General features: G+C 60.4%; 93 protein-coding genes and 1 pseudogene (2 of these 94 cut by a window edge). 45 read left to right on the top strand and 49 right to left on the bottom strand.

Annotated elements, in window-relative coordinates; genetic code table 11:
- On the top strand, window positions 1-143 hold the 3' end of the coding sequence (locus tag PQQ95_RS13150) for a LysR family transcriptional regulator (protein WP_408437810.1). Its footprint begins 775 nt before the window's first position; only the last 143 of its 918 coding nucleotides appear in the window; the start codon falls outside the window, past its left edge; its stop codon occupies window positions 141-143.
- Window positions 144-198: 55 nt separating this feature from the next.
- Here PQQ95_RS13150 and PQQ95_RS13155 read toward each other — a convergent pair whose 3' ends face one another.
- A complete protein-coding gene (locus PQQ95_RS13155) occupies window positions 199-2,388 on the bottom strand; it encodes a TonB-dependent siderophore receptor (protein WP_408437811.1) in 2,190 nt (729 codons plus the stop codon).
- Between the two features lie 412 nt (window positions 2,389-2,800).
- Between PQQ95_RS13155 and PQQ95_RS13160 the strand changes: the two genes are divergently transcribed.
- Window positions 2,801-5,029: an NADP-dependent isocitrate dehydrogenase gene (locus PQQ95_RS13160; RefSeq protein ID WP_408437812.1), complete on the top strand. Its 2,229-nt coding sequence runs from the start codon at window positions 2,801-2,803 to the stop codon at window positions 5,027-5,029.
- Between the two features lie 161 nt (window positions 5,030-5,190).
- On the opposite strand, the gene PQQ95_RS13165 is transcribed toward PQQ95_RS13160, so the two are convergent.
- The 6 genes from PQQ95_RS13165 to PQQ95_RS13190 all read right to left on the bottom strand — a co-directional run bounded on the left by PQQ95_RS13165 (window position 5,191) and on the right by PQQ95_RS13190 (window position 12,682).
- Window positions 5,191-5,418, bottom strand: a complete 228-nt coding sequence (locus tag PQQ95_RS13165) for a hypothetical protein (protein ID WP_408437813.1) — start codon at window positions 5,416-5,418, stop codon at window positions 5,191-5,193.
- Between the two features lie 397 nt (window positions 5,419-5,815).
- Complete coding sequence (locus PQQ95_RS13170; protein WP_408437814.1) at window positions 5,816-6,676, bottom strand: DUF5672 family protein; 861 nt, start codon at window positions 6,674-6,676, stop codon at window positions 5,816-5,818.
- An 83-nt stretch (window positions 6,677-6,759) separates the two neighbouring features.
- Window positions 6,760-7,575, bottom strand: coding sequence for an alpha/beta fold hydrolase (locus PQQ95_RS13175; RefSeq protein ID WP_408437815.1), 816 nt, complete (start codon window positions 7,573-7,575; stop codon window positions 6,760-6,762).
- 78 nt (window positions 7,576-7,653) lie between these two features.
- Window positions 7,654-9,051 carry an MFS transporter gene (locus tag PQQ95_RS13180; protein WP_408437816.1) on the bottom strand — a complete coding sequence of 466 codons (1,398 nt, stop codon included), beginning with the start codon at window positions 9,049-9,051 and terminating at the stop codon, window positions 7,654-7,656.
- A gap of 164 nt (window positions 9,052-9,215) precedes the next feature.
- Window positions 9,216-11,465 (bottom strand): acetate--CoA ligase family protein, encoded by a 2,250-nt coding sequence (locus tag PQQ95_RS13185; protein WP_408437817.1) that lies wholly within the window; start codon window positions 11,463-11,465, stop codon window positions 9,216-9,218.
- An 8-nt stretch (window positions 11,466-11,473) separates the two neighbouring features.
- Window positions 11,474-12,682: an acyl-CoA dehydrogenase family protein gene (locus PQQ95_RS13190; RefSeq protein ID WP_408437818.1), complete on the bottom strand. Its 1,209-nt coding sequence runs from the start codon at window positions 12,680-12,682 to the stop codon at window positions 11,474-11,476.
- Between the two features lie 143 nt (window positions 12,683-12,825).
- Between PQQ95_RS13190 and PQQ95_RS13195 the strand changes: the two genes are divergently transcribed.
- Window positions 12,826-13,677, top strand: a complete 852-nt coding sequence (locus PQQ95_RS13195) for an IclR family transcriptional regulator (protein ID WP_408437819.1) — start codon at window positions 12,826-12,828, stop codon at window positions 13,675-13,677.
- A gap of 33 nt (window positions 13,678-13,710) precedes the next feature.
- Here the strand turns inward: PQQ95_RS13195 and PQQ95_RS13200 are convergent, their stop codons facing one another.
- The 6 genes from PQQ95_RS13200 to PQQ95_RS13225 form a co-directional block, all read right to left on the bottom strand.
- Window positions 13,711-16,665 carry a tetratricopeptide repeat protein gene (locus tag PQQ95_RS13200; protein WP_408437820.1) on the bottom strand — a complete coding sequence of 985 codons (2,955 nt, stop codon included), beginning with the start codon at window positions 16,663-16,665 and terminating at the stop codon, window positions 13,711-13,713.
- Window positions 16,635-18,227, bottom strand: a complete 1,593-nt coding sequence (locus PQQ95_RS13205; protein ID WP_408437821.1) for a tetratricopeptide repeat protein — start codon at window positions 18,225-18,227, stop codon at window positions 16,635-16,637. The genes PQQ95_RS13200 and PQQ95_RS13205 overlap by 31 nt, the downstream gene beginning before the upstream one ends.
- 187 nt (window positions 18,228-18,414) lie before the next feature.
- Window positions 18,415-19,725, bottom strand: coding sequence for a DUF3443 family protein (locus PQQ95_RS13210; RefSeq protein ID WP_408437822.1), 1,311 nt, complete (start codon window positions 19,723-19,725; stop codon window positions 18,415-18,417).
- A 32-nt stretch (window positions 19,726-19,757) separates the two neighbouring features.
- The gene (locus PQQ95_RS13215) at window positions 19,758-20,264 is read right to left on the bottom strand and encodes a DUF2844 domain-containing protein (protein ID WP_408437823.1); all 507 of its coding nucleotides are present in this window, start codon (window positions 20,262-20,264) and stop codon (window positions 19,758-19,760) included.
- 288 nt (window positions 20,265-20,552) lie between these two features.
- Window positions 20,553-21,998: a sensor domain-containing diguanylate cyclase gene (locus tag PQQ95_RS13220; protein WP_408437824.1), complete on the bottom strand. Its 1,446-nt coding sequence runs from the start codon at window positions 21,996-21,998 to the stop codon at window positions 20,553-20,555.
- Between the two features lie 231 nt (window positions 21,999-22,229).
- Window positions 22,230-22,940: a FadR/GntR family transcriptional regulator gene (locus tag PQQ95_RS13225; RefSeq protein ID WP_408437825.1), complete on the bottom strand. Its 711-nt coding sequence runs from the start codon at window positions 22,938-22,940 to the stop codon at window positions 22,230-22,232.
- Between the two features lie 364 nt (window positions 22,941-23,304).
- On the opposite strand from PQQ95_RS13225, the gene gudD reads away from it, so the two are divergent.
- The gene (gene gudD, locus PQQ95_RS13230; protein WP_408437826.1) at window positions 23,305-24,654 is read left to right on the top strand and encodes a glucarate dehydratase; all 1,350 of its coding nucleotides are present in this window, start codon (window positions 23,305-23,307) and stop codon (window positions 24,652-24,654) included.
- A gap of 34 nt (window positions 24,655-24,688) precedes the next feature.
- Here gudD and PQQ95_RS13235 read toward each other — a convergent pair whose 3' ends face one another.
- Window positions 24,689-26,197 (bottom strand): MFS transporter, encoded by a 1,509-nt coding sequence (locus tag PQQ95_RS13235; protein WP_408437996.1) that lies wholly within the window; start codon window positions 26,195-26,197, stop codon window positions 24,689-24,691.
- Between the two features lie 535 nt (window positions 26,198-26,732).
- Here PQQ95_RS13235 and PQQ95_RS13240 point away from each other — a divergent pair.
- Together PQQ95_RS13240 and PQQ95_RS13245 are read left to right on the top strand one after the other, a co-directional pair.
- Complete coding sequence (locus PQQ95_RS13240; RefSeq protein WP_408437827.1) at window positions 26,733-27,527, top strand: substrate-binding periplasmic protein; 795 nt, start codon at window positions 26,733-26,735, stop codon at window positions 27,525-27,527.
- A complete protein-coding gene (locus PQQ95_RS13245) occupies window positions 27,524-30,319 on the top strand; it encodes a bifunctional diguanylate cyclase/phosphodiesterase (protein ID WP_408437828.1) in 2,796 nt (931 codons plus the stop codon). Before PQQ95_RS13240 ends, PQQ95_RS13245 begins: the two co-directional genes overlap by 4 nt.
- A 62-nt stretch (window positions 30,320-30,381) precedes the next feature.
- Here the strand turns inward: PQQ95_RS13245 and PQQ95_RS13250 are convergent, their stop codons facing one another.
- On the bottom strand, window positions 30,382-30,696 hold the full coding sequence (locus PQQ95_RS13250; RefSeq protein ID WP_408437829.1) for a helicase: 315 nt from the start codon (window positions 30,694-30,696) through the stop codon (window positions 30,382-30,384).
- Window positions 30,697-30,929: 233 nt separating this feature from the next.
- Here PQQ95_RS13250 and PQQ95_RS13255 point away from each other — a divergent pair, with 233 nt between their 5' ends.
- From PQQ95_RS13255 to PQQ95_RS13270, 4 genes are all read left to right on the top strand, one after another.
- Window positions 30,930-32,072: a sigma-54-dependent Fis family transcriptional regulator gene (locus PQQ95_RS13255; protein ID WP_408437830.1), complete on the top strand. Its 1,143-nt coding sequence runs from the start codon at window positions 30,930-30,932 to the stop codon at window positions 32,070-32,072.
- An 82-nt stretch (window positions 32,073-32,154) separates the two neighbouring features.
- On the top strand, window positions 32,155-33,957 hold the full coding sequence (locus PQQ95_RS13260; protein ID WP_408437831.1) for an NAD(P)/FAD-dependent oxidoreductase: 1,803 nt from the start codon (window positions 32,155-32,157) through the stop codon (window positions 33,955-33,957).
- A gap of 278 nt (window positions 33,958-34,235) precedes the next feature.
- Complete coding sequence (locus PQQ95_RS13265; RefSeq protein WP_408437832.1) at window positions 34,236-35,252, top strand: porin; 1,017 nt, start codon at window positions 34,236-34,238, stop codon at window positions 35,250-35,252.
- Window positions 35,253-35,387: 135 nt separating this feature from the next.
- Window positions 35,388-35,834, top strand: coding sequence for a hypothetical protein (locus PQQ95_RS13270; protein WP_408437833.1), 447 nt, complete (start codon window positions 35,388-35,390; stop codon window positions 35,832-35,834).
- A 21-nt stretch (window positions 35,835-35,855) separates the two neighbouring features.
- Here PQQ95_RS13270 and PQQ95_RS13275 read toward each other — a convergent pair whose 3' ends face one another.
- The gene (locus tag PQQ95_RS13275; RefSeq protein ID WP_408437834.1) at window positions 35,856-36,746 is read right to left on the bottom strand and encodes a LysR family transcriptional regulator; all 891 of its coding nucleotides are present in this window, start codon (window positions 36,744-36,746) and stop codon (window positions 35,856-35,858) included.
- A 98-nt stretch (window positions 36,747-36,844) separates the two neighbouring features.
- Between PQQ95_RS13275 and PQQ95_RS13280 the strand changes: the two genes are divergently transcribed.
- The 7 genes from PQQ95_RS13280 to PQQ95_RS13310 all read left to right on the top strand — a co-directional run bounded on the left by PQQ95_RS13280 (window position 36,845) and on the right by PQQ95_RS13310 (window position 45,158).
- A complete protein-coding gene (locus PQQ95_RS13280) occupies window positions 36,845-38,398 on the top strand; it encodes an AMP-binding protein (RefSeq protein WP_408437835.1) in 1,554 nt (517 codons plus the stop codon).
- A gap of 11 nt (window positions 38,399-38,409) precedes the next feature.
- Window positions 38,410-39,591 carry an acyl-CoA dehydrogenase family protein gene (locus tag PQQ95_RS13285; protein WP_408437836.1) on the top strand — a complete coding sequence of 394 codons (1,182 nt, stop codon included), beginning with the start codon at window positions 38,410-38,412 and terminating at the stop codon, window positions 39,589-39,591.
- Between the two features lie 56 nt (window positions 39,592-39,647).
- Complete coding sequence (locus PQQ95_RS13290; RefSeq protein ID WP_408437837.1) at window positions 39,648-40,745, top strand: CaiB/BaiF CoA transferase family protein; 1,098 nt, start codon at window positions 39,648-39,650, stop codon at window positions 40,743-40,745.
- A gap of 55 nt (window positions 40,746-40,800) precedes the next feature.
- Window positions 40,801-42,105, top strand: coding sequence for an MFS transporter (locus PQQ95_RS13295; RefSeq protein ID WP_408437838.1), 1,305 nt, complete (start codon window positions 40,801-40,803; stop codon window positions 42,103-42,105).
- 101 nt (window positions 42,106-42,206) lie between these two features.
- Entirely contained in the window at window positions 42,207-43,265 is a 1,059-nt protein-coding gene (locus PQQ95_RS13300; RefSeq protein WP_408437839.1) for a porin, read from the top strand.
- A 64-nt stretch (window positions 43,266-43,329) separates the two neighbouring features.
- Window positions 43,330-43,701 (top strand): BON domain-containing protein, encoded by a 372-nt coding sequence (locus tag PQQ95_RS13305; protein WP_408437840.1) that lies wholly within the window; start codon window positions 43,330-43,332, stop codon window positions 43,699-43,701.
- Between the two features lie 161 nt (window positions 43,702-43,862).
- Window positions 43,863-45,158, top strand: coding sequence for a serine hydrolase domain-containing protein (locus PQQ95_RS13310; RefSeq protein WP_408437841.1), 1,296 nt, complete (start codon window positions 43,863-43,865; stop codon window positions 45,156-45,158).
- A gap of 236 nt (window positions 45,159-45,394) precedes the next feature.
- On the opposite strand, the gene PQQ95_RS13315 is transcribed toward PQQ95_RS13310, so the two are convergent.
- Window positions 45,395-46,273 carry an NmrA/HSCARG family protein gene (locus tag PQQ95_RS13315; RefSeq protein WP_408437842.1) on the bottom strand — a complete coding sequence of 293 codons (879 nt, stop codon included), beginning with the start codon at window positions 46,271-46,273 and terminating at the stop codon, window positions 45,395-45,397.
- 114 nt (window positions 46,274-46,387) lie between these two features.
- Here PQQ95_RS13315 and PQQ95_RS13320 point away from each other — a divergent pair, with 114 nt between their 5' ends.
- Complete coding sequence (locus PQQ95_RS13320; RefSeq protein ID WP_408437843.1) at window positions 46,388-47,269, top strand: LysR family transcriptional regulator; 882 nt, start codon at window positions 46,388-46,390, stop codon at window positions 47,267-47,269.
- Here the strand turns inward: PQQ95_RS13320 and PQQ95_RS13325 are convergent.
- Entirely contained in the window at window positions 47,259-47,396 is a 138-nt protein-coding gene (locus tag PQQ95_RS13325; RefSeq protein ID WP_408437844.1) for a hypothetical protein, read from the bottom strand. The genes PQQ95_RS13320 and PQQ95_RS13325 overlap by 11 nt on opposite strands.
- Window positions 47,397-47,564: 168 nt before the next feature.
- On the opposite strand from PQQ95_RS13325, the gene PQQ95_RS13330 reads away from it, so the two are divergent.
- From PQQ95_RS13330 to PQQ95_RS13345, 4 genes are all read left to right on the top strand, one after another.
- On the top strand, window positions 47,565-49,481 hold the full coding sequence (locus PQQ95_RS13330; RefSeq protein ID WP_408437845.1) for an NHL repeat-containing protein: 1,917 nt from the start codon (window positions 47,565-47,567) through the stop codon (window positions 49,479-49,481).
- Between the two features lie 171 nt (window positions 49,482-49,652).
- Window positions 49,653-51,149 (top strand): amidase, encoded by a 1,497-nt coding sequence (locus PQQ95_RS13335; protein WP_408437846.1) that lies wholly within the window; start codon window positions 49,653-49,655, stop codon window positions 51,147-51,149.
- 178 nt (window positions 51,150-51,327) lie between these two features.
- The gene (locus PQQ95_RS13340; protein ID WP_408437847.1) at window positions 51,328-52,887 is read left to right on the top strand and encodes a diguanylate cyclase; all 1,560 of its coding nucleotides are present in this window, start codon (window positions 51,328-51,330) and stop codon (window positions 52,885-52,887) included.
- 731 nt (window positions 52,888-53,618) lie between these two features.
- Window positions 53,619-54,326 (top strand): dienelactone hydrolase family protein, encoded by a 708-nt coding sequence (locus tag PQQ95_RS13345; RefSeq protein WP_408437848.1) that lies wholly within the window; start codon window positions 53,619-53,621, stop codon window positions 54,324-54,326.
- Window positions 54,327-54,514: 188 nt separating this feature from the next.
- Here PQQ95_RS13345 and PQQ95_RS13350 read toward each other — a convergent pair whose 3' ends face one another.
- Entirely contained in the window at window positions 54,515-55,411 is an 897-nt protein-coding gene (locus PQQ95_RS13350; RefSeq protein WP_408437849.1) for an alpha/beta fold hydrolase, read from the bottom strand.
- A 181-nt stretch (window positions 55,412-55,592) separates the two neighbouring features.
- Here PQQ95_RS13350 and PQQ95_RS13355 point away from each other — a divergent pair, with 181 nt between their 5' ends.
- Both PQQ95_RS13355 and PQQ95_RS13360 read left to right on the top strand, forming a co-directional pair.
- On the top strand, window positions 55,593-56,483 hold the full coding sequence (locus PQQ95_RS13355) for a LysR substrate-binding domain-containing protein (RefSeq protein WP_408437850.1): 891 nt from the start codon (window positions 55,593-55,595) through the stop codon (window positions 56,481-56,483).
- A 263-nt stretch (window positions 56,484-56,746) separates the two neighbouring features.
- The gene (locus PQQ95_RS13360; RefSeq protein ID WP_408437997.1) at window positions 56,747-57,607 is read left to right on the top strand and encodes a GNAT family N-acetyltransferase; all 861 of its coding nucleotides are present in this window, start codon (window positions 56,747-56,749) and stop codon (window positions 57,605-57,607) included.
- A gap of 95 nt (window positions 57,608-57,702) precedes the next feature.
- On the opposite strand, the gene PQQ95_RS13365 is transcribed toward PQQ95_RS13360, so the two are convergent.
- From PQQ95_RS13365 to PQQ95_RS13380, 4 genes are all read right to left on the bottom strand, one after another.
- Window positions 57,703-58,008 carry a panthothenate synthetase gene (locus tag PQQ95_RS13365; protein ID WP_408437851.1) on the bottom strand — a complete coding sequence of 102 codons (306 nt, stop codon included), beginning with the start codon at window positions 58,006-58,008 and terminating at the stop codon, window positions 57,703-57,705.
- Between the two features lie 235 nt (window positions 58,009-58,243).
- Complete coding sequence (arsC, locus tag PQQ95_RS13370) at window positions 58,244-58,666, bottom strand: arsenate reductase (glutaredoxin) (protein WP_408437852.1); 423 nt, start codon at window positions 58,664-58,666, stop codon at window positions 58,244-58,246.
- On the bottom strand, window positions 58,663-59,748 hold the full coding sequence (arsB, locus tag PQQ95_RS13375) for an ACR3 family arsenite efflux transporter (RefSeq protein WP_408437853.1): 1,086 nt from the start codon (window positions 59,746-59,748) through the stop codon (window positions 58,663-58,665). The genes arsC and arsB overlap by 4 nt, the downstream gene beginning before the upstream one ends.
- Window positions 59,745-60,071 (bottom strand): ArsR/SmtB family transcription factor, encoded by a 327-nt coding sequence (locus PQQ95_RS13380; protein WP_408437854.1) that lies wholly within the window; start codon window positions 60,069-60,071, stop codon window positions 59,745-59,747. Before PQQ95_RS13380 ends, arsB begins: the two co-directional genes overlap by 4 nt.
- A 149-nt stretch (window positions 60,072-60,220) precedes the next feature.
- Between PQQ95_RS13380 and PQQ95_RS13385 the strand changes: the two genes are divergently transcribed.
- Entirely contained in the window at window positions 60,221-60,727 is a 507-nt protein-coding gene (locus tag PQQ95_RS13385; RefSeq protein WP_408437998.1) for a GNAT family N-acetyltransferase, read from the top strand.
- A 26-nt stretch (window positions 60,728-60,753) separates the two neighbouring features.
- On the opposite strand, the gene PQQ95_RS13390 is transcribed toward PQQ95_RS13385, so the two are convergent.
- Window positions 60,754-61,392, bottom strand: a complete 639-nt coding sequence (locus PQQ95_RS13390) for a methylated-DNA--[protein]-cysteine S-methyltransferase (protein ID WP_408437855.1) — start codon at window positions 61,390-61,392, stop codon at window positions 60,754-60,756.
- 226 nt (window positions 61,393-61,618) lie between these two features.
- On the opposite strand from PQQ95_RS13390, the gene PQQ95_RS13395 reads away from it, so the two are divergent.
- The 3 genes from PQQ95_RS13395 to PQQ95_RS13405 all read left to right on the top strand — a co-directional run bounded on the left by PQQ95_RS13395 (window position 61,619) and on the right by PQQ95_RS13405 (window position 64,531).
- Window positions 61,619-62,989, top strand: coding sequence for a leucine-rich repeat-containing protein kinase family protein (locus PQQ95_RS13395; RefSeq protein WP_408437856.1), 1,371 nt, complete (start codon window positions 61,619-61,621; stop codon window positions 62,987-62,989).
- Window positions 62,990-63,050: 61 nt separating this feature from the next.
- The gene (locus PQQ95_RS13400) at window positions 63,051-64,013 is read left to right on the top strand and encodes a substrate-binding domain-containing protein (RefSeq protein ID WP_408437857.1); all 963 of its coding nucleotides are present in this window, start codon (window positions 63,051-63,053) and stop codon (window positions 64,011-64,013) included.
- Between the two features lie 104 nt (window positions 64,014-64,117).
- Window positions 64,118-64,531, top strand: a complete 414-nt coding sequence (locus tag PQQ95_RS13405; protein ID WP_408437858.1) for a hypothetical protein — start codon at window positions 64,118-64,120, stop codon at window positions 64,529-64,531.
- 269 nt (window positions 64,532-64,800) lie between these two features.
- On the opposite strand, the gene PQQ95_RS13410 is transcribed toward PQQ95_RS13405, so the two are convergent.
- From PQQ95_RS13410 to PQQ95_RS13460, 11 genes are all read right to left on the bottom strand, one after another.
- The gene (locus PQQ95_RS13410) at window positions 64,801-66,390 is read right to left on the bottom strand and encodes a tripartite tricarboxylate transporter permease (protein WP_408437859.1); all 1,590 of its coding nucleotides are present in this window, start codon (window positions 66,388-66,390) and stop codon (window positions 64,801-64,803) included.
- 3 nt (window positions 66,391-66,393) lie between these two features.
- Complete coding sequence (locus tag PQQ95_RS13415; RefSeq protein ID WP_408437860.1) at window positions 66,394-66,843, bottom strand: tripartite tricarboxylate transporter TctB family protein; 450 nt, start codon at window positions 66,841-66,843, stop codon at window positions 66,394-66,396.
- A gap of 98 nt (window positions 66,844-66,941) precedes the next feature.
- On the bottom strand, window positions 66,942-68,315 hold the full coding sequence (locus PQQ95_RS13420; protein ID WP_408437861.1) for a hydroxymethylglutaryl-CoA lyase-like TIM-barrel protein: 1,374 nt from the start codon (window positions 68,313-68,315) through the stop codon (window positions 66,942-66,944).
- 86 nt (window positions 68,316-68,401) lie between these two features.
- Window positions 68,402-69,421 carry a tripartite tricarboxylate transporter substrate binding protein gene (locus tag PQQ95_RS13425; protein ID WP_408437862.1) on the bottom strand — a complete coding sequence of 340 codons (1,020 nt, stop codon included), beginning with the start codon at window positions 69,419-69,421 and terminating at the stop codon, window positions 68,402-68,404.
- Window positions 69,418-70,413: a D-2-hydroxyacid dehydrogenase family protein gene (locus PQQ95_RS13430; protein ID WP_408437863.1), complete on the bottom strand. Its 996-nt coding sequence runs from the start codon at window positions 70,411-70,413 to the stop codon at window positions 69,418-69,420. The genes PQQ95_RS13425 and PQQ95_RS13430 overlap by 4 nt, the downstream gene beginning before the upstream one ends.
- Window positions 70,391-71,905 carry an MmgE/PrpD family protein gene (locus PQQ95_RS13435; RefSeq protein WP_408437864.1) on the bottom strand — a complete coding sequence of 505 codons (1,515 nt, stop codon included), beginning with the start codon at window positions 71,903-71,905 and terminating at the stop codon, window positions 70,391-70,393. The genes PQQ95_RS13430 and PQQ95_RS13435 overlap by 23 nt, the downstream gene beginning before the upstream one ends.
- Window positions 71,906-72,005: 100 nt before the next feature.
- Window positions 72,006-73,355 carry an MmgE/PrpD family protein gene (locus PQQ95_RS13440; protein WP_408437865.1) on the bottom strand — a complete coding sequence of 450 codons (1,350 nt, stop codon included), beginning with the start codon at window positions 73,353-73,355 and terminating at the stop codon, window positions 72,006-72,008.
- A 29-nt stretch (window positions 73,356-73,384) separates the two neighbouring features.
- Window positions 73,385-74,788 carry an MmgE/PrpD family protein gene (locus PQQ95_RS13445; protein WP_408437866.1) on the bottom strand — a complete coding sequence of 468 codons (1,404 nt, stop codon included), beginning with the start codon at window positions 74,786-74,788 and terminating at the stop codon, window positions 73,385-73,387.
- Window positions 74,789-74,878: 90 nt separating this feature from the next.
- Window positions 74,879-75,709 carry an N-acyl homoserine lactonase family protein gene (locus tag PQQ95_RS13450; RefSeq protein ID WP_408437867.1) on the bottom strand — a complete coding sequence of 277 codons (831 nt, stop codon included), beginning with the start codon at window positions 75,707-75,709 and terminating at the stop codon, window positions 74,879-74,881.
- A gap of 166 nt (window positions 75,710-75,875) precedes the next feature.
- Window positions 75,876-76,913, bottom strand: coding sequence for an amidohydrolase family protein (locus tag PQQ95_RS13455; RefSeq protein ID WP_408437868.1), 1,038 nt, complete (start codon window positions 76,911-76,913; stop codon window positions 75,876-75,878).
- A 39-nt stretch (window positions 76,914-76,952) separates the two neighbouring features.
- Window positions 76,953-77,957, bottom strand: coding sequence for a LysR family transcriptional regulator (locus tag PQQ95_RS13460; protein ID WP_408437869.1), 1,005 nt, complete (start codon window positions 77,955-77,957; stop codon window positions 76,953-76,955).
- Window positions 77,958-78,096: 139 nt separating this feature from the next.
- On the opposite strand from PQQ95_RS13460, the gene PQQ95_RS13465 reads away from it, so the two are divergent.
- On the top strand, window positions 78,097-79,269 hold the full coding sequence (locus PQQ95_RS13465; protein ID WP_408437870.1) for a porin: 1,173 nt from the start codon (window positions 78,097-78,099) through the stop codon (window positions 79,267-79,269).
- 2,432 nt (window positions 79,270-81,701) lie between these two features.
- Complete coding sequence (locus PQQ95_RS13470; RefSeq protein WP_408437871.1) at window positions 81,702-82,622, top strand: alpha/beta fold hydrolase; 921 nt, start codon at window positions 81,702-81,704, stop codon at window positions 82,620-82,622.
- Window positions 82,623-82,705: 83 nt separating this feature from the next.
- Here the strand turns inward: PQQ95_RS13470 and PQQ95_RS13475 are convergent, their stop codons facing one another.
- Complete coding sequence (locus PQQ95_RS13475; RefSeq protein ID WP_408437872.1) at window positions 82,706-84,124, bottom strand: aldehyde dehydrogenase family protein; 1,419 nt, start codon at window positions 84,122-84,124, stop codon at window positions 82,706-82,708.
- 114 nt (window positions 84,125-84,238) lie between these two features.
- Between PQQ95_RS13475 and PQQ95_RS13480 the strand changes: the two genes are divergently transcribed.
- From PQQ95_RS13480 to PQQ95_RS13505, 6 genes and pseudogenes are all read left to right on the top strand, one after another.
- Window positions 84,239-85,156 carry a LysR family transcriptional regulator gene (locus PQQ95_RS13480; protein WP_408437873.1) on the top strand — a complete coding sequence of 306 codons (918 nt, stop codon included), beginning with the start codon at window positions 84,239-84,241 and terminating at the stop codon, window positions 85,154-85,156.
- Window positions 85,157-85,250: 94 nt separating this feature from the next.
- Window positions 85,251-85,577 (top strand): annotated as a pseudogene (locus PQQ95_RS13485) (catalase); the annotation flags it as partial.
- A 447-nt stretch (window positions 85,578-86,024) separates the two neighbouring features.
- Window positions 86,025-86,996 (top strand): quinone oxidoreductase family protein, encoded by a 972-nt coding sequence (locus PQQ95_RS13490; protein WP_408437874.1) that lies wholly within the window; start codon window positions 86,025-86,027, stop codon window positions 86,994-86,996.
- Window positions 86,997-87,420: 424 nt separating this feature from the next.
- A complete protein-coding gene (locus tag PQQ95_RS13495) occupies window positions 87,421-87,804 on the top strand; it encodes a BON domain-containing protein (protein WP_408437875.1) in 384 nt (127 codons plus the stop codon).
- 101 nt (window positions 87,805-87,905) lie between these two features.
- Entirely contained in the window at window positions 87,906-88,349 is a 444-nt protein-coding gene (locus tag PQQ95_RS13500; RefSeq protein ID WP_408437999.1) for a DUF3331 domain-containing protein, read from the top strand.
- 87 nt (window positions 88,350-88,436) lie between these two features.
- A complete protein-coding gene (locus PQQ95_RS13505) occupies window positions 88,437-89,615 on the top strand; it encodes an MFS transporter (RefSeq protein WP_408437876.1) in 1,179 nt (392 codons plus the stop codon).
- Between the two features lie 24 nt (window positions 89,616-89,639).
- Here the strand turns inward: PQQ95_RS13505 and PQQ95_RS13510 are convergent, their stop codons facing one another.
- The gene (locus tag PQQ95_RS13510) at window positions 89,640-91,028 is read right to left on the bottom strand and encodes an aminotransferase-like domain-containing protein (protein ID WP_408437877.1); all 1,389 of its coding nucleotides are present in this window, start codon (window positions 91,026-91,028) and stop codon (window positions 89,640-89,642) included.
- 159 nt (window positions 91,029-91,187) lie between these two features.
- Here PQQ95_RS13510 and PQQ95_RS13515 point away from each other — a divergent pair, with 159 nt between their 5' ends.
- From PQQ95_RS13515 to PQQ95_RS13525, 3 genes are all read left to right on the top strand, one after another.
- Window positions 91,188-92,474, top strand: a complete 1,287-nt coding sequence (locus tag PQQ95_RS13515; protein ID WP_408437878.1) for a hydroxymethylglutaryl-CoA reductase, degradative — start codon at window positions 91,188-91,190, stop codon at window positions 92,472-92,474.
- Between the two features lie 378 nt (window positions 92,475-92,852).
- Window positions 92,853-93,335, top strand: a complete 483-nt coding sequence (locus PQQ95_RS13520) for a hypothetical protein (protein ID WP_408438000.1) — start codon at window positions 92,853-92,855, stop codon at window positions 93,333-93,335.
- Window positions 93,335-94,714: a tripartite tricarboxylate transporter permease gene (locus PQQ95_RS13525; protein WP_408437879.1), complete on the top strand. Its 1,380-nt coding sequence runs from the start codon at window positions 93,335-93,337 to the stop codon at window positions 94,712-94,714. The genes PQQ95_RS13520 and PQQ95_RS13525 overlap by 1 nt, the downstream gene beginning before the upstream one ends.
- Window positions 94,715-94,759: 45 nt before the next feature.
- Here PQQ95_RS13525 and PQQ95_RS13530 read toward each other — a convergent pair whose 3' ends face one another.
- The gene (locus PQQ95_RS13530; RefSeq protein ID WP_408437880.1) at window positions 94,760-95,323 is read right to left on the bottom strand and encodes a thioredoxin family protein; all 564 of its coding nucleotides are present in this window, start codon (window positions 95,321-95,323) and stop codon (window positions 94,760-94,762) included.
- Between the two features lie 335 nt (window positions 95,324-95,658).
- Here PQQ95_RS13530 and PQQ95_RS13535 point away from each other — a divergent pair, with 335 nt between their 5' ends.
- Window positions 95,659-97,431 carry a cytochrome c biogenesis protein DipZ gene (locus PQQ95_RS13535; RefSeq protein ID WP_408437881.1) on the top strand — a complete coding sequence of 591 codons (1,773 nt, stop codon included), beginning with the start codon at window positions 95,659-95,661 and terminating at the stop codon, window positions 97,429-97,431.
- 10 nt (window positions 97,432-97,441) lie between these two features.
- On the opposite strand, the gene PQQ95_RS13540 is transcribed toward PQQ95_RS13535, so the two are convergent.
- Window positions 97,442-99,133 (bottom strand): FAD-dependent oxidoreductase, encoded by a 1,692-nt coding sequence (locus tag PQQ95_RS13540; protein WP_408437882.1) that lies wholly within the window; start codon window positions 99,131-99,133, stop codon window positions 97,442-97,444.
- Window positions 99,134-99,505: 372 nt separating this feature from the next.
- Here PQQ95_RS13540 and PQQ95_RS13545 point away from each other — a divergent pair, with 372 nt between their 5' ends.
- From PQQ95_RS13545 to PQQ95_RS13555, 3 genes are all read left to right on the top strand, one after another.
- Window positions 99,506-100,906: an amidase family protein gene (locus tag PQQ95_RS13545; protein ID WP_408438001.1), complete on the top strand. Its 1,401-nt coding sequence runs from the start codon at window positions 99,506-99,508 to the stop codon at window positions 100,904-100,906.
- A gap of 336 nt (window positions 100,907-101,242) precedes the next feature.
- Window positions 101,243-102,415 (top strand): FAD-dependent monooxygenase, encoded by a 1,173-nt coding sequence (locus PQQ95_RS13550; protein WP_408437883.1) that lies wholly within the window; start codon window positions 101,243-101,245, stop codon window positions 102,413-102,415.
- 222 nt (window positions 102,416-102,637) lie between these two features.
- Window positions 102,638-103,807: an ABC transporter substrate-binding protein gene (locus PQQ95_RS13555; protein WP_408437884.1), complete on the top strand. Its 1,170-nt coding sequence runs from the start codon at window positions 102,638-102,640 to the stop codon at window positions 103,805-103,807.
- Window positions 103,808-103,901: 94 nt separating this feature from the next.
- On the opposite strand, the gene PQQ95_RS13560 is transcribed toward PQQ95_RS13555, so the two are convergent.
- Together PQQ95_RS13560 and PQQ95_RS13565 are read right to left on the bottom strand one after the other, a co-directional pair.
- Window positions 103,902-104,351 carry a universal stress protein gene (locus tag PQQ95_RS13560; RefSeq protein ID WP_408437885.1) on the bottom strand — a complete coding sequence of 150 codons (450 nt, stop codon included), beginning with the start codon at window positions 104,349-104,351 and terminating at the stop codon, window positions 103,902-103,904.
- A 137-nt stretch (window positions 104,352-104,488) separates the two neighbouring features.
- A complete protein-coding gene (locus tag PQQ95_RS13565) occupies window positions 104,489-105,025 on the bottom strand; it encodes an RNA polymerase sigma factor (protein WP_408437886.1) in 537 nt (178 codons plus the stop codon).
- A gap of 733 nt (window positions 105,026-105,758) precedes the next feature.
- Here PQQ95_RS13565 and PQQ95_RS13570 point away from each other — a divergent pair.
- Window positions 105,759-107,228, top strand: coding sequence for an aldehyde dehydrogenase family protein (locus PQQ95_RS13570; RefSeq protein ID WP_408437887.1), 1,470 nt, complete (start codon window positions 105,759-105,761; stop codon window positions 107,226-107,228).
- 90 nt (window positions 107,229-107,318) lie between these two features.
- On the top strand, window positions 107,319-108,275 hold the full coding sequence (locus tag PQQ95_RS13575) for a helix-turn-helix domain-containing protein (RefSeq protein ID WP_408437888.1): 957 nt from the start codon (window positions 107,319-107,321) through the stop codon (window positions 108,273-108,275).
- Between the two features lie 51 nt (window positions 108,276-108,326).
- Here PQQ95_RS13575 and PQQ95_RS13580 read toward each other — a convergent pair whose 3' ends face one another.
- The 8 genes from PQQ95_RS13580 to PQQ95_RS13615 form a co-directional block, all read right to left on the bottom strand.
- A complete protein-coding gene (locus PQQ95_RS13580) occupies window positions 108,327-109,265 on the bottom strand; it encodes an anti-sigma factor (RefSeq protein WP_408437889.1) in 939 nt (312 codons plus the stop codon).
- The gene (locus PQQ95_RS13585) at window positions 109,262-109,810 is read right to left on the bottom strand and encodes an RNA polymerase sigma factor (protein WP_408437890.1); all 549 of its coding nucleotides are present in this window, start codon (window positions 109,808-109,810) and stop codon (window positions 109,262-109,264) included. The genes PQQ95_RS13580 and PQQ95_RS13585 overlap by 4 nt, the downstream gene beginning before the upstream one ends.
- Before the next feature lie 666 nt (window positions 109,811-110,476).
- Window positions 110,477-111,271, bottom strand: a complete 795-nt coding sequence (locus tag PQQ95_RS13590) for a GNAT family N-acetyltransferase (protein WP_408437891.1) — start codon at window positions 111,269-111,271, stop codon at window positions 110,477-110,479.
- Between the two features lie 197 nt (window positions 111,272-111,468).
- Window positions 111,469-112,698 carry an MFS transporter gene (locus PQQ95_RS13595; protein ID WP_408437892.1) on the bottom strand — a complete coding sequence of 410 codons (1,230 nt, stop codon included), beginning with the start codon at window positions 112,696-112,698 and terminating at the stop codon, window positions 111,469-111,471.
- 266 nt (window positions 112,699-112,964) lie between these two features.
- Window positions 112,965-113,381, bottom strand: a complete 417-nt coding sequence (locus tag PQQ95_RS13600; protein WP_408437893.1) for an organic hydroperoxide resistance protein — start codon at window positions 113,379-113,381, stop codon at window positions 112,965-112,967.
- Between the two features lie 50 nt (window positions 113,382-113,431).
- On the bottom strand, window positions 113,432-113,719 hold the full coding sequence (locus PQQ95_RS13605; RefSeq protein ID WP_408437894.1) for a hypothetical protein: 288 nt from the start codon (window positions 113,717-113,719) through the stop codon (window positions 113,432-113,434).
- A gap of 62 nt (window positions 113,720-113,781) precedes the next feature.
- On the bottom strand, window positions 113,782-114,039 hold the full coding sequence (locus tag PQQ95_RS13610; RefSeq protein WP_408437895.1) for a DUF4148 domain-containing protein: 258 nt from the start codon (window positions 114,037-114,039) through the stop codon (window positions 113,782-113,784).
- Between the two features lie 301 nt (window positions 114,040-114,340).
- Window positions 114,341-115,343, bottom strand: the 3' portion of a protein-coding gene (locus PQQ95_RS13615; RefSeq protein ID WP_408437896.1) for a cytochrome P450. Its footprint extends 197 nt past the window's final position; the window shows 1,003 of its 1,200 coding nt (coding positions 198-1,200); its start codon lies beyond the right edge, outside the window — the gene reads right to left on this strand; it ends in the stop codon at window positions 114,341-114,343.

Below are 115,343 nucleotides of genomic sequence, written 5' to 3' on the forward strand. Positions count from 1 at the left end.
TGATGGAGAATTGTTTCCGGCCTTCTCAGGAGATCCACGTTGTGTGGCCAAAGAGCCGGTATCTTGCGTTGAAGACGCGCTGCGCGATTGATGCGCTTGTCGCCGAGATTCCCGCGATGCTTGGGGCGCCCCCGGCGAACTGACGAGGAGGCGCGACCGCGCTGTTGCTGCGGGCGTGCCTCCTCCTCTACGTGTTGCCTAGAATTGCAACGTAGCGCTAGCCACGGCAGTCCGTGTCGGCGAAGGCGCCACGTAGTAGCCCCACGCCGTGGTCCAGTAACGGCGGTTGAACAGATTGTTGATCCCCGCACGGAACGTCACGTCCTTGCCGGCGATTTTGGTCTCGTAGCGGCCGCTCAAATCGTACGTGACATAAGCCGGGACGAACTGCGTGTTGGCCGCGTCGACCGCCTGGTTGCCGACGTACTTGCCGCCGAACGCCAGCGTCAGCGGACGCAGATACGACGGGTTGTATTCGATCCGGCCGGTTACGGTGAATCGCGGCGCGCCGTAGATACGCTTGCCTTCGACGCTCGGGTCGTCCACGTCGACAGCCTTTGTGTCGAGCCACATCACGCCGCCCATTACGCGCCATTCGCTCGTCAGGGCGAGCCAGCCGCTTGCATCGACGCCGGTATAGCGCTTGGTGCCGTCCTGCACGAAGATATTGGCCGAGTTCGTATAGTTGTAGCCCTGATCGACGCGGAACAGCGCGAGATTGGCGCCCCACTTGCTGTGGTCCGTCTTGAAGCCGATTTCATACTGCTTGCTCTTCAGCGGGCCGAACGTATCCGGGTAATTGAGGTTGGTGTTCGACGCTGCGCCGCCCTGTTCCAACGATTCGACATAGCTTGCGTACACCGTCGAGTACGGGTCGGTCTTGAACATCAGCGCGAAGGTCGGCGTGACCGGGTCCGCGCTGTACTGTGACGATACGGCGCTGCTCGGGTCGTACACATGCTCGCGATATTGCGTGTAACGCACACCGACCAGGGCGGACAGACGCGACGTGAATTGCACCGTATCGCTCGCGTACACGGCCGCCTGCGTGGTGCGCTGCTGACGATAGAGTTCCGAGCCGATGCTGACTTCATCGTTGGTCAGCAGCGTGCTGTTGTACAGATTGCCGTTGCCGAGGAAGTAGCCTTCGTTCCAGCCCGTGCTGTTGCTGTACTCGCTGGTTTGCGTCTCGAAACCCGCGCCGATCACGACGTCGTGCTTGATGCTGCCGGTGTTGAATTTGCCCTGCACCATCGCGTCGACGTTCTGATAGAAGTAGCGCGTCATCGCCGCATAAAGCGTGTTCGAGTAGTTGCCCGCGTTATCGGAGACATACAGGAAGCTGTCCGAATTGGTGCGGTTTTCCTTGGCAAAACGGTACTTCACGCTCGCATGCCAGTTCTCGGAGAGTCGGTAATCCAGCCCCGTGCCGAACGAAGCCATCTCGGTCTGGTAGTAATTCTGCGGTTGCGTCAGCGCATGGGTGACGGTGCTTGCGTCGGGAATGCCGAGGCCGCCGCCGAACATCAGGCCGAATAGCGTGCCGTTGGTTTTGCGCTTCTGATAGAAGGCATCGGCGGTAAAGGTCAGGTCCGGCGTAATGCGGAAGTCGAACGCAAGCGAGGCCACCTGGCGGCGAATGTGGCCGTGGTCTTCAGCGGTGTTGCCGTCTTCGTTGACGAGGTTCAGGCGATAGCCGAAGCGATTGTCATTGCCGAAGCGGCCGCCCAGATCGACCGCTTCGCTGAACACGCCAGCCGACTTGTAGCCAATCGAGATGCTGCGGTAGGGATCGTCGGTCGGGCGTTTCAGCACGTAGTTGACGATACCGCCCGGCGAACCGAAGCCGTACATGAAGCCGGACAGGCCTTTGAGCAATTCGACCTGCTCGAACGGTTCGAGCGAGAGATCGGCGTCCCACGACGGGAAAGTCTGGCCGTCCACCTTGACGCTGTTGAGCGTGTCGATCGGCATGCCGCGCACGGTGAACATGGAGTTTTCGCTGATCCCGTTTTCGCTGATGGTCGCGACCGCCGGGTCGTACTTGAACAGATCGTTGGCGGTTGTCGCCATCAGATCCTGCGCCTCGTCGCTCGTCACCACATGGGTCGAAAACGGCGTGTCCACTGCCTTGCGCGAACCCAGCGCGCCGGCGCTGACGGTGTCGGCTTGCGCCACCGTGGTGTCTTTCGTTGCCGAGACGCTCACGGCGGGCAGGGTGGTGGCGTCGCTTGCCGGTGCTGCCTGCGCCCATCCCGCGGATGACAGCGTGGATAGCGATAGACCGACACTGACGAGGAGTCCTGCACTGAGTAGCGACGGCGTACGACGGTGGCCGCGAATAAACGTTGGGCGCGCGGGGCGTCCCGCGACAAATGAATTCTGCATGTTGTTTGAATTAGGCAGCGTGACGCCCCCGCGCACCAGAAGTGTGCGAAATGGCGTCGATCGAGCGAATGGTAGTTAAACGGACAGTTCAAACTGCGAAGATTACAGATGTTAATGCATCTGATTCGCATTAACAATAACTAATTTTTTGCGTGGTAAGTCATCTATAAGACATCTGTCTTAAGGCATAGGGTAATCGGCTGTAAGCCTTGTCTGGCGGGGCTCGACCTCGTTCGAGGGGCGACGGCGGCATGTTTGTTTCGCAGCGGGTACTGGAAAACACGCATATACTCACGTTCGTGCCGTAAAAAGTAGTGCCGTGGGTCGCGCTGCGTTCTTGCTGCTTTGTCGCCCGTCGCGGCTCAGCGCCACCAACGCTCTGTCTAACACTTCACCAAGCAAAGCATCAAACATGTCCACATCGCCGAAGATCATCTACACCCTGACCGACGAAGCGCCTGCACTGGCGACTTATTCGCTGCTGCCGATCGTCAAGGCGTTCACGCGCTCGTCCGACGTGATCGTTGAAACGCGCGATATCTCGCTTGCTGGCCGGATCATCGCTGCATTTCCCGACTACCTGACCGCGGAACAGAAGGGTTCCGACGATCTGGCGGAACTGGGTGGACTCACCACGCGTCCGGAAGCGAACATCGTCAAGCTGCCGAACATCAGCGCGTCGGTACCGCAACTCAAGGCCGCGATTACCGAACTGCGCGATCAGGGTTTCAAGCTGCCGCCGTATCCGGACGTGGCGAATACCGACGCTGAAAAAGACGTCAAGGCGCGTTACGACAAGATCAAGGGCAGCGCGGTGAACCCGGTGCTGCGCGAAGGCAATTCGGATCGCCGCGCGCCGTTGTCGGTGAAGAACTACGCACGCAAGCATCCGCACAAGATGGGCGCGTGGAGCGCGGATTCGAAGTCGCACGTGGCGCACATGAGCGGCGGCGATTTCTACGGCAGCGAAAAATCGGCGCTGATCGCAGCAGCCGGCGCCGTGAAGATCGAACTGTTCGCAGCCGACGGCTCGACGAAGGTCCTGAAAGAAAAGACGGCCGTGCAAGCGGGCGAGATCATCGACGCTTCGGTTCTGAGCAAGAACGCGCTGCGCAGCTTCATCGAAGCGGAAATCGCCGATGCGAAGAGCAAGGGCGTGCTGTTCTCGGTGCACCTTAAAGCCACCATGATGAAGGTGTCGGATCCGATCATCTTCGGTCACGTGGTGTCGGTGTTCTACAAAGACGTGCTGGCCAAGCACGCTGATGTGCTGGCGCAAGCCGGCTTCAACCCGAACAACGGTATCGGCGACCTGTACGCGCGTCTGAAGGATCTGCCGGAACAAACGCGTGAAGCGATCGAAGCCGACATCAAGGCGCAGTACGCACAACGCCCGCAACTGGCCATGGTCAACTCGGACAAAGGCATTACCAGTCTGCACGTGCCGAGCGACGTGATCGTCGACGCTTCCATGCCGGCCATGATTCGCGAGTCGGGCAAGATGTGGGGCGCGGACGGCGCACTGCACGACGCCAAGGCTGTGATTCCGGACCGTTGCTACGCCGGTGTCTACCAGGCTGTGATCGAAGACTGCAAGAAGAACGGCGCGTTCGATCCGGTCACCATGGGTACGGTGCCGAACGTCGGCCTGATGGCGCAAGCCGCCGAAGAATACGGTTCACACGACAAGACGTTCCAGATTCCGGCGGACGGCGTGGTCCGCGTGACCGACGCAGCCGGTACGGTGCTGATCGAACAGTCGGTTGAAGCGGGCGACATCTGGCGCATGTGCCAGACCAAGGACGCACCGGTCCAGGATTGGGTCAAGCTCGCGGTGAATCGCGCGCGCGCCACCGGTACGCCGGCGATTTTCTGGCTGGACGCGGCGCGCGCGCACGACGCCCAGATCATCAAAAAGGTCGAGCAATACCTGAAGGACCACGACACCAGCGGTCTGGATATCCGCGTCATGACGCCGGTTGAAGCCACGAAGTTCTCGATCGAGCGCATCCGCGCCGGCAAGGACACGATCTCGGTCACCGGCAACGTGCTGCGCGACTACCTGACCGACCTGTTCCCGATCATGGAACTGGGCACCAGCGCGAAGATGCTGTCGATCGTCCCGCTGATGGCAGGTGGCGGCATGTTCGAAACGGGCGCGGGCGGTTCGGCGCCGAAGCACGTTCAGCAACTGGTCGAAGAAGGTTTCCTGCGTTGGGACTCGCTCGGCGAATTCCTGGCGTTGGCGGCTTCCCTCGAACATCTGAGCGGCGCGTATCACAATCCGAAGGCGCAGGTTCTGGCCAAAACGCTGGATCAGGCAACGGGCAAGTTCCTCGACAACGACAAGTCGCCGGCGCGCAAGGTGGGCGGTATCGACAACCGTGGCAGTCACTTCTACCTGGCCATGTACTGGGCTGAGGCACTCGCTGCGCAAACTGAAGACGCTGCCCTGCAGGCGCAGTTCGCCGGCGTGGCGAAGGCGATGGCCGACAACGAAGCGAAGATCATCGAAGAGCTGGGTGCAGCGCAAGGCAAGCCGGTGGATATTGGCGGTTACTACCGTCCGAATGTCGAACTGACGAGCAAGGCCATGCGCCCGAGCGCCACGCTGAACAAGATCGTGGACGCGGTTGCTTGATGGTTTGAATGAGGGTTTGAATGAGGTGCCCAACGAGGTACTGAGGCTGTTGCTCAAGGTACCCAGGCAGGCACTGAAGTAAGCAGTAAGCAAGACGATGGCGCTCTTCAGGAGCGCCATCGTCGTTTCTACGCATACGTGAGTGGCGGTCATGCCAGCCCTCACACGTGAACGATTTCCCAGTCGCTGAGCTTTTCTGGAATTTCGAGCGTCGCCGTGTCCACTTCGGTCAGTTGCGGGCAGGTGAGGCCGCGTGCGACTTCATCGGCTGCCTGTTGCGGGCTGGAAAATTCACCGAGCGTCTCGTTGCCGTAGGTGGCTTCCCAACCATCCTGGCCCGGCAAAATGTAGAACGCTCCCTGGGTCGATCCAAAGCGAAAGCCTTTCATTTTTAGTCTCCCAATTGCCATTTAAAAACCGCTGTGTCGCGGCGGTTTCATGCATGGAGCGGGGACATACTGCCAGTGCGTTGTTGTCCCATCTATTTCGCTGCATCACATGAAGCGCCGACTCTTGTGAAAGAGTCTACGTCAGCAGGTCACGGCGCAAGGGGCTGTTAGACAGTTCGCTCGATCAAAAAATATCGTTTAAAAATAAAGACTTGCTGTCGTCATTTTACGATGTGCAACGTGGGGCGACATTGCGAAATGCCGGATTTGTGCCACGCAACACGATTTTTTACGAAGCAAGGGCTCGTATCACATCGTGAAATTTTGGCGGCTTGGCCACATAGTGGGGCAGGGTGCGAGCGAGTTGCCAGCTGCAGCGAAAGGCATCCCTATCGCTTTAGCCCCGTTGAGCTATCCGTTCGCATTTGTTGATGCATTCGACCGCAGCTTCTTTCGTGGCGCCGCGATTAACCATTTGCTGGGCGATCTCTACCGGATTCCAGGCGTCGCGCAGTCTGGCGTAGAGCGCCATCAGGCACGCAAACTTCCTGAGCGTGAAATAGGTGTGCAGCGATTCGACCATTTCACCCGAGGCGATCGTGCGCGAATCCACGGCGTGAATGATGTCGATCATCTCGGTGTCGTCCACATGGCGCCACATGTTGAACACGCCGTGAAAACCGAAGCTTGGAGTGTCGAGTGCGCCGCGCTCATGCGAAAACCGCTCAGCGATATGGTCGGGGGCAAACCGGATTCCGCATTCGGTTTCAAGCGCGGGCCGGTATTCGCGGCAAATCAGCTCGTCTTCGTTGACGCCCGGAAGGAACGGAAAACGCGCCTCTGCGCAGGCGCGAAGCAGTCGCGTCGAGCGCAAAGAGAAACCGCCGTTCCCTACCGTCAGTCCGTCGGAATGAAACGGCCATCTTGCGCCGATATAGTCGTAGTCGAAAAACGACTGATTCCAGACTGTTTCGTCCACGACAAATCCGTCCCATTGGGCGATGAGCACCCAAGGTGTGGAGATATGGTGGACGAGGTCCTTGAACATGAAGGACGAATAGTCGTCCCTCGATCGAAGCGGGGGAATGCGTACAGTGCGTATGTCCGACGGGATATCTTCGTGAGTAAAGAGAATCACATCGCCGAATGTGCACAGCCGGGCCGATCGCCGCAGGGCGTGTAACGCAACGTGCGGGTTCAGTGAGTCTGCTGCACACAGCGTCACACTGCGTAAATCGATCTGTGGGCGGGTGTTCATGCGGAGCTTCGATTAAAAAAGGCTCGAGCTTGGCATGTATCCGTCGATGTACAGGCCGTCGCGTGCGACAACCTTGCTTTAGATCAAATGGATTGGGAAAAAACGTTTTTGAGAAACGCGAGCAGCACGCGGTTGAACTCATCCGGCCGTTGCAACGGCGCGAAATGGCTCACGCCAGGCAAAGAAATCAACTTTGCACCGGGAATGCTGCGGGCGAGATAGTCGGCGTGTTCCGGCTTGATGAACTCGTCGTGCTCGCTTTGGACGATTGCAACCGGCACACGGATTCCGGCCAGATCGTGCGCCGAGTAATTGGGCTGGGTTCTCATCATTTCGCTGACCGCGCCGACAAACGCATCGAAGTTGTCCGGCGTAGTCGAAAGTTGCGCGTAGTCTTTGGCATGCCGTCCGAAGCAGCGATCGATGACCGGCGTCGGCACGAATTCTTTCGTCCCGCCCGGATCCATGTTGCAGCCGAAGAAAAACACGCCTGCCACGCGTTCCGGCGCCTGATGACCCAGCACCAGGGCGACGCACGCGCCGTCGCTCCAGCCCACCATCGCGGCCCGGTCGAACTGCAACGTGTCCATCACGGCTAGAACGTCGGAGGCCATCAGCTCGTACCGATAGGGGCGCGCATCGCGGGTGCTGCGGCCATGGCCTCGGCTGTCGACGACCACCACGCGGTGTCCCGAGCCAACCAGCGCCGGAACCTGATAGCCCCAGTTGCCGCTGTGCCCCAGACCGCCATGCAGCAGGATCACCGGCTGGCCGGTCCCATATGACGCGTACCAGATTCGCGCGCCTTCATGCTCGACGTAGCCGTGGTCGTTCGGAGCCGGCAGCGGGACGGCGCCGTGGGCTTCGAAATGGGAGAGGTCGTCGTCGCGGAATTCCATGAGGAGTGCCTTCCTGGTGAGTTCGGTAACCCAAGGATCCGCTAGGTTGCCAGCGCCGCCACCAGAAAATCAACAAGGCTACGAATTTTCGCGCGCGAGCGGCGGATGGGCGGCATCAACACTTGCGTTGCCGGGCACGACGGCATTTGACACATTTCCCCCCGGCGCCGGAAACACGACCAGCATCAACACGACGCCGGCCAGCAACACCACCGCCAATCCGATCAGCCCATATTGCGCGCTGCCCGTCTGCGTCTTGACCCAGCCGACAAACGCCGGACTCACGAAGCCGCCCGTGCCGCCGAGACTCGTGATCATCGCAATGCCGCCCGCGGCCGACGAGCGCGGCAGGAAAGTCTGCGGAATCGTCCAGAACACGACAAACGAGCCATACGACGCAGCCGCGGCCAGCGCCAGCAGCCCAACACCGAGCGCGACGTTATGGCCGGCGGCCGGCAGCAGCGCGAACGCCAGCGCGGTCACGCAGGCGCTCGCCGCGACGTGCCAGCGCCGTTCCATGGTCCGGTCGGAGCTGGCGCCCACCACATAGGTGCCGAGCGCCGCCGCGATGAAGACGAGCGCGGACAACAGCCCGACATCCAGCACGTTGGCGACGCCCAGATCGCGGATGATCGTCGGGGCCCAGAAGCCGATCGCGTTGAACGGCATCATCACCGCGAAATAGACGAGCGCCGCGAAATACACGCGTGGGTTCGCGAGCGCGCCGCGCAGTCCGTCGAGATGACCGGTCTGCTTGGTCTGCTCGTCGGCGGCGAGTTCGCGCGACACCAGCGCTTTCTCGCGCGCGTCGAGCCAGCTCACGTCGTCCGGCCGGTCGCCGAGCGTGAGGAACGCAATGACGCCGAGCGTGACGGCCGGCACGCCTTCGAGAAGAAACAGCCACTGCCAGCCCGGCAAGCCGCCCACGCCGGCAAGCCGCGTCATGATGAACCCCGACATCGGCCCGCCGATGATGCCCGCCACCGCGGTCGCCATCATCAGAAAGGCGGTCACGCGGGCGCGTCGCGCGCCGGGAAACCAGCAGCTCAGATAGAAGATCATGCCGGGGAAGAAACCCGCTTCGGTCACGCCGAGCAGGAAGCGCATCGCGTAGAACTGCGTTGGCGTGCGCACGAACATCATCAGACTGGACACCAGTCCCCATGCGAACATGATGCGCAACAGCGTGCGGCGTGCCCCGACGCGCTGCATCCACAGATTGCTCGGGACTTCGAACAGCACGTAGCCGATGAAGAAAAGCCCCGCGCCCAAGCCGTAAGTCGACTCCGAGAAGCCGAGGTCGTGCATGAACTGCAGCTTCGCGAAGCTGATGTTGACGCGGTCGATATAACTGATCACGTAGCACAGAAACAGCAACGGAATCAGCCGGAAAAAGATCTTGCGGTAAGTGCGTTCGACTTCGACGGGCGTGAGGTCGTCGGTGGTCGATGTGTTTGAATGCGAATAGCCGTGCATGATGGTCTCGCGAAGAATGCCAACTGCGGTGGGTGTCGCTGGGCATCGTGCGATGCCTGTTGCCGCGCGTAGTGCGGTTTTAGCGCGATGGTTAGCGCCGTCTGTCCGTATGGGGCGCGGCAAATCAGCGACGTCCGGTCTCAAAGCGCTCTGGCACCGCGTCACTATCCGTCCACGACAGCCGGCGCGCAATGCCCGCTTTCGTGTATGTCGCCGGCGGCGTTGACGGAGCCGGTTGCCTGGGCGGCGCGCGGCAGGCAGCGGGCCAGCGCGTCGCCGGCCCGCACGCCCTTGCCTGCGGGCAGCACGAAAAGCGGATTGATATCCAGCTCCTTCAGGCTTGCCTGCTGGTCGAGCGCCAGAGCGGAGAGCGCGACGATCGTTTCGACGAGCGCTTCGATATCGCGAGGCGGCTTGCCACGCGCACCGTCGAGTATCGCGAAGGCGCGCAGTTCGCGGATCATCGCGTGGGCGTCGGCGTGCGTGACCGGCGCCAGTCGGAACGCCACGTCTTTCAGCACCTCGGCATAGATTCCGCCGAGGCCGCACATCACGGCCGGCCCGAACGACGCGTCGTTTTCGATCCCGACGATCATTTCGATCGCATCGCGGATCTCCTCCTGCACCAGCACGCCTTCGATCCGCGCGTGAGGCACATGGCGGCGCGCATTCGCGACGATTTCATCGAAGGCATCGGCCAGCATGGCTTCATCGCGGATGCCGACCCGCACAGCGCCGGCCTCCGTCTTGTGTGGAATGTCGGGCGATTGCACTTTGATGACGAGCGGAAAGCCGATCGACCGCGCGATGGCGCACGTTGCACCGCTGGTGTGCGCGAGGCCGCTTCTGGGCGTTTCGATGCCGTAAGCGCGCAGCAACGACTGCGAGGCATGTTCGGTCAGGTCGCCTTGGCTAGCAGCCAGCAACGCGCGAGCTTGCTCGACATCGTATGGCGGCAGCACTAGCGATTCGGCACGACGCGCCGCTGCACGCGTGCGCTGCGCTTGCGCATAGTCCGACAACACCGCGAACGCGCGTCCGCAACGCACGGGTGTTGTGTAGAGCGGCACACCATGCTTTCCGATCATCTCGTAGGCTTCGGCGGCCATGTCGCGGCGGGCGTTCCAGGCGAGCATCATCGGCTTGGTCGTGGCGTCGTAGACGCGCACGATCGCCTCGGCCATTGCGCGAGCCACTTCCCCGCTCGCTGCTGCGGCCATGATCGCGATGGCGTCTATGTTGGGATCGTCGGCAATGATCTGCAGCGCGTCGGCAAAAATCTTCGGCTCGGCGAGGATGCCGGCGGTGAGATCGATTGGATTGTTCAACGAGGCGAACGCGGGCACGATCGGTTTGAGCCGCTCGAGCGTAGCCGCCGACAACGCGGGCACAGACATGCCTCGTTCAGCACACGCATCCGTGATCAGAATGCCGGCGCCGCCCGAGAGCGTGACGACCGCGATCCGGTTGCCGCGCGGCAGGCGTTTGGCTTCGAACGCCTTGGCGTAGTCGCCGAGGTCCGCGACATCGGTGACTTCGATCACGCCGGTCTGGCGGAACGCGGTGCGATAGAGCGCGGATGCGCCGCCCAGATTCGCCGTGTGCGACGCGGCGGCTTTGGCGCCGTCGGCGGTGTTGCCGACTTTCCACGCGAGCAGCGGTTTGCCGGCGTCGAGCGCGCGGTTGGCGGCGTCGACGAGACGCCTCGCATCCTTCAAGCCTTCGATATACGCGGCAATCAGCGACGTTTGCGGATCCGCGATACAGGCATCGACGAGATCGAGCAGGCTGACGTCGGCTTCGTTGCCGGTGGTGATGAAATGGCGCAAGCCGATGCCCAGTTCGTCGGCCATCAGCAGCAGCGCGCAGCCAAACCCGCCGCTCTGCGAAATCAACGACAGGCCGCCGCGCCGGTAATCGACGCCGAACGGTGCGCCGAATCCGGCGTAAACGCCGGCGCCCGTGCTGACGAATCCCTGGCAGTTCGGGCCGATTACACGGATGCCGAACGCCTGCGCGACTTCCGCGCATTCGCGTTGCAACGCGGCGCCGGCTTCGCCCGCTTCGGCGAAGCCGGAGCTGTAGATGATCGCGAAGCCGATACCTTTTTCACCGCATTGACGCAACATGTCGGGAACGCGCCGCGCCGCGACGAGGATCAGCGCGAGATCGGGCGTAGCGGGCAACGCGGCGATGCTGGCGTGGCACGCCACGCCGGCGATCTCGGCGTACTTCGGATTCACTGGGTACAGCGTGCCCTGATATCCGTGTTGCATGAGAAAGCGCAGCGGCTGGCCGCTGATGGACTTTAGATCGTTCGAGGCGCCGATGATCGCTATCGAGCGCGGATCGACGAGCCGTTGAATGTCGAGCGTGATTGCGGCGTGTGTGGTGGTGTTTGTGACGGCGTTCATGGCGGTGCTCATGCTGCGTGTGCAGCGTCGGCTCGAACGCTGTCCGTGTGTTTAGCCCGATCCCGTTCAGCCGCGCGCCGCAGCGTGATCTTCGCGATGTTCAACTGATGAATCTGCGTGGTGCCTTCGTAAATGCGGAACGCGCGCACATCGCGATAGAACCGCTCGACCGCATTCCCGGCGAGATAGCCGCGTCCACCGAGCATCTGGACCGCGCGGTCCGCAACGCGTCCGCACATCTCCGAGGCGAACATCTTGCACATCGATGCTTCCAGTGCAACGTCCTCGCCTGCATCGCGCTTGCGAGCGGTTTCGAGAATCATCGAGCGCGCGGCGAAGATTTCGGTCTGACATTCGGCGATCAGCGCCTGCACGAGCTGGAATTCGGCGACAGGTTTGCCGAACTGCTCGCGTTTCGATGTGTACGCAACCGCTTCTTCAAGCATCCGCATGGCCGGGCCCGTGCATAGCGCGGCGAGGTGAATGCGCTGCTTGTTCAATACCTTCATCGCGGTACGGAAGCCTTGACCTTCGACGCCGCCGATCAGATTGGCCGCGGGCACGCGGCAGGCATCGAACACCACGTCACCGACCGGCGAGCCCGCCTGGCCCATCTTGTCGTAAGGCGCGCTGGTGGAGAGGCCCGGCATGCCGCGTTCGACGAGAAACGCGGAAATGCCCGCGGCGCCGGGCGTGGCCGGATCGGTGCGGGCCATGACCGTGAACAGGTCCGCGATCGGCGCGTTGGTGATGAAGCACTTGCTGCCGTCGAGAATGTAGTGATCGCCGTCGCGCCGCGCGGTGGTGCGCAACGCGGTGGCGTCCGAGCCGGCGTCCGTTTCGGTCAGTGCGAAAGCGCCGGTCAGTTCGCCCGAGGCGAGACGCGGCAGATAGCGCTGCTTCTGGTCGCCGGTGCCATCGGCGACGAGCGCTTCCGAGCCGATGCCGGTATTGGTGCCCACCCGCGCGCGAAATGCCACCGAGGCTTGCGAAAGCGCGAATGCGCCGCGCACGAGTTGCTCGGTCGAGAGTCCTGCGCCGCCGAAGTCGCGCGGAATGCTCCAGCCGAAATAGCCGAGTTCGCGCATGCGTGCGACGAGATCCGCCGGCACGGCGTCCGCCTGTTCGATTTCGTTTTCGCGCGGAATCGCTTCTTCGCGAACGAAACGCGCGACGTCGGCGAGCATCGAGTCGAAATGCGAGGGATTACTGGTCATGCTTGTCTCCGTCATGTGAGTCGATTTATGACTTCACTATCGAAGATTTACAGGTGGTTGGAACGATTTGTTCGACTCTGCAGAACACAGTTTGGATATGCTGAACGACTGGCGCAGAATTGACCCTCTGGAGGAGGACGACCATGGCAGCCAACAACAAACTTTCCGAGGCGGCAGCGCTGACAAGCGACTATCTGGATTCGAAGGCGCGCTACGTGCCCGACGAATTCGACGGCGACCGGCAGTTCGCCACTACGTTGGCGCGCGGCCTCGACATCCTGCATTGTTTTACGCCGCGCGAATCGCAACTCGGCAACGCGGAACTGGCGGCGCGCACCGGCATGACCAAGGCCACCATCTCGCGGTTCACCTACACGCTCACGCGCCTCGGCTACCTGCGCGTCAATCGCATGAACAACAAGTTTCAGCTCGGCTCGGCCGTGCTGTCGCTGGGCTATCCGTTGCTTGCAAGTTTGAGTGTGCGGCAGATCGCGCGGCCTTCGATGAAGGAGCTGGCCGATCAGATTCGCGGTTCGGTTTCGCTTGGCATGCGTGACCGGCTCAATGTCGTGTATCTGGAAAGCAGCCGCAGCACGACGCCTTTGGGGCTGCCCGCGGATATCGGCCTGAGCTATCCGATCGTGCGAACCGCGATGGGCCGTGCGCTCCTCGCCGCGCTACCGGTCGAACGGCGCGAGGCGCTCTGCAATGAGATTGCGGTGAAGGCGCCGGGCGAATGGAATACGTTTCGCGAGCGCGTGATGAGCGGCATCGACTACTTCTACGAGCGTGGATTCTGCGTCTCGTACGGAGACCTGCGACGCGAAGTCCACGCCGTCGCCGTGCCGATGAAACCTTCGGCCGACGGCGAGATTCTGGTGTTCAACTGCGGGGTCCCCTCATATCTGCTGAAGGAGAATCAGCTGGAAGGGGACATCGGGCCACGGCTGGTTTCAATGGTGCGAAGTATCGAAGGGGCGATGGGGATTTATTAAAGGCCCGCTGACCGGCGGCCCGCGATGTCGATGTCAGTGAGTCGCGAGCCCGGTCGGGTTGGCAGGAACCGTCGCGATCAGATTGAGCGCCAACTGTTGAGCCCGCGCTCTCTCTGCCGCAGTGAGACCCGCACCGACGCGCTGTTCAACAAGCCGAGTGGCGTCGGCATAGGCACGCAAGCCAGGTTTCGCGGCAAAGCTTGCCTGGGCACGCTGAAGCCACGCGTCGCCGAGTGCTTTATCGCGCATCACGCCGTCGCCGGAGAGGTAGCGGATACCCGTCTCGTACTGCCGCAATGGTTCGCCCTTCAACGCTTCGCTCAGAGTCGAGAGTGCGCTCCACGTAGCTTCGCTGCCCTCGGCAGCAGCGGTTTGTAAGCTGCCGCTCGCACCCGAAGGTGGCTCGTCGGCGGTGAGCGCGAGCCAGTGCGCCGACCGTTGACTGAGCGAGTGTGTCTGTCCCGCGGCCTGCGCACGCAGGGCGAGCGCGATGACCGCCGCATCGCATCCCAGCGCGGCGGCTTTGCGATGCCAGCTTAGCGCCAGTTCGTCATCAAGTGGCACACCCGTGCCGGTCTCGTACAGGTTCGCGAGATCGCTCGCCGCTTCACACGACCCGGCAGCCGCGGCTTTTTCGAGCCATCCGCGCGCAAGGATCACATCTCGCGCCACACCGTGTCCGGTCAGATAGGCCTCGCCCACCATTTCCATCGCGGCCGAACTGCCGGCGGTCGCCCGGCTGGCCCAGGCAAATGCCTCCTGTTCATCGTGTTCACCGCCGAGTCCGGTGAACAGATGCCATGCGAGTGAGGTTTGCGCTGCGGCGTTGCCCTGTGCCGCGGAGAGGCGGAACCAGTACATGGCCGCGCCGAAGTCGGCCGGTACGCCGTTGCCCTGGTCGTACGAGTCACCGAGGATCGATTCGTAGGCGGCGTCACCGGTACTCGCGAGACGCCATTGCCAGTAGACCCGCTCCCGCGCTGCCGCGTCGCTTCCGGTTGCGATGCCGACAGCCAACTGACGCATCGCGAGCGTATCGCCTGCCTGTGCGGCTGCGCCGCACCAGCGCTGCGCGGCCCGCACATCGCGCACGGCGCCCGAGCCATTCGCGTAGGCAAGACATAGCACGCGTTGCGAGACGAGATCGTTTGATTCCGCGCCCCGTGTGAACCATTTAAGCGCGCTCGCCTGATCGGGCGTCATGCCTTCGCCCCTGGCGTAGAGGTTTCCCATCGCGGCGTAAGCGGGACCGAATTTTTGCGCGACAGCCTTGACCAGCCATGCCTTGCCAGTGTCCTTGCTGGCCGCAGACGGACGATTGAGCAGATACGAGCCGAGTATCGTCTGCGCCTGCGGATCGCCGGCTTGCGCGGCGAATTCCAGGTAATGTTCGCCGAGTGCTTCGTCGCGCGCTGCGCCGATACCGTACAGGTATTGCCAGCCCGCCAGGCGTCCGCCTTCGATGTTGCCCAGGTCGGCTGCCTTGCGAAACCAAACCACTGCTTGCGCTTTATCGACCGGCACGCCGTCGCCGCTGAACAGCATCTTGCCGACCATCGCGGCGGCTGGCGCATACCCATGTTCAGCCCCCGTACGCGCGAGCCGGAAGGCGAGTGCCGGATCTTTCGGCATGCCGCGCCCGGTGTCGGCGAGCGAGGCCAGATTGAACGACGCGACCCCTAGCCCTTGCGCGGACGCGCGTTCGTACCACTGCTTCGCTTCGACGAAGTTGAGCGCTTCGCCTTCGCCATGCTGCAGCATGACGCCGAGATCGTTTTGAGCCGATGCAACTCCTGCCTGCGCCGCGCCACGCATCCATCCGATTGCAGCATCCGGATCGATCGGGCCGCCCAGCCCAAAGCGGTACTCGACGGCCAGTTCGAATTGCGCCATGGCGTCGCCTTCGAGCGCGGCTTTTCGATGCCATGCCCGTGCCAACGTCGCGTTGCGCGGGGTGCCGACGCCGCTCGCGTACAGTTCGCCAAGCCGACGCTGTGCATAGATCGAGCCGCGGCGCGCCGCCGTCGACATCAACGCAAAGCCGCGTTGGTTGTCACGAGGGACACCCGTGCCGGTCAGATACAGGTCGGCGAGCGCGGCGCGTGCTTCGACATGGTCCAGCGCAACCGCCGCGTTGAGCCATCCCGCCGCGTTGTGCGCATCCTGCGCAACACCCCAGCCGCGCAAGAGCGAAATGCCGAGCAGAAACGCGCCGCCGGGATCGCCGTGCAACGCGCCTTGAATGAACCAGGTAACGCTGCCGTGAACATCGCGAGGCACGCCTGGCCGGTCGCTGGCTAGCAGTTGACCGGCGTTGGTGGCTCCATGCGGATCGCCATTTTTAGCCGAACGCACGAACTCCGCGTATGCGGAGGCGAAGTCGACCGCGCCGCCTTCACCGTTGTAGTCCATGAGGCCGAGCGTGTCGGCCGCGGCGCCGTCGCCATTGTCGGCTGCGAGCGTCAGCCAGCGGCGGGCAGCGGCATAGTCCTTCGGCACGCGCGAGCCGTCGTGGTAAAGCGAGCCGACGACGCGCTGCGCGGCCGGCGAGCCCTCCAAAGCGGTCTGCTTCAAAATGGCGAGACCGGCATCGTCAGGGCGCATCGCGAAGCCGAACAGCTTCATTTGTCCGTAGACGATGCGCGCGTCACGATTGCCGGCAGCAGCGTCTGCGCGGCACAACGCGAGCAACTGTTCGGGCTTTGCGAGCGGCGAGGCGGCCCATTCCTGGCCGGCGCCGAAGCGCAGTACGCAAGGCGTCGTCGGGTCGCTGAACGGTGCGAACGGCACGGCCGTGAATGAAAACGCCGGACGAGCCGCGTCCTGAACCAGCCACGGCATCGCGCTTGCGGCGATCGGTGCCGCGGTGACTGCCGCGAGCGTGAGCGACGAGAGCAATGAACACATTCGCGACAGGGTGGGCGGCACGCGATGAAACCGGCTGGCGAATGCGAAGGTCACGCGCCGCCCCGCTGGACCATCATCCACTCGGTCGTTCCATAGGGTTGGAGATCGTTCAGGCGGCCGACAAAAGCGCGCGCTGCGTCATCGTCGTGTTTCACGTAGCGCGCGTAGGCCGCGGCCATGAACCAGATCTCGGCAAGCGCATTCTGGATGGCGGCCTGATCGCCGAGCGAGATGACCTGCATATACACCTGATCGAGCGTCAGCTTGCCCTGCATGTACAACAGCAGCTCGCGGCGATAGTTTCCGAGGACCGGTTGCGCGGTGCGCCGGATGTAGTCATCGAAGTAAGGATTGGCGGGCGCCGCCCCCGCGCTTTTTGCTCGTACATAGAGATACATCGTCGCCATGTAGTCCTGATCGTAGAACGCCGCGCCCTTGGCGCTATCGACCAGTGCATCGATCGCCTCGGACCATTTGCCCTGCTGGATGTAGGCCACCGCGACCGAACTCGAGACCTCGCGGTACTTTTTGTAGACCGCGAACGGGGCTGTCGCCGCTGCAGCTTCTTCATGCGCCTGTTTGCGGATCGGTGCGGCATACGCGATGGCGGCGTCGATGCGGTTCAGATTGAGCAGCGTGGTGACTTTCGATTGCTTATAGCTCGTGTCGTCCGGCGCGAGTGCGATCGCCTTGTCGATCGCCGTCAATGCGTCGGCAGGCCGGCCGAGGTCGTCCGAGAACGCCGAAATGTCGCTGTACGCCTCTGCTTTGGCCTGCGCAGTCGTCGCGGATTTCAACGCCTGCTGCCCCTTCCCGACCTGTTGTACAGCTGTGTTGTAGAGCGGATTGGTGTCGCCGAAAGGATGGCGCCGCTCGCTGGCGACGTCGATGCCGAGTGACGAAAGTTTGGTGCGCGCTGACGTATCCATCTCAGCGTCGAGCGCCCAGCGCGCGAACTGCACATAGTCCGCCCGCGCGCCAGCGGTGTCTCCGGATGCCTCGCGCGCGAAGGCGCGTCTGCGATAGAGCTCCGCGAGCGCGGGTTCCAGCGCGATGGCCTTGGAGTACGCGTCAATGGATTCCGGAAAACGTTTCTCTCTGGCCAGCGCGGAGCCGAGTTCCTGATAGTAGGGGGCGCCAATGGTCTGATCGAGGTCGTGCCTGGCCTCGTGCGCTATCCGGATCCGGTCAAGCGTCGCGAGACTCTCGTCGTTGCGCTGATTGGTTCCATATAGATGCGCGAGCAGCACGAGTTGCACGTCGCTCGGGACCGGTGTCAGTTCGATTGCGGCAAGCTGCGAATCGAGCGCGGCCCGGTCATCCCGAAGCGCCATATTGACGAACGTTAGCCCTTGCAGCATTTGGGTTCGCAACGCGACCGGCAGGCTGTGCGAAGCAAGGCATTCGTTCGTGAGACGTGCCGCCTCCGCCAGATGACCAGCGCCCATTTCAGCCGCACTGTGTTGACAGGTGGCGAGCACGTCTGGCGGCATATTCGCGGTAATGTTCGCGGATGGCCCGGACTGGGGAGCGGTTGCCGTGCTCTTTGCCGCCGCGGCGACCGGCGTGGGGTTGTGCGCGCACGCGCTCATGCACAAGGCGGCAACGATGGCTGCCGAGCGTCGGATTACGGTGTTCTTCATTTTTTTATTCGAGCGGTGAAGAGGGTTGGCGCGGGTGTGAATGACTCCGCGCCCCAGCACCCATATCGGCGGGAAAATGAAAAACTTGAGAGCCGGACTATCCGTGATCCGGCTTTTAGAAAGATTCCTGTCCCGCGCAAATGGATATCGGCATTACCGCCTATATCCACCGCGCAGAACCCCTTACTCAGCTCGAAACGTACGCTACATAGGGCCCCGTACCTCCACCCGTGGACGTCTTGCCCGAAATGCCGTAGTACACATGCCGACCGTAGAAGAACGGCATGCCGAAATCGAACTGCCGCGACATATAAATGCCGAGGTTATTGAACGCGTTATTCCCCGATGCGTTCAGCGTCGCTCCGTTCGCGATATTGAAGCCGAGTGAGACACTCGCCGGACTGGTTGCCACCAGTGTCGCCGTCCGCCCCACTGTCGCAGCCGGGATGTAGTAGCCGGACGCGCTATCAACCGGGATCGTCAGGTCAGGAAAGAACAACACCGTCGATCCGGAATCGAAGAACGTCTTTGTCAGTGTGCTGCCACTGTAGATCGACGCGAAGTCGCCGTTTCCGTTCGTCCTGATCAGCGTGGCGCTCGTGCCTGACAAGGCATTGTTCGCTTGCGTGTCGATCCCGAACACCAGCGTACCCTGAGCCGTCGCGCTGCCGCTGTCGGAAACCTGGCCCATCTCCAGAATCACCCCATTGCTGTCCCGTCCGAACAGTGTGACCGGATTGGTGATCTGTCCGCTCACGGGCACCGAGGTGACCGTCCCCGCGTTGGTGTAGTAGAACGTCGATACCGCATTGTTCGCGCAGGCCGAGCCGCAGTCATTCGGGCTCACGCCGATTCCGAGAATGCCGTTTGCGCCGAGATCGGCCGGGGTGACCAAGGGGCGGCCAACCTGACACTCGCTCGGCGCGGCCACGGTCAGGTCCGAATCGCCGATTATGTGGATCGGCACGCTCGGGGCAATTTCACCCGACATCGCAACGTCCGCGAGATGGACGGAACCCCATGCGTAGCCGCTGCCGAACAACGCGCATTCGGCGAGCGGGAGATTGCTCGGCTGGGCGGTTTCGGCTGTGAGCGCGCTGAAGGTGGCAGGCGGAATCGCCGAGCGAACCAGGCGCAGCCCGAACGATGCGGTATCGACGATCACGTTCGGGATCGTCGCGCAACGGGTGCCGGCGTTCGATCCGGGGGCGCAGATCGTGACACTGACCATGGGCTGATTGTGAATGCCCGTTCTGCTGACCGTCACCGCAATCGTATTGCCGGGACCGACCGCTGTCGGCACCGCCGACGCGTCCGCCGCGAGGACGTTGGGCGGAGAACTCGTTGTGCTCTGCGTTGGCGGCGGCGTTCCGCCGGCCGGTGCGTTGATCGACGTGTTGCTGTTGGTTCCAGTGTTGCTGCTGCTACCACCACCCCCACCGCAGCCGGCCAGACCCAGCCCGAGCGCCGCAGCAATAACCCATGCGATTTTGCGCACTTTTATTCTCTCGATTGATTTTTTTAGCAGACTTATTTGATGTCGTCAGCGCTGAAGCCTTGCGGCAACGCTTGCGGCAGATAGGCGCGACCCACGAAAGCGCCCATATGGCCACCGGTCTCCACGACCAGCGCCGGCTGGTGTACGACGGCTGCGCCATAGCCGCCGCCTTGCGCTGCGTGCGCGTCGGTGAGTCCCTGCACGTAAGACGGGAAGTACGTGGCGAGCAGCGTGTTGAGCGGCGGCATGGTGGGGCCTTCCCAGCTCAACGCGAACACGGTATTGCCCGCCGCGATGTACTCGTTCACTACCGTGCCCGACGCAAGCGTGGTCTGACTCACGGTGTAGGCCGACGAAGCCGCATTGGCGCTTGCGGCAAAACGGGCCACCGCGCTGCCGCCCTGGCTGGCGGCCCCGGCGCTGATGCTGCTGGCGGTCACGGGGTAGGTCGGCGCGCCGCCTAATCCTGCGTACGCCGGCGCGACCGTGGCGAATGAGGCCGCGGCCACCACGAGCATGCGAAATTGGCTGATTATCATTTTTGGGTTTTCGACGTTTTTCGGAAAATGCGCGTGAACGTTTCCGCGCACCCACGCGACGTAAATGCTAACGTGCATCGGTTCGATTAAAACAGACGAATAGCGAGGCGATTCGGGGTCTATTTGAAATTGAAAGCTAACCGGCCGGAAACTAAACGGCGGCCTTGCGAATGGAGTAAGGGCCGAAGGTGAAAATAGCCTGGATTCACCGTGGCGCTTTCAGATGACGTGTAATAGATAATTAATGGCCCGCGTTACCACGCGCTCCGATATCTGTTTCCTCGATATTCAGGCCACTGCTTGCACGGCGCCTGTCTGCCATGCCACGCGGTTGCGTCCGCCGGCTTTTGCGACATACAACTGGGCATCTGCCGCGGCGAGCAAAGCGGCGGCGCTGCCGCCCTCGGGCGGCTTGCATGACGCGCAGCCCACGCTGATCGTCACATGTCCGCTCTGCGTATCCTTGTGCTCCAGGCCGGCCGATTCAACGCGCTTGCGGATTTTTTCCGCCACCTTGATCGCGCCTTCAAGCGATGTATTCGGCAGCACCACCGCGAATTCCTCGCCGCCATAGCGCGCGGCGAGATCCACCGCGCGCCGCGTGCCCGACGTGATGCGCTCGGCTACCACGGTCAATACCTCGTCGCCTGTCGCGTGGCCGTAGGTATCGTTAAAGCGTTTGAAGTGATCGATGTCGATGAAGAGCAGCGAGAGCGGGGTCTGCTCGCGCTGCGCGCGCCGCCATTCCTGTGCGAGCCGGCGGTCGAATGCGCGGCGGTTGCTCAAGCCGGTCAGCGCATCGGTTGCGGCGATGCGTTGCAATTCGGATTCGGCACGCGCCTTGTCCCGCAGCGCAAAGGCGAATAACCACGCCACGACCACGTAGGCCCCGCCGAACAGCACGGTCATCGCGCCCGCCAGCATGTTGCGTTTGCGCCAGTCGGCGAGCACGTCTTCCACGGCCGGCGCGATGGCGACGATCAGCGGTGTGCCGGGCACATGGGCATAGGTGTACAACCGCGAGACGCCATCCAGAGAACCGTCCGACACGAAGCTGCCGGACTGATGGCTTGCAATGCTGGCGAAATTTGACGTATTCGCATAGTTCGAGCCGATCCCGCGGTGCGCCGCAGGCCGGCTGGCGATGAGCGTACCGTTGTCGAGCACGATCACGCCGGCGCCATGCGTGCCGAGTTCGATATTGTCGAGCAGATGTACGAAGTATTCGATCCGTATGCTGACCAGCGCGACGCCGTCGAACGCGCCATCGGGTGTATTGATGCGCCTCGTCAGCGCCACGGCCAGTGCGCCGTTGCGGACTTGCGACTGATAGGGATTCGAAATGTAGAGACCCGCCGAGGGGTTGTTCTGCTGCACGGTGAAGTAGTCGCGGTGCGCGAACGACAGGCCGGGATAAGTGTTTCCGCTCAAGGACGCTTTGACATGGCCTTGTGCATCGACAATGTAGGCATCGACTGAAATCGGCGAACCCAGTCCGCGATCGAACAGCACGCGCTGCCGCAAGTAGGGCGATAAGGTCCACGTTTCCGGGCGCTCGGCGTCCGTCACGGCGCTGCGCAATGACAGATCGTAGAGGGTGACACTGCGCGCCAGATCGCTGCTAATGATCGCGACAAGGTTGCGCGAATTTTCCATGGCATGGTTGAACTCGTCCTGGCGGCTGTTGTAGAGCGCGACGAAAGTCAGTGCGGCCATGACGGTGGCGGCGACCATGCCGGATAGGCCAGCCAGAAAGGGATGCCTGCCGATTGCCCACGAAAACCATTTTCGGGTCGCAGCGAACCGTTTGGCCAATCGATAGCGCAAGGTAAGAACCTGTCCTCTCGACACGTGCCTGACTCCCCAGTGTGGCCGAATTGTCCTACCGCCGTGGCGATTGAATCATTGAATACGCATAGGGGTCAATCGGGCGCTGCCGCCGCGCGCGCATCACGGCCGACGGGTTCAGCCACCTGCCTTACTCAACTCGTGCGCGCGCCGAAGTCTCTCGCGGCTGTTGCCCAGATGCATCCGCATCGCGGCGCGCGCGTCGTCGGCGTCCTGGCGTTCGATGGCCCGATAGATCATCTGATGCTCGCCGAGCACATTGCGCAGATGCTCGATATGGTCGAGTTCCGCGATCTCGGCGCTGCCGAGCCGCGTGCGCGGACTCACCGCCCGGCCGAGTTGGCTGAGCACGTCGAAGAAGTAGCGATTGCCGCTTGCGCGCGCGATCTGCAGATGGAACTCGATATCGTGCGCCACCGTGTCGGTGCTCCCGCGCTCGAGTTCGGACTCGAAGCGCTCCAGCGCGCCACGAATCTGCTTGAGATTCTGTTCGGTGCGCCGCGCCGCCGCGAGCGCGGCCGAGGCCGCCTCGACGTCGATGCGGAATTCGATGATGGCCATCACGTCCAGCATGCTGGAGAGGTCGGCGGCGGGGAGTTGCATGGCCTGTTCGGTCGCCGGCTCCAGAACGAACGTGCCAATGCCGTGACGCGTCTCGACCACCTTGGCCGCCTGCAGGCGCGAGATTGCCTCGCGAACCACGGAGCGGCTTACGGAGAGCTGCTTCATCATCGCGACTTCTGTCGGGATGCGGTCTCCGGGCCTCAGCGTGCCGCGGCGGATTTCATCGGAAAGGCTGGCCACCACCTTCTCAGTTAGGCTGCTCATCTTTGTAGCGTATTGACCAATCGGCTGGAATTCACACGGTGGGTGGGGCGGGTGACGTTGTCGTGTGTCGTCTCGACATAGTCATCATAGCGTCAGTCCGAAAGAGGACGATTTGAATCTCGCGCTGCCGATGCCGGCGGCGAGCGAGGATCTGTTGCTGGACATGGCTGGGACAGCCAGCGCACTTTTTTCTATGTCATCAGACGTCTTAGTTTGGTTCTGTTGTTTGAGCGCCGCAGCAGCGTTGTGACTGCTGTTTCCCGGTGAGTATAGCCTGAGTGGCAGGGTAAACACCCCGTTGGAATTCGTGGCGAGAAAATAGTAGACTGTCATCAGACAACGTATCACTACCGGGCCCACTACCATGTCCACGAACACATCCCCATCGAACGCTACGCCGATCGTGACCGAGTTGCGCGTTGTGCCCGTTGCCGGCCGGGACAGCATGCTGATGAATCTGAGCGGCGCGCATGGGCCGTTCTTCACGCGCAACATCGTCATTCTGCGCGACAGCGCCGGCCATATCGGCGTCGGCGAAGTGCCGGGCGGCGAGAGTATCCGCAAGACGATCGACGACGCGCGTCCGCTGGTTGTCGGTCAGTCGATCGGCAATCTCCAGGCGATCCTGAACAAGGCGCGTACGCAATTCGCCGATCGCGACGCCGGCGGGCGCGGTCTGCAGACTTTCGATCTGCGCACCACGATTCACGCGGTGACCGCACTTGAAGCCGCGCTGCTCGATCTGCTCGGTCAGCATCTGGGCGTCCCCGTCGCGGCACTGCTCGGCGAAGGCCAGCAACGCGACGAAGTGGAAATGCTCGGTTATCTGTTCTATATCGGCGACCGCAAGAAAACCGATCTGCCCTATGGCAGTGGCGCGGAAGGGCGCGACGACTGGGAGCGCGTGCGTACCGAAGAGGCCATGACGCCCGAGGCGGTGGTGCGGCTTGCCGAGGCGGCGCAGGCGCGCTATGGCTTCAACGATTTCAAGCTCAAGGGCGGCGTGCTGCCCGGCGACGCCGAAATCGAAGCGGTGACGGCGCTCGCGGAACGCTTCCCCAACGCCCGCGTCACGCTCGACCCGAACGGCGCGTGGTCGCTCGCGGAAGCGGTGCGCCTATGCCGCGACCAGCACGACGTGCTCGCTTACGCGGAAGATCCGTGCGGTGCGGAAAACGGCTACTCAGGCCGCGAGGTGATGGCCGAATTCCGTCGCGCGACCGGTTTGCCGACGGCGACCAACATGATCGCGACCGACTGGCGCCAGATGGGCCACGCGATCCAGTTGCAGTCCGTGGACATTCCGCTTGCCGATCCGCACTTCTGGACCATGCAGGGTTCGGTGCGCGTGGCGCAGATGTGCAACGAATGGGGGCTGACCTGGGGCTCGCATTCGAACAATCACTTCGACATCTCGCTCGCGATGTTCACGCATGTCGCGGCCGCGGCGCCCGGCAAGATCACCGCGATCGACACGCACTGGATCTGGCAGGACGGTCAGCGCCTGACGCGCGAGCCGCTGCAGATCGTCGGCGGCAAGGTCAAGGTGCCTCAGGCCGCCGGCCTCGGTGTCGAGCTGGATATGGACGAGATCGAAAAGGCGCATGCGCTGTATCTGCAGCATGGCCTCGGCGCACGCGACGACGGCGTGGCCATGCAGTACCTGATTCCGAACTGGACGTTCGATAACAAGCGCCCGTGTCTCGTGCGCTGAGTCTCCGGGGATCCGAGCGGTGGTTCGGCCGCGCTCAGCTCCGGCGAAATACAACGTGCGAGATGCGTTGCACGAGCAAGGCGGCCACAAGTGCCGCCACTGCCGTCAGCCATACACCGATATGAATCGACTGCACCAGTGCATCGCGTGCCGTGTCGACCAGTGCCGACGTATTGAGCCCCGAGGGCTTCATATCCGCAATCAGTTTCAGGCGTGACGCTTCGTCGATCAGGATGCGCAGATCGACGAAGCGCGGCCGCCATTGCGATGCGGCCGGCTCGCCGAGCACGCTCATCGTGCGCGTGACCACGTCGCGATAGTGATGCTGCACCACGGTTGCCACAATGCTGGTGCCGAGCATCCCACCCACCATCCGCGTGGACTGCAGCAGCGCGGTCGTGATGCCGAAGCGTTCGCGCCCGGCAATCTCCTGGCCGAACACATTCAGGTTGTTCAGGATGAACCCCAGGCCGATGCCGACGGCCGCCATCGGCAACTCGATCCACACATGCGGCGTCTCCGGATTGGCGAACGCCAGGGCGATCGCTGCAAACAGCAGCAACGCGAAACCGATCGACAGAATCCGCGTGGGCTTCTTCATGTGAATCACAATGCGCGTATTCAGCAGACTGCCGAGTGCGATGCAGGCGGCAATCGGCGTTGCGAGCAGGCCGGCCTGTTGCGGCGACAGCCCGAAGCCGCCTTGCAACAGCAGCGGTGCGAAGAAGATCAGCGAGAACATCACGAAGCCGGACAGGAAGCCGAGTATGAACAGCGTGACGAGTTGCGCGTCCTTGAACAGGTCGAGCGGAATGATCGGATGCGTGGCGCGTTTCTCGCACACCAGCAACGCAATGGCGCCCACGATCACGAAGGCCGCCAGCGCCAGGTTGCCGGGCGTCAGACCGTCTTTCGGCACGGCTTCGATAAAAGCCTGCAGGCCGCCCAACACGGCGGCGACTAGCGCCGCGCCGAGCCAGTCGATCTTGACCTCGCCCTCGTGCGGACGCTGAAAGTTGGGCAGGTGCGCCCAGATGAAATAGAGCGCCGCGGCGCCCACGGGCAGATTGATCAGGAAGGTGGAGCGCCAGCCCCAATGCTCGCTCATCCAGCCGCCCAGCGACGGACCCGCTGCGGTGCCGATTCCATAGGCGGCCGCCATCACCACTTGCCAGCGCACCCGTGCGCGCGGATCGGGGAAAAGATCCGGGATCGACGCGAACGCTGTGCCGACCATCATCCCGCCGCCGACCCCTTGCAGGCCGCGTGCGACCACGAGGAACAGCATGTTGTTCGCGACGCCGCAGAGCACCGACGCCACTGTAAACGTGATGACCGCGGCGATGACGAAACGCTTGCGACCGAAGTAGTCGCCGAGACGGCCGAACACGGGGACTGTCACCACCGACGCCAACAGATACGCGCTGGCGATCCACGCGTAGTACTCGAAGCCATGCAGCTCGGCGACGATTGAAGGCAATGCGGTGCTGACGACGGTCTGGTCGAGTGCGACCAGCATATTGACGAGGCCGATGCCGAGCATCGCGAACAGGGCGTTTCGGAAAGGCAGGGCAGTCGCAGTCGGGTTCACGGGTCTGGGAGAGAAGGGCTTGTCAGGGTAGGCGCTGCGCGGAAGGGCGCGGCCAGGGTCTTGACCACTATTGTGTCCGATAGTTGTCTGACCTCTGGGTCCAGATTATACGGGTTTTCCCTTACATGAAACTATTCCGAGTGTTTTTGCCCGGAGCAATACCGGGCATGCCAGGACGGCACCGCGTGCGCAGTTTGACATGCGATGTCTGGTAACCTCCGTATGCGTTTGGACAACGCCGGCGATTGCGGCAAGCATTCGGCGGCAGCCCTTCAAGAACGACAGCGTCGTGCCGACAATGCGTATGGAAGTTTTGCGAAAGAAAATCTTGTGCGCTCGCAGCACGCCGGAGACGCATGAGAGCGGGAAAACATCCCGGAATGTGTGATAAAAGTCATGCGTTCAGAATAAAGCCTGACCGATCATGCCGTCGGCTCATGATCGCGGATAAAAATTCAACCGAGCGTCATTCCGCTGCGGAGGCGTTGTGATTCGAAACTGGCTTGGCGGGGTGTTGTTTGCAGTGTGTTGCGTCAGCAACGCCTTCGCAGACGGACCGCATTGCTCCCGGCCGTTTACGCTGGGATTGCACGACCACGGACTGCTCTATTCGCTCGACACCGATAGCGGTATCGACAAGGACTTTGCCGATGAGTTGATCAAGCGTAGCGGTTGCCAGATCAAGCTGAGTCTGATGTCGCGGGCACGCATCTGGAAGCTGATCGAGTCGGGTGCACTCGACTTCAGTCTCTCCGGCATCGCGAATGACGAACGCAATCAATATGCTTCGTTTGCGTGGTACTTCAGCAATAAGTACTACCTGCTCGTGCGCAAGGACGCCGGCATCCATAACGTCGCCGACTTCGAACAGAATCAACACGCGCAGCTCGGCGTGATCCGCAGCTTCCGCTACAGCACCTCGGCCAACGAACTGGTCGACAGACTGACGTCGGAAGACCGGGTAAGCCTGGCAGGCGGACTCGAACCGCTCTACCAGGCGCTGGCTCTTCGACAGATCCAGGGCATGATTATCGAGCCCTTCGATTACCCCGCGCTCGACGAGAAAAAGATCCGCGACGTGACGACCATCATCGAGTTCAACGATCCTTCCGTGCCGCACGGTCTGATCATGTCGAAGAAAGCGCTGCCGGCCGCCGAGCGGGAAAAGTGGCAGGCGCTGGTCGATGAAATGCGTGCGGACGGCACGGTGCGCCGCATCTTTGAAAAGTACTTCAGACCGGATCTGGCCGATTCGATGGTCAACTTCAAGGCGTCACCGTGATCCGCGTGCGCTCTATTCTGCTGCCGCTGCTGGTTTTATCCGCGTCGCTTGGCGTGACGTGGACGGTGTGGGATCACGAACGGCAGGCGACTCGCAAAGAGTTTCGCACGCAGTTCGATTACACCATGAGCGATGTGGTGGGCCGTATCGAACAGCGGATGGCGGCCTACGAGTTGATGTTGCGAGGCGTGCAGAGCCTGTTTGCCGCGAACGGAACGATCGACCGCGACAGGTTCCGGCGCTATGTGAGCGCGCTCAATCTCGACGCGAACTTTTCCGGGGTTCACGCCGTGGGGGTGGTCGAATGGGTGCCCGCGGCGCGGAAAGCGGCTCATATAACGGACATGCGCGAGGGCGGCGTGCCCGGCTACACGATTCATCCCGACGGGCAGCGCGAAGGCTATGCCCCGATCATCCAGCGCGAGCCCTTTGTCGGCCTTGAACGCAGCTCGCCCGGCTTTGACGCCTGGGACGAACCGGTGCGGCGCTCGGCGTTGGAGAAATCCCGCGACTCCGGCATGGCGGTCCTCTCGGGAAAGGTGCGCCTTTCGGTCGACATGGACGCGGACCCGCGCCCGGGCTTCATCCTGTATCTCCCGATCTACGCGTCCGGCAACGCGCAGGACAACGTCGCACAGCGTCGGGCGAACATTGTGGGTTGGGTCTATGCATCGTTCCGTATGCACGATGTGATGGCCAGTCTCTACGGCGCGCAGCCCCCCGGCATTTCGCTGGCCATTTACGATGGCGTGGAGCCGTTGGAGGCGGCGCTGCTGCATCGCACTTCAGAGGCAAACAGGCGGCATGCGCCCGCACTCATTTCCGCAAACGAATATCTGGTGGTGGACGGTCACGACTGGATGCTGTCGATGAGCGCCTCCGACGAGTTTCGATCCCGGCTGGGACGTAATGCCGAGGTGTTCATTGCGGGGACGGGGACGGGCTTGAGCCTCCTGCTGGCGCTTCTGACGTGGCTCATGATGACCGGGCGCGAGCGTGCCATGCGCCTCGCCTCGGCGATGACGCGCGAGTTGCGCGAGAACGAAGAGAAATTTCGCGCCATTGCCGACTGCACGGTGAATCTGGAAATCTGGTGGGGGCCGGACGGCACACCTCGCTGGATCAATCCCTCGGTTGAGTACTACACGGGTTATACGGTCGCCGAATGCATGGCGATGACCGATTTCGCCCGCACGCTCATCCATCCGGAAGACATTTCGCGCGTGGCGCCGGAATTCCAGAAAGGACTTCAGGGTGCTCGCGGCGACGATCTCGAGTTTCGTTGCGTGCGCAAGGATAGATCGCTCCTCTGGCTGTCGGTGTCCTGGGTGCCGATCAGCAATCAACGGGGCGACTTCATTGGGTTCCGGACCAGCGGCCGCGATATCACCGAGCGCAAGAAGTCGGAGGAAAAAATCCGCGAACTTGCCTTCTACGATACGTTGACTCGCTTGCCCAATCGCGCGCTTCTTCTGGATCGCCTGAGGCAGTCGATGATGGCCAGCGCGCAGAACAAAGTCTGCGGCGCGCTCATGTTCATCGATCTCGACCACTTCAAAACGCTGAACGATACGCTCGGGCACGACAAAGGCGATCTGCTGCTGCGACAGGTCGCGTACCGCCTGTCGAGTAGTGTCAATGAGGGAGACACGGTTGCCCGGGTCGGCGGTGACGAGTTCGTTGTGGTGCTGGGCAATCTGAGCCTGGACAAGTCGAAGGCGACTACGGAAACCGAGGTGGTGGGAGAGAGAATTCTTGCCGTATTGGGCGGCGCGTATGAGCTCGATGGCGTCCGGTTCCGCAGTACCGCCAGCATAGGCGTCACCGTATTCAGCGGCGAGCAGACATCCACCGACGAGCTTTTCAAGCAGGCCGATCTCGCCATGTATAAATCGAAGGAGCGCGGCCGCAATGCCATGTGCTTCTTCGACCCCAGGATGCAGACGGCCGTGCTGAGGCGAGCCGAGCTGGAGGTGGGGCTGCGCAGCGCCATCGAGGAGAACCGGTTCGTTCTTCACTATCAGGCGCAGGTCGTTGATGGCGATCACATAACCGGCGCGGAAGCGCTGGTGCGCTGGGCGCATCCCGAGCGCGGCCTGATACCGCCCGCTGAGTTCATTCCGCTCGCCGAGGAGTCGGGGCTGATTCTCGACATGGGGCGCAGCGTATTGGCGTCCGCGTGCGCCCAGCTGGCCCTGTGGGCGATGCAGCCGTCGATGGCGCATCTGTCCATCGCGGTGAACGTCAGCGCCCGGCAATTCCGCGAGCCGGACTTCGTAGACAGCGTGCTCGCGGTCATCGAACGGACTGGAGCGAGGGCGGACCGGCTGAAGCTCGAACTGACCGAGAGTGTTCTCGTTGAGAACGTGCAGGACATTATCGAAAAGATGAGTGCGCTTCGCGCGCGAGGCGTGACTTTCTCGCTGGATGACTTCGGCACGGGATACTCTTCGCTGTCTTACCTGAAGCGATTGCCGTTGGATCAGTTAAAGATTGACCGCTCGTTCGTGCGCGACATTCTGGTCGACTCGAACGACGCCGACATCGCGAGAACGATCGTGGCGCTTGCCCGAAGTTTTAACCTGGGGGTTATCGCTGAAGGTGTCGAAACGGAAGCGCAACGGGATTTCCTTGCGGTAGCAGGATGCCACGCCTATCAAGGGTTCCTCTTTTGCAAGCCGCTGCCGATTCAGGGTTTTGAACAGTTTGTAAATCTATTCAATTCACGGCGCCGGGGTGAAAATCGGTCGGCGGGGCGCGATGAGCGAAGTGTCGATTCGACGGCGACCTGATAACGGGCCTGCCGAGCGCCCGTTTCTAACTCGATAGCCCGTCTTTACGGGTCTTACGGGTCTTACGCGTCTTTCAGCCAGGGCATTTCCACGGGCGACACCACCAGTTGCCGGGACTCCCGCTTCAGTTCGAAGATGAACCCGACCAGGATCATGGAGTCGGCATACGGGATCGGGAATACGTGGGGATTTTCCGCGGTGCGCAGCGGGTGCGCCGGCGTGTTCGCTGTCGTCGCCGCGTTGTCGCGGACGCTTTCCAGTTCGTCGACCATTGCCTGCCCACTGACTTTCATGACGCGGCTACGCAGCTCGCTGAACGGTTCGATGCGCGCCCCGTCTTCGTTGTATTCGGGCACTTCATAGATGAACCAGGACATGTGCGTCTCCAAGGAAAAGGTCGATCATTCTAGCAGTGGGCGTAATACCTTCCTGCTTTCCCCACCTCGGCAATCGCGTCGCGCTCCGTCCCCACAACGGCAGAAAGGCTGAGACAAATGTCTCATCGGGACGGATGCTGCACTGCGGTGTGATCTTCCGGAACCCGCATGCTAAAAGTCATCCTGAGCGTGCCACTGAACTGCGATGCGCGCCGAGCTGACCGGAGACATTCATGCCCTATGTTCCGCAAGTGAGACACATCGACCGGATCCGCAGGTTGATCGAAGGCCGAATGCCCGATCGCGGCGGCGACGCTACGCGGCTGGTTTCGTCGTATTGGCGTTCGCTCGAGCAATACCATCTCGACCCTGGCCTGACGAAAGGGCCGCGGATTCTGACCACGCCGGAATTACGCGACGTGCAACATCGGGAAGAATCGGTTTTGCGCGCGTCGGGAGAATGTCTTTCGCGTCTGCATGAGACGGTTCGCGAAGCGGATTACTGCGTGATGCTCACCGATGCGCAGGGCGTGACGATCGATTATCGCGTTGACCGGGATCGGCGCCACGACTTCAAACGAGCGGGACTGTATTTAGGCTCCTGCTGGTCCGAGCAGGAAGAGGGAACCTGTGGCGTCGCGGCCGTGCTGCTCGATTCGCAACCGATCACGGTTCATAAGACCGATCATTTTCGTGCCGCTTTTACCACCTTGACCTGCAGCGCTTCGCCCATCTTCGGGCTGGAAGGCGAACTGATCGGCGTGCTGGACGCATCGGCGATTCGCTCACCCGACGAACGCGAAAGCCAGCGTCTGATCAACCACATCGTGCGGCATAGCGCGGTGTTGATCGAGGATAGTTTCTTTCTCAACGCCACCACGCATTGCTGGGTTTTACTGGCGCACCGGAATCGCCACTACGTGGAAGCCCAGCCGGAGATTCTGATTGCCTTCGATGCGCGCGGAAATGCGGTCGCGGCAAATCGCCGGGCAAAAGAATGCGTGCCCGGCCTCGACCGGCTGCCACGGCCGGTCGCTGAGCTATTCGACGTGCGCGCAGAGCGCCTTCTGGATGTGAAGCCGGGCCGCGACATGGTCTCGATGAAATTCGCGGGCAACGGCTCGCCGCTTTATGCCCGCGTTCGTCCGCCCGTCGTTCGCGCGCCGCGGCAAGCTGCGCCGAAGCCCCGCAATCCCGCCCCTCAGGCGCAACCCACGTTCACTGATATCGACGCCCTTGAGCGCGACCGCATCGTCGCCGCTTTGACGAATGCGAAATGGCGCCCGGACGAGGCGGCCCAGACCTTGGGCCTCTCTCGCGCGACGCTTTACAGACGGATCGCGAAGTTCGGCATTGTCCCGCCTCACCGGCGATAGCGGTCCCACGGTTATCCAGCGGGCAAAGAACCCGCGCATTACTTCGACGTTTCACTAATCCGTATCGAATGGAGGAGCAGCCATGCCTGAAAATAATGCAAGCCAGACCATTAACCATGTTCTGGAATCCCTGGAATCGGCGCTTAAACGCGGCGATACCGCTGCGGCCGTCGCGTTGTTTCAACCAGAGTGCTATTGGCGCGATCTGGTGGCTTTCACCTGGAATATCAAAACCATGGAGGGCCGGGAGCAGATCGGCGCCATGCTCGACGCGCAACTCGACGCCATCAAGCCGACCCGGCTGCGGGTGGCTGAAAATGAAGTGCCGACCGAAGCGGACGGCATCGCCCAGGCGTGGATCACCTTCGAAACGGAGGCCGCCCGCGGCAGCGGTTTTATTCGCGTGAAGGATGGCCTGATCTGGACGTTGCTGACCACCATGGGCGAACTGAAGGGCCATGAGGAACCCAAAGGCAACCGTCGTCCGATGGGCGCGGAGCATGGCGCACGCATGGATCGCACCAGTTGGAAGGAGCGTCGCGAAGCCGAAGAGCAGGCGTTGGGCCGCGCGGAACAGCCGTACTGTTTGATCGTGGGCGGAGGGCAGGGCGGCATAGGACTGGGTGCGCGTCTGCGGCAGTTGGGGGTGCCGACGATCATCGTCGATAAAAATCCACGCCCGGGGGACCAGTGGCGCAACCGCTACAAGTCGCTGTGTCTGCATGACCCAGTCTGGTACGACCACATGCCTTATTTGCCGTTCCCGGATAACTGGCCGGTTTTCACGCCCAAAGACAAGATCGGCGACTGGCTCGAGATGTACACCAAGGTCATGGAGTTGAACTATTGGGGATCGACGGTTTGCAAGTCCGCGCGCTATGACGAAGCGGCGGCTGAATGGGTCGTCGAGGTCGAGCACGACGGCGAGACGCTGACGCTGCGGCCCAAGCAGCTTGTGCTGGCCACGGGCATGTCGGGCAAGCCGAATATTCCTTCGTTCAAAGGCATGGATGTGTTCAAGGGCGAGCAGCATCACTCGTCGAAACATCCTGGACCCGACGCGTACAAGGGCAAGAAAGTGGTGGTGATCGGCGCGAACAATTCGGCGCATGACATCTGCGCGGCGCTATGGGAAGCGGGCGTCGACGTCACGATGGTGCAGCGTTCGTCCACCCATATCGTCAAGTCGGATTCGTTGATGGAACTGGCTCTCGGTGATCTTTATTCCGAGCGCGCGGTGGCGTCGGGCATGACGACTTCGAAAGCCGATCTGACGTTCGCGTCGATCCCGTACAAGATCCTGCACACGTTTCAAAAGCCCGTATTCGATGCGATCAGGGAGCGCGATGCCGAGTTCTATGACCGTCTGGAAAAGCGCGGTTTCATGCTCGACTTCGGCGACGACGACTCGGGGCTCTTCATGAAGTATCTCCGGCGCGGGTCCGGTTATTACATTGATGTGGGCGCAGCCGACCTCGTCGCGGACGGCAAGATCAAGCTGAAGAGCGGCGTAGATGTGGTTGAGCTGAAGGAGCATTCTGTTCTGCTCAGCGACGGCACCGAGCTCGAGGCGGATCTCGTCGTCTATGCAACCGGCTACGGATCGATGAACGGCTGGGCCGCCGATCTCATCTCGCGTGAAGTGGCGGATAAAGTGGGCAAGGTGTGGGGGCTGGGTTCGAATACGACAAAAGACCCCGGGCCATGGGAAGGCGAGCAACGCAATATGTGGAAGCCCACGCAGCAGCCTGCCTTGTGGTTCCATGGCGGTAACCTTCATCAGTCGCGCCACTACTCCCAGTATTTATCGCTGCAACTGAAGGCGCGCATGGAGGGTATTGCGACGCCGGTTTATGGCCTGCAGGAAGTGCATCACCTTTCCTGATACCCGTTGTTTCGTCGATGCGCGCGCCGGCCCGGCCCCAGTGTTTTTGATACCGGGCCGGCGCGCGTTACGATACGGGAGGCGCTTCACGTCAGAACGTGAAATGGCCCACGCATCATAGTAAGCTTGCCTGACGAGGAGTTCTCTTTCGCTAAGCCATCTTCCGGAAAACGTATGGACGAACCCATTTTTGCGGCATCGCCACCTTCGGCTGTGGACAATCGTTACGCAAGCACCATCCGATGATGCGCGGGGCCCGGTGGGTTCATCGTGCGGTCATGTGCGCGAGCATCGGCGTCGTCGGGTTGCTCGCCTGCTTGCGGGTCAGCGCGGCAGAGGGCGAGGGCGCCGTCACGCTCTACGGCGTATTGGACACCAGCATCGAAGTGACCAATCCCGGCTCCGGATGGACCACACGTCTTGACTCCGGTGCCTATCGAGGCTCACGGATCGGGCTGCGCGGCAGCGAGCCGATTGGCGCCGACACCGAGATCGTGTTCGTGCTGGAAAACGGTTTCGGCAGCAACGACGGAACGCTCCAGACGCCCGGGGTCCTTTTCAATCGCCAGGCATGGATCGGGACGCGTAGCACGTGGGGCGAGGTTAGAGTGGGCCGGCAGTACTCGCCGATCTACATCCCGTTCAAGGGCAGTCTCGATGCGTTTGGCGCCGGCACGATTGCGTCGGGGCTCAACAACCTGTCGAAGATCACACCGTACGCGAGCAACGCGATCACGTATCTTTCGCCGCTTGTCGCAGGATTCGACAGCACGGTCATGTTCGCAACGCGCGATCCGTCGGAAAACGACGGCAACGGTATCGACGGGTACTACGTTACCGCCGAGTATCAGATCGACGCGCTCAAGCTACTCTATGCGCGTCAGCAGACTCATGGTAGCGGCGCGCTGCGTGCGAACCTCGGCGGCGTAACGTACGGGACCGAAAAGATCCGTGTATGGCTTGATTTCTTCAACGGCGATGGTGGCAGCCCGCTCTACCACGGCGCGGGCGCGTCCCTGTCGGCTCAATACAGTTTTTCTCCGCACGTCCGGGCGTCTGCCGGCTATGCGCACGTGCGTGATTTTACGGGGGCGGGCGCGAGCGCCGACCAGTTCAGTGCGGCCTTCGAATATGATCTTTCGCGCACCGTGCTGTTCTATTTCAGCGCGGCCTATCTGTCGAATCACGACGATGCGCAATTTACCTTGCGCGGTGTCAACGTGACCGGGTTGCCGGTCGCGTATCCTGGGGCACCGGTCAAGGGCGTGCAGCTTGGATTGATCGAGCGATTCTAGGCACCGGCTTAGAGCGATCTGAGCGTCACCGTACAGATTTGCCGAGGCGGCCGTACGATTCTGGGGTCTTAACGATCTGCTGCCGCATGTCTTCAAGCTTGCCGGGTAATCCTGCAGAACGATCGCGCTACTACGATGAAACCGTCCGTTCTCCGCCTCCTGATCGCCCTTGCGTCGCTGGGCATGGGATTCTCCGCGGCCGTGTGCAAGGCGGATGCGCTCGATACCCAACTGGACTGTCAATCGAGCCCGCATGATTTCATCGCACCGCTGCTGGACCAGCAATCGATCGATCCAAAGCCCATGCGCATCGAAGCGAACTCAGTCAACGCATTTCGACCCGCGCGCGGCAGTAACCTGACGGCATTCGGCTTTCACGTCTATGCCGTCTTCGGCTATGAGCAAAACGATCCCATCTTCAAACAAGGCAGCGGCCAGCCGGTTGCATCCCCCACGTACGGTGTCGTCGTAACCGGCTCTGCCGCGTCGGTCGAGGCGAGCGTACGACGGGCTGGCAGCGATGCGGCCATTCGCGAAGTCGTGCCACTTTTTCTCACCGCCGTTTTCTGCAGCGGGCATTGAGGCCGATGTCTCACGCGTCCTTCAGCTCGTCCATTCCTGCAGCAACGCCATCGCGCGTTGTGCCAGCGGAGAAAGATAAGCCTCCTTGCGAAACACCACGCCAATGTGCCGGCGCAAGTCGAGTTCACTGGTGTCGAGATTGAGCGCGCGCAATCCTTCTAGCGCGTCGAACGATTCAGTCCCCGCTACGCAGAGCATCGCGGTGCCGCGTAGCAGATGCAGCAGCGAGGTGCTGCCGAAGTCGGTTTCAACGCGCAGCTTCGGCAGGTCCAGACCACGCCTCGCGAAGGCTGCGTCCACTTGCTGACGAACGGGGATGGTCGGCCCCGGCAGCAGCCACTCCTGATCGGCCAGATCGGCGAGCCGCAGATTGCGCTTGCGGTGCAGCGGATGCGAATCGTCGGCGAGCACGGACAGGCTGTCGCGAAAGAGTTCGACGAACGACAGTTGGTCCGCTTCCCGGTTTGGCTCGGGCGCGACGATCAGGTCGAGTTCACCCGCAACGAGTAAATCGACAAGATCGCGCGCAAGCCGGCGCCTCAGCCGCAGACGTGCGGCCGGCCGCTCCTTCAGCAACTGGCGACATGCGCCCAGCACGAGAGCCGCCGGCACGGTCGGAGAATAGCCGAGACTCAGCACGCCCTGCTCGCCGCTGCGGATCGCGTGCATTTCTTTCAACGCGTCTTCGTATTCCAGGGCAATCCGGCGCGCACGCGCGAGGAATAGCGAACCCGCCTGAGTAGGCGCGACACCATTCGCCGTGCGCTGGAACAACGCGAGGCCGGTCTGCGCCTCGACACGCTGAATGGCTTTCGTCAGCGCCGGCTGGCTCATGCCCAGCGCCTCCGCGGCCTTGCCGATGCCGCCGTGCTCTTCTACCGCGAGCAGGTAGTCCAGATCCCGCGTCTCCATGGTCATTCCTGTTGGCTATGGCTTTATAGCCAACGCCGCATTGTGGTGATGACATGCATCTTACAGACTAGCGCCAGCATTGATAAAGGGGACACCGATTGGGCTTTGCTTACTTTCTGCGCCGCGCCGCGCGTTATTGGGGCGACAACGTCGCGGTCATTCATCGCAACCGCGAGTTGACGTACCGTCAGCTCGACGAGCGCTCGACCTTGCTGGCGAATGCGCTGCTCGGCTTGGGGCTCGCCAAAGGCGACCGGGTTGCGGTTCAGGCCCGCAACTGCACGGAGCTGGTGGAGATCGAATGCGCGCTATACAAGGCGGGGCTCGTCAAGGCCGCGCTGAATCCGCGCTTCACGGCGCATGAAGCGGCTGACGTCGTCGAGAATTGCGCGCCGCGCGTCATGATCGCAGGCGAGGGATTCACGGCTTACGATCGCGCCTCGGCTGGGTTCGGTTCGGTCGAGTCGTTTATTTCGCTTGGCGTTCCTGCGAATGGATATACCGACTACGAAACGTTGCTCTCGCGCGCCAGCCCGCATTTGCCCGAGGTCGCGTTGTTGTCCGACGATCTCGCGGTGTTGCATTTTTCGTCAGGCTCGACCGGCAAGATCAAGGCAGCCATGCAGACGTATGGCAACCGCCTCGCGTCGTTGCGCAAGATTCTGCAAGGCATGGATTGTCCTGCGAAACCCGGCGACCGGCTCGCGCTGATCGGTCCGGTCACCCACGCGTCCGGCATGTTGATGCAGCCGTACCTGTATTCAGGCGCCACGCTCGTCCTGTTCGACACGTTCGAGCCGGCGCACTTTCTGCGGGAAATCGGGCGCTTGCGGATCACGCACGTGTTCATGGTGCCCGCGATGATCAATATGCTGCTCAACGATCCCGCATTGGACACCGCCGATCTGACGAGCCTGAAGATGCTCGGCTACGGTGCGGCGCCGATGGCGCCCGCGCGCATCCAGGAAGCGTGGACGCGTATCGGTCCGGTGCTGTCGCAAGGTTACGGCGCGAGCGAATCGACCTCGGGCGTCACGCGTCTTTCCATCGCCGACCATGCCGACGCGATGGCACATCGCCCCGAGCGGCTCGCGTCGTGCGGCCGGCCCACGGGCGAGACTGAAGTGCTCGTGGTCGACGAACACGGCCGTGAGGTTAGCGGGGACGCGATGGGCGAAATCATCATTCGCGGCGCAGACGTATTTCAGGGCTACTGGGGCGCGCCGGAGCTCACGCGCGAAGTGCTCGTCGACGGCTGGTTGCGCACCGGCGATCTCGCGCGCGTCGATGAAGAGGGCTACATCTATCTGGTCGATCGCCAGAAAGACATGATCATTTCCGGTGGCTTCAACGTTTATCCGACCGAAGTCGAGGCATCGCTTTATCAGCATCCCGACGTCATGGAAGCGTGCGTGATTGGCGTTCCCGATGAGAAGTGGGGAGAAAGCGTCAAGGCCGTCGTCGTGCTGAAGAGCGGACGCAACACGATTGCGGACGAGATCATCGCCCATTGCCGTGCGCGGCTCGCCGACTACAAGCTGCCCCGGACCGTGAACTTCGTTGCCGATCTGCCCAAGAACGCGAGCGGAAAAATCGCCCGCAAGCTGGTTCGCGAGCAGTACTGGCAGGGCGTTTCGCGTCGAGTCAATTGAAGAGGAAGCTTATGTTCGATCACCTGAATAATCCGGCGTTCGTGGAAACCCGCGAGGGCATTCGCCGCTTCGTCGCGGAAGAACTGCTGCCGATGGAGCAGGAACTCGGCCTCGGCAGCGAAGACGTCTGGCCCCGCGAGACGCTGCGCCGCGTATGGCGCCGCTCCGCCGAACTCGGCTTCTACGCGGCATGCCTGCCTGTTCAGCTCGGCGGCAAGGGGCTCTCGATTCTCGAACAGTGCGCGCTCAAGGCGGACCTTGCCGCGTCCGGTTCCGCGCTTGCACCGCATGTGCTCGGCGATCTGGGTGGTCCGCCGCGCGTCGGCAACATGCTCAAGTACGCGAGCGCGGATCAGATCGCGCGTTATTTCGAACCGGTGATTCGCGGCGAGAAGTCGACCTGCTTTGCGCTGACCGAACCACACTCCGGTTCGGACGCGCAGAGTATTTCCACCACGGCCGTCGTGGACGGCGACGACCTCGTGATCAATGGCGTCAAACACTACATCAGCGGCGCACCGTTCGCTGACTTCGCGATCGTCATGTGCGTGACCGACGCCACGACCACCCCGCCTGCCATCACCGCAGTGCTCGTCGATCTCGATCTGCCGGGCGTGACGGTGGAACAGCGCTATGTGCCGATGTCGGGACAGCACATCGATGCGGACATCCACTTTGCCGATGTGCGTGTGCCGCGCGCGAACGTATTCGGCGGTGAGGGCAACGGCTTCAGGCTCGGCATGTCGCGCATCAACGTCAACCGGCTGCTGCACTGCCCGACGATGCTCGGCCTCGCCACAGCGGCCTATGAAGCGTCGCTCGATTACGCGCGTACGCGCAGGCAGTTCGGCGGCCCAATCGCACGATTCCAGGCGATCCAGCACATGCTCGCGGATATGGCCGCGGCGCTGTGGGCATGCGAAAGCATGATCGCGCAAACGGCTGCGCTTGCCGACGCCGGCGCCGATCTGCGCATGAAGGCGGCGGCCTGCAAGCTGTTCGTGTCGGAACGCTGCTTCGAAATCGCGGACAAGGCCGTGCAGATTCACGGCAACGTCGGGGTGACGCGCCACCATCCGATCGAGCAGACGTTTCGCAAGCTGCGCATGTTTCGGGTCTTTACCGGCACGAGCGAGATTCAGCGCAATACGATCGCTCGCGTCATTCTCGATCCTGCCGGCTCAGCGGCATGACAGCTCAGCACAGTACGCGTGATACACGCCGCCCCTATTGCGAGGAGACGATGCAGATGAAACCGGACTGGTCGTGCCTGAACGGCATCAAGATTGTCGATCTGAGTCAGTTGTTGCCCGGGCCGCACGCCACTTCAATGCTGATGCAATTGGGTGCGGACGTCGTCAAGGTCGAGCCGCCGGGCACGGGCGATCCGGCTCGGCAACTCGGCGGCGCGGTTTTCGCGCAACTCAACCGCGGCAAGCGCTCAGTCGCGCTCGATCTGAAGAGTGCCGCCGGCAAGGCGGCGTTTCTCGATCTGATACGGGACGCGGATGCGGTCGTCGAAGGCTTCCGTCCCGGCGTCATGCAGCGGCTCGGGCTTGGCTACGCCACGCTCGCCGAGGTGAACCCGCGCCTCGTCATGTGCTCGATATCCGGCTTCGGGCAGACTGGGCCGTATTCGGCGCTGCCCGGCCACGATCTCAACTATCTGGCGCTTGGCGGCTTCTGGTCGATACCGGTTCAGGTGAATGACCGTGTCGCGCGTCCACGGGTTCGCCTCGCGGACTATGCCGCGTCGAGCCATGCCGCGCTCGCGCTGGCTGTGGCTGTTCTTAGCGCGCGTCAGAACGGTCGTGGCCAGCATCTCGACGTGTCGATTCACGACTGCGTGATGGCGTGGACGGCGCCTGCCGCGTGGACGTCGCGTGACTATGCGGAGGAGCCCATGGCATCGCCGACGGTCATGCCCGAGAACGACATTTTTGAAACCCGGGACGGCCGGCATCTCGCGCTGGGCATTCTGGAAAACAAATTCTGGCTAACCCTGCGCGAAGCACTCGGCGCTGACTACCCCGCGCTGATGGACGATCGATTCGCATCGCGCCTCGGCAGGCAGCAGTTCAAGCGCGAGGTCAACGCGCTGCTCACGCAGATGTTTTTGGCGCGCACGCTTGCCGAATGGCTCGACGTGCTGGGGACTTTCGATCTGCCGGTTTCACCGCTGCTCGACGCACATGAGCTATTCCTCGACCCACACGTGCACGCACGCGGCATGGTCCGCGAGTTCGCTCACGACAACGCCATGTCAGTGCGCTTTCCCGTGAAGTTCTCCGCGGGTTTGCCTGACGCAGGCGACACTGTCCCGCTGCTCGGACAGCACGACGGCTGAGGCGACTCAATATCAGGAATGCAAAGACGTTCCGACAATCATGGAGACAAACCGAATGGCAACCGAACAAAGCCGGTATCGGCCCTGGCGAGCATGGTCCATTGCGATCATGCTGGCTTTGATGATGCTCGTGAACTTTCTGGACAAGGTCGTGCTCGGCCTCGTATCCGTACCGATGATGCGCGAGCTTCATCTGTCGCCCACGCAATTCGGGCTGATCGGCGGCAGTCTTAACTGGTTGTTCTCGATCTCCGCGGTGCTCGGCGGCCTCGCGGCAAATCGCGCGTCGACAAAATGGCTGTTGCTGCTGATGGCCGGCGCATGGACCGTGCTGCAACTGCCGATGCTGGTCGCCGGCTCGATCTGGAGTGTCATTGCGTGCCGTGTCCTGCTCGGCGCGGGCGAAGGGCCCGCGTCGCCGGTTGCCGTGCATGCGCTCTACAAGTGGTTCCCCGACGCAAAGCGCAATCTGCCCGTCGCGGTTCTTCACCAGGGCAGCGCGATCGGGCTGCTGGTGGCCGGCCTGACGATTCCGGCTATTACCGCTCATTGGGGCTGGCGAGCCAATTTTCTCGTGCTGTCCGTACTCGGCAGCCTCTGGTGCATCGCCTGGCTATTGTTCGGCGCTGAGGGGACATTGTCGAGCCCGGCGCGATCGGACCATACCGCGCGCGTTCCCTATGGGTTGCTGCTGACGGACCGAACGGTTCTGGGCATTTTCGCGGGGCATTTCGCAGCAAACTGGATTCTCGCGATGACGCTCACGTGGACGCCGACCTGGTTGCAACTTGGAATGGGCTATTCGCCTCAGGTGGCGGGTCGAATGTTCGCGTTGTTCGTGGCGGTCACCGCGCCGTTGAGCCTTGGCCTCGCGTGGCTGTCGCAGCGCCTGCTGGCGCGCGGCGTGCCGTCGCGGATTGGGCGTGGCGGCTTTCTGACCGTGACGCTCGTTGTGGCGGGGGCGCTGCTTGCGTCACAGGCGTGGCCAGGTCTCCCGCCGATGTTCAGGTTCGTCTTGTTGACGCTCGGCAGCGGCATGACGCTCGTGACGTACTCGATTGGGCCGGCCATGCTCGGCGAAGTGACGCCTGATTCGCAGCGGGGCGGCATCCTCGCGCTGAGCAACGGTTTTTCGTCGCTCGCAGGACTCGCCGCGCCGATCGTCACCGGGTTGTTGATCGAAGGAGCCGGCCGTTCGACTGCGGTCGGGTTTGCGCAGGCAAGCGTCGCGAGTGGTTTGGTGCTGCTGGGATGTGGCGTGCTCTGCGCTTTCTGCCTCGACCCGCAACGCTCGCAACGCCGCCTCGCCCTTGGCGCGACACGTGTGCCGGGAGAACTCAATCTGGTCGAACGGAACTGACGGCACCAGTAAGACGGTTTTTGTCGCGTACCTCGGGATACGTGACGGTTATATGTTCTTAGTTATCCCTATGAATATGCATAAAATAATCAAGGAGACGTATGAAGAAGGTCTTGTATGCGACGCTGATGAGCGTGCTTTCCGGTGCGGCTTATGCGCAATCGAGCGTCACGCTGTACGGCGACGTCGGTGGCGGCCTCCGATGGACGAACGGCGCCAAGGGCGGTAGCGCAGTCGGTTTCAACAACAATATTATTGCCGGCAACCAGTTTGGCTTTACCGGCAAAGAAGACCTGGGCAATGGGCTCAAGGCGATCTTCAAGCTCGAGGGTGCATTCAGCAGCGGCACCGGCGCGGTAAAAACCTCGGGTACGTTGTTTTCTCAGGCGGCCTTTGTCGGCTTGACCGGCGATTTCGGGCGGCTGACATTCGGCAGACAACTGAACACCAACGAAGACTTTGGCATTCTCATCGATCCCGCCGGCGGGCGAGGGCAGTCCATTGCAATCGAACCTGGCGTGGTGTACAGCGCAAACTATTTCACGCTCGATTCGCGCTTCAATAACACCATCAAGTACCTGGGGCAGGTTGGCGGATTCCGCTTCGGCGCCAGCTATTCGCCAGGTGGCGTGGCCGGCAACTCGCGCGCCGGTACGAACTTCTCGGGTGCCGCCATGTACCAATGGGGACCGGCGCTCGGTGGCGTGTCCTATCAGAAGACCTGGAACGCCACTGCGATGCAGTGGGCACAAACGTTCCAGACCGGCGGCACGCTGCAGATCGGGCCGGCGCGTTTTTACCTGAACTATGCGGACCTTACGGTCACCGGCACATCATCGAGCGCGCCGCGGCGTCGCGACAAGATTCCAGGCGGTGGCATGGTGTGGGTGGTCACGCCGTCGTTTCAGGTTACGGCGGCGTTCATCGACGATATCGCCAGCGATCTCGGCAACGTGCAGTCTGCCAGCGGTCACAAGATCACGACTTTTGCGATCGCCGAATATTTTCTTTCCAAGCAGACTGAACTGTATGCGGAGGTGGATCGCAATGGCTTCTCAGGCGCCTATCGCTATGACCCTGCCAACATCACAGCCCTTGGCCTCAATCCTGGTGGCCATGGAATGACCGGTGTGTCAGTCGGCTTGATGACCCGCTTCTAGGCATTCGTGGCGACGTGATGAGCGTTCAAATTCTCTACTTGTTTATATTGACCGAAGGATTGGCATGATTAACCCGCATCTAAACCTGCGAGCCCTGTTTGCCGCGGCGCTTATCGCATTCGCTGGCAATGCCATGGCGCAGCCTGCGCCCGCGCCGGCTGATGGGATGTCGTCCGCCAGCGCCCCCGCCGTAGCCACCGCGAAGGCGACGAAGGCTGCGGACAGGAAGCTTGCCCACCGCGTGGCTAACGCGCTCGAACGGACGCGCGGACTGAACGCGGCCCGCATTCTCGTCAAGGCTCGCGACGGGCATGTCACGCTGAACGGTTCGGTTACCGATAACGAGCAGGTTTCGCTGGCTGCCGATGCCGCAAGGCAAGTCGATGGTGTCAAGACCGTGGAGAATTTCATCCGCGTTTCCGGGCCGTCGCTCTAGTGGTGTCGAGAAACCTCGTATCGTGCTGCGTCGAACCTCGCTGTTGCTAGTGCTGCGAGGGCGATAACGACAACGATGAACCTGTAAAACCGTTCACCAGGATAAAACGTATGAACATCAGGGCACTTTCAGCAGCTTCGACAATCCGCTTGCGCGTTGCCATGTCCGCTATGCTCATCGGCACAGTATTGCCCACGGCCGCGCATTCGCAGATCGCGGCGCCTGTTACCGATCCCGTTGAACTCGGCGTCATGCAAGGATTTCCGCCAGCGGCGGACAAGCTGGTCACCAAGGCGAACTCCCTGCGCTTTCCCAACCTTGGCTGGGCGCTCCGCAACACGCGCATGATGATGCCGACCGCCAATGTCGAGCATGCGCGTGTGCCGATGTCTTTGCCGGCGGGCGCCACACTCGATCCTGACAAGGTGCAGTTCACCGTGGACGGAACGACGTTGAGCCTGGGCGATTATCTGCGGCGAACCTATACCGATGGTTTCATCGTCATTCACGATGGAAAGATCGTCTACGAAGGCTATTTCAATTCCTATACGCCGCATCAGACTCACGCGTGGGCCTCCATGACCAAATCCGTGACGGGACTGATTGCCGCGCAATTGATCGACGAGGGGAAGCTCAACCCGGAAGCGAGACTGTCCACGTATGTACCTGAATTGGCGGGCACGCCATTTGGCGATGCCACCGTGCAGCAGAACCTCGATATGGAAGTGCCGGTCAGTTATCCGGCCGATTTACCACCGGATCTGGGGCTCTTTGGCGCAGTAGGTTTCATTCCCCGGCGCAGCGATGCGCCAGACAGCATCTACGATTTTCTGAAGGTGACCCACCCAACGCCGAATGTGACCGCGGGGGCGATGTGGTACTACCAGAATGGCTCGCCGGAAGCAGTCGCCTGGGCGCTCAGGCGAATTACCGGCTTGTCGTGGAGCGAGGTGGTATCGCGGTCGATATGGCAAAAAATCGCTGAAGATGACGGCGACGTTGTCGTGGATCGCACCGGGACGGAAATGGCAAGCGGGGGCTTCAATACGACGTTACGCGACGCGGCTCGCTTCGGCGAATTGATGCGCAAGGGGGCGGCCGGTGCTTCAGCGCTGTTTCCGGCTTCGTCGATTCGGCTTGCCTTAAAACCCACCGACAACGCCGGCGCATTTGCGAAGGGCAATCTGGCTGCGGGGCATCCCGGGTATGCGTATCACGACTACTGGTACCAGGTGAACGACGGTGACAGGTCATTCTCGGCCGGCGGGCGATTTGGCCAGTCGATTCTGGTGAATCCCAAAGCCGGAATCACGATCGTCAAGTTCTCCTCGTATCCGGATCAGGCTGCGCGTCCGACGAGCGCCGCAGCAGGCAATGCCATCCCACGCGCGCCATTGGCAACGGCCGAAGCATTGGACGCGGCAGCGCGTGCGATCAAGTCTGCTCTCGGGTCTTGAGCACAGGTCTTGAACTCAGTTCCGCGGCAAGACGTCGAGGACCATTGAAGGCTTATCGGACGAGGGGCAGGCGTTGATCTAGGGGAGGGTGTGGTTTGCAGGTAAGCGTCGCCGGCAGTTTGTACGCTGACGTACCGCTTACCCGCTTACCCGCTTACCCGCTTACCCGCTTACCCGCTTACCACTCACCACTCACCACTCACCGATTCGATCCCGCGTAGTGTCAGCGCCCTCATCTAGCCATTCGTCCACGCGGCGGCCGTGGCAACCGCGAAGTCCCGGTAGGATCGCGGCTGCCGCCCGAGCAGCGCAGCCAGACGATCGACCTCCGCTTTCGAAGCGACTGCGCCGTCCTGTTGATACCGGCGCATCATCAGGCGCATATCGTAGGCAAGCCAACCGGGCGCGACCGCCTTGAGACGCTGCTCGAGGGTGTCGAGATCGTCACCGCCGTAGCGGACCGGACGTCCCAGCGCCTCAGCCCAGATCGCCGCGATGCTTTCCGAAGTCAGCGCGTCAGGTCCGACGAGTGCGTACGTTTCACGCGGCAGCGGCTTGGCGGCGCGTTCGCGGCGCAGGAGTTCGCGTGCCGCGGCTTCGCCGATATCGCGGACATCGACCATGGAAATACCTTTGCTGCCAATCGGCATGCCGTAGACACCGTGTGTCAGCAGCGGGTCTTTCTGCTTGACGTCGTTCTGGATGAAATAGGCGGGACGCAGCACCGTCGCCGGCAGGTCGCAGTGTTCGATCATGCGCTCGGCCGTGTGCTTGCCGGTGAAGTGAGGCACGTCGACATAGTCCGCGCCCTTGAAAACCGACAGATAAACCACGCCTTTCACGCCGGCCTCCCGCGCGATGCTCAGGGTTTGCAATGCCTGTGTCAGTTCGTCCGCGGCGTTGGGCGCCAGCAGGAACAGCGTGCTGACACCACTCATTGCGCGCCGCACGGCGTCGATGTCGGACAGGTCGCCCTTGACCGCGGTGACGCCGGTGGGGAATTGCGCTTTTTCCGGCGAGCGGGTCAGTGCCCGCACTTCGGCGCCGCTGCCGTTCAGATGGTCGAGAACCTGCTTGCCGATCACACCTGTGCTGCCAGTTACGAGGATTGCCATGATTTTCTCCTGGGGTTGAATGGACTGGTTCGTCCGTGAGACGAACAATAGTCGTTCCATTGGGTGACCGAAAGTGCCAGAATCAAGACATCTTGTCTCGTGTATGGAACGATCATGGATTTGACGTCGTTGGCGGATTTCAACGCCGTGGCACTGCACGGCGGCTTCGGGCCGGCCAGTCGCGCGCTCGATCGTCCCAAGGCCACGCTGTCGCGGCGCGTGGCTGAGCTGGAAGAAGAACTTGGGGTGCGGTTGATCGAGCGGGGCGCCCGCAGGCTGCGTTTGACCGAGGAAGGTCTCGCACTCCATGAGCGCACGCGCGGGCTCATGACGGAGATTCAGGAGGCCGGCGAAGCGGTCGCATCGCGTGCGCCGGTGCCGCGCGGGCGCTTGCGCATCAGCGCGCCGGTCGTGTTCGCGCATGTCGTGCTGTGTCAGATCGCTGCGCGCTTTGCGCTGGCCTATCCGCAGGTCGAACTCGAAGTCATCGCGGAAGACCGCGTCGCGGATCCGGTGGAGGATGGCTACGACCTGGTGATCCGTATCGATCCACCACGCGACGAACTGCTCGTCGGGCGGCGCATTCTCGGTGACGAGCGCCTCGTGGTCGCTTCGCCGACCCTGTCCATTCCATCGCTGCCTGCAGACGAAGCCGACGCGCTACAGGTGCCTGCAGTCATGTTGGTAGCGACGCCCTCTGGCGTGCTCTGGAACATGCAGACGGAAGGCGGTGGTGTGAGGGTCATCAAGCCGATGCCGGTGGTGCGGATGTCATCGTTGCTGATGGTGCGCGAAGCCGTGCTGCAGGGTGTGGGCGCGGCGCTCATGCCGCGCCTGCTGGTCGAACAGGACGTGGCGACGGGCCGGCTCGTTTGTTGGGGCGCAGAGGCGGGTTCGCCCGTGGAAATCTGGGCGCTTTATAGTTCGCGCCGGCTGCTGAGCGCCAAGGTGCGGGCGTTCATGGATATGCTGAAACCGGACTCGGTCAGGTCCTGACTGAAAACGCATCCATGTCCGGTTCGCTGATATCGGCGGCACGGAACTCCATCTCGAAGCGCTGCGGATCATGTCGGCAAAGCGCACCAGCCCCCGGCAGAGAATCGTTGTCTTCCGTCGTAGTCATGATTGCTGATCAAGGAACATAGGTGACACGCAATTGCGATAACCTGGGCGATACTCGCGAGCTTGCGAATGATCGGGAAAAAATATGCTTGCTGAATTATTCACGTTTCGCCCTGCGATTTACGGTGATTTATGTTATCGAGGGACAACTGCCAGGAGCGCATTGCACATGATCAGGAAACGAATTCGTGCTGCATTGCTTGGCGCACTGATCACCGTGATTGCGCCGGCATGCCAGGCGCAGTACACCACCGACTGGCTGGCGAACACATTCGGAACGCTTGCCGCGCATGTGGGCAACACCGCGCGCTCGATGTGGGTCGCGCCCGAAGGCGTGATCTATACGGCTTCCCTGTGGGATGAAAACGAGGGTGGCGTCGCGATCTACCAGAACGGCAAGAGCATCGGCTCCATGGGCATCAACAGCGAGTTTCAGGGTGGGGCTATCACGGGGAATGCGACGTCGATTTTCGCTGCGTTGCAATTCAGCACCGCATACGGCAGCGGCGCGGTAGGACGATACAACCGCGCGACCCAGAAACGCGATCTGCTCATTCCCGTGAGCACCTGGAACGCCGTCAAGCGGGGCGACGTCATTACCGGACTCGCAACAACCGGCTCGCTCCTTTATGCGAGCGATTTCCTCGGCAATCGCGTCCGCGTCTATACCACCGACGGCGTGTGGCAGCAGGACATCAACATCTCCAGTCCGGGCGCGCTCGCTTTGGATGGCAGGGGAAATCTTTGGGTCGCGCAGCAAAGCGCGGCCACGATCGTCGAATTCAGTCTGGCCGGCGCTCCGCTGAACACGATCCAGATGCCTGCGACCTCGCGACCCTCCGCGCTATATTTCGATGCATCGTCCGGACAGCTCATGGTTGGCGACCAGGGCCCCGACATGAATATCAAGCTCTACAATGTCTCGGGTGCGCCAACCTTGATCGGCACGTTCGGCATTCAGGGCGGCTATCTCGACACGACCACCGGCATCAAAGGCCAGGTCGGTGACAAGCGTTTTACCCGTGTCGTCGGCATCGGTAAAGACGCAGCCGGCAACCTGTATGTGCTCAACAACCCGTGGGGCGGCGGCTGGGACCTGGGTCGCAACGGCGGCACCGATATTCACGCGTATGGCCCCGCCGGCAATCTGCAATGGAAGCTTCAATCCCTCAACTTCGAAGCGGTCGCCGCGCCGGACCCGGTGACGGACGGTGCCTACTTCTATGGTGGCACCAACATTTACACGGGCACCGCGGGTGGCACCTTCGTCGCGAATACCGTCGATCCGTTCAGCTACCCGTCCGATCCACGCCTCAACATGAACGATACGCAGCGTGACGAGCATTTCGGTCAGCTCGTCAGTGTCGGCGGAAACCGGATTCTTGTCGCGTCCGGTCAGAACCCTGGCATCTTTTACTTCTTCCATTTCAATGCGGCGAGCGGCTACATCGCGATTCCGGATGCGTCGATTCCAGGCCCCGCGTTCGATACGACGCGACCGATCACGGGCGGCTTCTGCATCGATAGCAGGGGCGACGTATGGGCCGGCCTGGACAGAACGAATCACATCTACCATTACCCGCTGGTCAGCTTCGATGGCACCGGCAAACCGACGTGGGGCCCCGGCATTGCGATCTCCATTCCGCAGAGTATCCGGCCGCTGACGCGCATTCTCTACCTGCCGGAGAGCGACACCATGATTCTCGCGCAAGGTATCACCGGGAGCTCGGACTGGACGGCGATGCAATCGAGGATCGAGGTGTATCACGGCTGGAGCGCCGGCAACACCACGAAACCCGATCCGGTGATCAACCTCACCAGTGCGAATCCCAAGTCGATCGCGGCAGCCGGCAATTATCTTTTCGTCGGCTACGTCCACACGGTACCCAATATCGACGCCTTCAATCTCACAACGGGCCACCTCGATACGACGCTGATCAACTCGAGCGCGGGTACGGTCGACGTGGGCAACGATGTGGATTCGATGTATGGCCTGAGGGCATACCTTAGATCGGCCGGTGAGTACGTGATCACGAAAGACAACTACAACGGCTCCAGCGTGATTGTTTATCGATGGACGCCTTGATGGTTGAATTCACTCTCGGCAGCCTCGAACCGTCTCGCCAACGTGTCATGCCGTGCGGACCCCTACGACAAACGTCAATTCAAACCGCTCATGCTACGACGCAGATTCTTTGAATCAGTCGGCTTATTCGCCGCCGGGTTATTGTCAAAAGGCGCCAGCGCCGCTTCGCCGATGCCGGTGCCCACGGAACAGCCTCCGTTCATACCGGGCGGCGAGATGAGCGCCACCCAGGCGGTGCGTCACTGCCTGGGCCGAATCGAAGCGATCGACCGGCGTGGCCCGCGATTGCGCAGCATGATCGAACTCAATCCCGACGCCATGCGGATTGCCACCACCCTGGATGCCGGGCACCGCGAGGGCAAGCGCCTCGGCCTGCTGCATGGCGTGCCTGTCGTTATCAAAGACAACGTCGCAACCGGCGACAGAATGGCAACAACGGCCGGCTCGCTTGCCCTCGACGGCATTCGCGCAACCCGCGATGCCGAGCTCGTGCGCCGTCTGCGTGAAGCGGGTGCGGTCATTATCGGCAAGACGAATCTGAGCGAATGGGCGAATATCCGTTCCACGCGCTCGACTAGTGGCTGGAGCGCGCGCGGCGGCCTGACGCGCAACCCGTATGCGTTGGACCGGAACACGAGCGGATCGAGTTCCGGTTCCGCTGCGGCGGTCGCCGCGGGTTTGGCGGCAATGGCGATCGGCACTGAAACGGATGGGTCGATTGTGTCTCCTGCATCGATCTGCGGGGTGGTCGGACTCAAGCCGACTGTCGGACGGGTCAGCCGTGACGGCATCATTCCGATTTCCCATACGCAGGACACACCCGGTCCCATTACCCGGTCGGTCCGTGACGCGGCGTTGTTGCTTTCGGCGATTGCCGGAGCGGACGCGCGTGATCCGCAAACGTCGGTGGCGCCCGCACCGGACGACTACGTGCGAGCGTTGAACAAGGCCGCGTTGCAAGGCGCCCGGATTGGCGTCGCACGAGCGTTTTTCACGGGCCACGATGAAGTCGACCAGCAGATCGAACAGGCTATCGCTCAACTGCGGCTGCTCGGCGCCGACGTGATTGATCCGGTTGATCTGCCGCGCGTCGATTACGACAAGGAAGAGCTTTCCGTATTGCTGCATGAATTCAAACACGATTTGCCGCTGTGGCTCGAGACGTTCGCGCCGCACGCGCAGGTTCGTAATCTCGCTGACGTGATGGCTTTCAACAATGCGCATCGCCATCTCGAGCAAGCTTATTTCGGCCAGGAGCTTTTCACGCAAGCTGAAGCCCTGGGCGATCTCGATAGCGATGCGTATAAAAATGCGTTGGCAACTTGCCGTACGCAATCTCGCGACGAGGGATTGGATCGCGTGTTCCGTCAACATGGCCTGGATGCGATCGTCGCGCCGACGGGTGGGACGGCGTGGCTGACCGACTTCATCAACGGCGACAGCAATAATGGTGGCTTTTCGACGCCGGCCGCGGTGGCCGGCTATCCGCATCTGACCGTGCCGGCCGGGCAAGTGCGTGGCTTGCCGGTCGGTTTGTCGTTTGTTGGGCTCGCCTGGAGCGAAGCACGGTTATTGGCGTTGGGTTATGCGTTCGAGCAGGCAACCCAGTGGCGCAGGGAACCGCAATTTCTGACCCGTACCGACATACCCCCGGTGGTTCGCGATTGAGCCGGCCAGCATTGCGGCTGTGACGCGAACAAGCGATTGAATGTGCTGCCCATTTGCCGCGATGAGTGAAAGGAGGCGAACCCGGATCACTTTCGAGTGTTCGCCCGAGATGCCATCAGCTAAGATTGTCGATATTGTCGGCTTATACAAGAGAAGCTGAACCGCCATTGGCCTCGCGATGGCTTTCACCTGGCTTCCTCAAGTTCGGGGTGAAACTTTGCACCGCTCGCCAAAATCGATACCTTTCGCGTTATTCGCCCTGTCTTTTCTGGGCGCGCACGCAATTTGCCTGATGCTGTTTCGATCCCGGGCAACGCTGGTCACTTATCCGTTTCTCATCCTTGCTCCGTCGTTCGCGCTTGCGGGCGCCTGCTGGCGCGCCCGCGCCGCGGAGCGACAATCGCGGACGCCGTGGCTTCTGCTCGGTGCCGGCCTGTTTTTGTGGACTTGCGGCATTGGTCTCAGCGCCTGGGAAGATCTGTTCCAACAGATGCCGGGGGATATTGCCTGGTTCTCCGATTTTTGTTTTTTTCTCTATGGCGTGCCGATACTCCTCGCCATCTCGTCCGTTTCAAACAAACAGCGGATCCCACTCTTTGTGTGGATGGACGGTATCCAGGCAGTATTGACCGCTTATCTCGCCTACATCACCATATTTACCGTCGTGCCGTTCTCCGGCACCGGCCTCGAGCCAGTTTCGGCCTCGGTTCTCGTACTGACCTACAACGTCGAGAACATTCTTCTTGCTGTGGCGGCGACCCTGCGCCTTCTGCTTCAGCCACGAGAAAAAGACCGCGGATTCTACGCGCTTCTGTGCGGTTATTTATGGATCTACGCGATCGTGGCCGGCGTGTACAACAATTGGGCTGCCTCGTCAGACGGTCATGCCGTGATCGACGTGATAGTCGACGTTCCTTTTCTTCTATTGGGCGCGGCGTGCATGATGCGCGCGCAGCAAAAAGGTGAGGCCGATGTTGATGACGAGAAGCGTCCCCTCGACGTTGTCATCGAGAACGGTAGTCCAATTTTTTATACGCTGGCCCTGCTCGCATTGAGCATTCCGCTGATACGTGAACATTTTTACGTCGGAACGATTGGCATAGTGACCGCGTTAATCGTGCACACCATCCGGACGACGGTTCTGCAAAGCCGGCTGGTGCGAACTCAACAGGCGTTGCGCGACGCAAGAGACCGCCTCGAAAAGATTGCGCTCACGGACGCATTGACCCATGCCGCGAATCGCCGTTGCTTCGATCAAACGCTCGCGCTCGAATGGAACCGCGCGGCTCGCAACGCGCTTCCGCTTGGCTTGCTGCTTATCGATATCGACCACTTCAAGAAATTAAACGACCGCTACGGCCATCCGGCAGGGGACAGGTGCCTCGTTGCGGTTGCGAGCGCATTGCAAACGGCGCTGCCGCGCAGTGGCGACCTGCTTGCACGCTATGGTGGCGAAGAGTTCGCCGCGATCCTGCCTGCGACAGACGAAGACGGCGCACGCCGGGTGGCAGCGAAAATGCTGGCCGCTGTCAGCTCCATGCAGATCAGGAATGAGACGTCGCTTGGCGACTTCGTGACGGTGAGTATCGGGATCGCTGTTTTCGGATCGGCCGGTACGGGTTCCGTGCATCAGATCGTTGAGGCTGCGGATCGAGCGTTATATCGCGCGAAAGAACACGGGCGAAATCGTATCGAGTCGATCGGGCAACGGGATTTTCTGGGCACCGGATCGGTGTAACGGCGAGTCGTGCACGTTATTAAACTATCTCTTAATTCCGACACCCCGCCTGTCCGTTGCGGGAGTGCTGGTTATCTACTCCATATAACGGCACTTATCCATAAAGGGTTTAGCCCTGCAAAGGTTTGCGGAAGAATTAATTTCTCTTTGAATTAACCTTTTGAAAGACAAGATGGAAGAAGTTTTTATTTCGAAACTAATCGAACTAATCGGCAAAAAAAGGCCGACACATTGTGTCGGCCTGAAAGACTCTGGCGTCCGAGGATTGCATGCCAGAACCTGAGAGACGGTAATCAGTCAATTTTACAGACTGCGGTGCGAGGCGCGGGCATTATTTCCGCGCATTTAATTTAACAATTGGGTGGTATGGTTTCTCTGGGCGGGTTGTTTTTAGAATGCCGACTTCACTGCGGAGAGATCATAAACGAAAAGTTTCGGCGAAGCATAAGGACGTCAAAAAAATCTGTCGATCGGCCGTCGCCGAATTCAAAGATCGGAGAATCCCGATGTTCGCGTAGGGATTTCCTTGGTTGAATTTTATTCCGCAATAATGCGATGTCCGATCGCGTAACGAATCAATTTGGAATTGATACTGGTCTCCAGTTTTTGCGTGGGACGATTTTACGTGGGCTGACGGCCTTCGTATGCGCAGGCGACCTCCTTGATCCGCATGAGCGCCAGTGCCACTCTGGCGCTATGCTAGCGGCTTCGGCTACTTCGAGGAGCAAGTGATGCAACGGACTGCAGGATCGATGATTACGTTTAACCGCCCTGACGGCAAAGACGTCCAGGGTTATCTGGCCAGGCCGCAGAAACTCGAGGGCGCGCCTGCCATCGTCGTGATTCAGGAATGGTGGGGTTTGAACGACCAGATTCGCGGCGTGGCGGACCGGCTTGCGCAATCCGGCTACCTCGTGCTGGTGCCCGATCTCTTCCGCGGCAAGTCGACGGTTGAAGAGGCGGAGGCGAACCATCTGCTGAGCGCACTCGATTTCGGCGATGCCGCGACGCAGGATGTGCGCGGCGCCGTCCAGTATCTGAAGCAGCATTCGGCGAACGTCGGCGTGACCGGCTATTGCATGGGTGGCGCGCTGACGTTGCTCGCGCTATGCAATATCCCCGAAGTATCGGCCGGGGTGGTGTGGTACGGCTTCCCTCCGCTCGAATATATCGACGCCTCGAAAATCAAGGTTCCAGTTCTCGGTCACTGGGCGACGCAAGACGAATTCTTCCCGCTTGAAACGGTGGACGCGTTGGAGGCCAAGCTCACCGCAGCCGCGGTTGACGTCGAGTTTCATCGCTACCTCGCGCACCATGCGTTCGCGAACGAAACGGCAGTCGGGCCGGGCCGAATCTCCCGGACCCAGTTTGATCCGGTCTGGTCGCAGCAAGCCTGGGACCGTACGCTGACCTTCTTTGGCCGCACCCTCTGGAAGTAACCGGCAAGCGCGAACCCGCCTTGCAAGGTGGACGTTAGCGAAGTCGAGCCGATACGCCGGCCGGCGCTGTATCGCAGTGCGATATGGCGCCGGCGCCCTTGGCGTGCACGGACTCTCGTCGAGACCTTCAACGGTGACGTTGAATAGCAGACAGTCTGCGGCTTCAGCGCGTGAGCATGGATGGCGCTTCAAGCCTGTTCGTCGCTTTCGGAAAGAAACTGCGTGACGTGTGTGACGAAGCGCTCCGGATACTGGTACAGCGAGCCATGGTTGGCATCGGGGTAGATGATCAACTGTGCGTTCGGAATGTTCTGCTGCAAAAACCACGAGTTGATCGAGTAAATGATGACGTCGTTATCGCCGTTGATCACGAGCGTTGATTGCTTGAGCGCATGCAGATAGTCGAACGGGTTTTCGCGCGGTGCGCCCCACTTGGCAAGCGCGGCGAGTTGTGCCGGCGCGACTTTTTCATTGACTTCGGGATCGCGTCCTTCGGCGCGTAGACGGAAGCGCTGCAGGAACTTGCGACCGGCGGCCTGGCTTGCATCCGACGGTGAGAAGTGCACGCGCAGCCACAGATCGTCCGGCTCGGCGTACGTGGCGCCGAAAATGTCCTGAGCTTCCGGCGTGAGCGACTCCATCGCTTCGCCGCTGCGGGGGCCGGTGCCGACCAGAATCAGGCGGCGCACCAGCTTCGGTTCGGCGAGCGCCAGTGTCTGCGCGATCAGGCCACCCATCGAAAACCCGAGCACGTCGACCTGCGTGAGGCCCAGCGCCTTGATGAACGCGGCGGCGTTGGCGGCCATCTCTTCGATCGATTCCGGCACTTCGCCGGAGGTGCTGGAGATGCCGGCGTTGTTGAACAGGATCACTTCACGGCCTTGTGCGAGGCCGTCCGTCACGGCCGGATCCCAATGGTCCATCGTGCCGGTGAAGTGGATGTTGAACACGAGCGGCACGCCGCCCGTCTTGCCGAAACGGCGGTAAGCGAAGCGGATGCCGTTCGCTTCGACGTACTGGGTCGGCGCGGTTTGATGGGTAGCGTGAGCCACGGCGACACTGTTCGAAGCAACTTGAGCGTTCATTTCCGATTCCTTTGCGATAGATAAAAGGCATGGATTGGGAAGGTTGGCGTCGCGCCTTAGTGCCTGGTTGATCGTTCGCGCCGCTGCCTGATGGGTAATGTAGTGGGGGCTTGCGCAAAGGGAAAAGACTTTGTAGGCTGATCGGCATGCCTGTGAGGCATGAATGGCCAAAAGAGAGACTATGGAACTTCGACACCTGCGATACTTCGTGGCCGTCGCCGAGACGGGCAGCCTGACCGTGGCGGCCGAGCGGCGCCTGCATACGTCGCAACCTTCGCTGAGCAGGCAGATTCGGGATCTGGAAGACGAGGTCGGCGCGGAGCTTTTCAACCGAAGTGCTCGCGGGGTCGAGTTGACTGCGGCGGGCAAGGCCTTCCTCGATCACGCGCGGCTCGCGCTGACGCAAGTCGATGCCGCCACCGAGGCCGCACGGCGTGCCTCGCGGCCAGCCAGGCAGGTCTTTGCACTGGGCTTTCTGACCGGCCAGGAAATGACCTGGTTGCCGCGCGCCATGCAGGTGCTGCGCGACGAACTGCCGAACATCGACGTGACGGTGTCCAGCCACTATTCGCCTGACCTCGCCGATGCGCTGGCGCGCGGCAAGCTCGACCTTGCGTTTCTGCGCGCCGAAGAGGGCTTCGATCTCGACTACCGCGTGGTGAGCCGGGAGAAGCTCATTGTGCTCATGCCGAGCGACCATCGCTTGACCGAACGAGCGGCGATCCGTCCGGAAGATTTTGTCGGCGAGACCTTCATCATGGCCTCGAACAAGGCGACGGTGCTTCATGACGTGATCGAGCGCTATCTGCGGGAAAACGGCGTGCACGTCACGCCCGAACATGGCGTCGACAATCTGGCGATGGCCATGTCGCTCGTCGCGTCCACCCGCGGCCTCGCGCTGATGCCGGAGTATGCGAACAACCTGCTGCCATGGTCGGTCGTGAGCCGGCCGCTTGAAGGCGACGCGCCGACCATCGATCTCGCCATCGGCTATAGCAGATCGAATACGTCGCCGGTATTGAAGCTATTTCTTTCCCGTGCCGAAGAATTGATGCCGCAAGCCACGGCTTGACCGTCCTCGGCAAGCGGCGAGCACGTCGCCGTTTGCATGTTGATCGGGGCTGACCGGGCATGATCGCAGCCCGGTTTTTTTCGGCCGCTGACCCGATAGGCGAGGTGGAAACTTAGGCTGACAACGCCGTCGAAAGGAGCGCAGAACATGGTGAAGACCAATCCGAACCGGTTGCTGACCGATCTCAAACAACTGCGCAGCTTTGGCGCCAGATGCCCTGGCGTCGTGCAGTTGGCGCTCTCGCCGAGGCGATCGTGATGAACCTGGACGAACACCGTGATTTCATCGTGCGCACTATGTCGGCCGATGACGTGGCCTTATCGATCGAATGGGCGGCGGCGGAAGGATGGAACCCTGGCCTGCACGATGCCGAATGCTTTCGTGCCGGGGACCCTGGCGGTTTTTTCATCGGCGAGTGGCGCGGTGAACCGGTTGCCTGCATTTCAGCGATCGCTTACGGCGAGCATTTTGGTTTTATCGGTCTATATATCGTGAAGCCGGCGTTTCGCGGCAGAGGCTTTGGCATGCGCGTCTGGCGGCACGGCATGGACTATCTGCACAATCGCAATGTCGGGTTAGACGGCGTCGTCGCTCAACAGGAAAATTACAGAAAGTCCGGTTTTCGGCTTGCGTATCGCAACATTCGCTTCCAGGGTGTCGTTCCTGCCTCGGCCCAACAAGGCGCGACGCGTTCGACCATTCTGAATGCGTCGGCGTTGCCGCTCGAACGGCTGCTTGACTACGATCGTCAGTGCTTTCCCGCCGGGCGTGAGCGTTTTCTCGCAGCATGGCTTGGCCAACGCGACGCTACGGCGTTGGTCGCAGTTCGTGACGGCAAGGTCGCAGGCTACGGCGTGCTGCGTCGTTGCGGAACGGGATGCAAGATCGGTCCGCTCTTCGCCGATAGTGACGAGGTCGCGAGCGATCTGTTCGATGCGTTGGTGGCGCGCGTGCCGGGTGAGGTCATTGTCCTCGATGTGCCGGAGAGTAATCCCGCTGCCATTGCGCTAGCAGAGCGGCATGGTATGACAAGCGTCTTCGAAACCGCGCGGATGTATACGCAGAACCCGCCCGCTATTCAAATCGAACAGGTATTTGGCGTGACGTCGTTCGAACTCGGGTGATCGTGATATACGTCTACGCCTTGCGTGCATTGCCGTCTGGGATGTGTCTTATGAGCCGCAGACGGCAAGTACATCGTTTGATACGAACATATGCACTACTTCCATTTTGAGCCGATATTGTCCAGTCCGGCTTTCATGAGGTCCTGCGGCAACATGGCGACGCGTAGCTCGCAGTCGGCGTTGAACTTCAGAAAGAATGGTTCTGCGAGTGCGGGAATTCCCGACGGATCGTCGAGGTTCACGATGAGTACCGCGCCACGTGTTCCGTTCAGCTCGGTGAAGTAGACAGCTTCCGGTTTTATTTCTTCGAGTATGTGCTTTATCACTTCGCCGGCCGTGCCATCGCGCACCAGCGTGTTGAACGGTTCGTGCGGAATACGTACATTGAGTAGCATGCGCATGTCATTCTCCTGGTTGAGGCCCAAAGGGCATCTTAAGGATAGGAGCTTTATGCGCTGCGAGCGCCAGGGTTAGCACGGGCGAGTGCTGTCGTCATCATTCTGTTCGAAGTGGAACGCAACGACCCGTACAACAGCAGAATTCGCGGAGCGTGTTCCGAAGTCGTCTGCGGTTCGAGTTTTTGCAGATCCGGCGTGTGGAAATGTGGGCCGCTGATGTTGGGTAGATTCCCGGACATTAACGAATTCTCCGTCCCGCGCTGTCGATCACATGCTCGCCGTCCTCTTTGATAAACGCCCCTTGTTGCGCCGCAGGCAGGATATCGAGAACGGCCTCGGACGGTCTGCATAGACGCACGCCGAGCGGGGTGACCACAATCGGGCGATTGATGAGGATCGGATGCGTCAGCATTGCGTCGAGCAATTGCTCATCGCTCAAGGACGGCTCCGCGAGGCCGAGTTCGGCATACGGTGTGCCTTTCTCGCGCAGCGTGGCACGCACGGTGAGCCCGGCGCGTTCGATCAGGTCTTTCAGCGTGGCCCGATCAGGCGGGTTCTTCAAATACTCGATGATCTCCGGTTCGATGCCGGCATTGCGAATCATTGCGAGTGTATTGCGCGAGGTGCCGCAATCCGGGTTGTGATAGATCGTAACGCTCATGCACGTTGTCCTTTAACGCTGTGTTTTTCCTCATACCAGTACTGCGAACGATTGACGACGCCAACCACCAGCAGCATCACCGGCACTTCGATCAATACACCGACCACTGTGGCAAGCGCCGCGCCCGAATGAAATCCAAACAGGCTGATCGCCGTGGCCACCGCAAGCTCGAAGAAATTGCTTGCGCCGATCAGACTCGACGGACCTGCAACACAATGCGCGACGCCAAGCCGGCGATTGAGCAGATAGGCGAGGCCGGAATTGAAGAACACCTGAATCAGAATCGGCATCGCGAGCATCGCAATGACGAGTGGTTCCTTGACTATTGCCTGCCCCTGGAAAGCGAATAGCAATACGAGGGTCGCCAGTAGCGCGCTGATCGAATAGGGCGCGAGATGGGCGACCGCCTGCTGGAAATACGCGTCGCCTTTGGCGAGCAGATGGCGGCGCAGCAACTGGGCGAGGATCACAGGGATGACGATGTACAGGCCAACCGAAATGATCAGCGTGTCCCATGGCACCGAAATCGCCGATAAACCCAGTAGAAGGGCGACGAGCGGCGCGAACGCCACGATCATGATGGCGTCGTTGAGCGCCACTTGCGAAAGCGTGAAATACGGGTCGCCCTTGCAGAGTTGCGACCAGACGAACACCATCGCCGTGCAGGGCGCGGCGGCAAGCAGAATGAGGCCGGCGATATAGCTGTCGAGTTGATCCGCGGGAAGCCACGGCGCGAACACATGCCGGATGAAAATCCAGCCGAGCAAAGCCATCGAAAATGGTTTGACAAACCAGTTCACAAACAAGGTCACGCCGATGCCGCGCCACTGACTTTTCACCTGTGTCATCGCGGCAAAATCGATCTTGACCAGCATCGGAATGATCATCACCCAGATCAGCACACCAACCGGAAGATTGACCTGCGCCACTTCCATGCGGCCGATTGCCTGAAAGAGATGCGGAAACCATTGCCCGGCCAGGATGCCGCACACGATGCACAGCGCTACCCACACGGTCAGATAGCGCTCGAAGAATCCAATCGCCGGCCGTGCGCCGCGCGCCATTGTGTTAGGGACGCTCATTTTTCGCAGCAGCCGGGGAGGTCGCTAGCGGCGCATGGTGCGCCGGCGCAGCAGTTTTCGGTCAGGAAGGTGATCAGGCCCGTCATCGCGTCAAAATTTGCCGAGTAGATGATGAAGCGTCCGTCCTGGCGCGGTTTTACCAACTCGGCATGTGACAGGTCTTTGAGGTGGAAGGAGAGGCTTGACGGGGAAAGCCCCAGTTGCTGCGCGATTTCACCGGCAGCCAGGCCATCCGGCCCAGCGACGACCAGCAAACGGAAGATCGCCAGCCGTGATTCATGAGCGAGCGCGCCAAGGGCGCGTACAACAAGGTTCGAGTCCATGGTCGAACGATACGCCGATCGTTTTCATATTTCAAGTATTGTTGAAATGATGTGTCTGGCGGGTACAATCTGCCACGGCATTGTTCAAGGCGCTTCGCGCGACGATCGATGACGAGGCCCGCCGCCACATGAAAAAAGAACTGCACTCCATGCAACTCAAGATACGAGCCGAATCACCCGCCGATGCGCCGGCGATCGAGCAACTCACTATCGCCGCGTTTGAAAATGCCCCGCACACGAACGGTGCGGAGCATTTCATCGTGAATGCGTTGCGACGCGCAGGGCAACTGTCGATTTCGCTTGTCGCACAAGATGATGATGAGATCGTCGGGCATATTGCGCTGTCGCCGATATCCATCTCCAACGGCGCAACGGGCTGGTATGGTTTAGGTCCAATCTCGGTGTTGCCCGGCCACCAGAGGCGGCGTATCGGATCGCAACTAATTGAGTCAGCGTTGTCCGAATTGCGGCGTCTGGGCGCCAGTGGCTGCGTGGTTCTCGGCGACCCTGCCTACTACGGACGCTTCGGCTTCATTGCCACGCCTCAGTTGGTGCTGCCGGGTGTGCCTCCCGAGTATTTTCAGGCGCTATTACTTACCGGCGCCTTGCCTGCGGGCGATGTGACCTATCACGACGCATTCAACGCCACTGCGTGAACGCGCCGCTGTTCCCTCGAACTGGCTCAGTGGCCGAACAACGAGGCCTGTGTGCCTCGGCTTGGCGCCGGACGTACCGGTTTTGCCGGCGTGTCCCGGACGACCGCTGTCAGCGCTACGGTTGAATCCGTAGCCACTGTGGAAGTCGCCGCGGCATTCGAATCCGCCGCCGCTTCCAGCGAAGTCTGCCCGGCTTCGAGCGACAGAAGAAACATCTTGTTTGCCAGTCCGCCGGCAAAGCCGGTCAGATCGCCGGACGCGCCGATCACGCGGTGACACGGCGCTACGATAGAGATCGGATTTCTGCCATTCGCCGCGCCCACGGCGCGCACCGCGTTGATGTTTCCGATTTGCATGGCGATGTCCGAGTAGCTGCGCGTTTCGCCGAACGGGATCGTCAGGAGCGCCGCCCAAACTTTCTTCTGAAAGTCCGTTCCCTGGAAATCGAGTTCGAGGTCGAACCGGTCTCTCGTCCCTGCGAAATACTCGTTCAACTGCCGCTCGGTTTCGATCAGGATGGCGCGGTCCTCTGCTTCGACCCTCTCCGGCAGACGCACCCGATTCGGCTTGTCGTTCTCCCACAGAATGGCGGCGAGCCGGTTGCCGTTTGCAACGAGTTTCAGCTCGCCGACGGGCGAATTCATTAACCTGTATGCGTATGTCATTTTGCTCGGTTCCTGGCTGTTTGGAGGCTGACATGGCTTCATGCGAGGCTGCGAACTCGCTGTGCAATGGCTCCGATACCTGACAGCTTAACGCCCGTCCTCGCCGAGGTCACGCCGGTTCTTGCTATCCAATTCCGCGCGCGGCCCCAGACTCAGTCGAATTACTCAGTAGAATTGATACCTTCGGCATATCGCTCACCGGCAATCAGAACGCTTCTCTACGACTGTGACAACCACCCTCGAACAACTGCGGGCCGGACAACTGGCGGGTACGCGCCGACTCAAACTGGCATGCGGGCTGAGCGAATTTCCGCGCGAGATTTTCGATCTGGCCGACACGCTGGAAATTCTCGATCTATCGGGCAATGCGCTCTCGACGCTGCCCGACGATTTGCCGCGGCTGAGCAAGCTGCGCATCATTTTTGCGTCCGATAACCCCTTCACTGAGTTGCCGGAAGTCCTCGGGCAATGTTCGCAACTGAGTATGGTCGGTTTCAAGGCAAACCGTATTCGCAAGGTTTCGGGTCAATCGCTGCCGCCGTTGCTGCGCTGGCTGATCCTCACCGACAACGAAATCGAGGCACTGCCCCCGGAAATCGGCGCCTGCGCGCAACTTCAGAAGCTGATGGTTGCCGGCAACCGGTTGCGCACACTGCCGGAAGAATTGGCCGCCTGCTCGCGGCTCGAGCTGCTGCGTCTCGCGGCGAATCAACTCGGTGGACTGCCTGAATGGTTGCTGCGTCTGCCACGATTGTCCTGGCTGGCTTTCACCGGCAATCCGTTCAGCGAAGCGTGGGAGACGGCGGCACTGACCCATACGCCGATTGCCGATATTCGATGGGATGCGTTGAAACTCGAACAGCAGTTGGGCGAGGGCGCGTCCGGTGTCATTTATCGCGCGGCGCTTCTTGCTCGTGACGAACATGCGGGCAGGCCTGTGGCTGTCAAGTTGTTCAAGGGCGCCGTCACGAGTGATGGATTGCCGGACTGCGAGATGGCGGCCTGCATTCGTGCCGGCGATCATCCGCATCTGATTCCGGTGGTGGGCAAGGTGAAGGACCATCCCGCGGGCGCACATGGCCTCGTGATGGAACTGATCGACCCGCAATTCACGAATCTTGCCGGGCCACCGAGCCTCGCTTCATGCACGCGTGATGTCTATGGTGCTGACACGCGCTTTGAGCCGGCCTCGGTGTTACGCATTGCATACGGCATGGCGTCGGCGGCGTGTCATCTGCATCGGCAAGGGGTGATGCATGGCGATCTGTACGCGCACAATATTCTGCACGGCGGGCAGGGTCGCGCGTTGCTGGGCGATTTTGGCGCGGCATCGTTCTACGTGACTGATGATCAAGACTTCCGCTCTGCGCTGCAGCGTCTGGAAGTGAGGGCGTATGGCTGTCTGCTCGAGGAGTTGATCGACCGGTGCGACTGGCCGACTGCGGACGCGGATATGGCGGCGCGGTTGGTGGCGTTGAAAGAGGCTTGCCTGAGCGAGGATATCGGCAGCCGGCCGCTGTTTGATGAGATTGCTTCTGTTTTATCGCAGCTAACGGGCGCGGGCGATCGGGATTCCGCGGCATTGGCGGCGGTTTGATCCGTCGACTGTGTGCGCGCAGAGCAACCCTTTGTCCGCGTGGCCCAAGGAGAGACAATCAATGACGCAGAGGATGCGCCGCCGCGTGCTGGTTGCCGGCACGCTTGCTGCGGCAGGCCTGGCAAGTACGGTTCGTGCCGATGTGATGCAGAGCGGCAAGCTGAAGATTGCCCTCGTGTTGAAGTCGATGACTGATCCGTACACGGTAGCGATGGCGAACGCCGCGCAAAATTATCAGAAGCACTTTGCGTCGCAGTTCGGTTTGACCATTCGCGGAACGGCAACGGAGAACGACACGGCCGTGCAGATCCGGATGGTAGCCGAGTTGATCGAGGCGAAGATGAACGCGATCGTCATCGCGCCGACTGACTCGAAGGCACTGACTGCGATCGTGGCGCGAGGGATCAAGGCCGGCATCATCATGGTCACCATCGATAACCCGCTCGATGACGCGTCCCAGGATGCCGCCCATATCTCCGTGCCGTTCGTCGGGCCGAACAATCGCAACGGCGCAACGCAGGTGGGCGATTATCTTGCAGGGCGGCTCAAGGCGGGCGATCAGGTCGGGATTATCGAAGGCATTTCCGCCGACCGCAATGCGCAGCAACGCACGGCCGGCAGCAAGGACGCAATGGACGCGGCCGGCATGAAGGTCGTCGCCATACAAGCCGGCGACTGGGACTATGGGAAAGGGCGGGACGCCGCGTCAAAGATATTGGGGGACTATCCGCAGATCCGGGCGTTGATGTGTGGTAACGACAATATGGCGATGGGGGCAGTGGATGCCGTTCGCGATGCGGGGAGAACCGGCGGTGTCTATGTCACCGGGTATAACGACAGCGACGCCATCAAGCCGCTACTCGCCGACGGCCGGGTGCTCGCGACGATGAATCAGTTTGCCGATCGGCAAGCTGTGTTCGGCGTCGACGTGGCGTTGAAGGCAGTCACCGAACGGAGAAAGCAGAGCGAATTGTCGCGGGTTATCGAAACGCCGCTGCAGCTGGTGACTGGCGTGAATCACTAGGGTCAAAAATTCATTGCGTGCTTGATACCTGGTGCGCGCGGCGTGTCAGCAGAACCCTTCGATATTGTCTATCCGCGCCAGGAAGCGAGCCGTCCAGAAGCAATATGCGAAACGACCTGAACCGGGCAGCATATTGGGTTGCGTTCATTCTTGAACGTTGCCCATTTCCCAATCGTGATGCGCTCGCGGCTCAATTTTCGAATGCAGAGATCGTCAAGCTCTGTGAATGCGGGTGCAATAGTTTTGGGCTTTCGCTGGCCACCCCCGGCAAGGTGCCTCGTATAGCCATAGCTTCGAGCGGACAAGCTTACCGCATGGTGTTTGAAGCGGACTTCCGGGATCGTCGGGAACCGGAGGGTTGGGGCTCGCTTGAGATTCTGCTGTTCGCCGACGAAGCAGGCCATTTAGCCGATGTCGAAATCGACTACTGCGGAAACGGAATACCAATCCCAGAACACCTGAATCTCGAGTTCGCTCTTTATAACGTCTTCATCAGCGACAAGCTCATTCGGAATTGAACGGCAAATGGCGCATGGTCCGTACATCGGATAGTGGCCCAGAGTGTCCGTTTTCGAGACATAGGACTGTCGCTTGTGGGTCGACTACGGTAGTTCATCGTGGGACCGCGTGCGGCCAACGGACGAAACCGCTCGCGCGGCAATGGGGCTTCGGCCCAACGTTAGTGGTTCCGGAGAGGAAACCGACTCAGTTTTCATGTTGAAGGGCGAGGCAATCCTTACTCGACCATCTCTGCAACGTGACAGTGCCAGTCGTGCTCCTTGCCAGTTTACGGTTTTCGCGAACATTTCCCCAGCTTATTCTCGATCGTCGCTGCCTGAGTGGCTACGTTCGACGGATTGACATCCGGTTGCAAGGCACTGATGCGGCTGCAGCGAGCGGAGTGCCATGCCCATCCAACTTGCGCAAGGACAAGCAATGCGCTCGCCCCTATAAAAACAGCACTAATAGGTCGGCCGACGAATATGTCGAGGCTACCTCGGGAGAGCAGGAGCGCGCGCCGGAAATTTTCTTCGACCATTGGCCCGAGCACAAATCCCAGTAAGATTGGTGCTACCGGAAAGTCGAACGCAACGAAGACGGCACCCACGAGACCGAACACGAGCACTTCGCTGACTTCGAACAGGCTGTTGTTGGTACTGAAAACGCCAATTGCGATGAAGAGCAGCGCTGACGGATACAGATACCGGTACGGAACCCGTAGCAGCTTGACCCAAATGCCGATGAGCGGAACATTCAGCAATACTAGCAGTACGTTGCCGATCCAGAAGCTGGCGATGAGCCCCCAGAACAGATCCGCATGCTCGGTGATGAGCGCCGGGCCCGGTTGAATGCCCTTGATGAGCAGCGCGCCGAGAATTAGCGCCATCACGGGGTCGCCAGGAATGCCGAGTGTCATGGTTGGAATGAAGTCCACCTGGGTTTTCGAATGGGAGGCCGCCTCGGGCGCGGCGACGCCTTCCAGTGCACCTTGCCCGAAACGGCCAGGCGTCCTCGACAGGCGCCGCTCGAGTGCGTACGCGATAAACGTGGTGATCGAGGGGCCCGTCCCCGGCATTGCGCCAAACAATGTGCCGATCAGCGTGCCGCGCATCATCGGTAGACATGCCTGCTTCAGCTCGGCCCGACTCGGACGCATGTCTTTTAGCCGGACCCGGGTGTCGCTGCCGATGGTCTGCATCTGGTTGACGTTGCGCAAAAACTCAGTCATGCCAAACATACCAAGCGCCAGCGCGACCAGTTCGACGCCGTCGCCCAGGGCCGGAATCCCGAACGTGAACCGCATGATGCCGCTGTTCACATCTGTGCCGACGAGCCCAATGATCATGCCGGTCACGGTCATGGCGACGCCTTTGAGCGGCGCGCCGCGTGCCATCGTTCCGCCGCACAGCAACCCGAGCAGCATGATCGAAAAGATTTCGGCGGGCCCGAAGCTGAACGCGACCCGCACGAGCAGCGGCGAAGCGAAGATCATGACCACAATGCCGACCGAGGCCGCAAAAAACGAGCAAATGATCGTGATACCGAGCGCCGTCCCGCCTTTGCCGCGTTTCGTCAGCGGATAGCCATCCAGGCAGGTCACCGCGTGCGGCGGATGACAGGGCAGGTTGAGCAGGATCGCGCCGATCGCACCGCCATACTGGGAGCCATAGAAGATGCCGGCCAGCATCAGGATCGCGGGCACGGCCTGCATGCCGTAGGTCAACGGCAAAAGAAGCGAGATGGCGGAAAGCGGGCCCATACCGGGCAGTACGCCGATGAGATTACCGATGAGCACGCCGAAAAAAGACCACATCAGATTGTGCCATTCGAGCGCGACGCCGAAGCCATGCCACAGATCCATCAAGGAAGTGATCATGATTCACTGCCACTGAAACAGTGGAAACTGCACCTGCAATGCCCACCAGAACACTGTCACGCAGATGATGGTCATAGTCGTTGCCAGTATCAGCGCGCTTTTGAACGTGTTCTGACGGTCACCCAATGCAGCAATGAAGACGGTCGCAAAGGTGGCTGGCAGCAGTCCGCCATGACTTCCGAGCAACACGAAAACGCCGATGCTCGACACGATGCAGAGCCAGCCGCGCCACTGCGCGGGTTGCCGCGGTGTTTGCGCCGCGGACTCCGCAGTGCGGGCGATAGCAATGGCGATGCCGGTTACCGCGAGGATCGCGCCGAGTGCAACCGGAAAAAAACCCGGTCCCATCTCGCCGAGGGTACCCACCTGGTAGTTCGTCCCCTCGAGGATCGCTGCGGCGCCTATGGCGAACATCAGGATGCCACCGTGCAGGTCCTTTTTTTTCGTTTTCATCGGTCTGCCACCTAGATATTTCATGGACATTCAAAGTCCCGAAGCCCGGACGATGAGGCGGGCCGGCGGGGATTGCCTCCCTGCCGCCCATCGTCGCATCAGCCGTTGATCTGTCCGGTCATCTGCGTCTTCACACGCAGGGCGGTTGCGCGAATTTCCTCGTCCGTGGGTTCCCGTTTGCGGGCAATCAATTCTGCCTTGACCTCTTTGAGGATGGCCTCCACCTCCGGCTTCTCGACGGGGATATTCAGCTCGGTCAGCTTTTCAGCCATATCCCACACATCGGCTTTCTGACTGAAAAAGGGGATGGCGCGGTTGCCGAAGATCGCTGGCTCGACCGACGTATGAATCCACGGGTCGAAATTGATCAGCGTATCTTCCGGCGTGAAATAGCGCTCGCCGGTGATTGAATGATCGCGCGACACCGGATAGCCAAAGACTTCCTCGCCAAGGCGGCGCAGCGCCGTGAACTGGTCGAGCTTGAGGCCCGTGTCGACCCGGTACAGCAGTTCGAGCGCGGCCGCGACATGGGCCAGGTCGACCTGACCGGCATAGGACCCCGCGCCGTTAATCGACACCTCAACGACGTCGGCGCCCGCGTGAACCCCCGCGAGACAGCGCGCCACGCCCAGGTTGAAGCTGTTGTGCGCGTGGATCACCACCTTCATCTCAGGCGCGATTCGCTTGATGATCGATACGGCATACGCGAAGCCATGTGGCGCGGTGGCGCCGGGGCCGTCGCCGAGCAGGATGGAATGTACTCCTGCCCGCGTCATCTCGTACGTGTATTCCTCGATAAACTCAGGGGTCGCGTAGTTGAGCGAACTCAGATACGCGCAGGTCTTCATGCCGCGCTTTTCCGCATGCTGGATGAGGGAGCGATTCCGCGCAGCGAGTTCCTTGATGTTCATCGGTGGCCGGGCCAGCGTGCGCCAGTCCTTGCCTTCCCATGCGGCCTTCGGCACCTCGGCGCCAGGCCGCAACGGCGCGGTAGCGAAGCAAGGTGGACATTTGATGCTCACGAGGTTGGCGCCGATGCTCGCCATCAGATCGATGCTTTCCACCGTGGTGATCTGTCCCGCTTCGATTTCTGCGTCCGGATTCACACGCCTGATGAGATCGACCTGTTCGCGAAGCTCGTCCGCCCTCTGTCGCGCGAAATAGGTCAGTTCGAACGAGGTAATGCCGACTTCCAGCAAAGCCCGCAGCAAACGCAGCCGGTCCTCGTGAGAGAGGATCACGCCCGAGGCCTGTTCGGCTGTGCGCAGGGTGATGTCCCGCACGAGCACTTTCTTCGGCATGTGGTCCGGCAGGGCGAGGCCTAGCGCTTCCGGTTTGCGGTTCAGTCCGCTTAGACACCACTTGTCAGGCTCGTAGTCTGCGGTTTTGCGCAGATCATCGAGTTCGTTGCGCGCAACCGCGACTTCCTCGTCCGTCAGAAACCAATGAATACCTGCTTTTTTGAGCGGCATGACAGTCTCCTGAAAAATATAAGAAACGAAGCATCGACTCTTTCGCCAAGGCACATTCCGTACATCCAGTTTTCAAGTTCGAATGCCTATTGCGGGGGAATCCCCGCGGCCTTGATGACATCTGCCCAGCGCTGGTGATCAGTACGGATCTGCTCGGCGAATGCTGCGGGGCTGCTGCCCACCAGCTCGCCACCCTGCTGACGGAATTGGGTCTGCACGAACGGCGTTCGCAGCGCTTTGGTGATTTCATCATGGAGCCTCGTCACCACCGCATCGGGGAGATGTGCCGGCCCGATGAGGCCGAACCAGACATACACGTTCATGTTGGGGACACCCGCTTCGTTCATCGACGGGACATCGGGAAGGCTCGCTGAGCGCCTGTCATCGCTGGTCGTCACTGCGAGCGGGCGAAGCTGGCCACTTTTCACCTGGGTAATGAGTGTCGGAAGGGCGCCGAACAGCATTTGCACCTGACCGCTAATGCCGGCCATCGCCATGTCGCCGCCGCCTTTATAGGGAATGTGGACGAGGTCGACTTTCGCCTCTTTCTTGAACAGTTCACCGGACAGGTGAATGATGCTGCCGACCCCCGCCGACCCGTAATTGAGCTTGCCGGGATTGTTGCGCGCGAGCGCGACGAGTTCTCCGACTGTCTTCGCCTTCACACTGGGATTGACGACGAATACTTCCGGAACCTGCATGATCTCCGAAATCGGTGTGAAGTCCTTGACGTCGCTATAAGGCACGCTCTTGTGCAGACTCGGCACGATCGTGAAGCTGGTGTCGGCCATCAGCAGCGTGTAGCCGTCCGGCGCCGATCTCGCGACGAAGCCCGCGCCTACCGAACTGCCGCCGCCGGGCCGGTTTTCGACAATGAACGACTGGCCGGTCTGCTGCGACAGCTGTTGTGCCATGACGCGCGCGACCAGATCGGTCCCGCCGCCAGGCGGATAGGGTACGACAATGCGGACCGGCTGGTCGGGATACGTACCGGCGGCAATGCCAGTGGACGGTTTGCCGAGCAGGCAGGCTGTCAGCAGCAGGATCGCGAACGCGATGCCGTGCCCGGGCAGACTGTGCGTGCTTCTTCGCGGAAAGTCGTTCATGGTTGTCTCCTTTCGCTTGTTGTTTTCGATAGCGCCTGCGGATTCAGCAGGTTGACGGGGCGCCCCGCGGCAAAACCGAGAACGCCGTCGATCGCGATGCTGAAATAGCTTTCGTAGGCCGCTTTTTCGACGTAGCCCAGATGCGGCGTGCACAGCACGTTTGGCATGTCGAGCAATGGGTGGGCACCATGGAGGACCGGTTCGTCCTCGTAGACGTCGACTGCGGCGAATCCTGGGTGCCCTCGCTGGAGCGCTGCAACCAGCGCGCCGGGTTCGATCAGGGCCGCACGGGCCGTATTGACGAGTAGTGCATCCGGTTTCATTCGCGCCAGATCCGCCGCCGTGACAATGCCGCGTGTGGTTCCGTCGAGAGGAACATGGAGGCTCAGCACGTCGGCATTCTCGAAGAAGGTTCGTCGGTCAGGCGCTGCTTCGAATCCTGCCGCCACGATTCGCGCAGCCGTGCCTTCACGCCCCAGGCAGACCACTTTCATGCCGAACGCGGCGCCGATCTGTGCCACGCGCATGCCGATCCGTCCGGGCCCATAGACGCCGAGCGTTTTCCCGTTCAGCCCGTTGCCGAGCGTGGTTTGCCATATGCCGCGCTTGAGGTTGTCCACTTCGCGAGGGATGTACCGCATGCTCGCGAGGATCAGCCCCCAGGTGAGTTCGACGGTCGCTGGCGGAAGGCCGCCGCGTCCCGCCGCGATCGCGATGCCTCGCCTCGTACAAGCGTCGACGTCGATATGTTCGACGTGGTCGCCAGTCTGGACCACGAGCTTCAGGTTCGGTAGCTGCTCGATTAGTGCACCCGGCAATGGCGAGCGGCCTTGCGTCAGCAGGATCGCTTCGAATGCCTGAAGCCGTTGCGCAAGGCGTGCAACGTCCTTTTCTACGTCGTGGAATACCGTGACGTCGTGCTCCGCGAGACGTGGGTAGCAATCGAGCGTACGAAATACTTTCGGATAGTCATCCAGCACGGCGATTTTCAAGGGTCTCTCCGGCGGGTTGTCGTGTCTCTGGGGCCGTGGTTGCGGGGCGCTCGGTATTGCCAGTTTCGTCATGCGTATCGAGAATGTCCACTTCGCGCAGCAGCGTGGTCAGCGAGGTGACAGAGTGCTGCGCGAAGATTTCCAGAGTCGCCGGCAGCAAGACATTGGCCTGCGCATCGCCAACTGCGTGGCCGGCGAGCGACAGGAACTTGCGTTCGATGTGGTCGTGCGACATGGGATTTTCAGGCATCCCCATTGAGTAGTCGACACGTCGGGTCAGGCGCCTGCCGTCACGCATGACGAGCGATACGCGTCCGCCATAGATCTCCGGATAGGCGGCATCGAGTTCGGGATCGACCTCGATCTCCACCCGCTGGGCAAGATCGAACACCTGCTTTTCGCCAATACGCGCCGGCGTGAACTGTTCGAGGAGCGCTTCGCTGTCCAGCATCGCGACGGCAAGGTTGTAGCGCAGACTCATCTGTGCGTTGAGGACCGAATCGGCGCGATATTCGAAGCCGGTTTGCGTCTGGACGACTGCCGGCACGCCCGCGATGACCCGCTCGACGTCGGCGGCGCTGACCCGATATTCGGCTAGCAGCGTAAGCGCCGCGTCCACGCACGCATGGTTGCTGCCGCAGCATGCGTGCGGCTTGAAGCAGACGCCGTCGGTCCGCCATTCGTCGCCGAGACCTCGAGTGATCTCGCCTGGGCGGCTCTCGCCTGACATCGTGAACAGAAAACCGCCGTCCTCGGCTTCGAGGATATAGCGTGGTCCTGCGAAACCCCGTTGGGCCAGTAGTGCAGCGATAACGCCGCTTTGCGCGGCCCGCCCTGGATGCAACCGTTTGCTCATCGCGGCGTCCGCGGTGAACGCCCAGACGCCGGCTGACTGTGTGCCGGCCAGACCGAACGCGCTTGCGGTCAGCGCGGCATCGAAGCCGAGGATGACGGAGGCGGCCGCCGCCGCACCGAACGTGCCGGTTGTTCCTGTCAAATGCCAGCCGCGCATACGCGCTCGGGCTGGATTGCAGGCGAGGCTGACGCGATTCATCGTCTCATAGCCTGCGGCTAGCGCGGTCAGCAGCATATCGCCCGACACCTGCTCGCGCTCGGCCAGTGCCAATGCGACCGGCACGACGACCGCACCGGGATGGATTTTCGCGCGGCTGTGGTCGTCGAAATCGAAACCGTGGATCGCATTGCCTGCGGCGAGTACCGCGTTGGCCGCGGCAACCTTCGTGTGTGCGCCCCATAGCGCGGCCTCGGGTCGACCGCCCAGCTCCGCCGCGAATTCAGTGACGATTCGGCCCCACGGCGTCGTGAGTCCATGCAGCCCACAGCCGATCGAATCGACGAACGCCTGTTTGACAATCTGCTGGGTGTGCTCGGGAATCGCCTCGGGCCGCAAGCCGGCCACAAATTCAGCGAGCGCCATCGTAATGCCGCGATGTTCGCGAGCGGCGTTCTTCCAGGCGGTCAGTTCGTCCATTGTCTCCTCCTGTGCAGCGCTTCCGTGTTCGCGTGGGAAGCAATGCTTCGCGATTCCGTTTGACCGGGCTCAGGATGAGTCCAGCCCTAACGCGTGCGCTTTATTGAGCCTTCATCGTCAGTCGCATCAGCGCCGTGACGTCTTCGCACGTTTCGAGCCGATCGATAAGCGCCGCGATTTCGCTGGCGCGCGCGCGACCCAGCACCGGGCCGCTCAGGTCGTCGAATTTGCCGCGTAGCTCCTGGTCGGTCATGGGATTCTGGATGGACCCCTTGGGATAATCGACCTGGGATACATAGGCCGAACCATCGTCCATCTCCATGGACATCCGGCATGACACGCCGCGCGGCAGCGAGCCGTCGACGGTGATCTCCACACAGTTCGACAACTGCCGGAGGCTCGGGTCCTCAAGCCGCGCGTCGTTGTACTGCGCGAAGAGCGCCTGTCCGTCGGCGAGCGCCACGGCAACCGAGTACGGCAGGCTGACCTGTGCCTCATGGTAGGTCTGCGGCGCCTTGTTTCCATGGTAGCCGGCCCAGTCGGGATGTCTTGCCACCTTGATCGTTCTGACACGGTCGAGGTCAGGTGCAAATTTATCGCGTATCTCGAGTGCGCATCCGATCGCGTTATGGATGGGGCGGGCGCACGAAAAAGGTTTGAATTCGATGTTGAGCTGGTAGCGTGCATCGAGCGCGTCGATGAGTTGTTCGACATTGGCCTCATCGGTGAAGGCGGCAAGGAAGCCGCGCTCGCCTTCGAAGATCGTGTCCGCGCCGCTGAAACCCAGTTGGGCGATCTGTGCCGCCGTCACGCCGTTGCGTGCCGCCGGGCCGGGGTTGAAGCGCTTTTGCATCGACGGTCCATACATTTCCATGAGTCCCCCTGCCTGTGCACCGGCGAGACCGAACGCCGAGATGAGTTGCGCGGGTGTTAGTCCGTACAGGAGCGCGGCGGCCAGCGTCGCACCAAAGACACCGCAGGTCGGGGTAGTGTGGAAGCCCCGGTTGCGCAATGACGGGTTCGCCGCCCGGCTGACCCGCTCCATCAGTTCGCAGCCAGCGGCGAGCGCCACGAGCAGATCCTCTCCGCTCGCCTTGACATGTTCGGCCGCAGCGAGCGCGGCCGAACAGACGGGCGGCGCGAAATGAAACAATGCGAGCACATCGATATCGTCAAGTTCGATGCTGTGCGCCGAAATGGCGTTGCTGAACGCGGCCTGCATCGCAGGAACGCGACGTGCGTCGCCGATCAGCGAGGCGTCGCCGTGACCGCCGCTCAACGCGGCAAAGCGCCGGGCAATCGTGCCGCTTTCGGTCTGGCTGCCGTTGATCGAGACGCCGAGGTAGTCGAGCAGCAGACGTTTGACAGAGTGACGAGTCGGGTCCGGCAAATCGGCGAAGCCTGGCCTCGTGAAGCGCTCGGCGAACTGGGTGGCAATGGTCGGATTCATGAGCGTGTCGCCTGATGGGAAAGTAGCGGTCAGTGGAGTCTGGGCGCGGCCAGCAAGGCTAGCAATTCACTGATGTCATCGAGTTCGTCGAATCGCTCGCACAGGTAGATGATCTGGGCGATATCGCGTGGCGAGAGGCATGATTCCGTGAGCGCCTGGAACTTGATCTCGATCTCCCGCGGACTGATAGGATTCTCGTTGCTGCCGCGCCGGTTCATGATCTCGTGCGTGAGCGTGATGCCACCGCGCGTCATGACACTCACGCGCGCCGCATGGCGAAAGGCGGGCCCGAGCGCCTCGATTTGCGGATCGATACACGCATCGATCCGTGCAATGAAGTCGAGAATTCGTGGGTCCGCGAGCCGCCCTTCGTGATACTGGGCGACAAACGCGACGCCGTCGATCGCGGTCACAGCGAGGCCATAGTAAAGGTTCATCTGAGCAGCGGTCACGCCTTGCGCGCGATATGGCCACGCACAGTGCACATGTGTCATTGCACTGACGCCGACATCGACGTGCATGATGTCGTTCGCGTGCAGGCCGTTGCTTTGCATGATGTACGTGAGTGCGTCGAGAGCCGCATGGATGCTCGTCACGGCGGCGTGCGGTTTGTAGCCGATCTTGGCGGTTTCCCATTCAGTGCCGAGACCGTCGGTCAGGCGCGCGGCGTTAGGCGCGTCCGAATAGGTGCTCAGATAGCCGCCGTAAGGCGCTTCGAGTACATCGACGATGCCGGTGAAGCCTTGTTTCGCCAGCAGGGCGGAATAGACGCCGCTTTGGGCGGCGCGGCCAGCATGAAAGCGTTTCACCATCGCGCCTTCCTGCGCCGCCATCAGTCCACCTGCTTGCGAGCCCACAATGCCGAGCGCATGCTGCATCGCCGTGGCGTCAAGCCGCAGCGCGCGGCCGGCGGTGGCCGCACTGACGAAAGCTCCCGATGTGCCCTGTGGATGAAAACCGCGAAAGAACAGGCTCATTGTGGCGGCATTGCCCACGCGCGTCCCTACTTCGTACCCTGAGGCCATCGCGGTGATCGCTTCGCGCCCGCTGACTTTGCCGGCCCGATCGGCGAATGCAAGGGCGGTTGGAATCGCAATCGAACCGGGATGCAGAATCGATTCCTTATGGATGTCGTCGAGCTCGAATGCATGGCCGGCCGTGCAGTTGACGAGTACCGCATTCGAGATCGAAGTCCGCCGCCCGGTGCGCCACAAGGATGCAACGGGTTTGCCGCCGTCCTCGTCGACCATCGCGAGCACGCGCTGCGTCCACGGTAGGGTCAGGCCGTACAGGCAGCAACCAATACTGTCGAGCAGGCTTGTTTTGATGCGCTCGATCACCGATCGCGGCAGATCCTCGTACTGGAGCAGGGCGGCAAACGTCGCGAGGTCACGCGTCGCGTTATTCAGCAGGGGCAGCTTGGAACCGGTCATGAGGAATCCGTAGATATCACAGTAATGCGAAGCGCGGCAAGCGACGAGCGCGGACATGCCAGTAGGCGATGGCATGCATGGGCGCGCCAGCTAGTCCGGCGGCCATGGCAAAGCCGGTACGTTGAGCCGGACAGCGACGCCTTCGAGTTCGGGCGAAACCGGTGGATAGCGGGCCATGACAAGCGGATCGTGGCCTGGAATGATGTGTTCGTGTGAATCCGCAAGTTGCTCGAGCGTCCGATAGCCGTCTATCGCGTCACCGACGTTGAATACGGTGGGGAAGATACGCCGAGTCTGGAAATGTTCGTAGTAGTGGCTGGCGTCGGACGCGAGCACGACCCAGCCGCGTTTCGTGCGCACGCGCACGCATTGCAGCCCCGGCGTATGTCCTCCGATATGGTGAACGGTAATGCCGGGACACAATTCCGCGTCGCCCGCATGAAATACGACACGACCTTCATAGACCTTGCGTACCATGCCGACTACGTCTTCGACTTCGAACGAATGGCTAAATTGCCGATAACCCATGTAGCGCCCGGTTGCGTACGCCATTTCGTCATCCTGCAGATGAAACCGGGCGCGCGTGAAATCAGCGAAAGTACCCACATGATCGTAGTGCAGGTGTGTGATGATGACGTCCTCGACCTGCTCGGCGTCCACGCCGAGCATCCTGAGCCCGTCGATCGGGCGGCGCAGGAAAGTGCGCCCGCGCTTCGCAGCGACTTCGGCGCTAAAACCAGTATCGACGACAAACACGCGTTGCTCATTGCGTATTAGCCAGACGAAATAGTCCATCTCCATTGGCGCGTCGTGCGGATCTCCGCCAAGGAAATTATGCTGGCGGTCGCCTGGGCGCGACGCATAGCGAATGGCGAACACCTCATAGTCGGGGAGTGCGATTGATGTCTGCGATTGATTCATCGTGCTCCCCCGGTGGCTGACCTGCCATGCTCAAGTGATTGAAATCAGTCTAACTTCCCCTGCTACGAAGATAAATCGTGTGCTAATCCAAACACTGTTGAATCCGTGTCAGCAATCCGGGGCCTTCTTTCAACGGCGCCATGGTCGCGGATCGCGTCCTGCGAAGCTATGGCGCCGCCGTGTAGAGGCGAAAAACGCGCGTGGCGGTGTCGTGAAAGAGCTGCGCCTTGTCGTAGGGCGAAGCGCCATCCGCTATGCGTTTGAAGGCGTTCCATAGGATCGTGTAACTGCAGTCGATCTTTTCAACAGGGAAGTTGGATTCGAACATGCAGCGCTCGACACCGAACTGTTCGATCAGGTAATCGAAGTAACACCGCACGGCGGCGGCAATCTCTTTGCTCGATGCCGGGCGTGGGCGCTGATGTTTGCCGAGGCCGAACGGTTCCAGGCTCAGTCCGCCAAGCTTGACCACAACGTTTGGGCAGCCGGCCAGTTCCGCGATAGATGCGCGCCATTGTGCGAAGGCGGGTTCGGACCGGCTGGTACCCAGCCGGGTGTCCGTCGGGCCCCCGCAATGACTTAGCACGATGACCGTGGACGGGAACGCGCGCGCGAGGTCGATAACTTCAGGTAGTTGATGTTGATAGCAGGTTGCTTCGAACACGAGACGCCGCTCGGCCAGAAGTGCGAAGCCGGCGCGGAAATCCTCGTGCAGCAGCAGTCCTCGAGGCGGCCGCGTGCGGTGCTCGGGAAAGTTGCCGGTATCGTCCCGGAGCGCCACCTGGCGGACGCCTCTCAGCCGCCCTCCGCTTGCCGCGAGATGGGCATCCAGAGACACGGCCGCGGCGTCCCGCTGTGCCAGGTCGACGAAACCGACAATACCGGCGGCGACGCGCGTCGCCCCGTAGAGACCGGATGCGCTCATTGCAGCCATGCCGTTGGCGAATTCCGTCTCCCCAACGGCTCGCAGCACGGGAGGTCCGTTGAGTCTGTACATGGTGCCGCATTCGACATAGACGCTCGAAGCAATGTGATGCCCGCTACCGGTGTCCGCGAGGAATTCATCGAGCAGGTAGCGCGGCGTTACACGCGTCGGGCGTCCGTCCCAGAGATGATGGTGAGCATCGCAGATTGCTAGGTCTGGCTCCAGCGGCTCCTCGATTGTCAGTTCAAGCCAGGCCAGATGCATTTGTAAATCGGACATCGCAGACGTTCTCCATGGCTGATCGCGCGGCGCATCGCCTCAACGGTTGCACTCCGGTTCGAGGATCTGATCCCAAGGCGGGTTCGGCGGCACGAGTCGTGCCAGAAAGTCGACAAAAACCCGCACGCGGGCCGACAGGTTCCGATTGGGCAAATAGATGACCGAGACTTGCGGTCCGACCGTTGCGTAATCACGCAGCGTCACCTTCAGCTTGCCCGCGCGGATCGCGTCGGCCGCAATGAAAGTACTGATCATCGCGATACCGGCACCGGATATCGCAGCCTCAAGCAGAGACTCGGTGTTGTTAAGGTTCAGTGGACCCGATACGGTTTTCGCAAACGTCCGGCCATTTTTCTCGAAGTGCCAGTCGCGATAACGGCCGGTTTGCGGCAGCACGTAAGCGAGACAGCGAAAGCGCTCCAGATCGTCGGGGGTCTGTGGTTCGCCATGCACGCGGAAATAGTCCGGCGACGCGCACGTGACAAAACGCAGATTGCAGAGTTTGCGGGCAATTAGACGAGCATCGGCGGGCACGCCGATAAAGACCGCCACGTCGACCCCCTCGTAGCCCAGATCGACAATGCGATCGCTGAGTTCGCCGTCGATCACGACATCGGGATAGCGCTCGATAAAACCGGGTAGCGCCGGCACGATGACGCGGCGCCCGAATCCCACCGGCATCTGCACGCGAATTCGCCCGCGCGGCGCCGATTGCGTCTGGTTTAGCGCCGCCTCGGCCTCCTCGATTTCAGAAAGGATGTGACTGCAACGTTCGAAGAAACTGCTGCCGTCGTTCGTCAGGCTGACCGAACGCGTGGTGCGATGCATTAGGCGTACGCCGAGTTCCTGCTCCAGCCTGGTGATGGCCTTGCTCACTCCTGATGCGGTTAAGCCCAGCATCCGGGCTGCATCGGTAAAGCTCCGGGTTTCCGCGACCTTGGCAAACACAATGAGCGCATTGAGATTTTCCAATACCTTCCCCGCAATTGATGACTGGGAGTCACCATTGTTTGTAATCATAGGCGATTTATCTTCAAAACTCACATGTCTACACTGCCTTAAAGCCAATCGTAAATAAATAAGAAGTGCGAATCGTGGAACCAAAAACGCTGTAACTTCCCGTCGCTAGCGGCTTGCCGACGTACTGCACTGCAAAACAAAATCGTATTCAGGAGGCAGTCTGATGAAAAGGTCGCTTCTCGCTTGCGGAGTACTTTCGATATGCGCCGGCAGCGCATGGGCGCAGAGTTCCGTCACCCTGTATGGAATTCTGGACGAAGGATTGAACTACAACAGCAATTCTGGAGGGGCGAGGTTATACAACATGTCGAGCAGCGTCCTGCAGGGTAGCCGGTGGGGATTACGGGGTGCCGAAGATCTCGGCGGCGGAGCCCGGGCGATCTTTATGGTCGAAAACGGTTTCGATCTCGGAACAGGAAAAATGAGCCAGGGCGGCCTGCTGTTTGGCCGCCAGGCATACGTTGGTATCGCCAGCCAATATGGCAGGATCACGTTGGGTCGCCAGTATTCGCCTCTCGACGAAATGGTCGGCTTGCTGGAAGCGGGGACGCAGTGGGGCGGCAGTCTAGCGGTCCACCCGGGAGATATGGACAACTTCGACAGTACGCTGCGAATCAATAACAGCGTCAAGTATACGAATAGCTTTGGGGGATTGAGCCTTGGCGGCCTCTATAGTCTTGGCGGCGTCGCGGGCGACTTCACGCATAACCAGATCTGGTCGGTCGCGCTTGGCTATGTCAATGGTCCACTGGTGTTGGGTGTTGGCTATCTCGACGTGCGGGATCCGAATACTTCTTTCTTTGGCAATGGCGGAAGTCCGGCCGCTGTGGTGGGCGGGGTGCCCGGTAACAATATGACCGCCGCAGTCTATTCGGGCTATGCGTCCGCCAGCACGCAAGGAATCTTCGGCACTGGCTTTGCATATACCATTGGGGCGGCCACGGTCGGCGGCACCTATTCGAACATCCGTTTTTCCGGGCTCGGGAACAAGGCCGCGGGTCCCAATCCGTCGGGGTATAAAGGTTCTGTCACGTTCAACGACATCGAGGTCAATTTCAAATACCAATTTACCCCGACACTGCTGGCGGGCGTTGCCTACAACTACACGAGGGGGAGTTCGCTCAACGGAGCCGACCCGGCGAAATACAATCAGTTCTCTGCCGGCGTGGACTATTTCTTGTCCAAACGCACGGACATCTACGTGATTGGCGTTTACCAGGCGGCATCGGGAAAAGACTCGACGGGGCATGCCGCGGTCGCTCAGATCAACCAGCTATCGGCGTCGACATCGGATCGCCAGGGCGTCGTACGCCTAGGAATTCGTCACAAGTTCTAGAGCAGGTACCGAAATCGCTGAGCTTGTCTCGGCGGTCACGGGTGAGGGAGTTTTTGACAGTCAAAAAATGCGCGACGGCATTGCTGTGGTATTGGAAAGAAGATGCTCTAACAGGAACCAGGCCGCCCGATCCCCTGGAGTGGCCGGGTCGACGCTGCATGGCGCCGTGACACCAGGTCTGCGTCTATTGATATCGCTTTGTTCTGCGGCCGGTGTTGCTTTGAGGCTCCTTCTGAGAGGTGAAACAGAGGAACGTCGCCATGCCATTGGTACTATAGTGTTTCCCAAGTATTTCAATTCTGCCCGAAAACCCAGACCCACCCTGGATTTGAGGAGCGTTGCGGAGGGGATACTGAGGGCCGACCCAGATATCAAGGTAGGGCATTGGGCGCAGCGTCTGGGCGTGCAATACAATACGCTCTCTCGTGAGATTCCCGACCTAATGAATCGGTTACGGAATGAACGGAAACAGCGGGCGATAGTGCAGTGGTGGCGAGATCATCTCCGTTTTGCCAGGCAGTTGCGAGCGGTAAAGCGTCAGCTTCTCGCGGAAGGACGCTCGTTTAGCGACCGTAATATATTTGAACGCTCCCGGCTCGTATCGCGATCGCAAGCAGAGAGCCGGTTGTTCCGGTTTGTGTGCGACAGGCCCTAGCATACGGAAGCAGGGGCGCCGCGTGCAGGTGGCGACGGATTCAAAGCAATTGTTGAAAGAATTTTCATTAAAGCAATAGCTGATTTTTTCGATCAACTTATGCTTTATTCGTCATCACCTGTCAAATAAAGCGAAAGCAGGCAAAAAATAAACCAAAAATTGAACGTGAGATCGGATGTGCGGTGCGATGCATCCGACGCTGAATGAACCAAAAGTCTGCAATCATTTGCAGAAATAAATCAAAAGATGAGATTGTTTTATTTTCAACGTGGCGCCTTGATTTTTAATATTATTTTGTGGAAATGGATTGTTGGATAAAGCATATGTTGAGCTTTTCGCGGTCGTAACGCTCTGACTGCAACAGTTCAACGGGGTATTAAGCAAAAGGTGGTGCCCTCGAGAGGTTCGGCGACGTGGCCTGGATTTTTCCGGTTAAGGCGAAAAGTATGGAGCGGGCGTCCTCAACTATTCGAAATCAGGATTGCTGCAGGCTTATCACTTACCCAGATACCGAACGGAACATGCCAGCGCGCTCGCTGACCGGGCTGCTCGTGAGTGTGGGAAACCGTTGTCTGACGCCCCGGGGCAGACTGACTACCGTGAGCCTCGTGCTGCTTTGCCTGTCTGTTCAACGCGGCCATTCCGAAAAAGATAAATCTCTAACTATTTGAGGGCTCTCGAGCAAAAAAGCGCGACTTGAACAAACTCTTGGCTTTTTTGTTGCACAGCTGTGGTGCACTCATCCTCAGTTTTTGAGACCATTTCTGAGACAATCGAATGTTTCAGGCCCGACCCGGGGGATATCATATGCCCGCACGGCACGGATCCGAAGGGAACGATTGGCGATCTGTTTTCGGATTCCGTGGTTGATGCTGCGCTCGACGCCATTGGCGGACGGTCGCAACCGGCAAAGCTTCTATGGCCGCAACGCTATTTCCCAGTCATTCCCGGAGTCACATTGTGAACCAGGTCAACGCGACCAAAGCTACGGCTCAGGAACGGGTGCCCGAAGCGAACCAGTTGCTTACTCTTTCTTTTGTTTCAGCAGTAGGGCTTGCTGGAAGAGCGCGCTGGCGATAACGGATAGCATAGCCCCGGTTTTGGGTTCGCGCAGACTCGCTGAAGTGAAGTCTGCAACTGCAGCGTCTGGCTAGGCGCCAGTGGTAGTTGAATAAAGTGGTTGCGCCCGGAAAATCTCACAACTTCTGCAGTGAGGGTGGGTAATCGATTTGTAGCCGTCCGACTCAGTCGCAACTTCGACCAGAGTGGAAGCGCCACGCGCTCCTTTCTGTCAAGGCGCCGCTCTATCGTCGCTGAAGACCAAATGGTTGCTCTCCTGCAGCAGTCGAGTGTAATTGCGAGCAGAATGGCACGTTCATCGTTGAACCTGATCAAACGATCACTGGTTCGGGGCGACCCACAAGTTTTTCTTATTCTTCCATAGTTGGCATTCGTCGTCGTTCTCGTGTCTTGGCGGGAATTCGTTTGGTGAGTTCTCACTCCAAGAGCGGGGAACTTCCTGTAACGAGCATCACTCAGCGCCCGATTGCCCCAGCTTCTGGCTGATGCAATTGTCTTGTCTAGTCCAACGCCGGGAATAAATTGATCGGTCTGGCTGTTGTCAAAGGTCTAGAGGACACGCAGATAACGAAGGCATGCTGGCTGGCTTAGGTTTGACACCTCTGGAACGGTTCCGCATACGATTCCGGGTGCGCTGCCAATCAGTCGAAGATTCGCACGTTATTACTCTGTCGAAAACGCAAAGGAGCAGCGATTTATGGACACGGCAACGCAACACAGAAGCTCCGTCAATTCATCGGACCCACTGGGTTCGGGGGAGCACAACGTATACCTTAATGGAGTCGATCTTCATTACTACGTTTGCGGAAACGGCCCGCTATTGTTCCTGATATCGCCGGGTTGGGGAGTGGGTAGCGGCTATTTGCAAAGAGGCTTCAAATCCTTGCAGAAGCGGTTTCGTCTGGTTTTTATGGACACACGGGGAAGCGGTCTTTCTGGTCGCCCGGCTGATTACACGAAGATGAGCAGTCACGATATGGCGGATGATCTGGAGGCACTCCGCGAGTTCCTCGGACTTTCTGCCATTCAGCTTCTGGGCCATTCGAACTCCGGAGCCATTGGACTCTCTTACGCCGAGCGGTACCCGAATCGTGCCGAAAAGCTGGTGCTCATTGACAGTCAGGTACTGGGCTTCGATGCAAACGCCGATACGCAGGCATTGTTGAAGGTAAAAGCTGAAGACCCTCGGTATCAAGCAGCGGTTCAAACGGCGATTAGTTATTTTTCTGGTAGAAGCCAACGCTTTTCCAACGATGAGGATTTATCGGCTTTTGTGGCAGAAATTTTACCGCTGTACCTTGCAAATCCCGAAAAGAATCTGATGTCGGCGAGAGAGCAACTGCTGGTTGAGCCGATCGCCCTTTACGCGTTCGTGGCGCAAAACGCAGCCGACAAAGTGGCCGCGAGCGATCAGGTAGCTCTGTTTGATCAAATTCGCGCGACCGTGCTGATTATGGCGGGGAGGCATGATTGGATTTGCCCCGTGTCTGTTTCTGAGCGCCTGCATGCAGGTATTCATAAATCTCGCCTGGTGATATTTGAAGAAAGCGGCCACATGCCTTGGATCGAGGAGCCCGAAAAATTCTCGGCCGAGTTGTTACCATTCCTGGAGGGGTGATGAGGCGGCGGCCACTGGTTGCGCGTTGTACTGTCGACAAATGTCGGCACGCTGTCGGCGCGCGTAAAAATATCGGCTTCTCCCTATGCCGACGCGATGCACTTTGCTTCGAGGAAGGCTTCCAGGCCGAATACGCCGAACTCTCTTCCGATGCCTGATTGCTTAACGCCGCCGAAGGGCGCAAGAAGCTCCGGACTGATGCGGTTAATTAGCACCGTGCCTGCCTCAAGCTCGGATGCAAGACGAGCGGCTCTCTCAGGCCGAGAGGAGAATACATACGCTTGCAGCCCATAGATCGAGTCGTTGGCAATGCGGACAGCGTCGTCCTCGTTATCGTAGGCAAAAATAGACAACACGGGTCCAAAAATTTCTTCTCGCGCGATCTCCATGTCATTGCCGACGTCCGAAAAGACGGTCGGCTTCACAAAGTATCCTTTTTCCAGACCTGCGGGCCGTCCTTCGCCACCAACAATCAGCGTGGCGCCCTGTTCGTGGCCGCGGCGAATGAAATGCTGCACCCGGTCGTATTGGGCGCGATTGACCAAAGGTCCGACAACGGTCAATGGATCGCGAGGGTCGCCCACCCGCATGGTGGTGACGATGTTCTTCACGTGTTCGATCACCTGGTCGAGGCGCGAACGCGGAACGAGCAACCGAGTGCCCGCGATGCAGGCTTGGCCGTTGTTCATAAAGGCCGAACTGAGGGCGAGTGGAATTGTTGTGTTCAGGTCCGCATCGTCCAGCACGATTGAAGCGGATTTGCCGGTGAGTGCCAGGCTTACCCGCTTCATGGTCTCCACGCCCGCGCGCGCGATGAGCTTGCCGGTCGCAGTGGAACCCGTAAAGGAAATCTTTGCGATGCCGGGGCTAGTGCTGATTTCGTCGCCGACATCCGCGCCCCGTCCGAGCAGAATATTGAAGACGCCCGCCGGCAAACCTGCGTCATGCAATGCTTCGGCGACCACCTGGGTTTGAAGAGGACTCAGTTCGCTGGGTTTGATCACCGACGCGCAACCCGCAGCAAGGGCCGAGGCAAGTTTGCTGCATATAGTGCCGGCGGCGCTGTTCCAGGGGGCGATCAGGCCCGCGACGCCGACTGGTTCCATTATGATTGTGGCCTCGCCCGCGCGGCGCGTCAGATCATAGGTTTCGAGTGTTTGTGCCGCGTTCGCAAAGCATTGGGAGGCGTATTGACTGACCCATTGGGCGCGAGCTATAGGGCCGCCGTATTCGTCAATCGTGGCATCGCGGATTGCTTCGGAACGCACCAGAACCGCCGCCTGGAGTCGCTTAAGCATATCAATGCGCTCCGTCTTCGTGGTTCGGCCCAGCGTCTGTTGGGCGTGCTGCGCGGCGGCGATCGCTCGTCTCGCGTCGTCACGATTGCCTAGCGTGACGGTGCCGATAGGTTGTTCCGTCGCCGGATTGAGGATTTCCACGACTTCGTTGCCGAGCACGGGGACAAACGACCCATTAATGTATGCCTGCTTAAAGTTCCACACGGAAATTCTCCTTACCTTTCGCCGGCTGAATGCCGGTATGTCGTCAGTGTAGGGACGATGGATTGTTTTGATAATATGCCGATACGTGGACGAGTTATTGTGGAAACCAGAACAATGAACCGAAGCGGGCTAACCGAACTGGAAGTGGTGCTGGCTGTGGCCAGGCGGCACGGATTTCGCTCGGCCGCGGTCGATCTGGGCATGTCTACATCGGCGGTCAGCAACGCGGTAGCAAGCCTCGAAGCAAGGCTTTCAACCCGTCTGTTCCACCGCACGACGCGCAGCGTCTCGCTGACTGAAGCGGGCCGACAATTCGTGGATCGTATTGAGCCCGCTGTGATCCATATCCAGGAAGCGATTGCGGCGGTTAGCGACTGCGAACCCATGCCGACAGGAACGCTACGCATCAATAGCTCGCTCGGGGCGGCGCTCATGGTTTTCCAGCCCATTGTGCTGAAGTTTCTCAGCCGCTACCCAGGCATGACGGTCGACATGGTGACGGAAGGCCGGATGGTGGACATCATCGCGGAAGGCTTCGATGCCGGTCTACGCATGAGTTCGCTTGTTCCGCGTGACATGATCCGTGTCCCGCTCAGCGCAGACATACCCATGACGGTGGTCGGTTCGCCCGACTATTTCGCCAGAAATCCGAAACCCGCCAAGCCCGCCGATCTCGCCGGACATGCTTGCATACGCACTCGCCTTCCGGGCGGCATGCCATCACCATGGGAGTTCGTGCAGGGGGGCGAAAGACTCAGTATCGAAGTGCCAGGTCAATTGGTTCTCGATGCCCCCGTCCTGATGCTGGAAGCCGCACGGCAAGGTATTGGTCTGGCGCAACTGGCCGAGTGGTATGTGCTGGATGATTTGGGCAGCGGGCGTCTGGAGCGCGTAATGGACGAATGGACGGCGCCCGGACCAGGCTTGTGCCTTTATTTTTCCGGCCATCGTCATCTCCCGGCCGGGCTGCGCGCGCTCATTGACCTCATTCGTGAGGATGGTTTACGCAGCGCTCCCGCCGGTGCTGCTTGAATGCCCAGCCCGCAATTCACCTAAGGGACCCCATTCTGCATAGTTAAAAGAGCCTTGCTAGACTGTTTGCGCACTGGAAGCGTCGTAGTTATTCGGTGCGTCAGTCGGCGACAACCACAACTCAGAGACAGTAGGCCCGCGCGGCCCGATTACTCTTCAGGATTACCGGCTGATCGAGAAGCTGGCCCACTTCGATCGCGAAGTCATTCCGGAGCGCCGCGTGCATGCAAAAGGTTCGGGCGCTTTCGGTACGCTGACCATCACGCACGACATCGCACAATACGGCACAGCCAAAGTAATTGAATTGGGCGAAGTAACGCCGATATTCCTGCGCTTCTCGACTGTCGCCGGAGAACGCGGAGCTGCAGACGCTGAACGCGACGTGCGGGGTTTTTCAATCAAGTTCTATACCGAGAACGGAACCCCCAACGCTGCTTATTTTCGCCGACGCCTCCCTAATGCACTTGAATTCGATTCGGGCGTGTTGTGTGGAATCTACATTGATCTCGCGGTCGTGCACCTAAATCATAGGGACCTTGCATGACCGCCATAAAGCGTGCTGCACACGGGCTTCATAGCCGGCGCGTCGTGCAAGCGAAAATACAGAGACGCTAGGTGATCAGCCCTTGTCGCTTTTTGCTGGTCTCATTGACACATTCGCTCCGATGGCCGGGCTCGGCCGGGCCCGGCGGCGCAACTGAGTGACTCTGCGCGTTAGCACATCGCCTGCAGCTACAGAACGCTACATTTTATTTATGGACAGATCAGTCCATAAAGAGCTATCTTGCGCCTATGACACGACCGCGAGAATTCGGCTGCGACGAAGCGCTCGCGAGCGCCAATTTAGTCAAATAAAGGGAGTCTTATTTTGAAGGCCATCACAATGAAGTGCCCGGGCGGCCACGAAGTGCTTGAGTACGTTGACCGACCGGACCCTGTGCCAGGCCCGGGAGAGGCAGTCGTCGAACTCGCCATCGCGGGTGTCAATTTCATGGACATCGGCGTGCGGCAGGGCATGGCGTGGAATACGATGCCCGATCCCAAGACGCTTGGTGTCGAAGGCGTCGGGCGAGTGATCGCACTTGGCGAAGGGACAGAGGGCGTCCGCCTCGGCCAGCGTGTCGCATGGGTTTACGCACCGGGCAGCTATGCCGAGAAGGTGCTGATGCCCGCAAGTTCGCTCGTGCCGGTGCCCGACGAGATCGACGATCGGCTTGCAGCTTCCGCGATGATGCAGGGGCTAACCGCGAGCCATTTTGCAACTGATTTTTATCCGGTTCAATCCGGCGACATCGCGCTCGTGCATGCGGCGGCCGGCGGCCTGGGCTTGCTGCTCACACAGATCATCAAGCTGAGAGGTGGCCATGTGATTGGTCGTGTGTCATCGGCTGACAAAGCTGCGATCGCGCAAGAAGCAGGCGCGGATCATGTGATCGTCGACACTGAGGGCGAGTTTGCCGATGAGGCGATCCGGCTCTCGGGTGGTGAGGGCGTACACGTCGTCTATGACGGTTCGGGGCCGAAGACGTTCAAGGGGTCGCTAGATGCGCTTAGGCGATCAGGCACGCTCTGCTGGTATGGCCCCGTGCTCGGCGGTCCGGGACCGTTCGACATCATGAGTCTGCCGAAGAGCATCAAGATCGGCTATGCGGTATTCGCTGATCACATCCACACGCCGGAACTGCTTCGCTCGCGCACGGCGCGGCTGTTCAATCTTATTGCCGAAGGCAAACTCAAGATCCGCGTAGGAGGCGAATACCGGCTCGCCGACGCGGCGAAGGCGCACGCCGATATGGAAAGTCGCGCGACGACCGGCAAGTTGCTGCTCGTGCCAGATTGACGCGGGCGCGTGATCCTTTGATAGCCCACTTTGGCCGATTGGCCTGGATTACACGCCCGGCGACGTGAAGATTTAAGCGATCCCCGCTCTGAAAGCTGCTGTTCGTTCCTCGCGATCTCAAGCGGCGGGGCAAGCCATTCGGCATTCGTGCTGCGTCCGCTCGTTGCGTGTCAACACGCGCTGCGCCGTGTGCTGATAATACTGACCTTATCGGGCCACGGTTTGCGCGGGTTTGTCGAGCGATACGTTTTGATACTTCGTGGACACACACGGGATACATTCCGCGCTTCTAATGACTGCAAGGCGTCAGGTTAGCCCCGTTGGGGAAAACAACCGACGCAATATGTGCTCACGCACATCGAAGCCGCAGTGTTAGTCCAGTCACTCAAAACGAGTTTTTCTCAGACCTCAAAAGGATCAAATTATGAAACTTCGACAACTCGTCGTTAGCAGCGGCGTCGCGATTGTACTTGCGACTTTTGCATGCACGGCAGCATTCGCCGCGGACGCTACGGTTGCTACCTCGGACAGCACTGTGGCGACAAGCAAGCAGGCACCGACGAAAAAGGCTGTTCGCATAGCTAATCGCGCATTTTCGAAAACGGTCCAGAAAGCCATTTTCAAAACCTCGGGTCTCCAACAAACATCAATCGCAGTTTTCGGCAATGCGAAGACGGGGCATGTGACGCTGGCCGGTCAGATTGAAAGTCAGGACCAGGACGGCCTTGCCATCGAGGCAGCGAAAAAAGTACAGGGCGTGACCTCGGTCAGCAGCAACCTGACACTGCACGAGCAAGGCGGAAACTGAGCGAGTAGAGCGGCACACGGCGCGATGACTGAATCAGGCAACCGCGCCGCCTGTCTGGCCGTTTTCGCACTATGTCCATGCAGGACACCGGAGATGGATCTATGACCGCACTTTCCGAAGACAATATTGTGGTTCGCACGCTGCTGAATGTCCTCGACCCGTCCGCCGAGCAGCTCGACGCGTGCTCGAAAAAATCTTTCGTGAAGCTCAACAAGCGTCGCGCCAGGCGGTGCGTGTTCGCAGTTGAGGAGCATCGCGGTGTATCGAGTCGGCCGGCCAACATCGTGGTTGTTGAGCGGTTGTCGTCGTGTACGATCAGCGTCTCGTGGAGCGACCCATGTTCCGGGCGCTACACCGAGCAGATCTGGTGCGGTGGTTTCTCTCATGTTTCGACCGTTTGCGCGCTGACGGGCCGCACGATCAATCGTGGCGACCCGGTGTTTCGTCCGCGCACACGCGAAGTGCGTGTGCCGCCGAATCGGCACCAAATGATTCTTGCCGCGACAATCTGGCATCGGGCCGACCTGGCGATCGCCGGAACATAACACTATCGGTTCGCCATGCTCGCCGCTCTTGCTTCCGCGGGCGGCGCAGAGCGAGCCCCGATTTAACGGGTGATCCGGACTTTCGCCATGCGCCCATTCAGCGCCTTTTTCGTGCTTATCGGCACCTTGCTCGCGGCGGGCGGGTACGGCGCGACATTTTTCCTTTCGATGCATTTCAGTTCCATGGGCGGAAATGATCTTGATACCGGCCTGGCTCTTGCGGAAGCGACTGTCGGTACGCTCGTCGGCGTGCCGCTGGTCGGCTGGTTTGCGCAGCGCATTGGCGCGGCCCGCACGACTGCACTCGCGGCGTTGTGTATCGGCTCGGGCGTGGCAGGGTTCGCATTTGTCGACCGCCTGAGCGCACTTAGCGTCTTTCCCGGTTTTCTCGTCGGATTTGGTTGGGGTGCGTTCTGTCTGGCCGCACCCATGGCGCTCGCGGAACGTACGAGCGATACGGACCGCGGCTTCTGGTTCATGCGGTTCGGTACGATTCAAATGGCCGGCATCGGTGCGTGTCCGGCCATGGCGGCGTTCGCTATTCGCTCATGGCACTGGCCGCTTACGAGCGTGCTTTACATCGTCGGTGGCCTGTGTGCGATGGCGGCAATGATGCTCGAAGTGTTTGGCCGGATCTCGCCGCGCTCGCCCGCCTCACACGTGCAGGAGCGCTGGCTGCGCGAGATCGGCGCCATTAGCCGGACGCGCGCGGCTTATCCGATCATTATGATTTCGCTATGCGCCTGTGTCTTTTCCGGCCTGATGACTTTCCAGATGTCCTTCGTGCAAGGCACGCATGCGAAGGCGGGCACTTTCTTCAGCCTTTACGCGGTGACGGTCGTGGCGGCGCGCTGGCTGCTGACGCGCGTCGTGATCCGGATTCATCGCGAAGTCGCGACAAAACTGCTGCTTGGCATCATGGTGCTCGGTATCGCAGCGATGTTCGCGGTGCCGTATTATGCGTGGCTCCACTCCGCAAGCGCAGTGCTGCTTGGTACGGGCTATGGGCTCGTGTATCCCACCATCCAGGCCCAGGCGGTCAACGACTCAGCGGCGATGCATCGCCATGCCGCGTTGACGTGGTTCGTCGTGGCGTATTTTCTCGGGACGTTCGGCTTTCCGGCTATCGGCGGCTGGGTCATGGTTCATCTGGGCAAGATCGCGTTGATCGCGCTGATCACGATGTGTGGTCTCGCGGCGCTCATGCTTGCGATCTTGCGTGACAAGCGAGATAGATTCAACATCGGGCAGCGCGCGAAAGCCTAGGCCGCGCGCTGCAAATGCACCGCTCTACGGCGCCACTGCATGCAATGCATTGACGAACCGTTCGTCGGAGAGATAAGCGACGTTGAATCGGCAATATGCCGAAACTCGCTCGGAGGCAGGCGAAAAAACGGCGCCCGGCGCGAGTATCACGCCGCGCTCGAGCATGGCCTTTGCGAGCTTCATCGAGTCTGGCCATTCCGGCAACGACGCCCACAAGTACATGCTTTGCTCGCTTTCTTTGAAGATATCCGCGCCAAGTTTCTTTAACGCGTTTTTTGCGGTCGCGGTCGCGCGTTTCAATTTTTCCTGAAGCTGATTGGTATGCCGCAGGAAATGGCCGTCACTGACAATGGCCGCGAGCGTTCGCTCGCTGTATTCGGAACTGCTTACGTGGACCAGCATTTTCACGTCGGCAAGATCGCTCGCGAGCGCGGCGTTGCACGCGAGAAAACCCACGCGCAATGCCGCCGAAACGGACTTTGAAAAGCTGCCGACATAAATCGTGCGACGTAGCTGATCGAGCGTGGCAATACGCGTCAACGAGCGCGGTCGCAAGTCGGCAAAGGCGTCGTCTTCCACGATCGTCGTGTCGTGTATTTCTGCCAGTTGCAGAATGCGATACGCCTTGGCCGCGCTCGTATCCGTGCCCGTAGGGTTGTGTCCGACCGATTGCGTGAAGAACAGCTTCGGCCGATGCTCGAGCATGCAGCGTTCGAGTGCGGCGAGATTCGGGCCGTCCACTTCACGCGGCACGCCAATGATGTTCGCGCCGCTCAACTTCAGTTTGCCGAACAGCGGATAATAACCGGGATCATCTACCAGCACAGTATCGCCGGGGCGTACAAAATAGCGCAACACGAGGTCCATTGCCTGGTTGGCGCCATGCGTCAGGACGATCTGCGAAGGCGCGGCCTCGATCTCGTAGCCGGAGAGTTTTTGCTGCAACGACTGACGTAGCGGCAGATAACCGTAGCGGCTGCCATAGCGAAATAGCGATGCGACACCAGTACGTACAACCCGTTGATGGTACTGATCGAGCCGCGTTGCTTCGAGCCACTCGATAGGCGGAAAGCCTTCGCCGAGGTTAAGAACATCGGGCTTGACCTGCAACTGTTCGCGCATCAACCAGACAGTATCCATCGCCCGATCGAGTACACCCCCTTCGTCGACCTCGCTTGCGGCTTTTATTCCTTGTGCGACGTAAAAGCCTGAACCTCGACGCGGTTCGATCAGGCCGCTCGCGGTGAGTATTTCAAATGCACTGATGACGGTGTTTTTCGAGCAACCGGATGCATCAGCATATTCCCTGATTGAAGGAAGTTTGGTACCCGCGGGAATCACGCCTTCTTCGATCTGTTTGGACAGACTGTCTGCCATGGAACTCGACAGACTCACACCAGTACGCAAACTCATCGACGCGGCTCCGCAGAATAGAAAAGTGTAACCGATACAGCTGCGTAACTGTAAATGCAAACTGTACCTTTTAAATGGGTACGGTCTGCTTATTATTGATCCTTTATTTGATAGGCGCAAGCGTAGATCAATACGGCGACTGTAACCCGAGGGCAATATATGGCTATCGATTCGACACTTCCGAAGTTCCGTTCACTCAAGCCGAAAGAGCGTCTTGCGCACGTCTGCAAGGAAGCCGGTCTCGACGACGCGCAACACGCGCTATTGGCGAAGCCCGGCGCGTTGCCGCTCGACACTGCGAATGGGATGATCGAGAACGTGATCGGTACTTTCGAGTTACCGATGGCGGTTGCTGGCTACTTTCAGATCAACGGCAAAGACGTCATCGTGCCCATGGCGGTTGAAGAGCCGTCCATCGTCGCGGCGGCCTCGTTTATGGCGAAACTCGCGCGAGTGAGCGGCGGTTTTCAGACGTCGAGCACGGGGCCGTTGATGCGCGCACAGGTACAGGTGGTGGGAGTAAGCGATCCGTCCGGCGCGCGACTCTCGATCCTTAAACACAAGGACGAATTGATTGGCCTCGCGAATAGCTGCGACAAGGTGCTCATCGGCCTGGGCGGAGGTTGTCGTGACGTCGAGGTCCATGTGTTTCCCGACACGCCGCGCGGTCCGATGATCGTCGCGCACCTGATCGTCGACGTTCGCGATGCCATGGGCGCGAACACTGTCAATACGATGGCCGAGTCGGTCGCGGATCGAATCGAGCAGATCACCGGCGGCAAGGTGCGTCTTCGTATTCTGTCGAACCTCGCCGATTTGCGACTCGCGCGCGCCTCGGTGCGCTATTCGGCTGACACGTTGGCAACCAGGGAATATTCCGGCGGGGACGTGATCGACGGTGTGATCGATGCCTATCTTTTCGCAGCGACGGACCCGTATCGCGCGGCGACGCACAACAAAGGCATCATGAACGGCATCGATCCGGTGATCGTCGCGACCGGCAACGACTGGCGCGCGGTGGAAGCGGGCGCTCATGCATATGCGGCGCGGGGCGGCCGTTATACCTCGCTCACCACGTGGGAGAAAGCGCAGAACGGTGATCTCGTCGGGACGATTGAGATGCCGATGCCGGTCGGCCTTGTTGGCGGAGCAACGAAGACTCACCCGCTCGCGCGTCTCGCGCTGAAGATCATGGACGTGAAATCTGCGCAGGAACTCGGCGAGATTGCGGTGGCTGTCGGCCTCGCGCAAAACATGGGTGCATTGCGCGCGCTTGCAACGGAAGGCATCCAACGCGGACACATGACCCTGCACGCACGCAATATCGCATTGGGCGCGGGCGCAACGGGTAGCGATGTTGACTGGGTAGTCAAGAAAATGATAACTTCGATGGACTTCCGCACTGACTTCGCAATAGAGATGCTGGAGGGTCCGCGCGATGCATGACATCTTCGTGGATGCGATTTCCCGGAACCGTAATCGACGGTTTTTTGCAAGTCGGAATAGCACAAAATTAGCTTCGACAATATCTTTTCATCAACACCCGTCACATCGCGACAGCAGGAGTACGTGTAGTCGTGTACCGATAAGCGATCTGGCGGATCACATTTCCCGATATATGAGTTGGCTTTCGCCGCCCCTGTATGAGTTGCGTTCGTCGGGGGAGCGATCATTCTTGCGACGTCTTTACTTATTAAGTTAGACGGAATAGAAACGGTACTCGAAGATACACGACGATGTCCCGGCCGTGAATGCGACGGCGCAAAGCGTACGCACTAGTAAAACACGTTGCTCAGGAGACAGACATTGAAACAATCCAGCGTCATGACGACACCTACCGCAGGCGACGATTCAGGCCTTCATGCGCACGTCGACGCTTCTGCCTTCACGCTGGCCGAAGTGTGGGGTGATACGGTCGATCTGCGCCACCTGGCGTGGTCCGTGGCGCTGGGTGTGGCGATTAGCGTCGCCGCGTTCGAGGCGGGCAACGCGGTATTGTCATCCGCCGTGAGCGATGCAGCCATCGTGCGAGCCTATGCCATGCTGATTGGACTGGGCGGGTGCCTCGTGGCGGGTGCGCTCAGTGCATTTTTCTTCCGACCGAAGCGCATCGTGATCGACCAGACGGTCGATGAATCGGACCGCCTGCATGTGTTGAAGCAACTCGCCGAAGAGTGGGGCGGTATTGGCTCGCTTGCCGATCTCCCTGCGAGCGCCGAAGCCGAATTGAAGGAGCTGGGCCTCTACGATCTATTCGCTACCTACGAATCTTACGAGCAAGCGGCGCAAGCAAAAGGGGAACGCTGATGGACTCGCTGCTCCACCAGCTTCCCATGGCCCTGACAATGGGACTGCTTGGCGCCGTCGTTTTCGCGGCGATCGGCCTTGTCTCAGGCACCGACGAAACCACCACGATCGCGCCATTGACCCTGCTCGTTGCCCTGCTTGGCGTGCCGCCGGCCGGCGTATTTACTTTCTTCATGGCGGGTGCGGTCGCCAAGCACATGACCCACGCTATTCCAACCGCCTTGCTGGGCATTCCCGGCGACACCATGGCCGCGCCTCTGCTCCAGCAAGCCGCGATGCTGCGCGCGCTGGGTGTCCCGCATATCGCATTGCGCAAGATGATCTCCGGCGCGATCGTGGCGGCTTTCGTCGCGTTGCCTTTCGCCGTGTTGTTCGCAATGATTCTTGCGCCGTTCGGTGGATTAATCACGCGCGCGGCGCCGTGGGTGTTCCTGTTCGCGGCAGTATGCATCGCCTATTTCTCGGCGGGACGATGGGCCGCGGTGTTTCTGCTGATACCGTTCGTGTTGCTGATCGTCGGATTGCAGGCCCTTACGCGTAGTCATGGCTTGAATCTGAGTGTGAGCTATTTTCTCGGCATTGCGATCGGCCCGCTGATTGCCGATCTGTTCTCGATACTTTCACCGGTGGAGCGGCGTCGTATGCGTCGCGATAGCGTGTCGAAATTCGCGCTGGCGCCGGATCTCAAAGGCTGGGACGGCTACTTTCCGAATCCATTGAAAGTACTCGATCGGCAACAGACTGCCTACACCGTCGCGACCGCTGCTGTGTCGAGCGCAACCTTCGTGTTCAGTCCTGTAGCAATGACGGTGCTGATGGGCGAAATAGTCGGAGCGCGAATCAGGCATGCCTATCACCGCTTGACGACCGTGATCGCTGTGCGCAATGGTGTGACCGAAGCGACATACATTGCCGAGGCGCTGATTCCGCTCGTTGCGTTCGGCTTGCCGCTCAGCCCGGTGGCCGCAGGGCCGGCCGCACCGCTTTTCAATGCACCGCCGCGCTTCACCGTGAATGCAGTGACAGGACACATCGACAACCTGCACACGTTGATGACGACGGGGCAGTTCTTTATTTTCGGCCTGCTGTCCATTCTGCTTGCGGCACTTATTGCTTATCCTCTCGCGATGAACTACGCGCACCGCGCTGCCTCTTTCGTTGCGCGAAAACTGAGTCATGAAGCGATTATTGCGACGTTTTCCGGGCTGATCGTAGTGATCGGTCTTTGGGAGGGACAGTTGTTGGGGCTTGCGGTGATCCTTACTGTTGGACTGTTCGGTGGGCTACTTTCCCGGCTGTTTTCCTTCAATGCAGGCGTACAGTTCATGGGTTATTACGCCGCTGTACTGAGCGTGCCGGCGATGATCAAACTCTTCTAATGAAAGAGACGTACCTGTCGCTATTGAGTTTTGATCGTTGCGAATTCAACCGTGTTTGGCATCGAGTCCGAGCAAACCGCGAATCTTGTCTTCCGTCTCCGCATAGCGGCCTTCGCCGAAATGGCTATAGACGAGTTTGCCGTTCTGATCGAACAGATAGAGCGCGGGCCAGTACTGATTGCCGTACGCGTTCCACGTTGCGTACTGGTTATCCTGCGCAACCGGATACTCGATGCCGAAGCGCTTCACCGCGTTCTTCAGATTGCCGGTGTCGTGCTCAAATGAATACTCGGGCGTATGTACGCCGACCACCACGAGTCCTTTGTCGCGATAGCGGGCGTACCAATCCTTGACATACGGAAGCGTGTGCGCGCAGTTGATGCAATCGAACGTCCAGAACTCGACGAGTACGATTTTGCCGCGCAGCTGCTTCTGGTCGAGCGGCGCACTGTTGATCCAGTTACTTATGCCCTTGAAATCCGGTGCGGACATTCCGGTTCCCAACGAGGACATCTGATCGGTCGCGCTGCCGGTATAGGCGAAGCCGGCGAGCAACGCTGCGCCTGCCATGCCGGCGACGATGGTAGCCATCTTGAGGCGGTCGAACATGAGGGAAATCTCCAATGGGTGAGCATTTGAGCTAATTGGAGCGCATGGACGTATCTGGCTTATGTCCGCGATTTGCGGGTGTGAAACGCTTTGTGTCCGTCGGACTGTGAGGTACGTTTCGATACACAATGCATGCGTAAGCGGACACCACATAAAGCGCTTTGTATCGCCATGTATCGCGCACCGCTATCGATACATGGTGTTGCGTATTGCGCGCCCGCTGAAATTTCCCCGATACATGAGAGCGGTGGAATACGGCTCATGGCTTTATGCGTCGTCTCGCGCGACGTTCGATGCCGGTCCGTCCAACTATCTACCGTGTGGATACCGATCTCATGTTACTCATCGTCATCGCATTTCTGGGCGGCGCGTTCACCGTGCTGAGTCCTTGTATCCTGCCCGTCGTGCCGTTTGTGTTCGCGCGCGCCGACCGGCCGTTCGTCACCGAGCGCCTGCCTCTTCTGATCGGCCTTGCCTGCACCTTTGCGCTGGTCACTGGGCTCGGCACGGCCGGTCTGAGCGGCGCGGCACAACTCAATGAATACGGCCGCTGGATTTCGCTCGCGCTGTTCGCCGCGTTCGGCGCGGCATTGCTGTTTCCACAGATCGCGTCGCGGCTGTCGCACCCGCTGTCCGGTCTCGCCGACCGCTTCGTTGCGCATTCGCAAGACGCTGGCACGACGCGGCGGATCGGCTCGGCCGTATTGCTCGGCGCGGCGACCGGTCTGCTGTGGGCGCCTTGTGCGGGCCCGATTCTCGGCCTGATCCTGACTGGCGCGGCGTTACACGGCGCCACGTGGCAAACCGGCGCCGCGCTCGCTGCCTACGCAGGCGGCGCAGCCTGTTCGCTGGCGGTAGCGTGCGGACTAGGCAAACGTTCACTCGATATGCTCAAGCGGTCCTTCGGCGTCGGCGAGGGCTTGCGCCGTGCCATGGGCGCGCTCGTGCTGCTCACCGTAGGGGCGATTTCGTTTGGCGTCGACACGCGGCTTCTCGCGCATATTCCGGCCGCGCCGACAAACTTGATCGAAAACCGGCTGGTCAGCCTGGTTACGGCGAAGAAGCCGAAGACCACACCACGCAAGCAGCGGCACGAAGGCCGGGTCATGCGCGTGTCGCTCCCCGCCGCGCAGCCCGCGCTGTCGGTGGAGGGCCGCTTGCCGTCGCTGGACGGCGCGACCACCTGGCTGAACAGCACGCCTCTTTCCAGCGACACATTGCGCGGCAAAGTCGTCGTGGTCAACTTCTGGACTTACTCGTGCATTAACTGCCTGCGCACGCTGCCTTACTTGAAGACCTGGGCCCAGCGCTATCACGACGACGGCCTCGTCGTAGTCGGCGTGCACACGCCCGAGTTCGGCTTTGAGCACGACGCGGGCAACGTGAAACGCGCGCTCAATGACCTGAACATCCGCTACCCGGTGGCAATCGATAACGACTACCGAATCTGGCAAGCGTTCGGCAATCAGTACTGGCCGGCGTTCTATATTGTCGATGCGCAGGGCCGCATCAGGTATCACCATTTTGGCGAGGGCGGGTACGGCGAAGCGGAACAGGCGATCAGGCAACTGCTTGCCGACAACGGCAATCCGATGCCCGCCGGCACTCAGGAAACGGTGCAGGCGAACGGCGCGCAAGCCGCCGCCGATCCGGCGGACGTCGGATCGGGCGAGACCTACGTGGGCTATCGAGAGGCGCAAGGCTTTGCATCGGCGCAACGTGTGAAGCGCGACGCAAACGGCACGTACACGCTGCCCACGCAATTGCCGCTCAACAACTGGGGACTCGCAGGCGAGTGGAACATCGGCGCTGAATCCGCCGTGCCGACAGCGTCGGGCGCACGCATCGCCTATCGCTTCCATGCGCGCGATCTGCATCTGGTGTTGGCGCCCGCGGCGGACGGCAAGCCGGTGCGCTTCCGCGTCACGATCGACGGTGCGCCTCCGGGTGCGGCGCACGGCGCGGATGTTGCCAGTGACGGCACGGGCGTCGTTACCGGCGCGCGTCTATATCAGCTCGTTCGCCAGCCCGGTGCAGTTGCGGACCACACGTTCGAGATCGAATTCCTCGATGCCGGCGTGAAGGCATTCAGCTTCACATTTGGCTGACGGTGGCCGATCACGCTGTTGGCGAAACCGAACTCAGAAACTGGTGAATCTCGGACACCACGGCCGCGCCGTCGCCCACCGCGGCGGCGACGCGTTTCGCCGATGCGGCCCTCGCGTCGCCGATCGCGAAGACGCCGGGCACGTTCGTCTGCAACGCGAAGCAGCCGGTCTCTAGCCGGGCGTCGGCGGCATAGCCGGTCTTGACGAAACCGCGTTCGTCGATCTCGACATTGCAATCGCGCAGCCAGTGCGTGTTCGGATCGGCGCCGGTGAAGAGGAACAGATGGCGCGTGGCAACGCAATGTGGACCGTCGGGCGTGTCGCAAACGACGGATTCGAGTCCCCACTGATCGCTCGTGACGGCCGAGACGACCGTGTTTATATGCAGCACGATATTGTTCAGCGAGGCGATGCGATCGATCAGATAGCGCGACATGCTTTTGGCAAGATCGTCGCCGCGAATCAGCATGTGGACGCGGCTCGCGTGCGACGCGAGGAACACCGCGGCCTGGCCGGCCGAGTTGCCACCGCCGATCAGCACGACTTCGGCGCCCCGGCACAAACGCCCTTCGACGGACGACGCCCAGTAGTAGATACCGCGTTCGTTCACCGCTTCGAGTCCGGCAATCGCAGGTCGCCTGTACGCTGCCCCTGTTGCGATGACGACGGTGTGCGAAGCGATTCGCTGTCCGTCTTCGAGCGTCAGTTGAAACGGCGTCTGCGCGCAATCGAGCGTCTCGATTCTGACAGGCATGACGATCTCTGCGCCGAACTTGACGGCTTGAACGAATGCATTAGCGGCCAGTTCATGGCCTGACACGCCAGTGGGAAAGCCGAGATAGTTTTCGATGCGCGCGCTCGCGCCGGCCTGGCCGCCTGGGCCGTGCCCGTCGAACACGATCACCGACAGCCCCTCCGACGCGGCATAAACCGCTGCGGCTAGACCCGCCGGCCCCGCGCCGACCACAGCGACGTCGTACGTCCGGGCGGCGTCTACTTCGAGCAGCAGACCGAGTTTCGCCGACAATTCCCGCGGGGCTGGATTGCGCAGCAGAGTACCGTCCGCGAGCATGACGAGAGGGTAATCGTTTTCCCAGCCGTCCAGACCCGCGAACAGTTCGCGCACATCGGGATCGGTATCGGGATCGGCCACCGAATACGGATGATCGAGTCGATGCAGCAAACCTTCCAGTTCGACCAGTTTCATGTCGCCCACAGGGCCGATCAATACTGGCCCGCAACCTTCCTGCACGAGACCGAAACGGCGCAGAATCACCGAGCGCATGATCGTTTCGCCGATGTGTGCGTCAGCGACCAGCATTGCGCGAATCTGTTCAGGCTGAATCATCAGCGCTTCGACGTCAGTGAGCGCGAGACCGTCTGCGAGCGCAGGCTTGCCGGTTAACTGCGCGACTTCGCCGAGAAACTGGCCGGCGCTCAATTCAGCGATGACTTGCGATCGGCCAAGTCCGTCACGCCGCGTGAGTCTCGCTTGTCCACTGAGCAGCACGCGCATGCCCAGTCCTGGCTGTCCTGTGCGAAACATGACGTCGCCCGCATTCCAGTGTTCGAGCGTGCCGAAGCGCCGCATCTTGCCGATGTCGGCTTCGCTGAAACGCGGATAGAGATGATCGCGCGGCGCGCCGAGCGATGCGGGAAGGCGCGGCGCCGACGTGTGGTGGTTACTTCGATTCTGGTTCATCGCATGCCTTTCCTTGCGCGCCGGCCAAGCTCTGCCGCGCATGCTGCGCAGCGGTTCGCCAACTGCCAATCATGCGGGCGGCCTGAGCGGCGGTCAATACAAACGAAGGTATGGCACGGAGGACATGGCACGCAATTGCAAGAAATTCTGCCGACCCGTTCGCAAGCTAGACCGACGAGGTCGCGCATGCATGAACCCTTGCTTCCATATGATGGTGCTCACCGCATCGAACGGTAGTCGGCGAACGTCCGGCACTTTTGTAGCGCAGTGTATCTGCGGCGCGTCTGGAAAAATTGGCTTGCAAAGCCATACCTGACGGAAATACGGCGGATACGTTCAGCCAGTCAAATGAAAACTCTTATTGGAGGCATGATGACTGAACTATGGCGTTTATCCGCGGCTGAACTAGCCGGGCTGGTCAGAACCCGCAACGTGTCCGCGCGCGAAGCCGCGCAATCCGCGCTTGAGCGGCTCGATGCGGTGAATCCCAAAGTTAACGCAGTGGTGGCGCATCGACCTGAGTTGGTCCTCAAGCAAGCGGACAACGTCGACCGCGCGATAGCGCGCGGCGAAGATCCAGGGCTGCTCGCCGGTGTGCCGGTCACAACCAAAATCAACACGGATCACGCCGGTTTCGCGACTACTAACGGCACGCGGTTGCAAGAGAACCTGGTCGCGCAGGCTAATAGTCCCGCCGTCGATAATCTTGCAAAAGCTGGCGCAGTGCTACTTGGCCGTAGCAATTCACCGACCTTTGCGCTGCGCTGGTTCACCTCCAACCAGGTACATGGCCGCACGCTAAATCCGCGCAATCCGAAATTGACGCCGGGCGGCTCGACCGGCGGCGGCGCGGCGGCGGTTACCGCGGGCATCGGCCAACTCGCGCTTGGCACGGACATCGGTGGCTCACTGCGCTATCCCGCCTACGCATGCGGCGTACACGGACTCCGGCCGACTTTCGGTCGCGTGCCGGCTTTCAATGCGTCGTCGCCGGAGCGCGCGATTGGGGCGCAGTTGATGTCCGCGACCGGACCCATCGCGCGCACGGTGGAAGACCTGCGCCTCGGTCTCGCCGCGCTCGCCGCTTCCGATCTGCGCGATCCCTGGTATATGCCGATGCCGCTCGAAGGCCGTGCGGTGCCGCTGCGCGCGGCCGTTTGCCTGCGGCCGGGCGGCTTGCAGATTGCGAAGGAAGTAGAGGACGCATTGCTCGACGCAACTCGGCGTTTGGTCGATGCCGGCTGGACCATCGAGGAAATCGACGACGTGCCGGCGATCCGCGAATCTGCGCAGCTGCAGGAGCGGCTATGGCTCGGCGACGGTTTCGACGCGCTCGCCGAGATGGTGGCGAGTGACGGCGATCCAGGCGCCCACGCGGTCATCGCGGCCGCTCGCCTGAAAGTGAAGGATCTCCCCGCCGACGTAATCAGCCGCTCGCTCGTGCGGCGCACCACGTTGCTGCGTCAATGGCGGCTGTTCCTTGACCAATACGCAGTCGTGCTGATGCCGGTCTCTTCGGAACTGCCTTTCCCCGAAGACCTCGACATGCAGGGTACCGCAGGTTTCGACCGCGTGTGGGAAGCGCAGTTGACGATGCGCGCCGTGCCGGCGATGGGCTTGCCGGGGTTGGCCGTGACGACGCAACTCGTCGACGGCGTGCCGGTCGGTGTCCAGATCGTCGCGGCGCACTTCCGCGAGGACCTGTGTCTACTCGCGGGCGAAGCAATCGAAGCTCGCGGTGTGCCGGCTTCGCCGATCGATCCGGAATTTTGAACGGGTAACTTTTGTGCCCGGTGCTCGCGCCGGGCTGATCGCACACTACCATCGTGATGATAAAAGCATGTCCAAATATCGGGTATGCACTTTATTGGTCCCTGTGATTCCCGATGCCAGTGAGCTGCTGGCAGCAAGATCGACGTGCGCAAAATCACATCGTTTTAACCGACCGTATGTGTCTGCGATTTATTGTGGAAGCTTGAGGCAGTTCGGCGATTCTGGTAAATCGAAAAAACTTGCCGCTTTTTAATATAGCGTGTACGCTTTAATGAGTCGATTGGTTCGGATCTTCGAAGCAGTCCGCCCGGGTGGACGCATTGGAGGATGACTCTCATGAGCAAGACGCGTATCGCCGTGATTGGCGCCGGTCTTGGCGGCACCGCCGCCGCCGCGCTGCTGCAAGGCAGCGGCTACGACGTAAAGTTATACGAGCAGGCGCGGGGCTTCTCGCGTCTGGACGAGGGCATTCACCTCGGGCCCAACGTCATGAAGGTGATGCGGCGGATCGGCTGCGAAGATGCGTTGAACGCAATGGGGTCGCGCCCGGACTTCTGGTTCAGTCGCCACTGGAAAACCGCGGAGCCCACTGCTGGAATTCCACTCGGCGCCCACGCTCTCGAGGCCTACGGCGCAAATTATCTGACCGTGCACCGCGCCGATCTCCATGCCCTGATAACGAGCATCGTTGCTCCGCACACGATTATATTCGGCAAACGCCTGCACGCTCTGGAAGAAACAGACTACGACGTGCGCATGCTCTTTACCGACGGCACCGAGGAAACCGCGGATCTGGTGATCGGGGCCGACGGCCTGAAGTCCAAAGTTCGCGAACATCTTCTCGATGAAGAGCCGCCACGGTACACCGGGTATGTGGAACATCGCGCGGTCTTGCCTGCTTCGCTATTAGGCTACAAATCTTATGACGCATGTGTGAAATGGTGGTCGAACGACCGCTACATGCTGGCCTATTACGTCAATGGCAAGCGTAGCGAGTACTTCTATGTGACCGGCGTACCGGAGAGAGAATGGCCTGCCGGCGTGTCGATGATGGGAAGTAGCCGCGAAGAAATGAAGGAGGCATTTATCGGTTTTCATGCGGACGTTCAGCATCTGATCGACATATCGCCGTCGGTGACCAAGCGGCCGCTGTTCGAACGTGACGGCACGCCGCTATGGAGTTTCGGACGCCTGGCGCTGCTTGGCGACGCGTGCCGTTTCCTTAGTCCACATAGGGGTCACGCTGCGGCGATGGGAATCGAAGACGCCGCGATGCTGACGCGTTGTCTCGACGAGACGGGCATCGGCGATTACGCGAATGCGTTCGCACTGTACGAGGCAAATCGCTCGGCGCGTACGACGAAAGCGCAGTGCGCTTCGCGCAATGGCATAGGGTTGAGTTCGGACGACGACCCCTCGTGGGCCTACGACTATGACGTGTTCAACGTGCCATTCATGATGTCGGGAACGGAAAGGTTTTCTACTGTTAGCGCGGAGTTCCGGCAGTAAGCAGGCGGCAAGTTCAACGTGCTATTCGTGCGGTATTCAGGGTTCGTCCATCCATCGTAATCGAGCGTCAGTTCGACGGCCTTCGGCGGAGTCCGGCGAATTCGGACTGCCGTGTCGCGACCGATCCGCGTATGGAATAGAACGGCAGGTCAGATTGTTATCAGTGGTTCGATCCGTACGTTCTGCGCTCAGGATCCGTTCATTCAAATGCGAACCACCAACATGAATTCAATTTTTTCGTCCGGGCTGAAACGGCTTTATGCCGTATGTCTGATCGCTAGCGTCTGGAGCACGCAAGCGCATGCCGAGGTGAAGATCGGCGTCACCGTGTCGGCTACCGGCTCGGCCGCTTCACTCGGCATCTCGCAGAAGAACACCATTGCGTTGTTGCCGAAAGAAATAGCGGGGCAAAAGATCGACTACATCGTGCTGGACGACGCGTCGGACCCGACTCTCGCTGTCAGGAATACGCGCAAGCTCACGAGCGAGGATCATGTCGACGCATTGATCGGCTCGACCATCGTGCCGAATTCGCTGGCGATGATTGATGTTGCCGCACAGAGTTCCACACCCATGATTGCGTTGGCCGCAGCTGCATCGATCGTCGAGCCGATGGACGCGAAACGTTCATGGGTTTTCAAGACGCCGCAGAACGATGCGCTAATGGCCGCTGGCATCGTGCAAAACATGGTGGTGCATCAGGTGAAAACCGTGGGCTTCATTGGTTTCGCGGATGCGTACGGCGAAAGCTGGCTTACCGAATTCAAAAGGGATGCGGAAAAGGCGAACATCAAGCTCGTTGCTAGCGAGCGATTCGCGCGCAACGACACGTCAGTGATGGGACAGGTGTTGAAGATCGTGTCGCAGAACCCGGACGCCGTGTTGATCGCCGGTGCGGGTACACCCGCCGCATTACCGCAAAAGACCTTGAAAGAGCGTGGCTATAAAGGTTTGTATTATCAGACACACGGGGTCGCGAACAATGATTTTCTGCGCGTCTGCGGTAAGGATTGCGATGGCACGCTCCTTCCGGCGGGTCCATTGCTAGTCTCCGCTCAGCTGCCCGATTCGAACCCCGTGAAGCGCAGCGCGCTTGCCTACAGGCAGGCATACGATATAGCGTACGGCGCAGGCACAGTGTCAACTTTCGGCGGCAATGCATGGGACGCGGGGCTGTTGCTGCAACACGCAATCCCGCTGGCGCTCAAGAAGGCACAGCCCGGAAGTGAAGCGTTCCGCGAGGCGCTGCGTTCGGCGCTTGAAGGCACAGCCGATCTGCATACGTCCCAGGGCGTCGTGAATATGACTGCAGCAGATCATTCCGGTCTCGACGAACGTGCGCGCGTGATGGTGCAGATCGTGAATGGCACATGGCGGCTCGCTGCCAACTAAACATACGAAGCGTGAATATCCGGCGCGGCAGGCACGCTTGCTCCGCGCCAAAAGTCGCGCGCGGAAATTTTACGCAGTGGACGACCCTGGAATGCTAGGCGGAAGGCAGTGTCACAGTGATGATCGTCGATCCCAGCAGGCGCTCGGCCAGATCGAGATGAACCGGTCGATCGCCCCACCAGCGCGAGAGCCCTTTGCGTGTGCGATGTCCGAGCACGACGATATCCGAATTGAAAATCGCCGCGTGCCGCAAAACGGCGTCGACCGTGTGTCCGAAAGTAAGGTATCCGTGCGCGGTAATCCCATTGTCCGCAAGTTTGCCGATAGCGGTTCGCAGCGTATGGCGGCCGAATTCTTCGAGACGCGTATAGGCGAGATCGCTGAGCATCCCCGCAGAATTCGCGTTCGCGCTTGCCGCATCCACTACCGACATCACATCGACTTGTGCCGATAATGCCAGCGACAGTTCCGCACAGCGCGACAGCGCGGCCTGAGATTCGTCCGTGCCGTCGTACACGAGTAGCATTCTGGAAAAGGAAGGCATGTTCTGTATCTATCGTCGCTTGGGTCCGCATCGCGCCGGATCCCGATCTAGGAAATGAATGTTTCGCGGGAGCGATCTCTTCGTTCGCCTGCGGTGACTGTGCGGTAGCTAACACCACAACACGTCATGCCATGCATCTATTCCCGCTCCCCCGCAACGTCGTGCGGCCTCGCCGACTCGCTGTCGTTGAAGAGCGCTCCGATCGTCCGGCGCGCGCGAGACAGCCGGCTCATAACGGTGCCCACCGGTATCTCGAGCGCTTCGGCTGCTTCCTGATAACTGAAGCCTTCCACGCTGACCAGCAACAAGACCACGCGCTGAGTTTCGGGTAGCCGCTCCACCGCCGCGATGATCTGGTCAGCCAGCGCGCCCGTTTCTGATGCCGAAGCGGGATCGGCGATCGTCTCCGGGAATGCTTCGTTCCATTCGGCATGCAGGCGGCTGCGTTGTTGACGCTGCTTCAGATCGTTTATCCATGTCGAATGTACGATCGAAAACATCCAGCTCAATGGAGAACTATCGATGCGCAACTGATGGGCTCGCTCCAGGCCCCGCACACATGCTCTTTGCACCAGTTCTTCCGCGTCATAGCGATTCCGTGAAATCCGGAATGCGAACGACCAGAGCCGTGGGAGCATGTCGGGAAGCAGGATTGAGAGATCGGTTTGCTTCATTGCCCTGTATAAAGCTGATAAGAAACGCCGCCTCTGCACTATGTATGCCGCCGAGCCTGTCTAAATACTTCCGGTTGATTGGAAGCAGTCGTCAACTGGCCACGCGGTCCAACGCGCTGCAGAAAATTGCTTGAGGAAAAACCCTTACTCTATAGCGTGACGCATCGAACTTATTGTCTAAGCGACACGCGTTTCTTGTCTGGAACGCGCATTTGCGGCTCGAACAGCGAAGCCATACTACGTTCGTGTCGCCATTGCCGCTGCTAAGAGAGCCAAAGTCGAGGTATTGGAACGTCTCGAAGTATCTGCTTTATGTCACCGAAGCTGATTTCTGCAACGTTGTGTAGCACCATCGGCAGTGGATACATTGCGAAAAGAGATAGAAGAGTTGATCGAAATTTTTTGTATCCGAGGTGCGGCCAGATACATTACGACACACTTCGAAGCGCGAAATACGCTATAACGCATCCAGTGTCGCCACGCGACGCGAAGACAGTGCATTGCTCGCCAGTGAGGCTGAGTTATCCCCGGCCGCTCAAAAAAGGCGCGTTTTGGACAAGCGAGCGGTCTATCCCAGGCAATCGCCTGAAGAACACACTCAATACACTGATAAGTCGCTGGTTCCCGCATTGGAGGGAATCAGGTAATGGATCCCGAACGCATGTCACGTGTGCCGTAGCGGCATCTCATCGAATCCATTCCTTCGCTGTTAAGACTACTTATCGGAAAGACAATGCAAGAACATTCAGCAGCACTTTCGTCTAACGTCCGTACGCGTTTCTTCATCGATGGAGAATGGGTGGCGAGCCACTCGCAACAGCGCCACGTGCTGATCTCCCCAGCGACCGAAGACCCGTTCATGGAGATTCCACTCGCCGACCCGGTCGATGTGGAACGTGCGATCGCGGCGGCCCGCCGCGCGTTCGATCATGGCCCGTGGCCGAAAATGTCGGGTGAGGAGCGAGGCGTTTATCTGAAGCGTCTAACGGAAGAGGTCCGCCAGCGCCTTCCGCTATTGACGCAATTGTGGACGGACCAGGTGGGTGCGCCGTCGGCATTTGCCACGAGCTTGATTCCGGTCGGCATCACGCGTTTCGAGTTCTTCTCGTCGCTGCTCGATACCTACGAATTCGAAGACTCGAGGCCGACACTGCGCGGACACGTGCGCGTGCGCCGGGAGCCGGTCGGCGTGGCCGCATTGATTGTGCCGTGGAATGCGACCTTTCCCATCGTGTCGCAGAAAATGGCTGCTGCACTGGCAGCGGGCTGCACGGTGGTCGTCAAGTCGCCGCAGGAGAGCCCGCTCGATGCGTTGATCATTGCCGAATGCGCGGCGGCTGCAGGCCTTCCGGCGGGCGTACTGAATGTAATCACCGCCGGGCGCGACGAGGGCGCGCAACTGGTGCAATCGCCGGATGTCGACAAGATCAGCTTCACCGGTAGCGTGCCAACGGGACAATGGATAGCGCGTGCCGCAGCTGACCGGGTTGCACGCGTCACGCTCGAACTCGGCGGCAAATCGGCTGCGATTCTGCTCGACGATGTGGATCTTCCTTCCGCATTCGCCGCGCTTGTACCCTTCACGATGCCGTTTTCCGGGCAAATATGCTTCTCGCAAACACGCATTCTCGCGCCGCGTGCCCGGTACGACGAAGTCGTTGATACCTATGCGCAAATCATTTCGAAACTGAAAGTGGGCGATCCGGCGCATGCCGATACGAAAGTAGGACCGGTATTGAGCGACTCTCAACGCAAACGTGTGCGCACTTATATCGAGCGTGGAATCGGCGAAGGGGCGAAGCTGGTAACAGGCGGCACCGGCAATGCGGGTTTCGATAGAGGCTACTTTGTCGAGCCGACCGTCTTCAGCAATGTGACGCAGGAGATGACCATCGCACGCGAAGAAATCTTTGGGCCGGTCGTGTCCATTCTCGCGTACGACACAGTGAACGACGCCATCCGCATCGCGAACGATACCCCGTATGGTTTGAGCGGTTCAGTGTACGGCCAGGATCTGGAGCGAGCCTACGAAGTGGCATGCCGCGTTCGCACTGGCAACATCGGTATCAATGGCGTCGAGTTAGCCGCCAATGCGCCGTTCGGCGGCTTCAAGCAATCCGGACTCGGCCGTGAAGGCGGTCGTGAGGGACTCGAAGCCTACCTCGAAACCAAGGCAGTTTTTATGCCGACGCCGGTGGCTTAGAAGTTATCCCGGCCCACGAGAACGCACGACGCGTTTTCGTGGGCCGGGTCGGCTCTGAGCCCGTCCGTCGCCGATACACGGGACGTTTTAATGCACTTCAGCCCGCACGAGATCACTTTCGATAGCAGTCAGAGCGCGGCCGAGCGTTGGGCCGACATCATGCGTAATACGCACGGTCTGACATGTTCTTTCGATACACGACAGTCTCTCGATTCTTCCGTCAAAAGCTGGAAACTGGGCGATGTAGGTGTTTCCCTTGCGAATCTCGCCGTGCAGACACTCTCGCCTGTCGGCGAGGAAATTCCTTCATGGCAGGGTGACTGGTTATTCGTCAAGCTTGTCACGGAGGGGCATGTCCATGTGCGTTGGCGTGAGCAGGGTCAGCGTTTCGACTCGGGCAGTATCTTTGTTATCGACCCGGCCTATCCGTTCGTGGAAATATTCCCGGAGCGCGCGGAAATGACGGTGCTACGTATTCCGAAAGCCACGCTGCGGGACCGCGGCGTACATTTCTCGGCGGTGGGGCCATTGGCTTGTGACACGCTTTCACCCGACATTCGTGCGACGAGCGAGTTGATCAAGTGCATCGCCAGTCAGTCCACCACGCCTAGTCAGATTGCACAAAATATAATGGGTGAACATTTACTCGAACTCGTTCAGGTTGCCGTAATAGATCCTGCCGCGCGTTCCAGGAGGCGTAGTTCTGAAGCGCTGACCTATCAGGCAAGGCGCTACATTGACGATCATCTGGGCGACGCGGATCTGGATATCGCGCGAATTGCCGGCGCCGTGCATGTATCGGCACAACATCTGCAACGCCTGTTTCGCGCAAGGGGAACTTCTTTGATGCGCTACGTGTGGCAGGCGCGGCTCGAGCGCGCTGCGCACTTGCTGCGGGTCAATGGTTCTCGTGGCTGTTCGATTCAGGAAATTGCCTGGCAATGCGGCTTTACGACTGCTGCTCATTTCAGCCGCCTGTTCCGGCGGCGTTATGGCGAGTCGCCTTCGGATTACCGATATTCGAGTACACAGAACCAATGTGAATAAGCGAAACCGCCCGCGTCGTGCGATGTGGGCAGCATTTAAAAATGTCTTATTTCAACTGGCGAACGCCGGGCCGATTTTTGATAACTGGCCGATAAGTTCTTCTGCATTACTTTCGGAAATACGCCTGCCGATTGCGCTGAGGTCGGTGTCGCCGGGCGTGGCGATTAGCGCGTAACTGAGCTTCGCATGCCGCCAGGTGACAACATCCATGCTGTCCACCTGTTGCTGCGTGAGCGCGGAGTCCGCTTTTTCGTCCTTCATCACGCAAAGTGCCACCGGCAAGCCTTTTTCAGGCAGATATACGATCTGCACCAGCGGCCGGTTGTTGAACCGCAGACGCTGTATGCGCTTGAAAGTCAAACCGGCCGAACGGAGGTCGGGCACGTGAATCGGCAGTCCGTCGTCGTGGCGAATATGATCGACAATATGCGCCGCGGTAGCCATATTGGAAGAATCGAACTCGACCGTGTCGCGGGTGTAAAGCCGCTGATAATTGGCCGCCGCCATGACCCACGGCGATGTGCCCGCTCCCGCCGCCATTTTAGCGGTTGGTTGCGCAACACCGCCTCGCGCGGCGCCGGGTGCGAAGCGCAGCACGGCGCCGCAGCAGAATGCACCCGCGATGAAAGCCACTGCGAGCCACGGCATGGCGGTGCGCAAGGTCGAGCGTACCGGCGCGGATGGCCCCGCGTGAGCCTCGGGCTGCGAGTCGGGCGCGTCCGTGCGATGCTTGCCGCCGATCGGCGCTGAGTCCGTCGGCACGACGCACATTTGCGCGAGTTCCGCTATCTTGCGCGTCAGGCTTTCCGGAACCGGCGGCAAGGCCTGTTGCTGGAATGCGCGCCGGTACGGCAGCACCGACGCTTCGAGTAACGCCACGCGTTCGGCGATATCGGCCGAGGTGCGAATCGCTTTCTCGACTTCCTCGCATTCGTGCGGCGTTAGTTCGCCGTCCACATACGCCATGAGCAGGATGTTGTCCATTTTCATGCCCCTTGGTCCTTACTATTCGCCGCGCTTCTTAAGCGTTTTTCTTTTGGGTCGCTGAACAGAGCGCCAATAGCCTGGCGAGCGCGCGAAAGCCGGCTCATGATCGTGCCGACCGGCACGCCGAGCGCTTCGGCCGCTTCGTTATAGCTAAGGCCCTCCACTCCCACCAACAGCATAACCACGCGCTGGGCTTCGGGCAACCGTTGCACCGCGCTGACGATCTGGCCGTCCATGACGTGTTGTTCCGGCGTGCGCGCGACTGGGTCTGCGACCGTTTCGAGAAATTCGTCGTCCCAATCCATGCCCGAGCGGCTGCGGACGCTGCGGGCGCGCAGTTCGTTGATCCACGTGGATTGCACGATGGAGAACATCCAACTGAGCGGCGCTGTGCCGGGTTGCAATTGATGCGCGCGTTCGAGCGCACGCAGGCAGGCGCGCTGCACGAGATCTTCCGCGTCGTGCTGATCTCCCGAGATACGCAGTGCAAACGCCCAGAGACGCGGCAGCAGCGGCGGGAGCATGGCGGACAGATCGGCGGCGGTCATCGGCACTGGTCCCTGCCCGACGCGGCACCGCCGGCTTGGGCCGGCTCGGGGAACCGGTGCTTTTTTATATGGCAGGAGCACCGCTGTCGGGTTGATTCGTGCGCCAGGGTCCGCGTCTGACTCGAATGTCGGGGTTCACGGACCGATTGCGCTATCTGACGAGTATCCATAGATTCAGACTCAATTGGGCAGGGAATCCATCAGCAGGTAAACAAGCTGATCAAAGAAATATTCCATCAGGCTCGCGGCGGAAAGCGAAATGCCATGCGCTACTTTCCTAAGCTTGTTCCGGTTTCATCCAGGAATGAGCGATGAATGGATAGATAAACAAGAAAAATTGGGCCAGGTTGAGTCCGCGGGGCGTGAGCATCGTGGCCTGATGCCCGCCGACGCGGTAGGCGAGGCCGTAGCCCACTCCGGACAGCGTCGCCAGTAGAACTAGCGCCGTGCCGCCCTGGTAGTGCGCGAGACCGCATAGAACAACTGTAACGATAAGCCCGAACCAGCGAGCATGCGGGCTGTCTTTATCAGGGCCGCCATGTCTGCCTGAATATTAGCCGGGGAAACGCTTCTTCAACGAATGCGACCAGCAGGAAATACGGCCATGGCAGCTTCCGGAAATTTTTAAAGGCTATAGATCGAATCGCACCACGTCGGGTCGCGTTTTCAGGCCGGTTGGTAGGTCCTGAAAACGGTTGTGCGATGGTAGCCGACTCGCTGATAAACCGGAAACCCCGCGTCGGTGGCGTGCAACGTGGTCCGCGTGATTCCCGTCGCATGGTATGCGGCGTTGAGCGCATAGCGCACCGTAGCCTCGCCGAATCCTTTGCGTTGAGCGTCCGGCCGCGTCGCGACGAGCGCGAGATAGATCTGGCCGTCGTTGAGGATCGCCGCAGCGGTCGACACCGGCTCGCCATTCTGATAACCGATGTACGCGAACGCGACTTTTTTCCAGAACGTCGATCCGGCAAGCCCCGCGCGCCCCGCTTCGAGCGGGAAACCATATCCTTCGCTATTGATGTCGGCGTACGCTTGCAAGGCCGATTCGCTGTCGACCCGCGCAAAGTCCAGCACCGAATGGGGTATGCCCGCCTCGAGCGGCAGAATATCGCCGGCCATGCCCGTGATGTTCAACGCAAAAGTCAGATTCTCACTCGCGGCGATTGCGTCGAGATGTTCTCGTGCCGCACCGCTCAAAAGATCTTCGCAGACGTACACGAGGCCGCTGTGTCGCTTTGCTAGCATATGAGTGTGTGACATTCTCAGGCGAACGCGCAGCAGATCCCGATCCGAAATGGTCTCATTGAGAAAGAGCGCATTCCAGAACGGGAACGGGCTGTCCGCCCAACAAACGGAAAGTCCAGCTCTATCGCGCAGATCGGCGCCTTTGCGATCGCCGGCGAGTACCTTCCACATTGACACGTACTGGTCGTTGGATTCGAGAATTTCTGATCTTTTCATGATTATCGGATGGTGTGCGGAGACGCGATGCGCGGCGAACCTGGCGAGTACCGAAATGGCGTAGTGCGAGTACTCGTGAACTCTACTGTTTCAGAACAGCTGCGCGCCGGTTTTATTCCAACGATAAACGCCTGCTTGCCACGAAAAAATTTATCGTTGGATTTCGCCGTTGAAAACGCGGGAAGCATGCGGAAAAATTAATGCAGCTCTGAGATCGCAGGCATCGCTTCGGTGTCGGATGGCGCCGGTCGCAGTAGCGGCACCATCAACGTAATGCCGACGGCGACCACGAAGAGCATGAGATACGAGGCAGAGTAGCCAGCCGTACGGTCCCGCAGAAAGCCGAAACTTAATGGCCCGAGCGCCGCAACCAGATAGCCGATGAAGAGCATGAACACGCTCCATGCATTGGTCTCGGCGGGCGTATGCGTGTTGTCGAGCGGCAAGGTCATTGCCAATGTGAAGCACATACCCTGGCCAATTGCGATCAGTACGATGCACGACACAGGATAAGCCGTCGGTGCGAAAGCGAGCCCACCAATACCTGCGGCCGTGATGGCCGAGGCGAGACCGAGCCAGCCGCGCCGGTCGCTGGAGCGCCCGGCTTTCATGCCCATACCCAGGCTGCTCAACGCGAATACGCAAGTGAAGAGGCCGAGCACGAGGCCGGGTGAAAGCGCGTCTATTTGCATTTCCGAACTCGACGACGCGAGCCATGCGAAGCATGCATAGACGATGAACTGACTCGCGCCGAAGTAGATCGCAACCCGCCACGCCCCGAATTTTTTCCACGGAAGTCCAACCGCCGGGGCAGGTTGCGTGACCTGTTGCCGCTCGCGTTCGCCAGTACTTGCTTTCAGGAATTGCTGGGCCAGCTTTCGCCAGCTCAGGATCGCGGTGATGCACAGTACGCTCCACAATGCGACGGCTACGCGCCACCCCCCCAAGCTCTGCGCGATGTAGCCCGACGAACTCGCAGCGACTGTTGCGCCCACGCTGAGCCCCGCGCTATAGATGCCCATGAACATCGATGCGTCGCTAGCGAAGTGCTTCTTGACCCAACCACCGATCAACGAGCCGGAAATGGCGATACCAATTCCTGTGAATACGGTGCAAACGAGCAGCACGCTTGCCGAACCGGCCAACGCACGAGCGATCATCGCAACGCAAAGCAGAGCTAGCGCGGCGACCACAGCGTTGTCGGTGCCTAATCTGCGTGCGACGCCCGGAGCGACGAGCGCGAACACACCCATGCAGATATCGGGAATCGCCGTGAGCAACGAGGCTTGCGTATAGCTCAAACTAAAGCTCTTCTGAATCGAATCGAGTACCGGCCCGATCGAAACGATCGGCGGCCGCAGCGCCACCGAAAGTATCAGAAGGGCGATGGCCGCAGCCGCTTTCTTTGTATCCATGGATTGAGGCATGACGGTTCCTGACGTGGTGGCACTTGCTGTCTGCGCTAGCTTGAAAACGGCATGGCGACCGCGTGTGCGATATGAATCGATCCCTAGCCGGTCGTCTTCGGTTGTTTAGAGAAACCGAAGCCGGGCAGCGATATGTTTGATGTCCTGGCGCAGTGAGATGCCGGCCCGCCGATCGCGGCGCGCCGGAATGTTCATTAACAAAGCGCTCTACAGCCGAACTTGTTGAAAAAAAACGGTGTGAGGCGGGAGTCAGGTATCAGCGAAAATCAGATGACCGTGATGATGACGTCGATATTGCCGCGCGTTGCCTTCGAGTACGGACACGTTTGATGTGCCGCATCCACAAGCGCCTGCGCGACTTCGGCCTCGACGCCCGGCACGCTGACGTTCAGACGGGCCCGCAGAAAATACGCGCCGTCGTTCACGGCCAGATCGATTTCCGCGTCGACGGCGGTGTCGCGTGGTAGTGCAACTTGCAGCGTCTGTGCGGCGAGACCCATTGCGCCGATGAAGCACGCGGACCAGCCGGCCGCGAGCATCTGTTCAGGATTGGTGCCGGGTGCGGACGAACCGGGCGAGGATAACTTGACGTCCAGTTGACCGTCGGAGCTGCGTGCGGCGCCGGCGCGGCCGCCGGTTACATGGGTCTTACCGGTGTACAGCACTTTATCTGCCTGGGTCATGATTAGTATCCCGCTTGAATAGTGTAGAGGTGCTGGTAAGCGATGCGCGCTCAATGATGCGCATACGGCGCGATCGATGCGTCGGACACGACGCGTGAGCCCGATTGCGAAGACACATCGCGCACGCCGCCGTACGATTGCGCGGCGGAGTCCGTGCCGGCCATTAAGTCGGCCTGTTCGGCGCGCAAGGTCAGTGCGCTTTGGCCGCGTTGCGATGCAGGCGCGCCGATCTGTGGGTTGTAGTGAGGCGCGGGACCGTAGCCGCTGCTGGCAAATGCGGGAGCGGCGATTGCGGCGCAGGCGGAGAGCAGGGCGGCGATAGCGAGACGCTTGATCATAGTGAAACCTCTAACAGGTGAATGAGCGGCAAATGTTTTTGCAACTTCAACCGAGCGTCGACTTAGCCACCCTGGTAGAGTTTGCTGAGTGCCGCGATCTGACCGTCTTTCTCCGCGCGCACCAGTTCCTGACGAACCTCAGCACGCGTCTTCGTTTTCGGTGTCGTTTGAACCGGCGACCATTGATGCATTTGCTGGGCGTCGTAGCTGCTGGCGTTCGTATCGCTGGAATTGGCTACTGGATTGACTGCATAAGCGGAGAGTGCTGTCGCCGATGCGGCGATAGCGGCAAAAGCCACTGCGATGATCGAAACTTTCATGTCGTGCTCCTGAAACAAATCAAATGGGAAAGATCCGTACGGATATCTGGAGGGCTGCTGTGGACAGAGAGGTCCGCTGCGTGCCTCAATCAGTTTCCGTCGTTGGATGCATTAGAACCAGGTGAGGTATCTGGCTTGTGTCGCGAGAGCGGGCTATTGCAAGGCTGTGTATCAGTTCGAACTTCATACACATTGGGAAACAAATCTTTCAGTGCGCTGTCTGGACCGCTTCGACGACACGAAGAAGTAGCGCTCAAACGCAACTAAAAGCAGTCGGCACGTGACACCGATTTTCAATCGCTCAGGTATGTATCCGCAGCGATTGCACGCCGCGCAGATTATTGCGGCGATGCCAATTTAACTGGTCTAGATTCTCGGGTTGCATCCGCGGAAAGCGGGCGAGAAGATCGAGTAACGCCACTTCCATTTCGAGCATCGCCAGCCGCGCGCCCAGGCAATAGTGAATGCCGCCGCCAAATGCCAGTGAAGGTACGTTCGAGCCGCGGTCGAAGTGGAGTTCATCGGGATGCGAGAACACTGCGGGATCGCGATTCGCCGCGCCGGTCAGCATGAAGACGATCGTGCCGGGGTTCAGCGTCATGTCCTGAATCGCCACTTCCTCGAGTGCGGTGCGTACAACCATCTGCACCGAGCCGTCGAAGCGCATGCACTCCGCAACCGCCATCCTGATCGCTGCCGGCTCGCGCCTAAGAGCCTCGAGGCGAGCTGGCTGCCGAAGCAGGGCGACCATAGCATTGCCGATCATGTTCGACGTGGTTTCATGGCCCGCGATGAACAGCAGTATGACGTTCGAGACGATTTCTTCGTCGCTCAAGGTCGCGCCGTCGTCCTCGACGTTCACCAGGGAGGACACAATATCGTCGCCGGGCTGCGCGCGTCGCTGCTCGATTACGGTGCGGAAATAGCATTCGAGCGTGAGCGCAGCTTCGTTCGCCCCTGCAAGCGCGGTTTCGTCGAGCGGTGCGAGATCGAATGCGGAAACCAGACGACTTGCCGCAACGCCGAGGTCAGTGCCATGCGCGGACGGAATATCGAGCAGGTGGCACATGATCTCGACTGGCAGCGGCATCGCATACTCGCTCACCAGATCAAATTGCGCCGCCGCACCGATGCGGTCGAGAAGATCGCGGCTCGTGGCTTCGACAATCTCTCGCTGTTTCTCAATTTGCTTCGCGTTGAAGGCTTTCATCAACAGCGTTCGCAGCTTCGTATGAGCAGGCGGATTCATCATCAGAGAGGTACGGCTCAGTGCCTGAAATACGGGCTGTTCAGCCGCCCCCTCG

The organism is Paraburkholderia caffeinilytica, assembly GCF_046030355.1.
Classification (GTDB): Bacteria; Pseudomonadota; Gammaproteobacteria; order Burkholderiales; family Burkholderiaceae; genus Paraburkholderia; species Paraburkholderia caffeinilytica_B.

Coding starts and splice junctions, on each gene's coding strand:
- PQQ95_RS13355 (WP_408437850.1), top strand. CDS start 55,593: ATGGAACTTCGACACCTGCGATACTTCGTGGCCGTCGCCGAGACGGGC.
- PQQ95_RS13495 (WP_408437875.1), top strand. CDS start 87,421: ATGAAACTTCGACAACTCGTCGTTAGCAGCGGCGTCGCGATTGTACTT.
- PQQ95_RS13515 (WP_408437878.1), top strand. CDS start 91,188: ATGGCTATCGATTCGACACTTCCGAAGTTCCGTTCACTCAAGCCGAAA.
- PQQ95_RS13155 (WP_408437811.1), bottom strand. CDS start 2,388: ATGCAGAATTCATTTGTCGCGGGACGCCCCGCGCGCCCAACGTTTATT.
- PQQ95_RS13215 (WP_408437823.1), bottom strand. CDS start 20,264: ATGATAATCAGCCAATTTCGCATGCTCGTGGTGGCCGCGGCCTCATTC.
- PQQ95_RS13300 (WP_408437839.1), top strand. CDS start 42,207: ATGAAGAAGGTCTTGTATGCGACGCTGATGAGCGTGCTTTCCGGTGCG.
- PQQ95_RS13465 (WP_408437870.1), top strand. CDS start 78,097: ATGAAAAGGTCGCTTCTCGCTTGCGGAGTACTTTCGATATGCGCCGGC.
- PQQ95_RS13185 (WP_408437817.1), bottom strand. CDS start 11,465: ATGAACGCCGTCACAAACACCACCACACACGCCGCAATCACGCTCGAC.
- PQQ95_RS13365 (WP_408437851.1), bottom strand. CDS start 58,008: ATGCGCATGCTACTCAATGTACGTATTCCGCACGAACCGTTCAACACG.
- PQQ95_RS13220 (WP_408437824.1), bottom strand. CDS start 21,998: ATGGTCGCCGCCACCGTCATGGCCGCACTGACTTTCGTCGCGCTCTAC.
- PQQ95_RS13405 (WP_408437858.1), top strand. CDS start 64,118: ATGCGAAACGACCTGAACCGGGCAGCATATTGGGTTGCGTTCATTCTT.
- PQQ95_RS13160 (WP_408437812.1), top strand. CDS start 2,801: ATGTCCACATCGCCGAAGATCATCTACACCCTGACCGACGAAGCGCCT.
- PQQ95_RS13350 (WP_408437849.1), bottom strand. CDS start 55,411: ATGAACGCTCAAGTTGCTTCGAACAGTGTCGCCGTGGCTCACGCTACC.
- PQQ95_RS13570 (WP_408437887.1), top strand. CDS start 105,759: ATGCAAGAACATTCAGCAGCACTTTCGTCTAACGTCCGTACGCGTTTC.
- PQQ95_RS13435 (WP_408437864.1), bottom strand. CDS start 71,905: ATGGACGAACTGACCGCCTGGAAGAACGCCGCTCGCGAACATCGCGGC.
- PQQ95_RS13505 (WP_408437876.1), top strand. CDS start 88,437: ATGCGCCCATTCAGCGCCTTTTTCGTGCTTATCGGCACCTTGCTCGCG.
- PQQ95_RS13380 (WP_408437854.1), bottom strand. CDS start 60,071: ATGGACTCGAACCTTGTTGTACGCGCCCTTGGCGCGCTCGCTCATGAA.
- PQQ95_RS13450 (WP_408437867.1), bottom strand. CDS start 75,709: ATGAATCAATCGCAGACATCAATCGCACTCCCCGACTATGAGGTGTTC.
- PQQ95_RS13165 (WP_408437813.1), bottom strand. CDS start 5,418: ATGAAAGGCTTTCGCTTTGGATCGACCCAGGGAGCGTTCTACATTTTG.
- PQQ95_RS13290 (WP_408437837.1), top strand. CDS start 39,648: ATGAAACCGGACTGGTCGTGCCTGAACGGCATCAAGATTGTCGATCTG.
- PQQ95_RS13585 (WP_408437890.1), bottom strand. CDS start 109,810: ATGACCGCCGCCGATCTGTCCGCCATGCTCCCGCCGCTGCTGCCGCGT.
- PQQ95_RS13385 (WP_408437998.1), top strand. CDS start 60,221: ATGCAACTCAAGATACGAGCCGAATCACCCGCCGATGCGCCGGCGATC.
- PQQ95_RS13325 (WP_408437844.1), bottom strand. CDS start 47,396: ATGACTACGACGGAAGACAACGATTCTCTGCCGGGGGCTGGTGCGCTT.
- PQQ95_RS13565 (WP_408437886.1), bottom strand. CDS start 105,025: ATGAAGCAAACCGATCTCTCAATCCTGCTTCCCGACATGCTCCCACGG.
- PQQ95_RS13545 (WP_408438001.1), top strand. CDS start 99,506: ATGACTGAACTATGGCGTTTATCCGCGGCTGAACTAGCCGGGCTGGTC.
- PQQ95_RS13250 (WP_408437829.1), bottom strand. CDS start 30,696: ATGTCCTGGTTCATCTATGAAGTGCCCGAATACAACGAAGACGGGGCG.
- PQQ95_RS13320 (WP_408437843.1), top strand. CDS start 46,388: ATGGATTTGACGTCGTTGGCGGATTTCAACGCCGTGGCACTGCACGGC.
- PQQ95_RS13225 (WP_408437825.1), bottom strand. CDS start 22,940: ATGAGCAGCCTAACTGAGAAGGTGGTGGCCAGCCTTTCCGATGAAATC.
- PQQ95_RS13595 (WP_408437892.1), bottom strand. CDS start 112,698: ATGCCTCAATCCATGGATACAAAGAAAGCGGCTGCGGCCATCGCCCTT.
- PQQ95_RS13415 (WP_408437860.1), bottom strand. CDS start 66,843: ATGAAAACGAAAAAAAAGGACCTGCACGGTGGCATCCTGATGTTCGCC.
- arsB (WP_408437853.1), bottom strand. CDS start 59,748: ATGAGCGTCCCTAACACAATGGCGCGCGGCGCACGGCCGGCGATTGGA.
- PQQ95_RS13195 (WP_408437819.1), top strand. CDS start 12,826: ATGGCAGCCAACAACAAACTTTCCGAGGCGGCAGCGCTGACAAGCGAC.
- PQQ95_RS13335 (WP_408437846.1), top strand. CDS start 49,653: ATGCCGGTGCCCACGGAACAGCCTCCGTTCATACCGGGCGGCGAGATG.
- PQQ95_RS13400 (WP_408437857.1), top strand. CDS start 63,051: ATGACGCAGAGGATGCGCCGCCGCGTGCTGGTTGCCGGCACGCTTGCT.
- PQQ95_RS13330 (WP_408437845.1), top strand. CDS start 47,565: ATGATCAGGAAACGAATTCGTGCTGCATTGCTTGGCGCACTGATCACC.
- PQQ95_RS13310 (WP_408437841.1), top strand. CDS start 43,863: ATGTCCGCTATGCTCATCGGCACAGTATTGCCCACGGCCGCGCATTCG.
- PQQ95_RS13390 (WP_408437855.1), bottom strand. CDS start 61,392: ATGACATACGCATACAGGTTAATGAATTCGCCCGTCGGCGAGCTGAAA.
- PQQ95_RS13440 (WP_408437865.1), bottom strand. CDS start 73,355: ATGAATCCGACCATTGCCACCCAGTTCGCCGAGCGCTTCACGAGGCCA.
- PQQ95_RS13510 (WP_408437877.1), bottom strand. CDS start 91,028: ATGAGTTTGCGTACTGGTGTGAGTCTGTCGAGTTCCATGGCAGACAGT.
- PQQ95_RS13255 (WP_408437830.1), top strand. CDS start 30,930: ATGCCCTATGTTCCGCAAGTGAGACACATCGACCGGATCCGCAGGTTG.
- PQQ95_RS13500 (WP_408437999.1), top strand. CDS start 87,906: ATGACCGCACTTTCCGAAGACAATATTGTGGTTCGCACGCTGCTGAAT.
- PQQ95_RS13550 (WP_408437883.1), top strand. CDS start 101,243: ATGAGCAAGACGCGTATCGCCGTGATTGGCGCCGGTCTTGGCGGCACC.
- PQQ95_RS13275 (WP_408437834.1), bottom strand. CDS start 36,746: ATGGAGACGCGGGATCTGGACTACCTGCTCGCGGTAGAAGAGCACGGC.
- PQQ95_RS13445 (WP_408437866.1), bottom strand. CDS start 74,788: ATGACCGGTTCCAAGCTGCCCCTGCTGAATAACGCGACGCGTGACCTC.
- PQQ95_RS13600 (WP_408437893.1), bottom strand. CDS start 113,381: ATGACCCAGGCAGATAAAGTGCTGTACACCGGTAAGACCCATGTAACC.
- PQQ95_RS13345 (WP_408437848.1), top strand. CDS start 53,619: ATGCAACGGACTGCAGGATCGATGATTACGTTTAACCGCCCTGACGGC.
- PQQ95_RS13520 (WP_408438000.1), top strand. CDS start 92,853: ATGACGACACCTACCGCAGGCGACGATTCAGGCCTTCATGCGCACGTC.
- PQQ95_RS13295 (WP_408437838.1), top strand. CDS start 40,801: ATGGCAACCGAACAAAGCCGGTATCGGCCCTGGCGAGCATGGTCCATT.
- gudD (WP_408437826.1), top strand. CDS start 23,305: ATGTCCACGAACACATCCCCATCGAACGCTACGCCGATCGTGACCGAG.
- PQQ95_RS13610 (WP_408437895.1), bottom strand. CDS start 114,039: ATGAAAGTTTCGATCATCGCAGTGGCTTTTGCCGCTATCGCCGCATCG.
- PQQ95_RS13270 (WP_408437833.1), top strand. CDS start 35,388: ATGAAACCGTCCGTTCTCCGCCTCCTGATCGCCCTTGCGTCGCTGGGC.
- PQQ95_RS13315 (WP_408437842.1), bottom strand. CDS start 46,273: ATGGCAATCCTCGTAACTGGCAGCACAGGTGTGATCGGCAAGCAGGTT.
- PQQ95_RS13560 (WP_408437885.1), bottom strand. CDS start 104,351: ATGCCTTCCTTTTCCAGAATGCTACTCGTGTACGACGGCACGGACGAA.
- PQQ95_RS13305 (WP_408437840.1), top strand. CDS start 43,330: ATGATTAACCCGCATCTAAACCTGCGAGCCCTGTTTGCCGCGGCGCTT.
- PQQ95_RS13175 (WP_408437815.1), bottom strand. CDS start 7,575: ATGGAATTCCGCGACGACGACCTCTCCCATTTCGAAGCCCACGGCGCC.
- PQQ95_RS13470 (WP_408437871.1), top strand. CDS start 81,702: ATGGACACGGCAACGCAACACAGAAGCTCCGTCAATTCATCGGACCCA.
- PQQ95_RS13180 (WP_408437816.1), bottom strand. CDS start 9,051: ATGCACGGCTATTCGCATTCAAACACATCGACCACCGACGACCTCACG.
- PQQ95_RS13480 (WP_408437873.1), top strand. CDS start 84,239: ATGAACCGAAGCGGGCTAACCGAACTGGAAGTGGTGCTGGCTGTGGCC.
- PQQ95_RS13235 (WP_408437996.1), bottom strand. CDS start 26,197: ATGCTCGGCATCGGCCTCGTCAATATGCTGGTCGCACTCGACCAGACC.
- PQQ95_RS13340 (WP_408437847.1), top strand. CDS start 51,328: ATGGCTTTCACCTGGCTTCCTCAAGTTCGGGGTGAAACTTTGCACCGC.
- PQQ95_RS13580 (WP_408437889.1), bottom strand. CDS start 109,265: ATGAAAATGGACAACATCCTGCTCATGGCGTATGTGGACGGCGAACTA.
- PQQ95_RS13590 (WP_408437891.1), bottom strand. CDS start 111,271: ATGAAAAGATCAGAAATTCTCGAATCCAACGACCAGTACGTGTCAATG.
- PQQ95_RS13410 (WP_408437859.1), bottom strand. CDS start 66,390: ATGATCACTTCCTTGATGGATCTGTGGCATGGCTTCGGCGTCGCGCTC.
- PQQ95_RS13425 (WP_408437862.1), bottom strand. CDS start 69,421: ATGAACGACTTTCCGCGAAGAAGCACGCACAGTCTGCCCGGGCACGGC.
- PQQ95_RS13190 (WP_408437818.1), bottom strand. CDS start 12,682: ATGACCAGTAATCCCTCGCATTTCGACTCGATGCTCGCCGACGTCGCG.
- PQQ95_RS13530 (WP_408437880.1), bottom strand. CDS start 95,323: ATGTTCGACCGCCTCAAGATGGCTACCATCGTCGCCGGCATGGCAGGC.
- PQQ95_RS13525 (WP_408437879.1), top strand. CDS start 93,335: ATGGACTCGCTGCTCCACCAGCTTCCCATGGCCCTGACAATGGGACTG.
- PQQ95_RS13535 (WP_408437881.1), top strand. CDS start 95,659: ATGTTACTCATCGTCATCGCATTTCTGGGCGGCGCGTTCACCGTGCTG.
- PQQ95_RS13260 (WP_408437831.1), top strand. CDS start 32,155: ATGCCTGAAAATAATGCAAGCCAGACCATTAACCATGTTCTGGAATCC.
- PQQ95_RS13205 (WP_408437821.1), bottom strand. CDS start 18,227: ATGAAGAACACCGTAATCCGACGCTCGGCAGCCATCGTTGCCGCCTTG.
- arsC (WP_408437852.1), bottom strand. CDS start 58,666: ATGAGCGTTACGATCTATCACAACCCGGATTGCGGCACCTCGCGCAAT.
- PQQ95_RS13555 (WP_408437884.1), top strand. CDS start 102,638: ATGAATTCAATTTTTTCGTCCGGGCTGAAACGGCTTTATGCCGTATGT.
- PQQ95_RS13455 (WP_408437868.1), bottom strand. CDS start 76,913: ATGTCCGATTTACAAATGCATCTGGCCTGGCTTGAACTGACAATCGAG.
- PQQ95_RS13540 (WP_408437882.1), bottom strand. CDS start 99,133: ATGAACCAGAATCGAAGTAACCACCACACGTCGGCGCCGCGCCTTCCC.
- PQQ95_RS13605 (WP_408437894.1), bottom strand. CDS start 113,719: ATGATCAAGCGTCTCGCTATCGCCGCCCTGCTCTCCGCCTGCGCCGCA.
- PQQ95_RS13170 (WP_408437814.1), bottom strand. CDS start 6,676: ATGAACACCCGCCCACAGATCGATTTACGCAGTGTGACGCTGTGTGCA.
- PQQ95_RS13265 (WP_408437832.1), top strand. CDS start 34,236: ATGTGCGCGAGCATCGGCGTCGTCGGGTTGCTCGCCTGCTTGCGGGTC.
- PQQ95_RS13575 (WP_408437888.1), top strand. CDS start 107,319: ATGCACTTCAGCCCGCACGAGATCACTTTCGATAGCAGTCAGAGCGCG.
- PQQ95_RS13420 (WP_408437861.1), bottom strand. CDS start 68,315: ATGCCGCTCAAAAAAGCAGGTATTCATTGGTTTCTGACGGACGAGGAA.
- PQQ95_RS13285 (WP_408437836.1), top strand. CDS start 38,410: ATGTTCGATCACCTGAATAATCCGGCGTTCGTGGAAACCCGCGAGGGC.